The sequence below is a fragment of the Microvirga sp. M2 genome, from assembly GCF_047497095.1.
GTDB lineage: Bacteria > Pseudomonadota > Alphaproteobacteria > Rhizobiales > Beijerinckiaceae > Microvirga.
Genome location: NZ_CP134063.1, coordinates 734,587 through 849,150 on the forward strand (window position 1 = coordinate 734,587; position 114,564 = coordinate 849,150).

Consider the following 114,564-nt stretch of genomic DNA (forward strand, 5'->3'; position numbering starts at 1 on the left):
CCTGCGCGAGGCGGCCCGGCTCGCAGGGGTCTCGCACAACGCTCCCTATCGCCATTTCGAGAACCGGGAGGCGTTGCTCGCCGCGATGGCGGCGGCGGGCTTCGCCGATCTCAGGGATGCCCTCCTGGCGGCCGCCGAAGCGCCGCCCGAGCGGCGGCTCGAGGAACTCGGCAAGGCCTATCTGGGCTTTGCCCTGAACCACCGGTCCGATTTTCTGCTCATGTTCGGCTCGGTTCTACCCATAGGCCAACACTCCGAGCTGAGGGAGACGGCAGCATCCGCCTTCGATGCTCTCCGGCAGGCCGTTGCGGCGGATCCATCCTCGACAAACCCCGAACAGGAACAGCGGGCCATCCGGGCTTGGGCCCTGGCCCACGGGCTCGCGCATCTCGTGGCCGACGGACAGCTGACCCTGGACGCCGCCATCCAGGCTCTTGAAGGCTAGGGTTACGCCTCACGGCTAGGCCTACGCCGCACGAAGGCGGCGCGACTTGCTTGGTGGAGAATCGATCGCACAAATGGGTGCCGGTTTTGCGGTCGATTCTCCCGGACGCGCGGCAGGACGATCGAGGGTCAGCGCTCCGAGGACATCCGGGTCGCGGTTGCCGGGACGAAGGCCGGAGCTGTGCGGCGGGAGCGGCGCACCGCCATGACGGTGCCGGGGCGGTAGAGCTGCTTGGTGGCTTCCACGATGTGAAGCCCCGCGAAGGGCAGGGAGAAGCCCGCGCCGATGCGCTCCCACGCCTGCGCGGTGCCGAGCACCAGGCGATTGGTCAGCGGCGGCACGTAGAGGGTTTCGGCCCAGCCCTCGGGCGAGAACCAGGTCTGCCGCATGAGGCTCTTGAGCTGCGAGCGGCTGTAGGGCTGTCCGTATCCGAAGGGGGTGGTGTCCATCCTGGCCCACAGGCCGCGACGGTTGGGAGCCACCATGATGATGCGCCCGCCCGGGGTCAGAATCCGCCAGATCTCGTGGAGGAGCTCGCTCGGGCTCTCCACGGTTTCGAGGGCGTGCACCAGGAGCACCCGGTCGATGGAGGCCTCGGGCAGCGGCATCATCAGCGGGTCCACGAGAGCCGAGGCCGAAACGCCCGTGCCGGGCCAGTTCACCACGCCCTGGTTCGCGGGCATGAAGGCGATCGTCCGCTCGCTGTCGGCCCTGGCGGCCGAAAGATAGGGCGGCGCGTAGCCCAGGCCGAGCACCCGCAGGCCCGTCAGCGGCCCCCAGAAGCGGCCGATGGCCCGGCCGACATAGCGGCGCGTCACGCTTCCGAGAGGGCTCGCGTAGAAGCTGCGCAGGTCTGTGATGTCGATGCTCATGGCCTCGTCGAGACAGGTTTCGGTTCGTGCGGACAACGCATGACGGCGGACCCGGTTTTTCGCTGCCGCGGACCCTCCGCTCCCGCCGGACGATGGGCTGCGCCAGGAATCGAGCGCCGGATGAATCCCGAAGGTGGATTCCCCTTTCGGGTCCGAGGCTCTAGTTAAAGTCTTCCATGACAGCTTCCAGCACATCAAGACAAGGTTCGGCGATGTCGGCCCAGATTCACGCCTTTCTCTGCCTCCAGGACAATATCGGTGTTCTGATCAACGATCCCGCCACGGGCTCCTGCGCCGCCATCGACGCCCCGGAGGAGGGGCCGATCCTGGCGGCCCTGGCCGAGACGGGATGGACGCTCACGGATATTCTCGTCACCCATCGCCACAGCGACCACGTCCAGGCCGTCGGGGCCTTGAAGAGCCGCACCGGCTGCCGGGTGGTGGCCCCCGCCAAGGCCCGCGAGGCGGTGCCCTCCGCCGACCTGTGGGTGCGCGAGGGCGACGGGGTGCTGGTGGGAACTCTCCAGGCGCGGGTCCTCGAGACGCCGGGCCATTGCGCGGACCATGTCTCCTACTGGTTCGACGAGGACGGCGTGCTGTTTGCAGGCGATACGCTCTTCACCCTCGGCTGCGGGCGCATGTTCGAGGGCACCTATGCCGATTTCTGGCATACGCTGCAGCGCCTCGCGGGTCTGCCCGACGAGACGCGGGTCTATTGCGGTCACGATTATACGCTCGCGAACGCGCGCTTCGCCCTGGCGGCCGATCCGGACAACGCGGCCCTGAAGGCCCGTGCGGCCCAAGCGGAGCGGGCAAAGGCCGAGGGCCGCTTCCTGGTGCCGTCGACGATCGGCGATGAAAAGGCCACCAATCCGTTCCTGCGGGCGGGGGAGCCGGCGCTTGCGAAAACCGTTCATAAGGAAGGCGCCGCGCCCGTGGAGGTCTTCCAATCGTTAAGGGAATGGAAGAACAGGTTCTGATGCGCAGCGCATGCGAGGAGCGGCAGGTTTCATGAACGATCACAGCCTCATCATCGGATTGGAAAGCCGGCTCCTGAACGCGTGGCCGTCATTCGAGTATCAGGCTTATGACGGCTGGATCCTGCGTCTGGCCAACGGCTATTCGAAGCGCGCCAATTCCGCGACCCCGTTCCTGCCGAACGCATCGCTCGACGAGGAGCTGATCGACCACATGATCGCGCGCTTCGTCGAGGCCAACGTGCGCCCCACCTTCCGGCTCAACGGGCTGGAGGCCGCGGAGGCGAACGAGCGTCTGAGGATGCGCGGCTTCAGGGAGATCGAGCCCACCCATGTCCTCGTGGCGGCGATCCGGCAGGGGGATTGCGAGGCCGATCCGGAGGTCGAGCTCCAGCCGCAGGTCTCGAAGAGCTGGGTGCGCGAGACGGCGGAATCCTATGGCGGCGACAAGGCCGACGGCGCGACGCTGATGCAGATCGTCTCCCGGATCCGGCAGAAGACCGCCTTCGCCACGCTGAGCCTCGACGAGAAGCCGGTGGCCTGGGGGCTCGGCGTCGTGGAGCGGGGCTATGTCGGCCTCTACGACATCGTCGTCGCGCCGGACCTGCGGGGGATCGGCCTCGGCCGCCGGGTCGTCACGAGCCTCATGGCCTGGGGCTGCAAGGAAGGCGCGCACAGCGCCTATCTCCAGGTGCGCGAGGAGAACGAAGTCGCTCGCTCCCTCTACGGAACGCTTGGTTTCGCGACGGCCTATCGCTACACCCACCGGGTCATGCCGGGACGGTCCGTTTAGGCGCCATCGTGGCCACCAGCGCGCCCGCCACGATGAGGCCGCAGGAGAGCGCGAGCGTGAGCGTCGGCTCCGCATAGCCCGCGAAAACGAGCACGAGCGTCGAGAGGACGGGCGTCGCATAGGAGGCGACGCCGAGCAGCCGGATATCGCCGCGCTTCATCCCGATATCCCACACATAGAAAGCCGCGCCCACGGGGCCCAATCCCAGCGCCAGGACGGCGAGCCACTGGGTCGCCGTCTGCGGCCAGAAGGTCGTCTCGAACGCAAAGTGGCAGATCCAGCTCAACAGCGACGTCAGCAGGCAGAAGCCCGCCACCGCATCCGTGGGAACCTGGCCGAAGCGGCGCGAGAGCACGGAATAGCTGCCCCAGACGAAGGCCGCCACGAAGGAGCAGAGATAGCCGGGGAGGAACTCCGTCCGTGCGTCGAAGGCGCCGCGCCCGGCGATGAGCACGATCACCCCGGCAAAGCCGAGCAGCGCCCCCGCGACATGGGCGCGCCGCAGATGCTCGCCCGGCAGAAGCGACGAGAACAGGACGATGAGCAGCGGCCAGAGATAGTTGATGAGGCCCGCTTCCGCCGGCGGCGCCAGGCGCAGAGCCGCGAAATAGAGCGCATGATACCCGAACAGGCCGCCGATCCCGAGCGCCCAGACGACGGGCTTCTGGCGCAGCGCCTTGATACCCTGCGGACGGATGACCCAGCTCACCATGCCGACGATGCCGCCGATGAGGAACGTCATGGCGTTGAGCTGGAACGGCGGGACCGTGCCCGTGGCCGCCGTGAACAGGGCCAGCAGGGACCAGAGCAGGACGGCGATCAGGCCGATGGTGGTGGCGGTGCGTGTCGTCATGGTGCCCGCCTCGTAGAGCATCGGACGTGAAAAGTGGAATCCGCTTTTGGGATGGGATCAGGATCTCCCTTTCCGGATAGGCGCTTCGCCCGGGGATGACGCGAGAATGGCCGGCGTGGTCTGAAGGATCACGCGCGGCGCTCCGAGTGTTCTGTCCTCACCCCCCATCGATCTCCCGCACGGGGAGGGCGGCGCATCACGCCATGTACTGGCCGCCGTTGATGGTCAGGGTCGAGCCGGTCACGAAACCCGCATCGTCGCCCGCGAGGAAGAGCACGCCGCGGGCGACCTCCTCCGCCTCGCCGAGGCGACCCACGGGAATGAGCGGCAGGATCTTGGATTTCAGGACCTCCTCCGGCACGGCCTTCACCATCTCGGTGGCGATATAGCCGGGTGCGATCACGTTGACGGTGACGCCCTTGTTGGCGTTTTCCAGCGCCAGCGCCTTGGCGAAGCCGATCACGCCCGCTTTCGCGGCGGCGTAGTTCGCCTGTCCCATCTGGCCCTTCTGGCCGTTGATGGACGAGATGATGATGATGCGTCCGAAGTTGCGCTCGCGCATGCCCTCGATCACGGGGCGAGTGCAGGCGAACATGGAATCGAGATTGGTGCGGATCACGGCGGACCACTGGTCGAAGGTCATCTTGTGGAACATGCCGTCGCGGGTGATGCCCGCATTGTTGACCAGGATGTCAACGGGGCCGAGTTCGGACTCGACCTCATGGATGCCCGTTTCGCAGGCAGCCGGATCCGAAACGTCGAATTTGTGGACGGGGATGCCCGTCTCGGACTTGAACCGATGAGCCGCCTCGTCGTTGCCGCCGTAATTGGCGGCAACCCGATAGCCGGCCTGCTTCAAGGCCGTCGAGATCGCGGCGCCAATGCCGCGAGTGCCTCCGGTGACCAATGCAACGCGCGCCATGCTTTTTCCTTCCCTCAAGCCGTTCCGTTGCGGATTTCTGTGAACCCGTTGAAGAGATGAAGTTCTTTCCTCCGTGGACAGCTTAATACATGGAACACGGCCTGGCACCGTGTAGGTCCGTTCTTTCTCCTAGCCCTTTCGATATCGACGAAAACGGCTTGCGCTCCCTCGAAAGCACAAGCCGTCTTTGGATCATGACGCAGCGTCAGCGTGCCGCCGCGGCGGGAGGGTGCTCCAGCGCTCCGGGCACCTTTTGGCGTTCAAGGCAGCTTTCAGCTTTCAGCTTTCAGCGTTCAAGGCACATGGCGACGCCCATGCCGCCGCCGATGCACAGGGTGGCGAGGCCCTTCTTCGCGTTGCGGCGGCCCATCTCGTGCAGCAGGGTCACCAGCACGCGCGCGCCGGATGCGCCGATGGGATGGCCGATCGCGATGGCGCCGCCGTTCACGTTCACGATGGACGGATCCCAGCCCATGTCCTTGTTGACCGCGAGCGCCTGGGCCGCGAAGGCCTCGTTGGCCTCGACGAGTTCGAGGTCGGAGACTTTCCAGCCTGCCTTTTCGAGCGCCTTGCGGGACGCCGGGATCGGACCCGTGCCCATGATGGCCGGATCGACGCCGGCGGTGGCCCAGGAGGCGATGCGGGCGAGTGGCGTGAGACCGCGCTTCTGCGCTTCGGCCTCCGTCATCAGCACGACGGCGGCCGCGCCGTCATTGATGCCCGACGCGTTGCCTGCGGTGACCGTGCCGTCCTTCGAGAAGGCGGGCTTCAGCTTGGCGAGGCCTTCGAGCGTGGTGCCGGCGCGGATGTATTCGTCGTTCTCCACGACGATGTCGCCCTTGCGGGTCGCGATGGTGACGGGCGTGATCTCGTCCTTGAAGCGGCCTTCCTTCTGGGCCGCCTCGGCCTTGTTCTGGGAGGCGGTGGCGAACTGGTCCTGCTCCTCGCGGGTCAGCTGCCAGCGCTGCGCCACGTTCTCGGCGGTGTTGCCCATGTGGTAGCCGTTGAAGGCGTCCATGAGGCCGTCCTTGAGCATGGTGTCCATGAGCTTGAAGTCGCCCATCTTGGTGCCCGAGCGCATATGCGCGGCATGCGGGGCGAGGGACATGGATTCCTGGCCGCCGGCCACGATGATGTTGGCGTCGCCGTTGGCGATCTGCTGCAAGCCGATGGCCACCGTCCGCAGCCCCGAACCGCAGAGCTGGTTGAGGCCCCAGGCGGTCTTTTCCTGCGGAACGCCCGCCGCCATGGCGGCCTGGCGGGCCGGGTTCTGGCCCTGAGCCGCGGTGAGAATCTGGCCGAGGATCACCTCGTCCACCTCTTCGCCACTCACCTTCGCGCGCTCGAGGGCGGCCTTGATGGCGATGGCGCCCAGCTCGTGGGCCGGCGTATTGGCGAAGGCGCCGTTGAAGGAGCCGACCGGCGTGCGCGCGGCGCTGACGATGACGATGCTGTCCTGGGCCATTCCTCATCTCCTGTGCTGGATGTTTGAAAATAGATATGGCTGGCTCGATCAAAGCCCCAGCCCCTGCGATGTCAAGAACAGGATAAAGCAACTCAGGCATGCGGCCCTTAGACTTTTGGCGCTTTGATCGTGGGGCATAAGGCTTATAATCAGGAACGGCCGCTGATCTCTTGGCGGGAACCCCGGCCACCGGTCTGCAGGAGCGTATTGGGTCCAAATGGCGACGGAAAATCAGCCGACTGTCATCAAGAAGTATGCCAACCGCCGCCTCTATCACACCGGCACCTCGACCTATGTGACGCTGGAAGATCTGGCCGGCATGGTCCGCCAGGGCGAAGATTTCGTCGTCTACGATGCGAAGTCCGGCGAAGACATCACCCGCACGGTGCTGGCCCAGATCATCTTCGAGCAGGAGAACAAGGAAGGGCAGAACCTTCTGCCCGTCACCGTGCTGCGCCAGCTCATTCGCTTCTACGGCGACAGCATGCAGGCCCTGGTGCCCAGCTATCTCGAATTTTCCATGAACAACCTGTCCCAGGAACAGCAGAAGCTCCGGGATCAGATGGCCCAGGCTTTCGGCCCGGGAGCCTTCCAGGCCATGGAGGAGCAGGTGCGCAAGAACATGAGCTTCTTCACCGAGGCCATGCGCATGTTCGCGCCCTTCCCGCAGGGAGGGGCTCCGGGTGTCCCTCCGCAGAAGGCGGCTCCGCAGGCGGACGAGACGAACGACCTGGACGCCCTCAAGCGCCAGATGGCCGACATGCAGGCCAAGCTCGACAAGCTGGCGAACAAGTGATCCCGCCGCCCCTCCGCCCTGGCTTTTCCCATCACGGTCGTCCGCGTCTTTGGAGCTGCCGAATCGCCAGGACGTGGATGCCCGGCCTCGGACCGGGCATGGCGATCGAGGGTGTCGGGATCCGGGCGGCGCCTCAGCCCCGGGCCCTCTTCAGCATCGTGCGCAGGCTCTGCGGCTGCGGAAGGGCTTCGGGCTCCCCGAACAGGGCTCCCTCCAGGTAATCGACGCCCCAGGCCAAGAGCAGCCGCGCGGTCGCCTCGTCGTCGACCCATTCGGCCGCGACGGCAAGGCCCAAGTTCTGGGCCCGGTCCACGAGGGCGCGCACGAAAAGCCGGTCCTCGGTCGAGCGCTTGAGAGGCTGGATGAAGACGCCGTCCACTTTCAGCATGTCGAAGGGCATGTGGCGCAGGGACGACGGCGGGACGTGCCCCAGCCCGAAGCCCGAGAGCGACAGGCCGATTCCGATGGCCTTCATGGCGTGGAGGCGGCCGAGGAGAGCCCCGTCCGCGCCGAGCGCGATCTCCGGGACCTCGATCACCAGGCGCGACTCGATTCCCGGCCGCGCGCCGAGATGGGCGGCGAGCGTCGGCAGCCACTCCCCGTCCTTCAGGGTCGCCGGTGCGACGGGCAGGGCGAGACGCTGATGGGGATGGTCGGCGAGGTAATCCGCCGCCAGTTCCAGCATGCGTCCGTCCACGAGCAGGCTGAGATTGCCCTCCTCCAGGGCGGGGATGGAGCCGAGGGTGGTCGTCCGGCCGCCCGGGCCGGCGACGGCCGCCGCGGCCTGCATCAGAACGGGGGTCCTGCCATAGGCATCCACCATGGGGCGGCAGGCCAGGGTCAGGCGGCGGTCGTTGAGGGCCGCGACCACGTCGAAGGAGGCGTTCTTGCTTCGCGCCGCGCGCAAGGCCGTGCGGGAATCGTAGAGCACGCAGGGCTGAGAGCCCGGATGGGCCGATTCGAGGGCCTGTTCGGCAAAGCGCAGCAGCTTGGCGGCCTTGAAGGTATGGTCGGGCGCACAGGCGGCCGCGAGCGTCAGATCGCCGGAGCAGTCCTTCAGGAGGCCTGCCACCCGCCTCATGGCGCCCGGAGCCTCCGCTGCCGGGCATCCGGTCAGGGTCAGGGTGAAGCGGCTCGGGCTCAAGGCGCCGAAATGATCCTGCCGCCGCATCATGGGGCGGAGCTTGCGGGCGATGACGTCGAGGGCGTCCGCGCCGTCACCCTCCAGGCCCCCGACGATCAGGGTGCAGGTCTGCGAGATGCGAAGCGCCTCGTTGATGCCGTTCTGGATCTGCGCCAGCAGGCCGGAGCGGGCCTGGATCCGGACCGGAAGGCAGGTTTGGCCTGCATCGGCCCGCAGCAGACCGCGGACGAAGGCGGGGCGTCCCTGGTCGTCCGGCTGCCAGCGGCCCGTCTCCTCGACCATCAGCACCCGGTCGGGCGCGAGCCGGAGGGCATAGCGCGTCTCGAAGCTGCCGTCCGCGCCCGTTCCAGCCGCCATCGCGGCGCGGCGGTCGGGTCCGCTTTCCGGCTCGACGAGGTGGGAGAAGGCCTTGCCCGTGCGCGGCAGGTCCCGCGCCGGGAGACCCAGGAGGGCGGCGGCATTCGGGCACCAGACGAGGGCGTCGGACAGGATGTCCCAGGAATAGGCGGCGCCGGAATGGGAGGCGGGAGAGGCGATCTCGCCGTGACGTTGGCGCGGGGTCCGGGGTGCTCCTCGAAAGATCCCCGCCCGGCCCGGCCGCTTCGTCGCCATCGCCCAATCCTCACCGCACTCGAGACACGCCGGGGCAGGAAAGGCAGTGCCCGACCCCATTGAAACTGACCCCTCAAGGATCGGGCCTCAGGCTTAACGAACTGTAAAAACAGAGGAAAAATCAGGGCCTTTGGGGATTGCGGGCATAAAAAAACCGGCGCTTTTCGCGCCGGCTCTTTTCTTCTCGCATGCCGCGTGAATTACGCGTCAGCCTTCACCTTCAGCACCTGACGGCCGCGGTACATGCCGGTCTTCAGGTCGACGTGGTGAGGGCGGCGAAGCTCGCCGGAATCCTTGTCCTCGATGTAAGTCGGGGCCTTCAAGGCATCGGCGGAGCGGCGCATGCCACGCCGCGAGGGCGACGTTTTTCTCTTAGGAACGGCCATTTCTCGTCTCCGGTCAAAAAAAGCGGAGCGCCCGCTTAAGCCGGGGAACGCTCACATCTCAAACTTGATGAGGTTGCGCCTCATACAAGGTCCTGGAGCAAATATCCAGCCCTTTCCTGCATTGAAAGGCTTTTCATCGTCGCAGGTCATGGCTTCAGGCATGCGCTGTAGGGCGCCGCCGCCGTCATGCGGGCCTGGAGCTGGCCGGCCAGAGCGCTCAGGCGCTTGGTCGGGTGGGCCGGGTTGCGCCTGAGAGGGCTCGGAAGGGCCCGGGCGAGCAGGGCCGCCTCCCGGCGGGTCAGGTTCTTGGCCGATTTGCGAAAATACTTCTGCGCCGCCGCCTCGGCCCCGAAGACGCCTTCACCCCATTCAGCGACGTTGAGATACACTTCCATCATCTGCCGCTTGGACCAGATCAGGTCGAGATAGAGGGCGACGGGAATCTCCAGGCCCTTGCGGATATAGGAGCGGCTTTGCGACAGGAAGAGGTTCTTGGCCACCTGCATGGGAATGGTCGAGGCTCCCCGGGACGGCCCGTCCTCGTCGGCATCCTCCACCACCTCACGGAGCGCGATCCAGTCCACGCCGCCATGCTCGCAGAACCGGCTGTCCTCCGAGGTCATGACCGCGAGCGGCAGATGGGGCGAGATGTCGTCCAGGGGAACGTAGACCCGCTCCACGCTCCGAAGGGTCAGCCAGCGGCCGAGCATCAGCGTCGAGGCGGGTGGCACGACCCAGTACAAAAGGCCTAGCCAAACGACGGCTCCGACCCATAAGAGGATAAGGCCGAGGCCGATTTGGACGAGGCGGCGGAAGAACCGGGCGGCCGAGACCGGCCGGGCCGGCCGCAGCGTCCATCTCCGGCCCGATCGTCCACCACCATTTTCCTCGGACGGAGCGGCTGCTCCTTCCGAATTCGGGCTCATCATGACGCCATCCACCAGCACTTTCGGCCCGCGGCTCAATGAGGCCGCAAAGCTCATCGAAGCCAATCTCCAAGCCTTGCTAGCAGACAATGCCCGCGACGGCGAGATTGCGCGGCCCGCCCGGCTGATGGCGGCGATGCGGCATGCGGTGCTCGGCGGCGGAAAGCGCCTGCGGCCCTTCCTGGCTATCGAGGCGGCGCGCCTCTTCGGCTTCGAGGGCCCGGGGGCCCTGCGCACGGGCTCGGCGGTCGAGCTGCTTCATTGCTATTCCCTGGTGCACGACGATCTTCCCTCGATGGACGATGACGATCTGCGGCGCGGCCGCCCGACGGTGCACAAGGCCTTCGACGAGGCGACCGCGATTCTCGTCGGCGACGCCCTGCAGACACTCGCCTTCGAAGTCCTCGCCGATCCCGAGACCGCCGCCGACGCGGCGGTGCGGTCCGAGCTCGTGCTGGGCCTTGCCCGCGCCTCGGGCGTCGGGGGCATGGTGGGCGGGCAGATGCTCGACCTGTCGGCGGAGGGCCGCTACGGCGCCGTCGCCCTGGGAGAGGCCGAGGTGCGCCAGCTCCAGATGATGAAGACGGGCGCGATCCTCACCTTCTCGGTGGAGGCGGGCGCGATCCTGGCCAAGGCGGACGAACAGGCCCGCCGGAGCCTCGCCGAATACGGGCGCGCCCTGGGGGCGGCGTTCCAGGTGGCGGACGATATCCTCGACCGCGAGGCCTCCGAGGAGGCGCTCGGCAAGCGCACGGGCAAGGACCAGGAGAAGGGCAAGGCCACGCTGGTCGACCTGCTCGGGATGGACGGTGCGAAGCGCGAGTGCCGCCAGCTCGTCGACAGGGCTGATGCGGCGCTCGCCGGCTTCGGAGACGAGGCGCAGACCCTGCGCGATGCCGTGCGCTTCGTGGTCGAGCGCGAGGTTTAAGTTCGCGAGGCTTAAGCTGGTTTAAGCTCTTGCCGCCTTGCGGCGCCTGAGCCGGCGCGGCAGCTTCATCTCGCTCACGATGACGCCCGCGACGATCAGCGCCGCTCCGATGAGGGCGGCGGCTGGCAGGCGCTCGCCGTAGACGCGACCGACGATTCCCGCCCAGACCGGCTCGCCCGCGTAGATCACCGTCGCGCGGGTCGGGGAAACCGTTTTCTGAGCCCAGTTCATCGCGAGCTGGATGCCGGCGCTCGCAAGGCCGAGACCGGCCGCGCTGAGGACGAGAAGCCACGAGGGCTCGGGCAGCGGCTCTTCGAGCGGCGCCATGAAAACCAGCGCGAGGCACGCGGTGATGGCGAGCTGAACCACCGTGACCCGGCGCGCATCGACCTTCCCGGCAAAGCCGCCGATGAGAATGATCTCGGCCGAGATCGCGACAGCGCTGAGAAGCGTGACGAGTTCCCCGGTACCGAACCCGATGGCGGTTCCGTCAGGGCCCGCGAGCAGGGCGAGCCCGATGAACGCGAAGGTGATCCCCGTCCAGGCCATGATGCTCGGCGGCTTTTTCAGCACCAGCCATTGCAGGAGGGGCACGATCGGCACGTAGAGCGCCGTGATGAAGGCCGATTTGCTGCTGGGGATATATTGCAGCCCATAGGTTTGAAGCGTGTAGCCGAGGAAGATCGCGACGCCGATCATCGCGCCCGCCCTGACCTCCAGCCATGTCAGGCCGCGCAGCACGGGCGCCGCGACGAGCGCCATCGCGAGGGCCGCCGTGCCGAAGCGAAGCCCCACGAAGAACAGCGGGCCGCTGACGCTCAGCGCGTTCTGGACCACCAGGAAGGTCGCGCCCCAGATGATCGTGACGAACACCAGCACCGCTTCGCTGCGGCTCAACGAGAAGGACGAGACGGAACGGGAAGGGACGGCGCTCAAGACGGGCTCCTCGACGGACCCGCGTCGGTAGGAGCAATCGGGCGATCGGTCAAGGCAGGCCGCAGCCGCGGCGGCCGTCACCGTGGTGCCGTGGACACCCAGAAGGACAGCTTGCGATGGCCCGGCCGGGTCGGATGCGGAAAGCTGCCGTCCCAGACGCCGCCATTGGCGAGGATCACCTTGCGCGAGCCCTCGTTGTCGTCGTCGCAGGTGATCTGGACGCGGGCGAAGCCCTCGTCCCGGGCGACGGCGAGAATCCGGTGCAGGGCCTGCGTGGCGTAGCCGCGCCGCTGCTTCCAGGGGACGATGGAATAGCCGACATGGCCGTAAGCCGTCGGGGCCAGCTCGGCGACGCCTCGTTCGAAGCGGAAGTTGATGCGCCCGCAGAACTCGCCGTCGCTGATCCAGAACTCATGCGCGGGCAGCCGAGGCACTTCGCTGCCGTCGGGCCGGCGGACCATCGGGCTGCTGTAGAGCTCGTCCAGGAAGCGCGCGGGATCCGCTCTGAGCGCCGCCAGCTGCTCCCGGCCGTTATCGTGATCCGAATTCGGCGACCAGCCTCTCGCGAGGGCCTGCTCGTAAGCCGGCAGCCATGCGAGGCTCGGGCGAAGGAGAGCGATGCTCATCTCTTACAAGGCGATTCCTTACACCGTGACCTGGGTTCCCACCTCCACCACGCGTCCGGTGGGGATCTGGAAGAAGTCCGTCGCATCGCTCGCGGATTTTGCAAGGCTGATGAAGACCTTGTCCTGCCAGAGCGGCATGCCGGACTGGCTGGCCGGCCGGATCGAGCGCCGCGACAGGAAGAACGACGTCGCCATGATGTCGAACTTGAAGCCCTGCTTGCGCAGGATGGCGAGCCCGCGCGGAATGTTCGGGGTCTCCATGTAGCCGTAGCTCAGGCGGATCCGCCAGAACGAGTCGCCCACATGCTCCAGGAAGACGCGGTCCTCGTCCTCCACACGGGGAATGTCCTCGCTGCGGACGGTCAGGATCACGTTCTTCTCGTGCAGCACCTTGTTGTGCTTGAGGTTGTGCAGGAGGGCGGCCGGCGCGGTGTCCGGATCGCTCGTCAGAAAGACGGCCGTGCCCTTCACCCGGTGCGGCGGGCTCTTTTCCAGCATCTGCACGAGCTCGAGGAGCGGTACGTCGACCTTGCGGGTCTTTTCGAAGAGAATGTTCGTGCCCTTCACCCAGGTCCACATCAGGGTGATGAGGGCGGAGGCCAGGAGGACCGGCACGTAGCCGCCGGTGAACAGCTTCAGCAGATTGGCGCCGAAGAAGGCCAGATCGATGAACAGGAAGGGCAGCATCACGGCGAGCGTCAGGCCGAGCGACCAGCGCCAGCCCTTCCAGATCACGATGATGGCCAGGATCGCATCGACCGACATGGAGCCGAACACCGACACGCCGTAAGCGTGGGACAGATTGCTCGACGAGCCGAAGATCAGGACGAGCACGATCACGCCGAACAGGAGCAGCCAGTTGACCCGCGGCAGATAGATCTGGCCCTGATGGGTCGCGGACGTGAAGCGGATTTCGAGACGCGGCAGAAGGCCGAGCTGGATCGCCTGCCGGGTGAGCGAGAAGGCCCCCGTGATGACGGCCTGGCTGGCGATGATCGTCGCGAGAGTCGCCAGGATGATCATGGGGACGAGCGCCCAGTCCGGCACGAGATGGAAGAGAGGCGATTCCGCTTTCTCGGGATGGGAGAGCACGAGCGCGCCCTGCCCGAAATAGTTGATCACGAGCGCCGGGAAGATGATGTAGAGCCAGGCGCTGCGGATCGGCTTGGCGCCGAAATGACCGAGATCGGCATAGAGCGCCTCGGCGCCCGTGACGGCCAGGCAGACGGCGCCGAGAACCGCCAGGGACACGCCCGGGTGGTTGACGAAGAACATGAGGCCGTGGAGCGGGTTGATCGCCGTCAGGACCGTCGGGTCGTCGGCGATGTGCAAGGCTCCCGCGACGGCGAGCGCAATGAACCAGACCAGCATGATCGGGCCGAAGAAGGATGCCACCCGCCCTGTCCCGCGGCTCTGGACGACGAAGAGCGCGGCCAGGATGGTGAGCGTGATCGGCACCACGAAGGATTGGAGGTCGGGCGCGACGAGCTTCAGGCCTTCGACGGCAGAGAGAACCGAGATGGCGGGCGTCAGGACCGCGTCGCCGTAGAAGAGGCCCGCTCCCATGATCCCGAGAGCCAGCACGAGGCCGCCCCTCTGCCGGACGGCGCGCTGCGCCAGGGCCACGAGGGTCAGGGTTCCGCCTTCGCCCTTGTTGTCGGCCCGCAGGAGGATGACGACGTACTTGACCGTCACGACCAGCACCAGGGACCAGAGGATCAGCGACAGGACGCCCAGGATGATGTCACGGGTCACGGGCCCGCCCGCCGCGGCGGCGGCGACCGATTCCTTGAAGGCGTAAAGCGGACTCGTGCCGATATCGCCGAAAACCACGCCGATAGCGCCGAGCATGAGCGGCCAGAAACCGACATGGACGTGATTTTCGGGAAGGCTGGCCTCCGGGACTGCGGAGTCGGCACGTCCGGGAGCGACGGCTTGCTGTTCTGCCATGGGTGCTTTTCGTTGCGGATATGCCCGCGGACGGCCCTTTGTTGAAACACTCTGCCAAACGACGAAGGGCGGCCCCTTCTTCGAGCACCGGACCCGAAAGCGGGTTCGCCTTCGGGATCGACCCGATGCTCTCTTCCTCGGCAAGCGCATCGTTCGGGCGGAAAACCGGATCCGCTTCGTCCGCACGATGCGCTAGCGAGCGCAGCGGCCGTCATTGCCGGCGCGGCGGCTCTCTAGCATATCGCGCCTGAGCTTAAAACGGAATTTCGCTTGAGGTTCCCTCAAGGGCCCATGGCCGCGCTTGACGCCTTCACTCGGCGGCGTCGCGCCCCGCCTGACCGTAGGTCTTCTCGATATAGTCGAGCACGATCGCCTGGAAGTCCTGTGCCAGGGTCGGACCACGCAGCGTCATCGCCTTCTTGCCGTCGATGAAGACGGGAGCGGCCGGCTGCTCGCCCGTGCCGGGCAGGGAAATGCCGATATTCGCATGTTTCGACTCGCCGGGGCCGTTCACGATGCAGCCCATGACGGCCACGTTGAGGTTCTCGACCCCGGGATAGGTGCGCCGCCATTGAGGCATGGAGGTGGAGATCCAGGTCTGGATGTCCCGTGCCAGTTCCTGGAAGACGGACGAGGTGGTGCGTCCGCAGCCCGGGCAGGCGGCGACGAGCGGCACGAAGGTGCGAAAGCCCATCGTCTGGAGCAGTTCCTGCGCCGTCTTCACCTCGAGGGTGCGATCGCCGCCGGGTTCCGGCGTGAGGGAGTAACGGATCGTGTCGCCGATGCCCTGCTGGAGCAGGATGCCGATGGCCGCCGAGGAGGCGACGATGCCCTTGGTGCCCATGCCCGCTTCGGTCAGGCCCAGATGAATGGCGTAGTCGGAGCGGCGCGCGAGTTCCTGGTAGACCGCGATCAGGTCCTGCACGGCCGAAACCTTGGCCGACAGGATGATCCGGTCCTTGCCCAAGCCGATCTCCTCGGCGCGGACGGCGGACAGGAGGGCGGACTGGACCATGGCTTCGCGGGTCACCCAGCGCATGTCGCGCGGGGTCGCGGAGGCCGCGTTCTCGTTCATCAGGTGGGTCAGGAGCTCCTGGTCGAGGGAGCCCCAGTTGGCGCCGATGCGCACGGCCTTGTCGTATCGGATCGCCATTTCGACGATGGCCGCGAACTGACGGTCCTTCTTTTCCTTGAAGCCCACATTGCCCGGGTTGATGCGGTACTTGTCGAGCGCTTCCGCACAGGCCGGGTGATCGGCCAGGAGCTGGTGCCCGATATAGTGGAAATCGCCCACGAGCGGGACGTCGACGCCGAGCCGGTCGAGCCGCTCGCGGATCTTCGGCACCGCGGCCGCGGCCTCGTCCCGGTCGACCGTGATGCGCACCAGCTCGGACCCGGCCCGGGCGAGCGCGGCCACCTGGGCGACCGTGGCGTCCACATCCGCCGTGTCCGTGTTGGTCATCGACTGAACCACGATCGGCGCGCCGCCGCCGACCGTGACGGAGCCGACGCGGACGCCCACCGTCCGGTGGCGCGGGGCGGGGCCTGCGAGGGTCTCGGGGGAGGCGGCTTCGGGGGAGGGGGACATCATAGACATGCTGCGATCCACGGCGGCCGGTGGGTTCAAGGCCGTCGCCGTTTAGCTGATGCCAAAAGCCCGTCCCGTCAAGCGCGGCATGCTCGACCGGGCGGCCTCCTCGCGTCACGCCCGATGCGCTCTTCGAGAGGAGTGCATCGTTCTCGCGAAAAACCGGGTCCCCTTTTTCGCACGATGCGCTAGCAATGGGCGCAGCGGCCCGTGATCTCCAGAATGCCCATGGACGGCGTGAACATGAGGCCGTCCTGAAGCTTCGACAGGGCGTCCGAGAATTCCGGTGAAGCGGCTTCGTTCACGTCGCCGCAGCTCTCGCAGATGAGAAAGGCGGTGGGCCCGCAATCCTTGGAGGCGTGATCGCTGGCGATATACGCATTGAGGCTGGCCAGACGGTGGGCCAGCCCCTGCTCGATCAGGAAATCCAGGGCCCGGTAGATCGTGATCGGGGCAATGCGGCGGCCGTGGGGAGCGAGGCTGTCGGCCAGATCGTAGGCGCCGACGGGTCTCCTGGCGCGGTGAAGAGCTTCGAGAACCCTGCGGCGGATGGGAGTCAGCCGAACCCCATTGGCCCGGCACAGCTCTTCCGCGCGAGCGAGATCCTTCGCAATCCTGGCCGGCTGCTGAACGAGCCGGGGACGATGAAACGGCTGATAATGAATGGCGGGCTGAGGCATCATGATGGCTCTGATTTTTTAAAAACGAACGTGATCGAAATGCTGAGGCGCGTGGGAAGGCTCGACTATCGCCTTTCCAGACTGAATCGTTAGGTTATAAAGATGCCTTTTTGAGGGCACGAGGAAGCCGGATGAAAGAACCGCGCAAAAAGCGTGAGCGCTCCGTTACACCGGCTTGAATGCGAAGACGCTGGTCTTCTTGATCTCGGCGTCTTCGAGGGTGCGTGTCACCGGAACCTCGTAGACCTGGAGTCGGTCGAGCCGGTCGGCAGGCAGATAGCTGCGCCCGGGATCGCCGATGAGAACGGCAGCGCCTCTCCGGCTGAGGTCGAACAGCCAGTCCGTCACACGGGCCGCGAGATCGCGCTCGTAGCAGATGTCGCCGGCCAGGACCGTGTCCCATCCCCGGTCCTGGCCGATGAGGTCGGCCCGAACGGGCGTCACCGCGACGCCGTTCGCCGCCGCATTCAGCTCGATTGCCGCTATGGCGAAGCCGTCGATATCGCAGGCCGCGACCTCGGCCGCACCCGCTTTCATGGCCGCGATGGCCACGAGACCGGAGCCCGAGGCGAAATCGAGCACGCGCCGTCCGCGGACGGTGCCGGGATGATCGAGAATGTAACGGGCGAGCGCCTGGCCGCCGGCCCAGGCGAAGGCCCAGAAGGGGGGAGGCAGGCCGATCTCGCCCAGTTCCTCCTCCGTGCGCTGCCACAGCTCCGTCGCCTCGTCGGCCACGTGCAGCGAGATCTCCGGTGCATGGGGCACCGGCAGAAGCCGCGTCTCGGCGCGGATGAAGGCTTTGGGATCGATGATCATGAGCCCAGCATGGAGGCGTAAAGCCGCTTGACGTCGTCCATGACCTTCCTCTCCGTGAAGCCGTCGAGGACCCGGGCGCGTCCCGCCGCGCCCATGCGCGCCACCCGCTCCCGGTCGGCGGCAAGGATCGCCAGCGCATCCGCGAGAGCCCCGGCATCGCCGGGCGGCACGAGAAGGCCTTCCACGCCGTCGCGGACGAGGGTGCGGCAGCCCGGGACATCCGTGGTGACGATGGCCCGGCCGCAGGCCGCCGCTTCCAGGAGCGTTCGCGGCAGTCCCTCGCCGCCTCTGGAGGGAAGGCAGGCCACGTGATGGTCGCGCCAGACGGCGGCGACGTCCCGGGTGGTGCCGTGCCAAGAGATCCCCGGTTCCGCGCCCCAGGCCTTCAGGGTCTCTTCCGGAATGGCCTTCGGGTTCGAGGGATCGGGGGCGCCGTAGAGGGTGAGTTCGACAGGGGCTCCTTTCGCCCGGGCCGCACGCACGGCCTCGACGGCGAGGTCCACTCCCTTCGACCAGAGCATGCGGGCGACGAGCGCGACCTTCAGGGGCGGCTGCGGGGGAAGGGGCGAGGGGCCGAACATCCCGGGGTCGACGCCGGCTCCGCCGACGATGGTGATCTTCGGGTCCGTGGGATCGAGGCCGAGGAGACGGGGATCGTCGGCGTTCTCGAAGAGATAGCGGGTCTTCGCGGTTTCGAGGCCGCGAACCAGGAGCCGTATCGCACGCTGCGAAAGGCGCCCCAGCCGGTCCGTCCGCGCTCCCAGGAAGCCGAGGCCGGTCAACGCATAGATCCGGCGGCCGACGCCCGCGAGGGTGGCGGCGAAGCCGCCCACCAGGATGCTTCTGAGCGCGATGCAGTGAACGATGTCGGCCTTCTCGTCCTTCAGGATCGCGGCGAGCTGCCCGGCGGCATAGCCCGCCGTCATCGGATTGACGCTGCGCCGTTCGACCTGCAGCGGGATCACCCGCGCACCGGTGGCTTCGATGGCCTCGCGGTGCGCACGCACGCGGGTGACGACGGCCACGTCAAGCCCCATCTCGCGCGCGGCGCGGGCCATGGGGAGGAAATGAGACGCGAAGAACCAGTCCTCGGTGACGATGAAGACGAGCTTGCGGCCTGCGGGATCGGGACGATCGGACGACAAGGGAAACCTTGGAAGAGAAACCTCGAATGGAGCGGCAGGGCCGTTCTAACGGCCCTGTCCCCTGATGGGAACCACTCATTTCCCCCGTCCGTTCCATTCCGCCCGGAAAGGAGGCGTGAATGAATGAGTGGTTGCCGACGATTCTGGCGACGGTTGCGGGAATTCTGTCCACGGCGAGTTTCGTTCCGCAGGTGCTGAAGGCCTGGCGGGAGCGCGACACGGCCGCCATCTCGAAGCGCATGTATCTGGTGACGGTAATCGCCTTCACCCTGTGGTCGGTCTACGGAGTCCTGATCGGGGCCATGCCGCTCATCGTCTTCAACCTGCTGAGTCTAGGCTTAAGCGGCACCATCCTGTTCCTGAAGATCCGCAACGAGCGCCAGGAGATCGGGCAGAAGGAGATCGGGCAGAAGGAGATCGGGCGTCAGGAGGCGCGGACGGGCAAGTCTGCCGCAGTCGTCGAGAAGGAACCCGGCATGGCGCAGTCCGGTTGATCCCCTGCTTCAATTCAAGGCAAGACATGCTGCTCGACCCGCCATCTTCCGCCGATTCCATCGTCGATCCGCGCGACGCCGCCGAAACGGCGGGGCTCATCCATGTTTCCGACGAGGAGCCGGGGATCCGGCGCAAGAGATCCGGGAAGGGCTTCGCCTATCTGCGCCCCGACGGCAGGAAATTGGAGGATCAGGCCACCCTCGACCGCATCAAGTCTCTCGCAATTCCTCCGGCCTATACGGATGTGTGGATCTGCCCCCGGGCCAACGGCCACATCCAGGCAACGGGCCGCGACGCGAAGGGGCGCAAGCAGTATCGCTATCACGCCGCTTTCCGCGAGGTGCGGGAGAGCACGAAATACGAGCACATGCTCGAATTCGCACGTGGCCTTCCCGCCATCCGCAGGACCATCGACGAGCACATGAGCCGGCGCGGCCTGCCGCGCGAGAAGGTGCTGGCGACAGTGGTGCATCTGCTCGAGAGCACGCTGATCCGTGTCGGAAACGAGGACTACGCGAAGCAGAACAAGAGCTATGGCCTCACGACGTTGCGCGATCCCCATGTGAAGGTGGAGGGCAGCGAGCTGCGCTTCCAGTTCAAAGGCAAGAGCGGCAAGACCTGGAAGCTGCAGGTCAAGGATCGCCGCATCGCCAAGATCGTGAAGGCCTGCCAGGATCTGCCGGGGCAGGATCTCTTCCAGTATCTCGACGACGACGGCGAGCACCAGTCGGTCACGTCCTCGGACGTGAACGCCTATCTGAGGGAGATCACCGGGCGCGACATCACGGCCAAGGATTTCCGCACGTGGGCCGGAACGGTTCTTGCCGCACTCGCCCTGTCCGAGTTCGAGCAGTTCGACAGCGAGGCCAAGGCGAAGAAGAACATCCGCGCCGCCATCGAGCAGGTTTCGGCGCGCCTGGGCAACACGCCGACCATCTGCCGCAAGTGCTATGTGCATCCCGAGGTGTTCTCCTGTTATCTCGAGGGCGAATTGCTGCTCGAGATCAAGGCGAGAATCGAAGCCGAACTGCGCGAGGATCTGCCCTCCCTCCGGCCCGAAGAGGCCGCGGTGCTGAGCCTGCTGCAGGAGCGGCTTTCCGAGGAGATCGGGCGGCGGACGGAAAAGACCGCCGGAAAGACGGCCGGAAAGACCGCCGGAAAGACCCCAAGGAGCCGGCGCTCTTCGGCTGGCCGGAAACAGGCCGGAAGCCGAAGCCGGCCGGAGCTGCCGGCGTGACACCTTGACCCGAGCGCGGTCCCATGCTGGATCCCCTCGACGCAGGAGCCGAGGGATGAGATGGGCCGCTCGATCGTAACATTGACGTCACTCGCGATCATGCTGGCCGGATCGGCTGGCGCCGCGCGCCTGGCCGCGCAGGAGCCGAGCTGGGTCGAGGTGAAGTGCGCCCGCTACAAAAAAGCCTGGGGCGAGGCCCTCGACCGGATGAAGGTCAAGGGCCTCGGCAAGGGCCTCGGCAAGGGCCTCGGCAAGGGCCTCGGCAAGGGCCTAGGACGGGAGTTTCTCGAACGGCACGAAGCCTTTCTGGCGTCCGGCTGCACGGCCAAGGCGGACGTCTGCCCTCGCTCCGACGAGGAGATGGCGATCGCGAACATGATGGTCGTCGCCGCCATGAATGCAGGAACGGCGAGCACGTTTCCTCCCTTCGCCTGCAGCAAGGGCTAGCTGCGGCCCGCATCGCCTCGAACATTCTCCTCGGCTCTGGCGTTAGGCTTTCGCTTGATCCCGCCAGCGAGGCTGTCCCATGCGCATCCATCATCTCAATTGCGGCTGCATGTGTCCGGTCGGAGGACGGCTTTGGGATGGGGTGAGCCGGGGGATGACCGGGCAGCTGGTGTGCCATTGCCAGTTGGTCGAAACGGACGGCCACGGGCTGGTCCTCGTCGATACCGGCTTCGGATCCCGCGACGTGGACGACCCTTACGGGCGGATGAGCCCGTTGTTCGTCACCATGAACCGGATCCGGCTCGATCATCGCGACACGGCGCTCGAGCAGGTCAGGAACCTGGGCTTTTCACCGCGGGACGTTCGCCATATCGTTCTGACGCACCTCGATTTCGACCATGCGGGCGGGCTCGAGGATTTCCCCGAGGCGAAGGTTCACGTGCTGCGCGCGGAAGCGGAGGAGGCGGAGGTCCGCCAAGGCTTCATCCATCGGCGGCGCTACCGCCCGGAGCAATGGGACGAGGTGCGCGACTGGCGCTTCTACGATCCGTCGGGCGAGACCTGGTTCGGCTTCAATTCCGTGCGCGATCTCGACGGCCTGCCGCCCGAGATCCTGATGGTTCCGCTGCCGGGCCACACGATGGGGCATGCGGGGATCGCCATCGATTTGCCGGAAGGCTGGCTTCTCAACGCGGGCGACGCCTATTTCTACCGTCACGAAATGGATGAGGAGCCGTCCTGCACGCCGGGCCTTCTCGCCTATCAGACGCTGATGGAGGAGAACCGGGCCATGCGCCTGCGCAACCAGGAACGGCTGCGGGACCTGGCGAACGACCCTTCCACCAACGTGCGGATCTTCTGCAGCCACGACCCGGTCGAGCTGGAAGCCCTGCAGCGCCTCAGCACCGGGTGGCGGCCGCTTTACGCGGAATCTCTTCCGCGTTCCCGCTACTCCTAGGACCGGAGCCTCTGGTCCCGTGCGGTCCGCGCCCTAAAAGCCAGGGCTGGACGGCGGGGCATCGTCCGATGTCCCGCCCGGGAGAGACACGTCGGACGGATCCTGAAACGTGGCTTCCACTTTCGGGGCGATGCTTGAAAGGGAGGCGGTATGAAACTCGATGCCCTGATACTGTCGCGCATCCAATTTGCGTTCACGATCTCGTTCCACATCATCTTTCCGGCCTTCACCATCGGCCTTGCGAGCTGGCTCGCCGCGCTGGAATTCAACTGGCTGCGCACGAAGAACCCGCTCTACCGCAATCTCTTCCGGTTCTGGGTCAAGGTCTTCGCCGTATCCTTCGGCCTCGGCGTCGTGTCGGGCATCGTCATGAGCTACCAGTTCGGCACCAACTGGTCGCGCTTCTCCGAGTTCACGGGCAATGTGCTGGGTCCCGTCATCGCCTACGAGGTCATCACGGCCTTCTTCCTGGAAGCGGCCTTTCTCGGCATCATGCTCTTCGGTTGGGAAAGAGTGGGCGACCGGCTGCATTTCTTCGCCACCTGCATGGTGGCCCTGGGAACCTTGATTTCCGCCTTCTGGATTCTCTCCGCCAATTCCTGGATGCAGACGCCGGCAGGCTACGCCATCGAGAACGGCAAGGCGGTGCCGGTCGACTGGTTCGAGGTCGTCTTCAACCCGTCCTTTCCCTTGCGCTACGCGCATATGGTGATGGGCTGCTACATCACCACCGCCTTCGCGGTCGCCGGCATGTCGGCGTGGATGCTCCTTCGCCACCGGCACGACGCGCCGGAAGCCAAGCTCGCGGCTTCCCGACGCTCCATGTCGATGGCCTTGTGGTTCGCGGCCATCTTCGTGCCCGTCCAGATCGTGATCGGCGACCTTCACGGATTGGGGGTGCTGGAATATCAGCCGACGAAGCTCGCGGCGATCGAAGGCAATTGGGAGCGCATGTCCAACATGCCGCTGCGCCTGTTCGCCATTCCCGACGCGGAGGCTGAAACCAACCATTACGAGATCGGCATTCCGAAGATCGGCAGCTGGGTTCTGACCCATGCCTATGACGGCGTCGTGCCCGGACTCAAGGAGGTGCCGCGGGAGGACCGGCCGCCGGTCTGGCCCGTCTTCTTCTCGTTCCGCATCATGGTGGGCTTGGGCTTCGCCATGCTCGGGATCGGTTTGTGGAGCCTGTATCTGCGCTGGAAGGGAACGCTGTTCACCGACAGAATTTTCCTCGCCGCCACGATGCTCATGACGCCTTCGGGCTTCGGCGCGGTGCTGTTCGGCTGGTTCACGGCGGAAATCGGCCGCCAGCCTTACGTGGTCTACGGGCTGTTGCGCACCGCCGATGCGGTCTCGCCCGTCGCGGCGGGAGCGGTGACGGCCTCGCTCCTCACCTTCTTCGTCGTCTATGCCTTCATCTTCGGATTCGGTTCCTACTATCTCGCCAAGCTTCTGCGGCGCGGGCCCGATCCCGTCGAGGACATTCGCGGCGACGATCTCCGCAAGAAGCCGAAGCGTCCGTTCTCCGCATCGGACGAAGGGATCGAGGGCAGGTCCGGCCATCGGGCCCAGCCGGCGGAATAGGAGGCGCGCGCATGTTCGGCTATGGCAATGAATACGAGGGTCTCGCCTTCTGGCTGCCGCTGATCTGGGCCGGGCTGATCGCGGTGGCCGTGGCGATGTACGTGATCGTCGACGGGTTCGATCTCGGTGTCGGCATCCTTTTCAAGGCGGCCCGCAGCGAGAACTGGCGCGACCGGATGATGGTCTCCGTGGCTCCGATCTGGGACGGCAACGAAACCTGGCTCATTCTCGGCGGAGGCGGCCTCTTCGCCGTGTTCCACATCGCCTATGCGGTGCTCATGCCCGCGCTCTACGTGCCGATCATTCTCATGCTGATCGCCCTGATCTTTCGCGGCGTGGCCTTCGAGTTCCGCTTCAAGTCCGATCGCTCGAAATTCCTCTGGGACAACGCGTTCTTCTTCGGCTCTCTGCTGGCGACTTTCTTCCAGGGCATGGTGCTGGGTGCCTTCGTGCAGGGCTTTGCCAATGACGGGCGCCAGTTCACCGGCGGCACCTTCGACTTCCTCACGCCCTTCAGCGTCGTCACGGGCCTCGGCCTCATCTGCGGCTACGGACTTCTCGGCGCGACCTGGTGCGTGATGAAGACCACGGGCGAGCTCGAAATCTGGGCGCGGCGCATGGCGGTGCGTTTCCTGGGAGCGACGGTCCTCGCCATGGCGGTCGTGTCCGTCTGGGTCCCGTTCCTCGGGCGGCAGATCGAGATGCGCTGGTTCTCCTGGCCCCATGTCGCCTTCGTGGCGCCGGTTCCGCTGATTACCGCCTATGTGGCCTACCGCCTGCTCCGCGATCTGGACGAAGGGCGCCCCTATCGGCCGTTCTTCCTCGCCGTCGGCCTCTTCCTGCTGGGCTATCTCGGGCTCGGCATCAGCCTGTTCCCGTACATCGTGCCGCCGAACCTGACGATCTGGGATACGGCCAACACCGTTCATTCCCAGCTCTTCGCGCTCGTGGGCTTCGCCATCGTGATGCCGATCACCTTCGCGTACACGGCCTATGCCTATTACGTGTTTCGGGGGAAGGTGGCCGATGACATCCGGGGCGGCGGCTACGGGTATTACTGATGGCGGCCGAAACGCACCCGCCCCGGGGGCGCCTGAAGCGCCTCATGTGGTTCGTGCTGATCTATCTCGCGAGTCTCGCGGCTTTCACCGCCCTGGTCTATGGGTTGAAGCTCGTCATCCCGCGATGAGAACGACCGGGATCTGGCCGCACGCATCTCCATCGGGGTTATGCGGCTGCTCGTCATGAGAGACCTTCAGCCCTGCCATAATCTGGCCTTCGAGCCGGGTGAGAAGGTCCTCAAGACCGATGCTCCCTGCTTGGAAGGAGCGCATCGTTCCGGCGAAGAACCGGGTCCGCTTTTTCGCATGATGCTCTTGCGCCGGGGTTCTCAATGGCGCCCACGTCCTCTCCGCCGCCTTCGGACCCCTCGTGACAGGAAGCGGCGGCGCTACCGGTCGTGTTCATAATGCGACCTCATTTCTGGGTCACTGACCGCGCATTGTATTAATGAAGAGTTACTTTCGAACGAGAGGGGGCATTACGTTTCCCTCCGAATAGAGGGCAAGACGACGCCTTCTGAAAATTTGACGACACTTTTAGTTGACATTTGCGTATGAAATAGGGTTACAACTTAGATGGCGTAACGGAAGCGCCGACTTTGGGGGCATCTCGCTATCCTTAAGAGCATCACGACGGCAGGGAAATCGAACCCGGACCTGCTAGGATGCTCCGATGGTCCAAAGCCCGACATCGAAGTTGTCGCACGACAGCGGATCGTATGATAGGATATAACCTGTCGACAGATCCGCTGAACTGAACGGTGTGCCGCGCAGCCGGACCATCGATGGAAAGAGATAATGAAGCAAACATCGAGAAATCGGGAAGAGAGCACGGAAGTCCAAGACGCTCTGAAATCGTGCCTGCCTTCCTTTACGAACGTCGCCATTTTCTCGGCTGTCGTGAACATTCTGGCGCTGACCGGTTCGATCTACATGCTCCAGGTCTACGACCGGGTCCTGTCGAGCCGGAGCATTCCGACCCTTATCGGGCTTTCGCTGATCACCCTGGCGGCCTTTGCCCTGTCCGGCGGTCTCGACATGCTGCGCGGCAGGATGCTCGCCCGCATCGGCGCCCGCTTCGACGAGATCCTCGCGCCTCGCGTCTTCGACCTCGTCGCCACCATGCCTCTGAAGGGCGCCAAGGCGGCCGAGAGCATGCAGCCGATCAGGGACGTGGATACGATCCGCGGCTTCCTGTCGAGCCTGGGCCCCACGGCTCTCTTCGACATGCCGTTCATGCCGATCTTCCTGATCGGCTGCTTCATGATCCACCCGTGGATCGGCGTCTTCTCCGTGATCGGCGGCGTGTGCATCATCATTCTGACGATCTACACGGATGCCAAGAGCAAGGAGCCGTCCTACGAGTTGACGAAGAGCGGCGCCGAACGGCACGCCCTGGCGGAAAGCAGCCGCCGCAACGCGGAGGCGATCCGCGCCCTCGGCATGCTCGGCCATCTCGGCAGGCGCTATGACGAGGTGCATGTCCGCCACGTCAATGACGGCCTCGTCGCCAGCGAATCCTCGGCGGGCATCAGCGCCTTCGCCAAGGTGTTCCGCATGGCCCTGCAGTCCGGCATCCTCGGCCTCGGCGCCCTCTTGGTGATCGAGGGGCAGATGTCCGGCGGCCTGATGATCGCGGGATCGATCCTCATGTCCCGCGCCCTTGCGCCCATCGAAATCGCCGTGGCGAACTGGAAGGGCTTCACCGCCTCCCGCCAGGCCTATCGTCGCCTCCAGCACATCATGACCCTGGTTCCGGCGCAGGGCCAGCGCATGCCGCTGCCCGCCCCGAAGCAGGCCGTCTCCGTGGAGGAGGTCTACGTTTCGGCTCCGGGCGCCCAGCTCCCGATCGTGCAGGCGGCCTCCTTGAGGCTGCAGGCCGGCCAGGGCCTGGGCCTGATCGGGCCCAGCGCTTCCGGCAAGTCGAGCTTGGCCCGCGCCCTCGTCGGCGTCTGGCCCACCCTGCGCGGCGAGATCCGGCTCGACGGCGCCGCCCTCGACCAATGGGAGCCCGACAATCTCGGGCGCCACATCGGCTACCTGCCGCAGGACGTGGAGCTGTTCGAGGGCACGGTGGCGGAGAACATCTCGCGCTTCCACCCGAATGCGAAGCCCGAGGACGTGATCGCCGCCGCGAAGGTGTCCGGCGCGCATGAGCTGATTCTCAACCTGCCGGACGGCTACGATACGCGCATCGGCGAAGGCGGAGCTTCCCTGTCGGGCGGCCAGCGCCAGCGTGTCGCCCTGGCCCGGGCGCTCTACGGCGATCCTTTCCTCGTCGTGCTCGACGAGCCGAATGCGAGCCTCGACGGCGCAGGCGACGAAGCCCTGAACCAGGCGATCCTTGCCGTTCGGCAGCGCGGCGGCATCGTCATCGTCATCACCCATCGCCCGGCCGCTCTCGGGCAGGTCGACCAGGTCGCCATCATGGAAGAGGGCCGCATCAAGGCCATAGGCCCGCGGGACGAAGTTCTGCAGGGCGTGATGAAACGCAATATGGCTCCGGCGCCAGCGCCCGCAGTGCGGGTGCAGCCGGCGCAGGCGCAGGCGGGCAACCTGCGGGAGGTTGGTTAAATGATCGTCATCCAGAAACCCCAGAAGCCTTCGTTGCACGAGAAGGTTCTGCGCCGGTCGAGCGTCGCGGGCCTGTCGATGATCGCCCTGTTCGCCGGAACGATCGGGCTTTGGGCGGCAACCTCGACCCTGTCGGGCGCCGTCGTGGCGGGCGGCCAGTTCGTGGTCGACAGCAGCGTCAAGAAGATCCAGCATTCCACCGGCGGAATCGTCGGGGAGCTGAAGGTGAAGGACGGCGACCGCGTCAAGGCGGGCGACCTCCTTCTGCGCCTGGACGAGACCCTGACCCGCGCCAATCTTCTGGTGGTGTCCAAGCAGCTCGACGAGTTCATCGGGCGCCAGGCGCGCCTGGAAGCCGAGCGCGACGGCACGAACGACGTCAAGACGCCGCAGGAATTCGCGGATCGCCTCGGCGAAGCCGCCATCCAGAAGATCCTGGCCTCCGAGCGCACGCTCTTCGAGGCGCGCCGCGCCACGCGCGACGCCCAGAAGGATCAGCTCAGGAAGCGCATCTCCCAGTCCCAGGACGAGATCACGGGCCTGAAGGCGCAGCAGGAGGCGAAGTCCCGCGAGGCCTCTCTGATCAAGGAAGAGCTCGTCGGTGTGCGCGATCTCTATCAGAAGAACCTCGTCCAGCTCCCGCGCCTGAACGCGCTCGAGCGCGATGCCGCCAGCATCGAGGGGCAGCGCGGCCAGCTCGTCGCCTCCGTGGCTCAGGCCGAAAGCCGGATCGCCGAAACCTCGTTCCAGATCATCCAGATCGACGAGCAGATGCGGGCGGAAGCGATGCAGGAGCTGCGCGATATCCAGAGCAAGATCGCCGAATACAGCGAGCGGCGGGTGGCGGCTGAAGATCAGCTGAAACGCACCGATATCCGCGCGCCGAGCGACGGCTACGTCCACCAGCTCAACGTGCACACCATCGGGGGCGTCATCTCTCCGGCCGAGCCCGTCATGCTCATCGTTCCCACGAACGACAAGCTCGAGCTCGAGGCAAAGGTGCTTCCCAACGACATCGACCAAGTGAAGATGGGCCAGAAGGCGACCGTCAAGGTGCATGCCTCGAATGCGCGCATGATGCCCGACCTGCACGGTAAGGTCAGCCGCATCTCGGCGGACGTGTCCCGCGACCAGCAATCGGGCGCGACGTTCTATACGATCCGCGTGGAGCTGCCCCAGGAGGAGATCTCTCGCCTCGAGGGCTTGCATCTCATCGCCGGCATGCAGGCCGAGGTCTTCGTCGAGGTCAACGAGCGCACGCCCCTGGAATACTTCTTCAAGCCCATGAAGGATCAGATCGCCCGCGCCTTCCGCGAGCACTAGAGCATCGAACGCAAAAGTGGGAACCGGTTTTGCGTGAAAAGATGCTCAAGATTAAAATGTTAAGGCATCGGACGTGAGGTCGATTTCACGTCCGATGCTGTAGCATCGGTCTGGTTCGAAAGGGAAATTTCCCTCTGAACCCCGAGTGCCGGGGCCCTTCGCAGGACTCCTCGAAGGGGTATCGTTCAGACCGCGCCAGGCCCACGAGGCCTGGCGCGGTTTTTTAATGCCCGGGTCACCGGACCCGGCCTCAAACCTGGAAAGTTCGATACGGGAACCCATAACAGAGACGGGCGGGCCTCCAAGGCAACGCCCGAACGCGGACGAAACGTCGCAAGGATTTCGATATTTCGCCCGCGCTCACTCGACATGTCTTGGGTATCCTGAGGAAGCAGAGGTTTGAGGATTATTTTTCGCTTCGGCGGTATTGCGTTGCTTGTTGCGGCCATCGTCATCCTGGCCGTTCTCCCGTTCGCCACCTCCTTCGTCGAGCAATGGGCGCGGCGGGATGTGGAATTGCGGTCCCAGCTCGTCTTCAATTCCGCCCGGGATCAGGTCGCCGGTTTCCTGGCGCGCAACGATGAGGGAAGGCTTACGAATCTCTTCGAGCGGATCGCCTCCGACGAGCGGGTTCTCGCCATCGGCTATTGCGACGGGTCGGAACTGCGTTCGCCGACCCGGAACATGCCGCCGTCCTTTTCCTGCGAGCAGGCGGCCAGGGGCGAAACCGTGAGCTTTTCCACCATCCGCAGCGACGGCCGCAACATCCTGGTCAGTTCGTTTCCGCTCACCGCCGCAGGGCGCGAGGGACACCTGGTGGTGCTGCATGATCTGAGCTACGCGGAACTTCGCGGCGGGGAGGCCCGGAATTACCTGTTCCTGGCTCTCGTCGGCGTGGCCTTCGGGGCGGCCGCCCTCGCGGCCTTGATCGCGGCGTTCATCATGCGCCGATGGCTCGCCTCCATCCGGCAGGCCCTGGACAATGCCCGCGCGGGCGCGGCCAGCCCGCCCGAGCGGGAGGACATCATTCCTCTCGGCCAGGAAATCCGGGACGTCCTGCAGGAGCTGGAGGCCTCGCGCCGGACCATCGATGCGGCCCATACGGACTGGAGCCCCGAGACCCTTCGCGCCGCCCTGTCGAACGAGCTGTCGGGGTCCGAGGTGATCGTGGTCTCGAACCGCGAGCCCTACATTCACAACCGGACGGAAAACGGAGGGATCTCGCTGCAGATCCCGGCGAGCGGGCTCGTCTCCGCCCTGGAGCCGGTGGTGCGCGCCTGCGGCGGCACCTGGGTGGCCCATGGCAGCGGAACGGCGGACCGCGACACGGTGGACGCGAACGACCGGGTGCCGGTGCCGCCCTCCCACCCTACCTACACGCTGCGCCGGGTCTGGCTGACCGACGAGGAGCAGGACGGCTATTACTACGGCGCCGCCAATGAAGGGCTCTGGCCGCTCTGCCACATCGCCTTCGTGCGGCCGGTCTTCCGCGAACAGGACTGGCAGTATTACCGCGCCGTCAACGAGAAGTTCGCCGATGCCATCGTGGCGGAGGCCAAGCGTGAAGACCCGATCATTCTGGTGCAGGATTATCATTTCGCCCTTTTGCCGCGCATGATCCGCAACCGGCTGCCGCAGGCGACCATCGTGACCTTCTGGCACATTCCCTGGCCGAACGCGGAAACCTTCGGCATCTGTCCGTGGCGCGAGGAAATCATCGACGGCCTCCTCGGCTCGTCGATCCTCGGCTTCCACACGCAGGCCCATTGCAACAACTTCATGGATGCGGTGGATTCTTACGTGGAAAGCCGGATCAACCGGGAAAACGACTCGATCACCTTCGGCGGCGAGGAAACCCTGATCCGTCCCTATCCCATTTCCATCGAGTGGCCCCCGACCGCCCTGGAGGGCCAGAAGCCCGTCGAGGAATGCCGTCGGGCCGTGCGCGAGCGGCTGGGGCTTCCCTTGGACATGCGCATCGGCGTCGGCATCGAACGGTTCGATTACACCAAGGGCATTCTCGACCGGATGCAGGCGATCGATGCGCTGCTGACCGAGCACCCCGAATGGCGAGGCCGCTTCTCCTTCGTCCAGGTGGCGGCTCCCACCCGCAGCAAGCTCGCGAACTACCGGCAGCTGCAGGAGGAGGCCGAGGCGCTCGCACGGGACATCAACGAGCGGCATGGCGGCAACGGCTACGAGCCGATCAAGCTGCTCGTCCGGCACCACGAGCCCAACGAGGTGTTCGAGCTGTTCAGGGCGGCCGACCTCTGCATCGTATCGAGCCTCCACGACGGCATGAACCTCGTGGCCAAGGAGTTCGTGGCGGCACGCGACGACGAGGAGGGCGTCCTGATCCTGTCCGCCTTCGCCGGCGCTTCGCGTGAGCTGTCGGAAGCGCTGATCGTGAACCCCTACAACGCCCATGCCATGGGTGAGGCCATCAACCGCGCGCTCACGATGCCCCAGACGGAGCAGCGCGAGCGGATGCGCCTGATGCGCGATCAGGTGAAGGAACGCAACGTCTATCGCTGGGCCGGGCAGATGCTGCTCGCCGCGTCCCGCCTGCGCAAGCGGCAGAGAATCCGGCGATTGATCGCAGCAGGCAGAAACCGGGCCGTCGCCCATGTATGACATCCCCGTTCAGACTTCCCGCGAGGAGGAGGCCTATGCTCTCTTTCTCGATTTCGACGGAACGCTCGTGGACATCGTGGACCGTCCGGAGGCGGTCGTGGTGGACCCGGCGCTGCCCGGCATTCTTCTGCGCCTTCAGGAGAGGCTCGGCGGCGCGCTCGCCATCGTCAGCGGCCGGCCCATCGCCTTTCTCGATCGGCACTTCCAGCCTCGTCGCTTCGACATGGCGGGATTGCATGGCCTCGAACAGCGCATCGCGGGCGAGCTTCATCTGTGCGAGCCGGACGAGCATCCCCAGCTGCGCCGGATGATCGGTCGCCTGACGGATGTGGTCGCCGGCAAGGCCGGCGTCCTGATCGAGGACAAGGGCTGCTCCGTCGCCATCCACTGGCGTCTCGCGCCGCAGGAAAAGGAGTTCGCGCTCGCCACGGCCCATGCCGCCGTCGAGGCTCTCGGAAACGAATACCGTCTTCAGCACGGCAAGGCGGTGGCGGAGATTCTTCCATCGGCGGCCGGCAAGGGGAAAGTCATCGAGCACTTCCTCCACGAGGCGCCCTATCGGGGACGCCGGCCCATCTTCGTCGGTGATGACCTGACCGACGAGAACGGCTTCAAGACGGTGAACGCCCACGGTGGCCTGTCCATTCGGATCGGTTCCGGCGATACCCTTGCCAAGGTTCGCCTGGGAACGCCGGCCGATCTGCGACATTGCCTGTCCATATGGGCTGCGGATGGCTGTCTCCCCTTCAACCTGGATGATTGATCAGATGAGTTCGTTGGACCTCGCCGTCATCGGCAATTGCATGATCTCGGCCCTGGTGGACCGCCGGGCTCAGATCGTCTGGAGCTGCTTTCCCCGCTTCGATGGCGATCCGGTCTTCTCGGCCCTGCTCGACTGCCCGGAGGGGCGGACGGATGCGGAACAGCAGGGCGTGTTCGCCATCGACATGGTCGGCATGGTCAGCTGCGAGCAATGCTATCTGCAGAACACCGCCGTCCTCGTCTCCCGCATGACGGATTCCTTCGGCAACATCCTCGAGATCACGGATTTCGCCCCACGCTTCAAGCATTTCGACCGCACCTTCCGGCCGCCGCTGCTGATCCGCCGCGTGACGCCCGTCAAGGGACGACCCCGCATCCGCGTGAGGCTGCGGCCGCACTACGAATGGGGCGGCTGCGCGCCGGGCACGACCCGGGGCAGCAATCACCTGCGTTTCGTGGGACCGCACTATTCCTTGAGGCTGACGACCGATGCCTCCGTCTCCTACGTGCACGAGGAGCGGCCTTTCGTGGTGGAGCGGCCGATCTCTTTCTTCTTCGGAGAGGACGAGCCGCTGCGCTCCGAAACCGATACGACGGCCCGCGAGTTTCTCGACAGCACGATCGATTTCTGGCGCGACTGGGTGCGCTCGCTCTCCATTCCGTTCGACTGGCAGGAGGCGGTGATCCGCGCGGCGATCACGCTGAAACTCTGCAATTTCGAGGAAACGGGCGCCATCGTGGCGGCGCTCACCACCTCCGTGCCGGAAGCGCCGAACACCCAGCGCAACTGGGATTACCGCTATTGCTGGCTGCGTGATGCCTATTTCGTCATCCAGGCGCTGAACCGGTTGGGCACGACGAAGACGATGGAGGAATACCTCACCTACATCACCAATATCGTCGACGACATGAAAGCCATTCCCGACCAGAGGGATATGCCGCCGCTCTTCAGCATCACGCGCTCTCCCGATCTCGAGGAGCGCGAGGCGACCGCGTTGGCGGGCTATCGCGGCATGGGGCCCGTGCGTGTGGGCAATGCGGCCTATACGCAGATCCAGAACGACGCCTATGGCAGCATCGTTCTCGCCTCCGTGCACGCGTTCCTCGACAAGCGCCTGATCCGGGCGGTGGGCAACCGGGCCCTGTTTTCGCATCTCGAGGAGCTGGGGCAGCGTGCCATCGAGGTGTTCGATCAGCCCGATGCCGGACCTTGGGAGCTGCGCACCAAGGCGGCCGTGCACACCTTTCCGAGCGTGATGTGCTGGGCCGCCTGCGACCGCCTCGCCAAGATCGCCATCGCCATGGGGCGCGAGGACAGGGCCGCCTTCTGGCGCGAGAATGCGGATCGGATGCATCGCACGATCGATCAGCAGGCCTTCAATCCCGCGAAGGGAACCTTCGTCTCGTCCTTCGGGGGGGAGCATCTCGACGCGACGCTGCTTCTGCTCTCCGAGCTCAATTTCGTGAAGCCGGACGATCCGCGCTTCATCGCCACCGTGGATGCGGTGGGCAAGACCCTGCGGCGCGGGGATCTTCTCCTGCGTTATGATGTGGAAGACGATTTCGGCCGCATGCACACGGCTTTCATGATCTGCGGCTTCTGGTACGTGGATGCCCTGAACGCCATCGGGCGCAGGGCCGAGGCGAGGGAGTTGTTCGAGCGCATCCTGAGCTTGCGCAATTCTTTCGGTCTCTTTTCCGAGGATGCCGACTTCACGACCGGCGAGTTGTGGGGCAATTTTCCCCAGACCTACTCCATGGTGGGTCTCATCAACTCCGCCGTGCGCCTGAGCCGGAGCTGGGAAGACGCGCTCTGAGGGTGGCTGCTCCGTTCGGGGTTACAGGAGGATAGGCTCTCTCGATGTTCGCATTTCCCGTTCTGCTTGGAGATATCGGCGGCACGAATGCACGATTCGCCGTGCTGCCCGCGCCCGGCGCGCCCGTTCACCTGCTGCCCCGCACCCTGACCGCCCAGACGCCCGATCCGGTCGGCGCCATCAGGATCGCCCTGCAGGGATATCAGGGAGAGGCGCCCCGCTCGGCCATGATCGCGGTGGCGACCCGGGTGGATGCGCCCGCCATTCGCCTCACCAACGCGCATTGGGTGATCGACGCCGAGGTGATCGGCAGGGCCCTGGGGCTCGAGCGCGTGACTCTCGTCAACGACTACACGCCCGTCGCGGCCTCCGTGGCGGTGTTGAGCGAGGAGAAGGGGGATCTCGCCCCCATCGGCAGCGGCCGTCCGGGGCCGGGCGCCCGGGTGGTGCTCGGGCCGGGCACCGGTCTCGGGGCGGGCGCGCTGGTTCCCGTCGAGGACCGCCTGGCGATCCTGGCCACCGAGGCGGGACACATCGAGTTCGGACCGGCGACGGACGAGGAGGCGGCGCTCTGGCCGCATCTGGAGCGGGTCGGGGGTCGGGTCTCGGCCGAGGTGGTGCTGTCCGGTCCCGGGCTCTTCCGTATCGCGAAGGCGATCGCGGCCCATCGCGGCGTGGCTTGCCCCTACGACAAACCGAACGATGTCCTGTCCGCCGCCCGGGACGGAGACGCGCTGGCGCAGGCCTCGCTCGACCTCTTCTCCCGCTGGCTCGGGCGCTATGCGGGCGACATGGCGCTGACCTTCGAATCCTCCGGCGGCGTGTTCATCGCCGGCGGCATTGCGCCACGCATGGTGGATATTCTCCAGAGCGGCGGCTTCCGGGAGGCCTTCGACCACAAGGCGCCTCACGAGGCCTGGGCGAGCAGGGTGCCGGCTTTCGTGATCGTCAATGCGGAGCCGGCCTTGCAGGGGCTTGCCGCAATCGTTACCAATCCGGGACGCTTCGTGTTCAAGTCGCAAGGGTGGGCCGCCTGAGAGGGAGCCCGGCCTCTTGGGCACGGTTCACTGCAACCTCGCTCAGGCTGACGCAACCCTTCGTCCATCATGAAAACAGAACAGATCGCCCTTTCGCCGCTTGCTCCCGGTGCCGGCCTGTCGCTGACCGTTCACCGCTTCGGCGAGGCCGGCGCGCGCCCGCGCGTCTATGTGCAGGCCTCCCTCCACGCGGATGAGATCCCCGGCATGATCGCGGCCCATCACCTGCGCGAGCGCCTCGTGGCGCTCGAGGCGGAGGGCAGGATCAAGGGCGAGATCATCCTGGTTCCGTCCGCCAACCCGATCGGCCTCGCCCAGCGCGTCCTCGGCGCTCACATCGGGCGCTTCAATCTCGCCGACGGGCTCAATTTCAACCGCGGCTATCCCTATCTGGTCCCTAAGGCGGCCGAGCGAATCGACGGAAAGCTCTCGGCCGATCCGGACGCCAATGTCCGCCTGATCCGCGAGGCCCTGCGCGCCGAGCTCGACGCCTGGGAGACGAGCAATCCCGCCGAGGTGATGAAGAAGGCGCTCCTCACCCTCGCCATCGAGGCCGATATCGTCCTCGACCTGCATTGCGACGCGGAGGCCGTCGAGCATCTCTATACCCACACGCGCTCGGCGGACGAGTTCGCGCCGCTCTCCGCGCTCATCGGCGCCCAGGCCTACCTGCTTGCGGACGAATCGGGCGACGATCCCTTCGACGAGGCCTGCAGCCGCCCCTGGGGCGAGCTGGCCGACCGCTTCCCGGATCATCCGATCCCCTTCGGCTGCCATTCCACCACTCTCGAATTCCGGGGCGAGCGGGATGTGAGCCATGAGCTGGGCCGGCGCGATGCGGCCTCGCTCATCGCCTACATGACCCTGCGCGGTGTCGTCGCAGGGGATGCTCCCCAGATCCCGGCCCCGCATTGCCGCCCGACGCCGCTCGCTGCGTCCGAGCCGGTTTCGGCGCCCGCCATAGGCATCGTGGTGTTCCTCGCCCAGATCGGAGACCGGGTGAAAGCGGGAGACGTGATCGCGGATATCGTGGACCCGCAGACGGGGACCGTCACCCAGGCGAAATCCCCCTGCGAGGGGGTGGTTTTCGCCCGGATCGCGCAGCGCTTCGTCACGAAAGGGGCGCGGCTCGCCAAGGTGGCCGGCACCACGGCCCAGCGCACCGGCAAGCTGCTCAGCGCCTGACCGTCAAGGCAAAAAGAAAGGCCGCCTCGTGAAAGGCGGCCTTTCCATTGTCGGTTCCGCGGCCCCAAGAGGAGCCGGACTTCACGTGCGTTACGCACCGATCTCGGCAGAGGCCAAGATCCAGGTCACGGCAACCGGGGACCGTAAGGTATGACAATGAGACACTGGATCACCTCCTTTCGCTGTTGACGGGAAACCCCCATATGGGGTGAGAAGAATGATACGAAAGGGCGGAGCGCTGCGGCGTTCTGTCCTCCAACCGGGTTTCCCTGAAGTACCTGAGCGCCATGACCGACCTTCCGGCCCCTGTGGGCCGCCGCCGAACCTTTGCCATCATCTCGCACCCCGACGCGGGTAAGACCACGCTCACCGAAAAGCTCCTGCTGTTCGGGGGCGCGATCCAGCTCGCGGGCGAGGTGAAGGCCAAGAAGAACCGCGTTTCCACCCGGTCCGACTGGATGGGCATCGAGAAGGAGCGCGGCATCTCGGTCGTGACCTCGGTGATGACCTTCGAGTACGGCGGATGCGTCTTCAACCTGCTCGACACGCCGGGCCACGAGGACTTCTCGGAGGACACCTATCGCACCCTCACGGCGGTGGACTCGGCCATCATGGTGATCGACGCCGCGAAGGGCATCGAGGCGCGCACGCGCAAGCTCTTCGAAGTGTGCCGCATGCGCGACATTCCGATCGTGACCTTCATCAACAAGATGGACCGCGAGGCGCGCAGCCCCTTCGATCTGCTCGACGAGATCGAGAAGACGCTCGCCCTCGACACGACGCCCGTCACCTGGCCCATCAGTCAGGGCAGGAGCTTCGCCGGCACCTTCGATCTGCGGCGCAACGTGGTGCGCCGCATCGACACGGACGAGGAGCCGATGCCCGTTTCCGGTCCGGACGACCCGAAGGTGCTGGGCCTGCTGCCGCCGGAAGAGGCGGAGGTCTGGCAGGAAGAGGTGATGTTGGCGCAGGAAGCCTGCAAGCCGTTCGACCTCGAGGCCTTCCGCGAGGGCCATCTCACGCCTGTGTTCTTCGGCAGCGCCCTGCGCAATTTCGGCGTGCGCGATCTCATCGATGCCCTGGCCGAATACGCTCCGCCCCCGCGCGGACAGGAGGCGGACAAGCGCCTCGTGGAAGCGGGCGAGAGCCGCATGACCGGCTTCGTGTTCAAGATCCAGGCCAACATGGATCCGAACCATCGCGACCGCATCGCCTTCATGCGCATCTGCTCCGGAAAGCTCCAGCGCGGCATGAAGGCGAAGCTCGTGCGCACCGGCAAGCCCATGAGCCTCAACACGCCGCAATTCTTCTTCGCGCAGGACCGCGCGATCGCGGACGAGGCATGGGCGGGCGATGTGGTGGGCATTCCCAATCACGGCACCTTGCGCATCGGCGATACGCTGACGGAGGGTGAGGACATCGTGTTCCGCGGCGTTCCGAGCTTCGCTCCGGAAATTCTGCGCCGCATCAAGCTGCAGGATGCCATGAAGGCCAAGAAGCTGCGCGAGGCGCTGCAGCAGATGGCGGAGGAGGGCGTCGTTCAGCTCTTCGTTCCGCAGGATGGCTCCGGCGCCATCGTGGGCGTCGTCGGGGCGCTGCAGCTCGACGTGCTCAAGGAGCGCCTGGGCGCCGAATACGGCCTGCCAATCGACTACGAGCCGACGCGCTTCTCGATCTGCCGCTGGATCACGGCGGATGACCAAAGAGAGCTCGACAAGTTCATCGAGAGCCACCTGTCGTCCATGGCGCGCGATCTCGACGAGGCGCCCGTATTCATGGCGGCGAACGCCTTCAACCTTCAATACGAGATGGATCGCTACAAGGCGATCCGGTTCTCGGACGTGAAGGACTATCAGAAGAAGGCGGCTTAACAGCCGCCTTTCTTTTTGGCTCTTGAGCGTCCTTTACTGTCCGCGTCATGGCTGGGCTCGTCCCGACCATGACGATGAGGACCTGACGCCGGGCCCTCAGGCTGCCAGCTTCCGCTCGCTGAACCGCGCCTGCGTCTCCGCGATATCGTTCAGGTTCGGCAGGCTCGCCTCGTTGCCGAGATGCTGAATGGCGTGGGCGGATGCCGCGCGGGCGAAGATGAAGTGCTCGCGCCATGGCAGTTCGGAGCGCGCCATGGCGGAATAGACGTAAGCGCCGTGGAAGATGTCGCCCGCCCCGTTGGTGTCCACCACCGCCGATGCGGGAATGTTGAGGGCGGGCAGAACGCTTTCCGTACCGGTCTCGTCGTACCAGAGCATGCCGCGCTCGCCCATGGTCACGCCGCCGATCCTGCAGCCGCGACCCTTCAGATAGGCCAGCATCCCGCTGGGGCTGAGGTCCATCTGCTCGCAGAGGCGCTCGGCCACGATGGCCACATCGATGAACTCGAGAAGCTCATGGGTGTTGGAGCGCAGACCGCCGCCATCGAGCGAGGTGAGAATTCCGGCCTCCCGGCAGGCCTTGGCATAGTGCATCGCCGCATCGGCCTGGTGGCCGTCGAGATGGAGCGCACGGCAACCCTGCAGGTTGAGCGGCGGCACCGGATGAAGATAGTGATCGTCGCGGCAGCGCACGATGGCGCGCTTGCCGCCACGCGGCATGATGAAGGAGAGCGAGGATTCCTTCACTTTCCGGTGATGGACCGAAATGCCGTATTTCGCCGCCATGTCGATGAACATGCGGCCCAGCCAATCGTCGGCGATCGAAGTCAGAAGATCAGGCGCAATGCCGAGCTTCGCGCAGGCAAAGGCGGCCGTGACCGCGTTGCCCCCGAAGGAAATGGCATAGTCCCGGGCAACGGTCTTTTCGTCTCCCGTGGGGAGTTCGTCCGCCAGGAACGTCACGTCGATATAGGTCTGGCCTACGAAGAGGGCTTGCATGGCTTCAACAACAATCTCGGTCCGAATGAAGACGGAAGTCTTGGACGAGGAGAGGACATTAGGCAAGCCTCGCCATGGTCACGCCCTGTTCAGCGTGGCCGCGAGCCTCGCCGCGGTCAGGCCCGCATCCAGATCGGTCGTGATGAACTCGACCGGGGCGACCAGGTCCCGCCGGAACGCTTCCGCCACGATGGGGTGGAGGCGGGAGCTGCCGCCCGCCAGGGCGACCGGCCGGGGGCCGATGCGCTTCGTCAGGCTGTTGGCGAGACGGGCCAGCTCCTCGCCGGCCTCCTGCAGGATCCGCAGGGCTGTCTGGTCATCGGCTCTCGCGGCCTCCGAGACGGCCCTGGCGAGGGAGCCGATCTTGCCCCTGTCCCCGCCATAGACGAAGGAGCGCACCACGTTCCAGTCCGTGCCGCCGAGGGCCTTCTCGAGATGGCGGCCCAGGGTCGTGGCCCAACCTTCGCCGGGGCTCTCCTCTTCCTTGCGCAGAATCGTCTTCAGAGCTTCGCGCGCGATCCAGAAGCCGGAGCCGCCGTCGTCGATCAGGTTGCCGCGTCCGCCGACCCGGATCACCTCCTTCGCGTCCGACAGGTAATAGCCGATGGAACCCGTGCCGCTATAGACGAGGATGCCTTCCCCCAGGGCGAAATAGGACAGGTACGCGATCCACATATCTTCCGCGACGAAGACCTTGTCGGGCGCAAGCTCGAAGATCTCCGCGAAGAGGGCGCGCATCTTCGCTTCGGACGGCGTGTCCCGGGTCAGGCCCGTGATGCCCGCGACGATGCCGAGGGGCTTGCCTTCGCGCAGAACGGCTTGAGCCATGTCGAGGATGATCTGGCGGGCCCGCTCCTCGGCGGCCGCGGAAAACAGGTGGCCGGTCAGCGGTTCCGCATTGCCCCGAGCGACGCATCGTCCTTCATCGTCCACCAATCGCCAGCGCGTCGCCGTTCCGCCCGCGTCGATGCCAAGCCCCAATGCCATGACGCTTCTTCAGCCCTTCCTGCCGTCGGCCCTCTGCGGCGCCTTATGTCTTCGGTTTCGAGAACTCTGCCAGGGCCCCGCGCAAATTGCCAGCACTGCGCGCAAGCGCGTCCCGGGCTTCCTGCGCGTCCGCCCCCATGGCGATGAGGACGGCAGTCTTCAGATCGCCGCCTGCCTGGAGAATGGCATCGGCGGCTTTGGCCTCGCCGCAATCGGTGATCTGGCAGACCATGATCTCGCTGCGGCGGCGCAGCTTCGCGTTCGTCGCGCGCATGTCCACCATGAGGCCGCGATAGACGCGTCCCATGCGCACCATGATGAGGGACGAGAGCAGGTTGAGGATGACCTTCTGGGCCGTGCCGGCCTTCATGCGGGTCGACCCGGCGATCACCTCTTCGCCCGTATCGGCGAGAATCGGATGGGAGCAGGACTGGAGAATCGGTGCGTCCGCGTTGTTGGAGATGCCGATGGTCTGCGCGCCGCGCGCGGCCGCTTCCTTCAGGGCCGCGATGGTGAACGGGGTCCGGCCGCTTGCGGCGACGCCGATCACCACGTCGTTCGGGCCGATCTCGTTGTTGCGAATGCCGGCCGCGCCTTCCTCGATCGAATCCTCCGCGTTCTCCACCGCCTTCATGATGGCGCGATCGCCGCCGGCGATCAGATAGACGATTTTGTCGTCGGGCCAGTTGAAGGTGGGAGGCAGTTCCGTGCCGTCCTGGACGCCGATGCGGCCGGAGGTGCCGGCGCCCGCATAGACCAGGCGTCCGCCCCGGTGCAGGCGCTGCGCGGCTTCCTCCGCCGCCGCCGCGATGGCCGGGAGCGCCGGCCTGACGGCGGCGACGGCCGAGAGCTGCCCCTCGTAGAAGGCGGACAGGACATCCAGGCTCGGCCACGTATCGAGATCCTGAAATCGGGCGCTGAAATGTTCTGTTGCCATGGCCTGCCTTTCTAGAGCATCGGATCTGTCCCAAAAGTGGATTTGCACTTTTGGGACAGATCCGATGCTCCCTCCTTGGAAAGAGCGCATCGTTCTTGCGAAAAACCGGGTCCACTTTTTCGCACGATGCGTTAGAGCCTTTTCCATGAACTTCGGTTCATGGAAAAGGCTCTTGTTGTTTGAGAAAGACGCCTTTTCTTCGCAAAACCGGCATCCACTTTTGCGGAAAAGGCTCTAGCAGACCAATATAGGTCCAGTTGAGGGCGCCAGCAATCGGGACCGGCTCCCGGAGCGCCGGCCTCACCAGATATTTGCGGACATCCTTAAAGCCGGGTCCGGCCGTCGAACAACGCGATCACCTGCTCGCCCGTTGCGCGGCGCAGATCCAGGATTCCGCTGTCCTTGTGCCGCGAGGGGTGGACCCGGTTGGTCAGGAGAGCCCAGGCGAGACCCCGCTCGAAATCGACCCAGAGTCCGGTCCCGGTGAAGCCCGTATGCCCGATGGTCATGGGCGAGCAGGCATCGCCCCCATGCCAGCCGGAAGAGGATCCCTCCCAGCCCACGGTCCGTTTCTCCGATTCACGCGTCCTGACGGCCGCGAGCGAAGGCGCCGAGAGAACCGAGCCGTCGAGAAGGCCGCCGGCGAAGTCCAGCACGCCGTCGATGGTGCCGAACAGGCCCGCGTGGCCGGAGGCGCCGCCGAGCGCGAAGGCGTTCTCGTCATGAACCTCGCCACGGATCACGCGCCCGCGCCACGTGCAGTTCTCGGTCGCCGCGCACAGGTGCGGGTCCGGACGGAAGGACAGGTTTCGAGGAAGCGGATGCTCGATCAGAGGCCGTCCCGTGATGCGCTCGATGGCGATGCCGAGCAGCATGAAATTGATGTCCGAATAGACCGGCGGGCCGCTTCGCCAGACGCGCTGGAGAATGAAGGCCCGCAGCGTGTTCGGATCCTGCCCGTAGGTATAGAGCGGCTCGACGGCCGGCAGATGCGTCCGATGCGCAAGGCATTGGCGGAAGGTGAGCCGCCGCTCGGCGGCGTTCATGTCGTACTGACGCAAGTCCGGAATGACCGCGATCAGCGGATCGTCGAGCGCGATGCGGCCCTCCTCCACGAGCGTCAGGATGGCCGTGGTCGTGAAGATCACCTTGGTGAGCGAAGCGAGGTCGAACCATGTCTCGCGCGAGAGGCTCTCTTCATGAGGCACAATCTGCGCAAGGCCGTTCCAGCGGACGGCGCGCCGTCCGTCGGCGGTGACGATGCCGAGCACCGCGCCGGGGATGTCGCGACGCGCGATGGCGGCAGCGGCAGGCAGGAACGCCTGGTCGACGATCTGTTCGAGGCACATGGTTTCGAGGGACATGGGCGCTCACGCGGCGCGGTGCAGTTCGCCGCCCGGCATGGGATGCGGCACGCCCGTCGTGGTGGGAAGGCTGAGAGGAAGGCCGAGCGTCGAGCGGACGGCCAGGTAGCCGAAGGCCTGGGCCTCGAGGAAGTCGCCGTTCCAGCCCACGGCTTCCACGGGATCGACGGGAACGCCGAGGCGCTCGTGCAGCCGGCGCATGAAATGCGCGTTGAGGCGTCCGCCGCCGGTCACGAGCCAGCGCTGCGGCGCGCGCGGAACATGGCGCAGCGCAGCGACGACGGATTCGATGGTGAAGGCCGCGAGGGTCGCCGCGCCGTCCTCGTCCGAGAGCGCCTCGACGCCTCCGGCGCGTGCGTGAAAGTCCTGCCGGTCGAGGGATTTGGGGGCAGGGCGGTCGAAGAAGGGATTGCTCATGAAGGCGGCGACGAGATTTTCGTCCACCCGGCCGGATGCGGCGAGCCTGCCGTTCTCGTCGAAGCTCAGCCCCCTGCGGCGCAGGACGAAATCGTCGAGAAGCGCGCTGGCGGGGCCGGTGTCGAACGCGATCACCGTGTCGTGGCCGATATAGGTGACGTTCCCGACACCGCCGAGATTGAGGATCATGATCGGCTGCGCCAGCGTGCTCGCAAGCGCGCGGTGATAGAGGGGAACGAAGGGGGCGCCTTCGCCGCCCGAGGCGACATCCGCATGGCGGAAGCGGGACACGGTGGCGATGCCGAGTTCCCGCGCGACCAGCGCGCCGATGCCGAGCTGGCGGGTGAAGCGGATCTCCGGACGGTGATAAACCGTCTGGCCGTGAAAGCCGATCAGGCTTACCTGCCCTGCTTCTACGCCTGCCTCATCCATAAACGCTCGTATCGCGGCGATATGTGCGCTCGTGACCGCGCGCTCAATCTCCTCGAGCGGCTCGCTTTGCGCACGGGCGGGCTTGGCGATCAGCTCCTGGAGTTCCCGTCTCAGGTCGGCCGGATACGAGAACGTGCGGCCGGGTCCCGGCGCCACGAAGGCATCCCCGTCCGTTTCGACCATGGAGACGTCGATTCCGTCCATGGAGGTTCCGCTGATCACGCCAATGGCTTTGACGGGCGGGCGTTGCGACATCGGTTCCTCCGGGGCATCGGGCTGTTTCGCGAACCATAGCACAGGCCGGCAAGTGGTCCAGAGAGGTATGATATTGGACCATGACAGACCCCGGAACCTCCTCTATAAATTTCCCGCGGCTTCCAAGGGAGAAAAGACGCATGTTCAGGTCAACGCTGCGCGGCATGATGAGCGCGGGCTTCATGGTGGCGGCAATGGCGACCGCCTCGGCTCAGGTTCTGGAGATCGGAGCGGATAACGGCCCCACGGGCCTCGATCCTCACCTCATTACGGCCTTTCCGAGCTTCATGGTGGTGAACGGCAACATCTACGAGGGCCTCACCGCCGTCGACAAGGACCTGAAGATCGTCCCGAGCCTCGCCGAATCCTGGACCGTGTCCGGGGATGGGAAAACCTATACCTTCAAGCTGCGCCAGGGCGTGACGTTCCACGACGGTTCGCCCATGGAGGCGGCGGACGTGGTCGCTTCCGTGAAGCGTCTCCTGAACAAGGAGATGGCCTCGCCCCTCGCCAGCCGCCTCTCGGCCGTGGAGAGCGCCGACGCGGTCGATGCGCAGACCGTAGAGCTGAAGCTCAAGGAGCCGTCCGCGGCGCTTCTCAGCTCGCTCTCCCTGATCGCCATCGTGCCGCGCGCCATGGAGGCCAACAAGGACGCCCTGCAGAAGGCGCCCGTCGGCACGGGCCCCTTCAAGTTCCAGGAATGGCAGCCGAACGGCTATATCCTCCTGACCAAGAACGACGCCTATTGGGAGAAGGGGCTGCCGAAGCTCTCGGGTCTCAAGTTCAACATCGTGCCCGAATCCGCGACCCGTCAGGTGGGGCTGGCCAACGGCCAGTACGCCCTTCTGCCGAACATCGACGCGGCGACGGCCCTTCAGCTCAAGGGCAGGCCGAACGTGAAGCTCGCGGAGACCATGGATCTCGCCTACACGCTGATCGGCATGAACGTGTCGAAGCCGCCCTTCGACAACCCCAAAGTGCGCGAGGCCGTCAACTACGCCATCAACCGGCAGGAGATCGTGGACGCGGCGCTCTTCGGCGCGGGCGTGCCCGGCGGGCCGCTGTCGCCGGCGCTCAAGTCCTGGGCGCTCGATGTGAAGGAGTTCGGCTGCTACGCGCCCGATCCGGCGAAGGCCCAGGCGCTTCTGAAGGAGGCGGGCGTTTCCATGCCGGTCGCCGTGTCCATGAAGGTCCTGCCGCGCCAGGACATCAAGGACATCGCCCAGGTGGTGCAGGAGCAGATGAACAAGGCGGGCTTCAAGGTCGAGCTCGTCAACCAGGAGCAGGGCCAGTTCATTCAGGACTGGCGCAACAGCAACTTCGACATGTTCGCGTCCATCAATGCGGGCCAGCCGGATCCGGACGAGTATTTCTACCGCACCTTCCGTACGGGCGGCTCGACCAATGTGTTCAAGTATTCGGACCAGGAGATCGACGGCCTGCTCGACAAGGCCCGCACCCTGCCGGACCAGGCCGAGCGCAAGAAGGCCTACGACCAGGTGCAGAGGAAGCTCGCCTGCACGGGGCCGGTGGCGCATCTGACCTACGGCACCCTGTTCTCGGCCATGAACGACAAGCTCAAGGGCTATGACGTGATGCCGAACCGCTCGCTCATGATGCTGCGCGGCGCATCCTACTGACCGTTCTTCGCACCGGCGCGGCCTTTTCGAGGCTGCGCCGGTGCTTTTCTTTTTTCAGGAGAGCCTGTTCCCGATGAGCCGCGTTCTGCTCGCCCGTCTGATCGATCTCGTCATCGTTCTCTTCGGCGTGTCGATCATCGTCTTTCTGATGATCCGCCTGATTCCCGGCGACGCGGTGGCGATCATGCTGGGGGCGAACACCGAGATCACGCCGGAGCGCATGGCGGAGCTCAACCGGCGCGTCGGCCTCGACCGCCCCGTGATCGAGCAGTATCTGCTCTGGGCGGGATCCGCCCTGCGCGGCGATTTCGGCACGTCGCTCTGGACGGGGCGGCCGGTCTCGGCCGAAATCCTCCTGCATCTGTGGCCCACCCTCGAACTGACGGCCCTTTCGCTCGTGCTCGGGGCCGCTCTGGCCGTTCCCGTCGGCTGCCTGATGGCGCAGACGCGCGGCGGCGCGGCGGATGTCGCCATGCGGGTCGGGGCGATCGCAGGGCTCACGATCCCATCCTTCTGGCTCGGGATCGTCATGATCCTCCTGCTCTCCGCCTGGGCGCCCGGCTTCGCATCGCTGGGCTATGTGCCGTTCTCGGAGGACCCCGTCGGCAATCTCCAGCGGATGCTGCTGCCCTCCATCGCCCTGGCCCTGCCGATCCTGGCCAATCTCTCGCGCCTCGTGCGCTCGGCCATGCTCGACGCCCTGGGGCAGGATTATGTCCGCACGGCGCGCGCCAAGGGCCTGCCGGAACGGCGCGTGGTCTACAAGCATGCCCTGCGCAATGCGCTCATCCCGTTCCTGACCTCGGTCGGCATCATGACGGGCTATCTGCTCGGCGGCGCCATCGTGGTCGAGCAGGTCTTCGCCATTCCGGGCCTCGGGCGTCTGATCCTCGGGGCCATCGCCGAACGCAATTATCCCTTGATTCAGGCCACGATCCTCGTGGTGACGGCGGGATTCGTCATGGTGAACTTTCTGGTCGACTTCCTCTACATGCTCGTCGATCCGCGCGTGAGGGCCTGAGCCGTGGTGAAGTCTCTCGCCAGGACGATCACGAAGAACAAGCTTCTGACCTTCGCGGCGCTGCTCGTGGCGATCCAGCTCGTTCTCGCTCTCGGAGCCCCCCTGATCGCGCCTTACGATCCCATGGCGCAGAGCGTCGCCCGCCGCCTGAAGGGGCCGAGCGAACTCCACTGGCTCGGCACCGATCAGCTCGGCCGCGACGTGCTCACGCGCATTCTCTACGGCTATCGCACGTCGCTCATCGCCTGCGTGCTCGCCGTCGGCATCGCGCTCTTTGCGGGTGGAGCGCTCGGGCTCGTCGCGGCCTTCTATCGGGGCTGGCTCGACCGGATCATCATGCGCGTCATGGATGTGCTGTTCGCCTTTCCGGTCATGCTGCTGGCGATCGGCATCATCGCGGTCCTCGGGCCGCACACCTTCAGCGCCGCCGCCGCCATCGCGGTAGTCTACACGCCGATCTTCGCGAGGCTCCTGCGGGGGCCCGCCCTCGTGCTGTGCGAGAGCGAATTCGTGGCGGGCGCGCGCGCCATCGGGGCTTCCGACGCGCGCATCATCTTCCTGCATATCCTGCCGAACCTGGCCTCGGTCATTCTCGTCCAGACGAGCCTCCTGTTGTCGGCCGCCATCCTGGTGGAGGCCTCGCTCTCCTTCCTCGGACTCGGCACGCAGCCGCCGACCCCGTCCCTGGGACTCATGCTCTCGGAAGGCCGCAACTTCCTCATGCTCTCCCCCTGGAGCGCGATCTTCGCCGGGTTCGCGATCCTCTTTCTGTCCTTCGGCTTCAACCTGCTGGGCGACGCCCTGCGCGATACGCTCGACCCGCGGTTGAGGGGGCAGTCTTGATCGTGAGACAGGCGAGGATCGGAGATATTCCGATCCTGTCCCAGGTCGCGGCACGCTCCTATCGCGCCGCCTTCTCGGCGATCCTGGAGCCGGAGGCGCTTGCGAACCGTGACGCGGCCCTGTTCGCCGAGCGGTTCGCATCGTCCTGGCGGCGCATGCTTGTCGCCGTGCAGCGGGACGAGCCGATCGGCTTCCTGCTGATGACCGATGGCCATATCGACATGCTGTTCATGGATCCCGACGCGAGCGGACGGGGCGGGGGCGCGCGCCTCCTCGCGGAGGCGGAAACCCGGGGCGCGAAAAGCCTCGAATGCTTCCGGGACAATCACGGCGCGCGACGTTTCTACGAGCGTCACGGCTGGCGCGTCACGCGCGAATACGAGCGGGACTTCGCAGGCCGCAATCGCAGCTTCGTGTTCTACGAGAAGGGCGAGGTTGTCTAGGACAACGCTTCGCCTGCGATCCATGTGTCCTGCACATGCAGGTCTTCGTCGAGCAGGACGAGGTCGGCCCGATAGCCCGATGCGATGCGTCCGAGTTCGTGGTCGAGCCTCAGGAAGGCGGCCGGAACGAGGGAGGCCATCCGCAGAACATCCGGGAGGCCGAGGCCCAGCCGCTCCACGCTGTTGCGGATCGCGGACGCCATGTCGAGATCGGAGCCGGCGAGCGTTCCGTCCTCCGTGGCGAGCCTGCCGTCCTTGCGGTAGATCGTCCGGCCGTGGAGATCGAAGGTCTTCATGTCCGTGCCCGTCACCGCCATGGCGTCGGTCACCAGCATCATGCGCTCCGTGCCCTTGGCCGCAATGGCAAGCCGCAGGGCGGCATCGCTCACGTGGTGGCCGTCCACGATCAGCCCGCACCAGGCGTCGCGATTGTCGAGGGCGGCTCCCACGGGGCCGGGGTCGCGTCCCGCGAGCGGCGGCATGGCGTTGTAGAGGTGCGTGAAGCCCCTGAGGCCGTGGCGGAAGGCTTCCATGAGCGTGCCGTAGTCGCTCATCGTGTGGCCCGCGCAGACGAGCACGCCCTCCGTCGCCAGCCGGGCGATGGTCTCCATGCTGTTGCGCTCGGGCGCGAGCGTCACCAGGGTGCGCCCTTCCTTCAGGGACGTCAGGACACGAAGGTCTTCGTCCTCGAGGGGCCGGATGAAGTCCGGGTTGTGGACGCCCTTCTTGGCCGGATTGATGAAGGGGCCTTCGAGATGGATGCCGAGAATGCCGGGAAGGCCGGCCGCCAGGGCGGCCCGCGCCGCCTCGACGGCCTCCGCCATCTTGTCCCGGGTGTCGGTGATGAGGGTCGGCAGCAGGCCGGTCGTGCCGTATTTGCGGTGCGCGGCCGCGATCGTCTTGAGGCACTCCGGGCTGCGCTGATCGTTGAACATCAGGCCGCCGCCGCCGTTCACCTGAACGTCGATGAAGCCGGGAGCGAGCAGGCCCGTCACCGGGCGGCGCTTGACGCCCGCGCCGAGGTCGCGTTCCGGCGGGACCGCGACGATGCGGCCATTCTCGATGACGGCCGCGCGCCCTTCGAGCATGTGCGTTCCGTCGAAGATGCGGGCGCCGGTGAGGGCAAGGGGCATCAGACCGTCTCCGTGACCTTGCGCAGACGCGGGGGATTGTCCGGGTTGCGCCCGCGCGCCAGCGCGATCGCGTTCACGAGCGGATAGAAGCTCTGAATCATGGCGATCGGGGCGAGATAGGGATGCACGTTCTCGACCGAGGGCAGCATCACGGCAGCCGGGCCTTCGGCCGCGCCGGCCACCACGACGGGAACGCCCTGATCGTTGAGCTTCGTGACGAGATCGTTCACGCCGCTCAGCGTCTCGTCGCGCTGGCTCAGGACCAGGATGGGGAAATGATCGCCCGCCAGGGTCCAGGGTCCGTGCATCAGTTCGGCGGCGCTCATGGCTTCCGCGTGGACGCCGGAGGTTTCCTTCAGCTTCAGGGCCGCTTCCTGCGCGACGGCAAAGCCGACGCCGCGCCCGACGACGAAGAGGTTGTCGGCCGCGGACAGCCGGGGAAGCGCGGCCGACCAGTCGATGGCGGCGGCCTTCGCGAGCACGTCCGGCAGGGTGTCGAGCGCCGACAGCAATTCCTTGTCCTCAGACCAATGCGCGACGAGCTGAAGCCCTGCGGCAAGCGCCGCGATGAAGGACTTCGTCGCGGCCACGCTCTTCTCGGGGCCCGCATGGAGCGGGAGCACGACCTCGCATGTGGAGGCCAGCGGCGAGGTGGTGTCGTTGACGAGCGCGACCGTCAGCGCCCCGTCGTCGCGCCCGGCCTGGGCGAGGTTGAGAATGTCGGGGCTGCGGCCCGATTGGGACACGGCGAGAAAGAGCGCGTCGCGCATGCGCGGGCGGGCTTCGTACACCGAGGTCACGGAAGGACCGACGGAGGCCGTGACGAGGCCCGAATGAATCTCGAGCATGTATTTGACGAAGGTCGCGGCATTGTCCGAGCTGCCGCGCGCGCAGGTCACGGCGAAGGGCGGCGGCGATGCGCGCAGGCGCGCACCGAGGTCCCGGCACAGGGGCGCGTTCTCGACGAGCAGGCGTGCGACGACCTGGGGCGCCTCGCGGGCCTCGGTCAGCATGGCGGTCATGGCGGAGGAATTCTGGTCAGGCATCATGTTGGATCCGTTCGGGCTGGCTGATGGTCAGCTCGGCCACGAAATCATAGGCATCGCCCCGGTAATAGGACGAGGTGAACTCGACGACCTCGCCCGTCGCCGCAAACGATCGCCGCTCGATGTAGAGGGCAGGGCTCTGGGGTGGAACGTGGAGGAGTGAGGCCTGTTCCTCGTTCAGGAGCACCGCGTGCAGCCTTTGCAGCGCGCGAACGGGCATGAAGCCCTGCTCGTGCAGCGCCGCATAGAGCGACTGCTTCACGAGGCCCGGATCAGGCAGAAATCGGGACGGGAGCACCGCGTGCTCGATCGCCATGGGAATGTCGTTGGCCATGCGCAGGCGGTTGACGCGGCTCACCGTTTCGCCGGGCGAGAGGCCCAGCGCCATCAGCTCGTCGGGCGAGGCGGCTCCGGTGGACCGGCTCAGGAGCACGGCGGAGGATTGCAGACCGCGCGCCGACATGTCGTCCGTGAAGCTCGACAGCCGCGAGAGCGGCTGCTCCAGGCGCATCTGCGGCGCGATGAAGGTGCCCGAGCCCCAGCGCTGGACCAGCACGCCCTTCCGGACCAGGCCGGTGATGGCCTTGCGCACGGTCACGCGCGAAATGCCGAGCTGCCTCGCGAGATCCCGCTCGCCGGGAAGGGCGTCGTCCGCTTTGAGGGAACCCTTGCGGACGGCATCCTCGATGGATTGCTGAAGCTGCAGGTAGAGCGGCGTGGGATTGCTCTCGTCCAGGGGAAGGGCGAGGGCCGCCGTCGCGTGGCCGCTCATGCCGGCCTCCGGGAGGCGGCGCTGCGTCCGAGAAGGATGGCGCCGTCCAGGGCGTCCGCCTGCGGCGGCACGATCGTCCGCTGAACCGGCGGCGGCATCCACGGGCGCAGGGGCTCGGCCAGGCCGCCGAACAGGCACAGGGCCGGCGCGCCGAGTTCCAGGAGCCGTGTCGCAATGCGCGTGGCCCCGGCGGCCGCGTCCTGGATCAGCGCGATGCCGAGCGGATCGCGCCGGTCGGCATGGGCGAACACGAGGGGCGCATAACGGGCATAATCGCCCGGGCGGGCCGTGCCGACCCAGTCGACGAGCACCTCGAGATCGTTGCTGAACTCGGCGAGCAGCGCATCGGAGAGCGGCGTGGAGGCAATCCGCCCGTCATGGGCCCAGACGCAGCGGCGCAGAAGCTCGCGTCCCAGGGCGGCTCCGCTACCCTCGTCGGAAATCTCGAAGCCCCAGCCGCCCACATAACGGCATTGTCCGCCGACGCCGCCGTAGCCGCAGGAGCCCGTGCCCAGGATGAGAATGGCGCCGTCGCCGCCGTTGAAGGCGCCGAGCCAGGCGGTATGGGCGTCCGTATCGATGGAAAAGGACGCGAAGGGGTGCGGACGGGACAGGAGCCGTTCGACGGCGCTCGCCTGTCCCGCGCCTGCGGCCCCCATCCCCACATGCGTCGAAGCGAAGACCTCGTCCCGAAGCCCCGCCTGGGCCAGGGCCCCGCGGCAGGCGGTCAGAATGGAGTTCCAGACCAGATCGGGATCGAGGCGGACATTGGAGGGCCCTCCGGAGCCTTCCCCCAGCAACGTCCCGTCCGCATCCCGCAGCCGCGCCCGGCATTTCGTGCCGCCGCCGTCGATGCCGAGAAACAGGGGAATGCTCATGGGGAAGGAGGACTTTCAGGAAAGCGGAAGACCAGACCGGTATGATGCCACTTAATATCCAGTTGGGAAAGGGGCGCGGGGCCGCCATACCCAGGCCTTTCCGGGCAGGGGCTCCGTGGAGGCTTCATGTCTCCGAGACCGCCGCCGCGATCCGGGACGCGAGGGAGCCGCCGAGAATGACGGAGGGCTTGTCCGACGCGACGACCCTGCCGCCCGCCACGAACGCCATCTGGTCGGCCAGGTCGGCGACGTCCTCGGGCGTATGGATCGTCATGAGGATCGTGACGGGTCGCCGGCGGCGCAGATCGTCGACGAGGCGGACCATGTCGCGGCGAAGGCCCGGATCGAGGCTGCTGAAAGGCTCGTCGAGGAGGATCATCGGCCTCCCCGAGACGAGGGCGCGCGCCAGGGCCACGCGCTGGCGCTGCCCGCCCGACATCTCGCCGGGCCTGCGCGCGCTGAAGCCCTGCAGGCCGACGGATTCCAGCGTCCCGTCGATGAGACGCGCCTCGTCGTCGGACATGCGCAGGGACGGCCGGATCCCCAGGGCGACGTTCTGCCCCGCCGTCAGATGCGGGAAGAGATTATGGTCCTGAAAGACGATCGCGACGGGGCGCTTGGCCGGTTCGAGGGGCAGAAGATCGATCCCGTCGAAGGCGAGCCTTCCGCTCTCCGGCGTCTCGAAGCCCGCGATCATGTGGAGCAGGGTGGTCTTCCCGCCGCCCGAGGGGCCGACGACGGCGCACAGGGCGCCCTTCTGCACCGTCAGGGAGTAATCGGCCGTAAAATCCGGCCATGTGAGGCGGCAGTTTTCAATCACCAGCATGAGACAGGCGGCCCGAAACATGAGCGAGGACAAACGCGACGAGGACGATGAAGAGGCCGACGGCCGAGGCTTCGTCGAGCCGGTACGATCCCAGGCGCTCGAAGAGGAGATAGGGCAGAGTGACGAGATCCTGCCCGCCGAACAGGGCGATGATTCCGAAATCGCCGAACGAGAGAGCCATGGCGAGCGCGAAGGCGGAGCCGAAGGGACGCCTGAGCAGGGGCCAGTCCATGATGGCGAGCTTGGTCACGCCGGCAAGTCCCAGGGACGCGGCGATGCGGCCATACCGTTCCTCCGCCGTCAGGAGGCGCGGCGCGAGCGAGCGATAGGCGAAGGGAATGGCCGCGAGGCCGTTGATCAGGGGCAGGAGAATGAGGCCCGCCGATGCGGGATCGGCAAAGCGCCGCACGATCAGGAACAGGCCGGCCGTCAGCGCGAAGGGAGGAACGGCCAGCAGGGTGTTGGGCAGGATGTCGTAGAAGGCCGCGATCCGTGGCGAGCGGTGAACGACGCGCCAGCGCCGCGCGGCGGATGCGAGGGCGAGCGTGGACAGGCAGGCGATCGTCGCGGCAAGGGCGGCGATCGCCATGCTCGTGACGAAGGCGCGCGCGAGGTCCCGGTCGATGACGGAGACGATATGGCTCAATCCGCCCAGAGGGCTGAGCGCGAGGGGGGCGATGAAGAGCGTTCCGGCCCCGAGGATGGCGGCGTCGAGAATCTTCAGGCGCCGGTCGCGCGCGTCGGGGCGCTCGACGAGTCCCCGGATGGTGTGGGCCGCCGGGGGGCGCGTCAAAGCCCAGTTGAGGACGCCCGTCAGGGTCAGGCAGATGGCGAGCTGGATCAGCGAGAGCCAGGCCGCGCGTCCGAAATCGAGGTCGATCTTCAGCGCTTCGTAGATGGCGACTTCGAGGGTGGACCGGGACGGCCCTCCGCCGAGCGCCAGCACGATGGCGAAGCTCTTGAAGCAGAGCAGGAAGACGAGCCCCGCGAGCCCCGGCAGTTCGGCGCGCAGCACCGGCCAGTCGAGATGGCGGAAGATCTGGCCCGGCGTGAAGCCGAAGGCCGATGCGAGGCGCCAATGCTCGGCGGGAACGAGGCTCAAGGAATCGAGAAGGATGCGCGCCACGAAGGGTCCGTTGAGAAACACGTGGGCGATCAGGATGCCGGGATAGCCGAAGATGCTGAAGCCGTTCGTCCATCCGACATGCGAGAGGATTTCCGCGGCCCATCCGCTTCGTCCGTAGACGGCGAAGACCGCGAAGACGGTCACGATGGTGGGAATCACCATCGTGGTGCCCAGAAGCGCCAGAACCGTGCTGCGCCCCGGAAAGCGGCGGCGCGCCAATGCGAGCGCCAGGGCCACGCCGAGCAGGAGGGAGAGAAGGGTGGAGAGAGAGGCCTGAACGATCGAGAAGGCCAGGACGCGCCAGAGATAGGGGCCGATGGAGAGAAGCGTCGGCTTCTCTCCTCCGACGACCGCAAGGGCGATGAAGCCGCCCGCAACCAGGGCCAGCAGGGCAAAGGCCACGAGGCTTCCGGGATGGGGCAGCGTTCTCGTCATTGAGATGCGGTCAGCGCGCCGTGGCGTTGAGCCATGTATCGGTGAAGGCGCGGCGGTTCTGCTGCACCTCCTCCGGCGTGAACAGCAGGGCTTTCCGCGGCTGCGCCAGATCCTTGAAGGCGGCCGGCAGGCCCGCGGCGGGCGTCCTGGCCGGCAGCATCCAGTTGCCCTCGGGCATGGCCGACTGGAAAGGCTCGCCGAGCACGAAGGCCATGAACTTCTTCGCGAGTTCGGGCTGCCGGGTCGTGCGCGTCATGCCGGCGATCTCCACCTGCATGTAATGTCCTTCCGAGAAGATGGCGGCCTTGTAGTTGGCCTTCTTCTCGACGGCGATGTGGTAGGCCGGAGACGTGGTGTAGGACATCACCATGTCGGCTTCGCCCTTCAGGAACAGGCCATAGGCCTCCGACCATCCCTTGGTGAAGGTGACGATGCGCGGCTTCAGCCGGGTCCATGCCTCGCCGGCCTTGTCGCCGTAGACCTTCTGCATCCAGAGCAGCAGGCCCAGGCCGGGCGCGCTGGTGCGCGGATCCTGCAGCACCACCTTCGGGCCGTTCGGATTCTCGACGAGCTCCTTGAGGCTCTTCGGGGGATTGGGGAGCTTGTCGGAATCGTACACGAACGCGTAGTAGCCCCAGTCGAAGGGAATGAAGGTGTCGTCGCTCCAGGCGATCGGCAGCGCCAGATCCTTCACCTCCATGCCGTGCGGCGCGAAGACGTCGAGCGCCCTGGCTTCCGCCGCGAGGTTCACGTCGAGGCCCAGGACCACATCGGCCTTCGTGCCGGCGCCTTCGAGGCGCAGGCGCCCGACGAGGCTTCCGGCGTCCTCGGCGGTGACCCAGGCAAGCTCGCACCCACAGGTCGCCTCGAAACGCTCCTTGACGGTCTTGCCCGGGCCATATTTTCCAGCGAACGAGCCATAGGTATAGACCGTGAGAACGGGTTTGCTCTGGGCAAAGGCGGCATTCGCCGCGAGAACGAGCGAGGCGAGGGTGAGAAGAGTTCGGCGTAACATCAAGAGTGCTCCCATGCATGATGCAAGCCGGGTCGGCGGCACAACTCGCACGGGGCGCAGCTTCGTCTGCGATGTCGCATGCTCATTCCCTCCGCCGGCATGACCCGGATCAGGTTCGACGGGTCGGCGGCCATTCCGCCTCTCAGCCCCTTCGTGAGGCTCCCCGTGAGACACAAGCGGTTCTAAGGGAGATCGTCCCTTATGACAAGCTGAGCTCCAAGAATCCGTTCCTGGAAGGATCCGTTCCTGGAAGGATCCGTTCCTGGAAGGATCCGTTCCCGGGCTCATGCGCCGGTCTTGCGGCCAAGAGACGATTCTGGTTGGTATGGAAAAAACAAGGACTTTTCTCGAATGAGCCTTTCCCAAACATGTGATGTCGCCCAAACATGTGATGTCGTCGTCGTCGGCCTCGGCGCCATGGGTTCGGCCGCGCTCTACCAGCTGGCGAAGCGAGGCGTGAAGGTGGTCGGCATCGACCGGTTCTCTCCGCCTCACGATCAGGGCTCGACCCATGGCGAGACGCGCATCACCCGCCAGGCGATCGGAGAAGGCGAGGTCTATGTGCCGCTCGTCCTGCGCTCCAACGAGATCTGGAAGGAGCTGGAAGCGGAGACCGGAGAGCGGCTTCTCGTGCAGAACGGATGCCTCATCATGGGGTCGAGCACGCCCGCCTCGGGCGGCGTGATCCGCTCCGCCTTTCTGGAGCGCACGCAGACATCCGCCATCGCCTACGATATTCCCCATGAGATGCTCGATGCGGCCGAGATCCGCCGTCGCCATCCGCAATTCATGCCCCGCGAGGACGAAATCGGCTATTTCGAGCCCGGCGGCGGCTATCTCAACCCGGAGCGGTGCGTCGCGGCCCAGCTCGATTTGGCCCGCGCCCTGGGGGCGGTCGCGCAACTCGGCACGCGCGTGATCTCCGTCTCGCCGGAGGGCAGCGGGGTGAAGATCGTCACGGATCGGGGAGAGCTTCTGGCCGGACAGGCGATCATCTCCGCCGGATCCTGGGCTTCCTCGCTTCTGGGCGCGCCGGTCGCGCGGCTGCTGTCGCCCGCCCGCCAGGTGATGCACTGGTTCGAGGTCGATCCGGAATACGCCGGGCACTGGTCGCAAAGCCCGGTCTTCGCCTGGGGGCATGGACCGAGCCCCAACGACTTCTTCTACGGCTTCCCGTCCTTGAGCGGCAGCAATGCGATCAAGACGGCGGGCGAGCAATATGACGCCTTCGTGCATCCGGACGAGGTCGAGCGGACCGTGACGCCTGCCGAGTCCGTCGCCATGTACGAGGCGCATCTCGCCGGCCGGGTCCGGGGCCTTCGCCCCCATGCCCAGCGTGCGGTGACGTGTCTCTACACGGTGACGCCGGATTCCCATTTCCTGATCGACCGGCATCCGGAGAGCGAGCGCATCCTCGTCGTGTCGCCGTGCTCAGGCCACGGCTTCAAGCATTCGGCGGCCATCGGCGAAGCGGCCGCGCAATGCATGGTCGACGGGACCAGCACGGTCGACATCTCGGCATTCGGGCTTTCCCGCTTCTCCCCCTGACGGTTCCGGCCGTTGCAAGCCTTATGAAAAAGCCCGCGCAGGTCCAAGGCCCGCGCGGGCTTTGAAACGGCCATCCCTGTCCGGGAGGGCGATCAGCGGCGGGAGTTCTTGTCCTTGCCGGAACCCGGCCCCATTCCGGCGCGGCGCAGGGCATCGGCCAGGGCTCCGCCGGAGGCGGCCGGGGCCGCGGCCTTCTTGTCGTTCTGCGAACGGTGCTTCTGGAACGCGCCGCGATTGTCGTCCTGGCGGCCGGAGGAGCGCTTCTCGACGGGGTCGCTCATGCGCATGCTGAGGGAAATGCGCTTGCGCGGAATGTCGACCTCGAGCACCTTCACCTTCACGATGTCGCCGGGCTTCACCACGTCGCGCGGGTCCTTCACGAAGGTGTCGGACAGCGCGGAGATATGAACGAGCCCATCCTGGTGCACGCCGATATCGACGAAGGCCCCGAAGGCGGCCACGTTCGTCACGACGCCTTCCAGCATCATGCCGGGCGTGAGATCGCTGATCTTCTCGACGCCTTCCATGAAGGTCGCGGTCTTGAACTCGGGACGCGGATCGCGGCCCGGCTTTTCCAGCTCGCTTAAGATGTCCTTTACGGTCGGCACGCCGAATTTCTCGTCCGTGAAGCTTTGGGGCGCGAGCTTCTTCAGCACGCCGCCGTTTCCGATCAGAACCTTGATGTCGCTCTTGGTCGCTTCGAGAATGCGGCGAACGACCGGATAGGCCTCCGGGTGCACGCCGGAAGAGTCCAGCGGATCGTCTCCGTTGGGGATGCGCAGGAAGCCCGCGGCCTGCTCGAAGGTCTTCGGGCCGAGACCCGACACGTCGGTGAGGGCTTTGCGCGTCTTGAAGGGGCCCTTGGTGTTGCGATGCGCGACGATGTTCTTGGCGACCCATTCGCCGAGGCCCGAAACCCGCGCCAGAAGCGGCGCGGAGGCGGTGTTGAGATCGACGCCCACCGCGTTCACGCAATCCTCCACCACCGCATCGAGCGAGCGGGAGAGCTTGTATTCGGCGAGATCGTGCTGGTACTGGCCGACGCCGATGGATTTGGGATCGATCTTCACCAGCTCCGCCAGCGGGTCCTGCAGCCGCCGGGCGATGGACACGGCGCCGCGCAGCGAGACGTCGAGATCGGGAAGCTCCTGGCTTGCATAGGCCGAGGCCGAGTAGACGGAGGCGCCGGCCTCCGAGACCATGATCTTGGTGAGTCTGAGGTCCGGGTGTTTGGCAACGAGTTCGCCTGCGAGCTTGTCGGTCTCGCGCGAGGCGGTGCCGTTGCCGATGGCGACGAGTTCCACCTTGTGCACGCGGCACAGGCGCGCGAGGGACGCGAGGGATTCGTCCCATTGGCGCTTCGGCTCGTGCGGATAGATCGTGTCCGTCGCCACCACCTTGCCGGTGGCGTCCACCACGGCCACCTTCACGCCCGTTCGGTAGCCCGGATCGAGGCCGAGCGTCGGGCGCGTGCCGGCGGGCGCCGCGAGCAGAAGATCGCGCAGGTTTCCGGCGAAGACCTTCACGGCCTCGTCCTCGGCGAGCTGCCAGAGCTTCATCTTCATGTCGAGCTCGATGGAGAACCGCAGCTTCGTGCGCCAGGCCCAGCGCACGGTCTCCAGAAGCCACTTGTCGCCGGGGCGGCCCCGATCGGCGATGCCGAAGGACAGAGCCGTGCGGCCCTCGTAGCGGCTGACGTAACCGGGCTCCCCCGCATCCTTGTCCTCTTCCATGCGAAGGTCGAGGATCTCCTCCTTCTCGCCGCGGAAGAGCGCGAGAATGCGGTGGGAGGGGAGTTTGGGCAAAGGTTCGGCGAAGTCGAAGTAATCGGAAAACTTCGCGCCGTCGGTCTGCTTGCCGTCGCGCACCTTCGAGGTGAGGGTGCCGCGCTCCCAGTAGATTTCGCGCAGCGCGCCCAGGAGTTCCGCATTCTCGGCGAAGCGTTCCACAAGGATGGAGCGCGCGCCCTCGAGCGCCGCTTCCGGCGTCGCGACGTCCTTGTCCGGGTTCACGAAGGCGGCGGCGGCCTCCTTCGGCTCGCGCTGCGGCTCGGCGAGAATGAGGTCGGCGAGAGGCTCGAGCCCCGCTTCCTTGGCGATCTGGGCCTTGGTGCGGCGCTTGGGCTTGTAGGGAAGGTAAAGGTCCTCGAGGCGCGCCTTGGTGTCGGCATCGTTGATCTGGAGCGCCAGCGCGTCGGTGAGCTTGCCCTGCTCGCGGATGCTGTCGAGGATCGTCTTGCGGCGGTCCTCCAGTTCGCGCAGATAGCGCAGGCGCTCGTCCAGGGTTCGCAACTGTGCGTCGTCGAGGGTGCCGGTGACTTCCTTACGGTAGCGCGCGATGAAGGGCACGGTCGCGCCGCCGTCGAGCAGATCGACCGCCGCCTTGACCTGCCATTCCTGGACATTCAGTTCGCTCGCGATGCGCTGACCGATGGATAGCATGGACCTCTCCGATATGACGATAAGGTGCGGCTTCTACGGGGTGCCGGCCCCCGGGGTCAACGGCCTATCCCCAGCCCCGGGGTCGCAGTGCCTCAAGGGAAGGATCGGGGAAGGATCGGGCGAAAGGTTCGCCAAATTCCTCTTGGCTCCCGGGGACGGGCCGTATAGACCATCCGGCCCTCCACCGAATTGAACCGGGTCCGCCATGTCCTCCTTGCAAGATCTTTCCATCGGCATCGACTTCGGAACCAGCAATACGGTCGTGGCGGTCGCCGATGCGCGCGGGAACGTGGAGGCGCTGACCTTCGAACACGGCGGTGAAAACCTGAAGGTCTACGTCACTGCTCTCTGTTTCTGGGACGAACGCCATGGCAACGGCCTCAAGACGCAGGTGGAGGGCGGACCCTGGGCCATCGAGCAGTTTCTCGAGGGCCTCGATCCGCACCGTTTCATCCAGTCGTTCAAGACCTTCGCGGCCAGCGCGACCTTCCAGGAGACCCGGATCTTCCGCGACCGTTACCGCTTCGAGGATCTTCTGAGCACGTTCCTGCGCACGCTCGTGCGCCATGGCGGCTCGCGGCTCGACTGGGGCGCCCGCAACGTGGTGATCGGACGGCCGGTGCAGTTCGCCGGCTACAATCCGGACGACGATCTCGCCATGCAGCGCTACCGCGCGGCCTTCGGCAAGCTCGGAGCCGATCACGCGCGCTATGTCTATGAACCCGTCGGCGCCGCCTTCTTCTACGCGCGCGCGCTCAATCGCGATTCCACCGTGCTGGTGGCGGATTTCGGCGGCGGTACCAGCGATTTCTCCGTGATGCGCTTCTCCCGCGCGAGCGGCGTCCTCCGGGCGGAGCCGCTCGGCCATTCCGGCATCGGCATCGCGGGCGACGCGTTCGACTACCGCATCGTCGACCATGTGGTCTCGCCGCGGCTCGGCAAGGGCGGGCTCTACCGGTCCATGGGCAAGACGCTGTCGATCCCCAATCACTATTACGCCAATTTCGCGCGCTGGAACCAGCTCGCCATGATGAAGGGCAGCGGCGACCTGAAGGAGCTGCGTGAACTGGCGAAAGTGGCGCTCGAACCCGAGCCGCTGGAGAAATTCATCGACATCATCGAATACGACCTGGGATTCGCGCTCTATCGCGCCGTTTCCGCCACAAAAGTGGCGTTGTCGAACGAGGAGGAGACGAAGTTCCGCTTCAAGGCCGAGGGCGTGGACATCGGGGCGACGATCTCCCGCGCGGATTTCGAGGGGTGGATCGCCGAGGACGTGAGGCGGATCGCCGAGACGGTCGACGAGGCGATCGCCCGATCGGGCATTTCGGCGGCCGATGTCGACAGGGTGTTTCTGACCGGAGGCACCTCCTTCGTGCCGGCGATCCGCCGTCTCTTCGCGGAGCGCTTCGGCGAGGAGCGGCTGGCTTCGGCCGATCAGTTCGAATCGATCGCCTATGGTCTGGCTTTGATCGGCCAGACCGACGATCCCGGCCGTTGGGCGGTCCGGGACAGCTTGGCGGCCGCGACATAAGATTACGCTTGCGGATGAAGGCGGGGAGGAGTTTTATTTCGCGGTGCAGCATGAACGCCTGAGCCGGGAGCCGCGCCTTGTCCCTCATCAATGCCGACGTCACGCCCGAGAAGGACTTCCCGCTCCGCGACGACATCCGGCTTCTCGGCCGGCTCCTCGGCGATACGATCCGGGAGCAGGAGGGCGAGGCGGTTTTCGAGGTCGTCGAGCGGATCCGCCAGACCTCGATCCGCTTCCACCGGGATGAGGACGAGGCCGCGCGTCGGGAGCTCGAGACGACCCTGAACAGCCTCTCCCGGGGGCGCACGAACCAGATCATCCGCGCCTACAGCTATTTCTCGCATCTGGCGAACCTCGCGGAGGACCAGCACCATGTGCGCCGCTCCCGCGCCCACGCCATGGCGGGGGCGCATGCCGCGGCCGCGCCGGAGCCGCGCGAGGGCACGCTCGCGCGCGCCCTGAAGCTCGCCCGGGAGGCCGGCGTCACTCAGGAGGCCCTGCAGGCCTTCTTCGCCTCCGCTCTCGTGGTTCCGGTTCTGACCGCGCATCCGACGGAAGTGCGCCGCAAGAGCACCATCGACCGGGAGATGGAAATCTCCCGGGTGCTCGCGCAGCGCGACCGCTACGCCCAGACGCCGGAAGAGGAGGCCGCGTCCGAGGAGGCGATCCGCCGCGCCGTCCTGACCCTGTGGCAGACGAGCATTCTGCGGCGCAACCGCCTGAAGGTGATCGACGAGGTCGTGAACGGCCTGTCCTATTACGATTATACCTTCTTCAAGGAGCTGCCCCGGGTTTACGCCTCGCTGGAAGATCAGCTCGCGGCAGCGGATCCCCGCTGGCAGAGCGTGGAGATCCCGTCCTTCCTGCGCATGGGGAGCTGGATCGGCGGCGACCGCGACGGCAACCCGTTCGTGACGGCCGACGCGCTCGAACAGGCGTTGCGCCTGCAGAGCAGGCATGCCCTCGGGTTCCATCTGGAGGAGCTGCATCGTCTCGGTGCGGAGCTGTCGCTCGACGAGCGCTACGTGAATGCGTCCGAGCAGGTTCATGAGCTGGCCAAGGCCTCGCCCGATCACTCTCCGCACCGGCAGAGCGAGCCCTACCGGAGGGCCATCACGGGCCTGTATGCGCGTCTGGCCGCGACCGCCGCCGGCTTCGGCCATGCCGATATCGCGCGGCACGCGGTCGGCGAGGCGCCGGCCTACGAGAATGCCGAGGAATTTTCAGGCGACCTGTCGATCCTGCACCATTCGCTGGCATCGAACGGCGCGGGCAGCCTCGCACAGGGACGCCTGCGCCGCCTGCGCCGCGCCGTCGGCGTGTTCGGCTTCCATCTGGCAAGCCTCGACCTGCGCCAGAACTCCGACGTGCATGAGCGGGCGGTCGCCGAACTCTTCGAGAAGGCCGTCCCGGGCACGGGATATGAGGCGCTCACCGAGCAGCAGCGGGTCGACCTGCTGCTGGAGGAGCTCGGGACACCGCGCCTTCTGGCCTCTCCCTATCTCGACTATTCGCAGGAAACGGCGTCCGAACTCGCCATCGTCCGCGAGGCCGCGAAGGCGCATCTGCGCTACGGACAGGCGGCGGTTCCCAATTATGTGATCTCGAAGGCGAGCGATCCGTCCGACGTGCTGGAGGTCGCTCTCCTGCTGAAGGAGGCGGGCCTCCTTCGCCCGAACGAAGGCGAGATGGCGGTCAACATCATTCCGCTCTTCGAGACCATCGCGGACCTGCGCAACTGCAGCCGCGTCATGGACGATCTCTTCGCGCTGCCCGGCTACATGCGCCTCCTGCGCAGCCGCGGTCAGGCGCAGGAGGTCATGCTCGGCTATTCCGACAGCAACAAGGACGGCGGCTATCTCACCTCGGGCTGGGAGCTCTACAAGGCCGAGACGGAGCTCGTCGCCGTGTTCAAGCGCCATGGCGTCGGCCTGCGCCTGTTCCACGGGCGCGGCGGCTCCGTCGGCCGCGGCGGAGGTCCGAGCTATCAGGCCATTCTCGCGCAGCCGGGCGGCGCCGTGCAGGGCGCGATCCGCATCACCGAGCAGGGCGAGGTCATCGCCGGCAAGTACTCGAACCCGGATCTCGGACGGCGCAACCTCGAAATCCTCGCGGCGGCCACTCTGGAGGCATCCCTGCTGCATGCGGGCCCATCCGCGCCGCGGGGCGACTATCTCGCCGCCATGGAGGAACTCTCGGAAAGCGCCTATGAGGCCTATCGCGCCCTCGTCTACGGGACCGAAGGCTTCGAGCGCTATTTCTGGGAATCCACCGTGATCGGGGAGATCGCCCATCTCAACATCGGCAGCCGGCCGGCCTCGCGCACGAATTCCCGGCGCATCGAGGACCTGCGCGCCATTCCCTGGGTGTTCGGCTGGGCGCAGTGCCGCCTCATGCTGCCGGGCTGGTACGGTTTCGGCTCGGCCGTCAACGCCTTCGTCGAGAAGCATCCCGAGACCGGTCTTGCGCTGCTGCAGGAGATGAACCGGGAGTGGCCGTTCTTCCAGGCGCTCCTGTCGAACATGGACATGGTGCTCGCCAAGAGCAACATCGCCATCGCGTCGCGCTATTCGAAGCTGGTGGAGGACGAGGCCCTGCGCCAGGCCATCTTCCCTCGGGTCCGGCGCGAGTGGGAGGATTCCATCAGGATGCTGCTTGCGATCATGGGGCAGCAATCGCTCCTCGACGGAAATCCGCTGCTCGCCCGTTCCATCCGCAACCGCTTTCCCTATCTCGATCCTTTGAACCATCTGCAGATCGAGCTTTTGAAGCGCCACCGTTCCGGCGATGCGGACGAGGAGGTGGTGCAGGGTATTCACCTCTCCATCAACGGCATCGCCGCGGGCCTGCGCAACAGCGGCTGACCGGCACACCCCGGAACCCTCCCGCAGCGCTGGAGTTGAAACACCGAAGCGTTACCGGTCGTCGAACGGCCGGTCATCTCCGAGTGGCTTCAGGCAAAGGAGAGCATCATGTCTCGTGGCGACAAGTCCGCTTATACCGACAAGCAGAAACGCAAGGCCGAGCATATCGAGGATTCCTACGAGAACCGTGGCGTCTCGGAGAAGGAAGCCGAGCGGCGCGCCTGGGCGACCGTCAACAAGCAGGATGGCGGCGGCAAGAAGGACGGTTCCGGCCGCCACTGACCGGGCGACCGCCTCGATCGGTTCCTTCAGGCTTCGACGGGGCTTGGATCCGCGATGGGGCCGTTCTCCCCGGTTTCAAAGACATAGCGTTGGGGGCGGTTCAGAGCCGCGATCATCACATAGGAGATGATCATCAGCAGCAACCAGGCCCCCAACTTGCTGAACGGCACCATCGACCACCCCTTCATCTGATGCGGATAGAGCCACGCGCCCGTGACGGTGCCGATGTTCTCCGCGAACCAGATGAAGAGCGAAACGAGCACGAAGCCGAGCAGCAGCGGCATCCGGCGGTGCACGCGCCAGACCTTGAAATGAACCGTCGTGCGTCCGAACAGCAGGGCCGTAACGGCAAACAGCACGAGCCGCAGGTCCGCGACGAAGTGGTGCGTGAAAAAGTTGAGATAGATCCCACCCGACAGGACGATCGTTGCCCAGACGGGCGGGTGGTGGGTGAAGCGGAAATCGAACAATCGCCAGACCCGAGCGAGATAGCTGCCGACTGCCGCGTACATGAAGCCCGCGAAGAGGGGCGCTCCGCCGATCCTCAGAAGGCTTGCCTCGGGATAGGCCCAGGAGCCGACGGAGGTCTTGAAGATCTCCATGACCGTGCCGACCGCATGGAACAGCAGGATGACCCTGGCCTCTTCCAAGGTTTCAAGGCGCATCGCGATCAAAGCCGCCTGGATCAGGATCGCCATGACGAACAGGGCGTCATAGCGAGGGACCGGCAGCGCTGCCGGATACCAGAGCTTCGTGGCGACCAGGAGGGCGACCATGAGGCCGCCTAACAGGCAGGCCCAGCCCTGCTTGATGCCGAAGCGGAGGAATTCGTAGAGCCCGGCTGTCCATGGGCCCTTGCTTTCGGCCGATCGTGCAAGCCGCTCCTCCGCCGCGACGAATCGGGCCGTGAAGGACCAGAGCCTGGCGGAACTCCCGGACGGAGGTTTTTTTTACGATATAGCATTTCGCTTATGTGGCATGAACTCTGCCGCCTGCCAAGTCGCAAGCGGGCTTGCCCCTGGAGATGCTCCGCGGGGACGTGTATGGAGGGGTTCGTTGTCCTTCCAGGGAGGAAGCCTTGCTCACGAGTTCCGCCGCCGGCGTTTATGTCATCTGTCCCACCCCCTTCGAGAGCGACGGACGGCTCGATACGGCCTCCACCGATCGCATGGTCGAGGCCTATCTCGAAGCCGGTGCGACGGGTCTCACGATCCTCGGCATCATGGGGGAAGCGCCGAAGCTTGCCGCCGACGAGTCGCAGGCCTTCGTTCGCCAGGTCATGAAAGCCGTCGCAGGGCGCGTTCCGGTGATCGTCGGCGTCTCGGCCGCAGGCTTTGCCGCCATGTCGGCCCTGTCCGCCAAGGCCATGGATGCGGGCGCCGCCGGCGTCATGATCGCGCCGCCTTCGACGCTCAGGACCGATGACCAGATCGTTTCCTATTATGCCGACGCGGCTGAGGCCATCGGGGCGGATGTGCCTTTCGTGCTTCAGGATTACCCGCTCACCACCAACGTGGTGATGACGCCCAAGGTGATCATGCGCATTATCGAGCAGAACGCGTCCTGCGTCATGCTCAAGCACGAGGATTGGCCGGGTCTCGACAAGATCACGACGCTGCGTCGCGCGAGCGATGCGGGTGAGGTGCGCCGCGTCTCGATTCTGTGCGGAAACGGCGGCCTGTTCCTTCCCTTCGAGATGGAGCGCGGGGCCGACGGCGCCATGACGGGCTATGCGTACCCGGAAATGCTGGTCGGCGTCGTCAACCTGATCAAGCAGGGCAGGCGCAAGGAAGCGCACGACCTGTTCGACCGCCACCTGCCGCTGGTGCGCTATGAGACCCAACCGGGCGTGGGTCTCGCCGTCCGCAAATATGTGCTTCAGAAACGCGGTATCATCGCTCACGACACGCTGCGCAAGCCCGGCCCGAAGCTGAGTCCGGAGACCGTTTCCGAAATCGACTGGCTGATGCAGCGCATCGAGCGCTCGGAATAACAAGGGAGTCAAAGATGAAGACAGGATTGGAAGGAAAGCGCGCGCTGGTGCTCGGCGCCAGCAAGGGTCTGGGCTTCGGCATCGCTCAAGGCTTGGCGGAGGAGGGCGCCCGTGTCGCCATCGCGAGCCGCACCATGGATGGCTCGAAGGCGGCGGCCGACAGGATCGGCCACGCCGTCACGCCCTTCGTCTGCGATACGGGCAAGGTCGACCAGATCGATGCTCTCGCGAAGGACGTGACGGACGCCTTCGGCGGCATCGACATTCTGGTGCTCAACAGCGGCGGTCCGCCCCCCGGCAGGGCGCAGGCCGTCTCGTCGGACCAGTGGCGGCAATCGTTCGACGCCATGTTCGTCAACCTCGTGCGCATCACGGATCATCTTTTGCCCGGCATGATCGAGCGCAAGTTCGGCCGCATCATCTCGGTGATCTCGTCCGGCGTCATCCAGCCGATCCCGAACCTTGCGATCTCGAACGCCATTCGTCCCGCGCTCGTCGGCTGGGGCAAGACGCTGTCGAGCGAAGTGGCCTCCTCCGGCGTGACGGTCAATGCGATTGCGCCCGGGCGGATCGCGACGGATCGCCTGAAGCAACTCGACACCGCCAATGCCGAGCGCACGGGACGTTCCGTCGAGGATGTCGCCACAGCCGCACGCGCCGGCATCCCGGCGGGCCGTTATGGCACGATCGAGGAATTCGCGGCGGCGGCGGTCTTCCTTGCCAGCGAGCAGGCCTCCTTCATGACGGGTTCGATCCTGCGGGTGGATGGCGGACAGATCTCGTCCGTGACGTGATGTCATCGAGCGGGGGAGACATGTCCATGTCTCTCCCGCGTGCCTAGAGCATCGGATTGGATCCCGAAAGTGGGCCCACTTTTGGGATCCAATCCGATGCTCCACTCCTTAAAGGGCGCATCGTTCGAAGCGAAAAACCGGAGCCACTTTTTCGCACGATGCGCTTGCACGGCTGCGATCAGGCAAGCGCTCCGGCAATGTAGAGAGCGATGCCCGCCGCCGATGTCGCCGCCAGGGCCGTCAGCATGCCGATCTTGAAACGGAACATCGCAAGGACAGCCGCGAGCGAGAGCGCAAGAGCCCAGACGCTGACGCTCGACGGCAGCGGAGCATCGAACCGGACAGGTCCCCAAGCGACCGGATGAACCCGGGCAAAAATGGTGTGAATCGCAAACCAGATCGCCAGGTTGAGGATCACGCCGACAACGGCCGCGGTGATCGCCGACAATGCGCCGTTCAGCGACTTGTTGTCCCGCATGACTTCGATGAAGGGCGCTCCGAGAAAGATCCATAGGAAACAGGGCGTAAATGTCACCCAGGTGGTCAAAAGCCCTCCCAGCGTTCCGGCCGCGAGAGGATGGAGCATTCCCGGATCGCGGAACGCGGCCATGAAGCCCACGAACTGCAGCACCATGATGAGCGGTCCGGGCGTCGTCTCGGCCATGCCGAGCCCGTCCAGCATCTCGCCGGGCCTCAGCCAGCCATAGGTCTCGACGGCCTGCTGCGCGACGTAGGCCAGAACCGCATAGGCGCCGCCGAAGGTGACCATCGCCATCTTCGAGAAGAACACCCCTATCTGGCTGAAAACGTCGCCGGGACCGAAGGAGGCGAGCAGCGCGATGACAGGGACGAGCCACAGGGTCAGCCAGATCGCCGTGTTGCGCAGAGTCGTCCTTACGGTTGGACGGGCATGCGCCGGCACGTCCTCGCCGAGCAGGCTCTCCGCGTCGCTCAGCCCCGATTTTGCCGCTCCATGCCTTCCGCCGGCCTGGAACTGAGCCATGCCGGCCCGTCCGCCGACGTAGCCGATCAGGCCCGCCGTCAGAATGATGAGCGGGAACGGAATTCCCACGAAGAAGATCGCAACGAACGCCGCCGCCGCGAGCCCGCGCATGATGTTGTTCTTGAGCGCGCGCTTGCCGATCCTCACCACCGCCTCGAGGACGATGGCGATCACGGCCGCCTTCAATCCGAAGAACAGAGCCGAGACGAACCCGACCTTGCCGAACAGGGCATAGATCCAGCTCAAGCCCATGATGGTGACGATGCCGGGCAGGATGAACAATCCTCCCGCGAGGAGGCCGCCGCGCGTGCGATGCATGAGCCAACCGATATAGGTCGCGAGCTGCTGGGCCTCGGGACCGGGCAGAAGCATGCAATAGTTCAGGGCGTGGAGAAAACGGTTCTCGGAAACCCAGCGCTTTTCCTCGACGATGATGCGGTGCATGACCGCGATCTGGCCGGCCGGGCCGCCGAAGCTCAGGAGGGCGACCCGCGCCCAAACCCGGAGAGCTTCGCGCAATGTCACGCCGTGCGTCGGAGCGTCCGGATGCGCGGTTGCACGGGGGGAAGTCGTGTCCATGTCAGACTCCCGACGTCTTCGCCGGCCAGTTATGGGTTTCATCGACGGCATCCCGGCACCAGCGATAGAAGGCATCGTAGAGATCCATTCCCGCTTCGAGCTGCTCGAGGTCGTCGGAATACATCCGGGAGAGGCCCAGAGAGGCCGCGAGCAGGCCCGGCGCCTCCGGCGCAAGATCGAGCCTCGCCGTGTCCGCGCCACGCACGATGGTGGCCAAGCGCAGGAGCGGCTCTGTGGTGAGGCCGAATTCCTCCACCATGGTGTCGAAGGTGCATTTGTCGCCCCGGTGACTCCAGAACACGCCTTCTCCCTCCAGGTCGAAGGCTGTCCCGCCAAAGCGCTCCGCCGCGGCGAGAACCTGCGATGGGTGAACGAAGAGAAAGACGGCGGAAGGATCGACAAAACGTCGGATAAGCCACGAGCAGGCAACTCGGTCGATCTTGGGCCGGGCGCGTGTGACCCATATGGTCCGCCCACGCGGATCGCGATCGGGGATCTTGGCCTCCGGTACCATCGGGAGCCCTGCCTCGGACCAGGCTACGACACCGCCTTCGAGAGAATCCGCCGGAATGCCTTCGTGCCTGAGCCACGCCGCTACGCCCTGCCCCAGCTTGAGACCTTTCTTGCAAATGACGATGACGGAACGGCCCTTGAACTCTTGCGCCCAATCGGAGACCGACGCGAAGGGGCGGCGAACGGCGCCGGGGATCAGGCGCGGGTCACAAGCGAAATCGTCCTCCGTGCAGACGTCGATGAGGACGGGGCACCTGGGAGTGCCGATGAGACGAGCGAGCTTTTCGACCGAGATGGTGGTGAATGACGACATGGTGCATCCGTAAAAGTGAGAGCGGATGCGATGCTTGGGCATGTCGCCTCGTGGGGAGATCGCAATCCCCATGAACTTTATTGCATACGACCTGCGCCGATTTTGTCAACTCCGTTTGGGCGACTGCCGCTCGATTTGTTGTCCAGGACGCTGTTGCCGAGAGCGTCGAACGCGAAAAGCGGGAACCGGTTTTGCGTGGAAAGATGCTGTAAGTCCACGGACTTACAGCATCGGATTTGGGTTCGATGTCACGTCCGATGCTGTCGTGCGCTCTTCGGGAGTAGGAACGACGAGACCCTTGTCGACCAGCGTCGTCCAGATGTCCTCGGCGTTTTCGGCGAAGTTCACGAGCTTGCGGTCGTCCGCGCTGACCATCCCGTGTTCGAGCAGGGCATCGAACTTGACGATCGACTGCCAGTAAGCCTTGTCGAACAGAACGATCGGCAGGGGAGGCGCCTTGCCGGTCTGCCGGAGGGTGAGGATCTCGAAGAGCTCGTCCAGAGTGCCGAAGCCGCCCGGGAACACCACGAGCGCATGGGCGCGCATCGCCAGATGCATCTTGCGCATGGCGAAGTAGTGAAACCGGAAGGTGAGATCGGGCGTCGAATAGGGATTGGGCTCCTGCTCGTGCGGCAGGGTGATGTTGAAGCCGATGGAGGGCGCCCCCACGTCGGATGCGCCGCGATTGGCCGCCTCCATGATGCCTGGGCCTCCGCCGGTCGCGATGACGTTGTCGCGGATGCCGCCGTTCACGGTCAACGCCCCGCCGCGCCGGGAGGCGATCGCCCCGAAGGCGCGGGCCTCCCCATACCACAACGGATGCCGTCCCGGCCCGTCCTCGCGAACGCGGGCGCTTCCGAACACCACGATGGTGGAGCGCACCCCCCAGGTGCGCAGGTTCTCTTCAGCCTTGGCGTATTCCAGCTGGAAGCGGACGCCCCGCATCGAATCTCCCAGCAGGAAATCCTGATCGAGGGCTGCCAGACGGAAGGACGGGGAGGCGAGATGGGCCGCGTTGGAGGGCCTTCTGATGTCCATCGGCAGGGGCTCCTGTGATTGCGGACCTCAGAAAGCACATCTCCGGGCCGCCGTTAAGAGCCCAATGGCCCCGTTGGGATTTCCGGGGGACTGGATGGCGGAACGCCGACGGGTTCGCCCGGGCTGGGGGCTTCGCTGGGCGTGTCGGGCGGAACTCCCAGAGGTTCTCCGGGACTCGGGATTCCAGGAGGCCCGGGGTCCGGGTAAACGGGCTGGGGTGCCGGACTCGGCACGTCCGGCTGCGGCGGCGTCGGGTTGGGCGTGTCTGACATGGCCGGGTTTCCTCTGATGACAAGGTTCCGGTTCGGAACGGAAGACAAACGGCCTTTGTTCCGAACCGCCTTCCGCCCGGACATTCGCCTATTTGTCCGTAGGCTCCGCCGCCCGGCCCGCTATACTCGCCGTCAAGAAGGGCGAAGCGGCCCTTTGCCGATCAGAGGGAGCGCCTGCCTGTGAAACGCTTGTCTTCTATGAACGCCGCGGACATCCTGCCGGTTGACGGCTATCGGGGGGCGCTGGCGGGCCGTGTCTGGCGGCCGGGTCTCGGCCCCTGTGTCGTGGCGATCCGGGAGGAGGGGGTGATCGACATCTCCGCCACCTGCGCCACGATGAGCGAGCTCGCCGCCGGGGCGGATCCGGCGCGCACGCTCAGCGGCGCCGCGGGCGAGCGGATCGGGTCGCTGGCCGAGCTCGTGGCCAATACGCCCCCCGACGGCCGCGACGGATCAAAGCCCTGGCTGCTGGCGCCGATCGACCTGCAGGTGATCAAGGCGGCCGGCGTCACGTTCGCGGTGTCGATGCTCGAGCGCGTCATCGAGGAGCGGGCCCGCGGCGATGCCGGGGCGGCGGCCGCGATCCGGGCCGAGGTCCTGCGCCTGGTCGGGGACGATCTCAGCCGGCTCCGGCCCGGCTCGCCCGAGGCCTTGGCCCTCAAGCAGGTGCTCGTCGCGCAAGGCGCCTGGAGCCAGTATCTCGAGGTCGGCATCGGGCCCGACGCCGAGGTCTTCACCAAGGCCCCGACCTTGTCGGCGGTCGGGCCGTTCATGGATGCTGGCCTGCACCCGAAATCGACCTGGAACAATCCCGAGCCGGAGGTGGTGATCGTGGTCACGGCCGACGGCCGGATCGTCGGGGCGACGCTCGGCAACGACGTGAACCTGCGCGACTTCGAGGGCCGCTCGGCGCTGCTGCTGTCGAAGGCCAAGGACAACAACGCCTCCTGTGCGCTGGGCCCGTTCCTGCGGTTCTTCGACGAAACCTTCTCGCTCGATGACGTGCGCCGGACCACCGTGACGCTGAGCGTCGAGGGCGAGGACGGGTTCCGGCTCGAAGGGTCATCATCGCTGACGAAGATCAGCCGCGATCCGGCGGATCTGGTCGCGCAGACGCTGGGCCCGCACCATCAGTACCCGGACGGGTTCGTGCTGTTTCTCGGCACCATGTTCGCGCCGACGCAGGATCGCGACGAGCCCGGCATGGGCTTCACGCACAAGCGCGGCGACATCGTCACCATCGCGGCGCCCGAACTCGGCGCGCTCGTCAACCGGATCCGGCCGAGTTCGGATTGCGAGCCCTGGGCCTTCGGCTTGGGCGCCCTCATGCGCAACCTCGCAGCGCGCGGTCTGTTGAAGGCGTCATGAATCCCTTCGAAGATGTGCGCGTCCTTGGGCGCGCGCATCCTCTTCGCGAACACCGGCCGAGTATTATGAAGTAGCGTTGCGCTGGAAATTAACTTCGTTTGCAGTTCCAAAGGCCGCTTCTTCTCCAATTCCATTGAAGTTTGCCTTCTGAACGCCATCATAAGCGATCACGAGAGTTGCCGGTCCAGGGCCCGCTTCATCGCATGCGGAATGTTGTTGCGTGTCAAGACATGCTTGCTGAGCATGCTTGATATGAATTGAAACTTCATTCTGTTGAATGTCGTTGGAGCGCGTTTTAATGCCCGACAATGTATCGTGCTTTGTATCAGAGAGCTAAAAATGGTTGCTTATAGACGTTATCTTATTGCCTCGTCTCTTGCGCGACTGATCAGGAAAGAGAGAGGCGGCAACCGCATCACCGAAGGCCACTTTCCCAATCAGGCCGACCGGAGTTCTTTCGTGATCGTGGACGGCGACAAGGGAAGCCTCGTCCTCGTTCAGACAGGATCGAATGGTCCGGTCGAGGAGCGCACGGATGTGCCGCGCGCCCACGCCGAGGCGCTGCTCGATGTGACGCCGGGAAAGATCGACTACCTTCTCACGCATCTGTCCGTCGGTACGCGGGACGTTCAGATCGCCCGCTTCGTCACGCCGGGTCCGCTCGACATGATCTCCGTCTCGTTCGAAAGCGAGGAGGAGGCCCGGGATTTCCGCCCGTTGTCCTGGTTCGGCCCGGACGTCACGTCTGATGCGGCCTACCAGAACCGCTCGATCGCGCTGAACGGCGCGCCGCAGGTGCCGGAGGTTTCCCTGACCAATGCGGCCCTCAACAGCCTGCTCGACACGCTCGAGAACCGCTACAGCGGCTCGCGCTCCTATGCTCCGCAGTCGCAGACGAGGAATTCCGCCGAGGTCGAGCTCGTTCAGAACGCCCCGGCGTCCGAGAGGGGAGCCACTGCCGCGCAAGGCAGGCCTCAGGCGCAGCAGGCCGCGCCCGCTGCGACCGACGTCGAGATCGCCGATGAAGAGAACAACGATCTCAACCTCAGCATCGAGGACAATGTCATCCGCGAGCTGGCGCGCTCCCTGCGGCCCCAGCGGCGGTCGTAATCCGAGAAGGCCCGGATCGAAAGATCCGGGCCTTTTCTTGACGGCATCGGACCTGGCATCGAATCCGCATCCGATGCTTTAAGCGATCCGATGCCCTAGCTCGGCAGGTGCCCTAGCTCGGCAGGACGATGCAGCTTCCGCCGAGAGCATGGATCTTCTGACAGAGCTCCTCTGCGGCCTTGCGGGTCTCGGCCGGTGCGCGAACGCGATAGAACGTTCGTGTCCCCCGATAACGCAGCCGCGTTCCGATGATCATCGGTCGCATATCCTTCAGCACGGACGCATAGGCGATGCTGGCCCGCCGGTACGTCGAGAGGGCCTGATCCTTCGAAAAATTGCCTGCCAGCTGAACGCCCCAGGGGGCGAAGGGCGCCTCGATCACATTGGCATAGCCGCGTCCCGGCAGGCGAAGGGTCGCGACGATCGTCCGGCAGCTCTCCGGCTCGGGGTCGCTCTTGTGCGGCTCCTGCGGGTCGAGGCTCTTTTTCAGGTCCTCCATCCAGGCTTCCGCGGTCCGCCCCGTGATCGAGGCGACATAGTTCCTTGTCTCGGCCGGCAGGTCCCCGCGTCCTTCGAGCCACGACGAGACCCGGGCGGGCCCGCCGTTATAGGCGGCCGCCGCCAGGCCCAGATTGCCGAAGCGCCCGGAAAGCTCGGCAATCAGCTCGGCCGCCTTGGGGATCGCCTGCTCGGGATCGAACGGATCCGACAGGCCACGATCCTTCGCGGTTCCCGGCATGAACTGCGCCACGCCCTGGGCGCCGGCGGAGCTTACCACGCCCGTGCGGAACGAGCTCTCCTGCCAGATGAGCCTGGTCAGGAAGTCGCGCGGCAGATCCTGCTGGCGTGCCGCTCCCTCGATGAGACGGCACAATGCCTCTTCGACGGTTTCTCCGGAGCTGGATGGAGCCGCCAAAGCCGTCTCGCATAAAGCGAGAATCCCGCAGAGTGGCAACAGCCAGGCGCGCATGGCACATCCCGTGAGAAGACTTTTGTCCTGAAAAGGGTCTTTCAGCCGCAGACAAGCTGAAGCCTAAAGATAGGCGGTCATCCGCATCGCCAAGAGGACGCTGAGCCAAGAGGATGCTGAGCCAAGAGCATGCTGATCGCATGAAGCGGCGATACGAGGGCATCCCTGGATGCCCTATCGGTTCTGCGATCAGGGACATGCGGTTGCAGGCGACAGGCTTGCCCCCTAAAACCTCTCCAGAGCTATCCTGGCTCGAACGAATCAGAACTCAGCACCGGTAACGCCATGGCCTCGTTTTTAAAAGATCTCTGGACCCGCCTTTCCGGGGCAGGCGACAGTTCCGACAAGCCCGAGGTCGCGGCCGAGGCCGTGGAGTACAAGGGGTTCCGCATCCGGCCCGCACCGTATCCTTCGAAGGGACAGTATCAGACCGCGGGGATCATCGAGAAGGATTTCGAAGCCGGCGTGAAGGAGCATCGTTTCGTCCGTGCCGAGACCCATCCGAGCAAGGACGACGCCGTGGCTTTCGCCATCGTCAAAGGCAGGCAGATCATCGATGAGCAGGGGGAGCGCATCTTCGACTGATCGAGAGAGGCTGCTTCAATTCTCCCCCGTCTATTCCCTTTCGTGCTCCCTGCATCAAGTAATCCCTTTCTCTGCATCTGAACCAGGCCGCGAACGCGCGGCGCCAAGCGTTGGAATGGCGCCGACCGTCGGCGGCATCAGGAAGGGAGCACCAAATGGCCAACAGCCCCAAAGACCCCAAATCCGGCAAGTCCTCAGCCTCGAAGGGCTCGGATCAGGTTCTGACGAACCGGCAGGGGCATCCCATCACGAACAACCAGTCGCAGCGCACGGTCGGCAGCCGCGGTCCGGCAACGTTGGAAAATTACCAGTTTCTTGAAAAGATCACGCATTTCGATCGCGAGCGCATTCCCGAGCGTGTGGTCCACGCGCGCGGCTTCGTCTGCTACGGAGAATTCGAGGCGACCGGCAAGATCGGTGACGAGCCCGCATCCCAGTACACCAGGGCCAAGCTGTTTCAGCAGGCCGGCAAGAAAACGCCCCTCGCCATCCGCTTCTCGACCGTGATCGGCGGCCGCGACTCCTCGGAGGTGGCGCGCGATCCACGCGGCTTCGCGGTGAAATTCTACACGGAAGACGGTAACTGGGATCTCGTCGGAAACAACCTGGCCGTCTTCTTCATCCGCGACGCCATCAAGTTCCCGGACGTCATCCATTCCCTCAAGCCGGACCCTGTGACGTTCCGACAGGAACCGAACCGCATCTTCGACTTCATGAGCCAGACGCCGGAATCCATGCACATGCTGACGCATCTGTTCAGCCCGCGCGGCATTCCGGCGAGCTACCGGCACATGGAGGGTTTCGGCGTCAACACCTACAAGATGGTCAACGCGAAAGGCGGAACGGTGCTGGTGAAGTACCATTTCCATCCGCGTTGCGGCGTGGCGAGCCTGACCGCCGCGGAGGCCGCCAAGGTGCAGGGGCAGGATCTCGGCTCCGCTTCGAAGGATCTTTATGAGGCCATCGAACGCGGCGAGTATCCGCAATGGGACGTCTATGTGCAGATCATGGAAGACCATGATCATCCGGAGCTTGACTGGGATCCGCTGGACGACACCAAGATCTGGCCGGAGAAGGATTTTCCGCTCCGCCATGTCGGCGTGATGACGCTCAACCGCAACGTTCAGGACCATTTCAACGAGAACGAGCAGATCTCCATGGGCACGGGCGTGCTCGTGGACGGCCTCGACTTCTCGGACGACAAGATGCTTGTCGGGCGCACCTTCTCCTATTCGGATACGCAGCGCTACCGCGTCGGCACCAACTATCTTCAGCTTCCGGTGAACCAGGCCAAGAATGCCAAGGTCTCCACGAACCTGAGCGGCGGCCAGATGTCCTACGGCAGGGATCTCGCGCCGGGACAGAATCCGCATGTGAATTTCGAGCCGTCCATTCACAACGGCCTGAACGAGTCGCCGCGAGAGGAGCCGAACAATCCTCCCGAGATCCGCGGACGCCTGACCCGCAGTATGATCGAACGGAGAAACGACTATCTCCATGCGCGCGGGCGCTACTGCACCATGATGGACTGGGAGCGCGACGATCTGGTGTCCAACATGGGCACGCTCCTCGGCCAGTGCGAGCGGGACGTGCAGGAGCGCATGGTATGGCACCTGTTCATGATCCACGACGATTACGGCAGCCGGGTCGGGGACATGCTGGGCATCAAGGCCGACGATGTCAGGCAGCTGCCGCCGCTGCCGAAACAGGTCCTTACGGACGATGAAAAGCGCAGGTTGCAGAACCTGGGCAAGAATGGCGACAAGATCGACCCGACCGTCTGGGGGCAGTGGACGAGTTCCGTGAAGAACTACAAAGCCTCCGCCGAGGAGGTCCTGGGCGGCATGCGCAACGTTCCGACCAAGCCCGCGACCCGTCAGGCGGCGGAATGACCGAGCGGCATAGGGAAGCGAGCCGGTGAACCGGCTCGCTTTTTCATGTCCCGTTCCCCTTGCCGGCGCTCTGGCTCCCGCTCTGGCTCCCGCTCTGACTCCCATGCCTTTCGGCGTAGGCTTTCGTGAACTCCGCGCCGAAGAGCAGGATGAGGGACGAGTAATAGATCCAGAGCAGGATCGTGATCAGGGAGGCCGCAGCGCCGTAGCTCGAGGCGATATTGCTCTTGCCGAGATAGTACCCGATCAGAAATTTGCCGACCGTGAAGAGGAGGGCCGTCACCAGAGACCCTGTCCAGACGTCGTTCCAGGTGATGTCCACATTCGGCAGAAGCTTGAAGATCATGGCGAAGAGCAGGACGGCGATGACAAAGGCGACGAGGCTGTTGAGAAACCGAAGGATCACGGTCGCGCCTGAGAAACTCGGTTCGATATAGCCGCTGACGGCGGACAGCCCGGCGTCGATGACCAGGGAGACGAGGAGCAGAAAGCCGACGCCCAGGATGAGGGCGAAGCTGATGAGGCGCATGCGCAGGAAGTTGAAAAGGCCGGACGTACTCGGCGGCTTCGCCTTCCAGATGATGTTCAAGTCGTCCTGCAGTTCGATGACGGCCCCTGACACGAGCAGGAGGAAAGTGACGATGCCGATGGCCGTGCCGAGGATGCCCGATCCCATATTGCTGGCGCTGGCGATCATGGCTTCCAGGGTCGAGGCCTCGTTGGCGCCGATCATTCCGCCGAGCTCGGAGACGATGGCGCCCTGTGCGGCTTCGCGCCCGAAGGCCAAGCCGGCGACGGCAATGGCTGCGAGCAGCATGGGGGCGAGAGAGAAAACGGTGAAGAACGCGATCGAGGCCCCGAGGCTCATGGCGCGATCGTTCCACCATCCCACGAACGCGGCCCTGATCAGCCGCCCTGTTTCGGAAATCATGCCTGCCCGTCTTTTGCCGCCAAGGCCCGCAGATGCGAGTCCGTCGCCTTGGCTTTTTAACCGGCAGGAACCTTGTCTTGTTCCTCGCGCAAGCCGAGCCGGCCAGGATGCCAGCGCATCGTGCGAAAAAGTGGACCCGGTTTTTCGCACAAACGATGCGCTCTTTCAAACGATTGCCCTAGAGCCTTTTCCATGACCTTCGGTTCATGGAAAAGGCTCCTGTTGTTTGAGAAAGACGCCTTTTCTTCGCAAAACCGGCATCCACTTTTGCGGAAAAGGCTCTAGAGATAGGCCTGCAGCAGGGCGGCATAACGAGCGGCCGCCCGGCGCAGGCGATCTTCTTCGTCGCTGTCTTTCAGCGCATCCGCCGCCATGGCGTGAGCCCCGAGCTGGAAGGCGAGATAGCAGGGAAGCATGAACGAGAGCAGCGCGGGCGACACGGGAAGATTGCTCTCTCTCTGCACGATGTCGCAAAGATGCCGCGTGTCGGGCTCCGACAGGCGGAACTCGACGGCAACCGCGGCAATGTCCCAGGTGATGTCCTGACAGCCGACGAGATCGTGCGTGGTGCAATGATCGAGCGCATCGGCCTTGATCGCGCGATCTCCGCACACGAGCCATTCCCAGGGCATCATCCGGTTATCGGTGAAGACCCGGTTCATGGCGTCCGACAGAGGCTCGATGTCGGGCAGAGCGCGGTCAAGAGTCCGTGCGCTCGGTTCTCCCAGGGCCTGCGCCGCATTGTGGAGCGCCATGGCGCGAAGCGCGGCGAGAGAGGCGCCTTCGTGCGTCCGGGCGGGACAATGCCGGGCTCGAAAGCCGAGATAGGTCCCGATCCGGTTCACAAGATCGGCCGGTTCCATGGCGTGCCGGTCGAGCGATGGTGCATCGCCGTGCCAGCGCTCGATGAGAAAGCCATGGCAAGAGCCGGCGATCTCCGGCGTGAAGCCTGCCTGGTGAAGCTGCAGGGCCCTTGCATGTTTCTTCACGCCGCTTTCGCCGAGGCCGGCAAATTTGACCAGCCAGGTTGCGCCTTCGGTGCGAGCCAGGAATTTTCTTCGCTCCTGCTGAATATTCGCCGCCGGCCAGGATGCGCGATCCGCATATCGCAGCGTCCGCCATGCTCCGCCTGAAACGTCCTCCAGCTCTCCCTTCAGGGGACCCACGACGGTTTCGACCCAGCTCCTCAGCCGGTCCGCCGAACCGCATAGAAGCTCGTCCATGCCGACGACATGCCGCGATGCTCCATTCCAGCGTTCGCGATGGCGGAGGCTCGCCTTCGGACCCAGTGCTCCGGAATGGCTCGGAAAGAAATGGATGCGATCGCGAGATATGCCGATCGATTCCAGCCAGTCCGCAACCGCCCCGAAGGAGCTGCCCGACAGGCCGGGCCCTTCGTCGACGACGGCGACGGCTGTGTCCCTCTCCTCCATCAGCGTGTCGGCGAACGATGGATCGACAGTGATGTCCCGCTGAAACGGATGCCCGATGGGACGCACGGTGAAAGGAGGGCGCGCCCCGAGCGCTTCCGCAACGAGAGCCGCCAAGCCGGCGCCGATGCTGCGAATGCCGATGACCCGCGTTTCGGGTCCGAGGCCGGAGCGGGTCGCGGCCTCCACATAGCTTTCCGGATACAAGGCATAGAATGCGTAGCCTTCCGCCTGCTTGGTCCTGATCGTCAGGGTGGGATCGAAGCTCAGCAGCTTGCTTCGAAACGCGTCCGGCCGCGCCGCCTGCGAGAATCCGCTCCGCCAGGATCGCACGACGGTTCGCGCCAGGAGCGACAGGCCTTCCATGCCGTCGACATGGGCGGGGGAAAGAGTGTCGAACCCGTGCTCCTGGAAGTCGGCATCGATGATGGCCCGAATCAGCTCGCTCGCGCCGATGAAGGCGGCGACCAGGGCTGCGTGCCGCTCGCTCCCGGGCGGCGATGCGTTCACTCGGTCGAGAAGGATCCCGATCGCCTGTTGCCTGTCGCGAACCGTCCCGATGGATTCCACATCGCCATACACCAACATGGGATTCCGCCCGAGCGCCTTGTGGATTACGCCGCGGCCTCCCGCTTCAACGAGGCCATGTCGATGACGAAGCGATACTTGACGTCGCTCCTGAGCATGCGCTCGTAGGCTTCGTTGATGGCCTGGACCGGGATCATCTCGATTTCCGAGACGATCCCGTGCTCGGCGCAGAAATCGAGCATCTCCTGCGTTTCCGCGATGCCGCCGATCAGAGAGCCGGCAAGCTGGCGCCGCTTCATGATAAGGTTGAACACCGTGGTGGCCGGGTGCGGCTCGGCGGGGGCGCCGACCAGCACCATGGCGCCGTCGCGGGCCAGGAGCACGAGATAGGTGTCGAGGTCGTGCGGCGCCGCGACCGTATCCAGGATGAAGTCGAAACTGTTGCGCTGAGCCGCCATGGCCTCCTTGTCTCTGGACACCACGACCTCATGTGCGCCGAGCGCGAGGGCATCCGCCCGCTTGTTGGGAGAGGTGGTGAAGAGCACCACATGCGCCCCCATGGCGCGCGCGAGCTTGACCGCCATATGGCCAAGGCCGCCCAAGCCGACGATCCCGACCTTCTGTCCGGCCCGAACGCGCCAGCGGCGCAAGGGGGAATAGGTGGTGATCCCGGCGCACAGCAGAGGAGCGGTGGCTGCTGGGTCGAGCCCCTCGGGAATGCGCAGGACGAAGCTCTCGTCGACCACGATGACGTCGGAGTAGCCGCCATACGTGTTCGCGCCCGTATCCTGCTCCGGCCCGTTGTACGTGCCTGTGAAGCCGACCTCGCAGTATTGCTCCAGCCCCTCGCGGCAGCTGCTGCAGGTACGGCAGGAATCGACCATGCAGCCGACGCCGACGAGATCGCCCCCCTTGAACTTCTGAACGCCGCTCCCGACCCTTGTGACCCGCCCGACGATCTCGTGGCCCGGCAGGCTCGGATAGAGCGTGCCGCCCCATTCGTCACGAACCGTGTGGAGATCGGAGTGGCAGACGCCGCAATAGAGAATGTCGATCTGGACGTCATGCTCCCGCGGCTCTCGCCGTTCGAATCCGAAGGGGGCAAGCGGCGTCGATGCGTTTCGGGCGGCATAACCGAAGGCTCTGATCACGGGAAGCTCCGTTGCTGGGATGAGCCGGAGAAGGGCGGCAGCGCGATCGACCGCAACCTTCTGCTGCAGCAGACGATAGGTTAGGTGCGAGTGGCGTCAATGAGGCCGCTTGAATTCTCATCCGCTCCTGCGTCGTCACGGCGCTGGACTTGGCGTCGTGTTTCACTATAACATCGAAAATTGCGCGGGTGCTTCTAGTATTTGCAGCCTTGCGATCTACCTCCATATGGAGAGGGATTCTTATGCCGAGCGGACACCGTTGGTTTGAATTGGGCGGCAAAGCGGCACATCGAGATTCGGTGTTTGAGAAAAACTTTAACTTGCCGTGTCAGCATCAATCCGCGAGGCTGGTTGGGAAAGACGGCTTGCTATCGTCACGAACGCTCCCTTGCAGATCCGAGCAACGTGATCATAACGCGCAAGCTTTTAGCGAAGAGGGGAAGCTGCCATAGGCACGTTGTGACGCATCCCCGCACCGTCCGGTCTGGGCAACCTTAGCGGTGCAGAATCGTTATCTCTGAGAGGGATCTGAATTCGGTGGCGCCATGCATCATTCCGACGACCTGTTCTCGAGTTTCCTGAAATCTTACGAAAACCGCCGCGAGGCGGAGATGTCCCTCACGGAATACCTGGAAGGGTGCCGCGACAATCCCATGATGTATGCCAGCGCTCCGGAGCGCATCCTGGCGGCGATCGGCGAGCCTGAGCTCGTGGACACGTCGAGGGATGCGCGCCTCGGCCGCATTTTCATGAACCGAACGATCCGCGTTTATCCCGCCTTCTCCGAATTCTACGGGATGGAAGAAACGATCGAGATGATCGTGAGCTTCTTCCGGCACGCCGCTCAAGGATTGGAGGAGCGCAAGCAGATTCTTTATCTCCTCGGCCCCGTCGGCGGAGGGAAGTCTTCTCTTGCCGAGCGCCTCAAGGCGCTCATGGAGGTGCATCCGATCTACGTGCTCAAGGCCGGCGACGAGATCAGCCCGGTTTTCGAAAGTCCGCTCGCGCTGTTCGATCCGGAGCAGATGGGTTCGGTTCTCGAAGAGCGCTACGGAATTCCGAGTCGGCGCCTGACCAACCTGTTGAGTCCCTGGGCCATCAAGCGGCTCGACGAATTTCGAGGGGACATCTCGAAGTTCCGCGTGGTGAAGGTCAATCCGTCGCGGCTCCGCCAGATCGCGATCGCGAAAACCGAGCCGGGCGACGAGAACAATCAGGACATTTCCTCCCTCGTCGGGAAGGTCGATATCCGCAAGCTCGAGACCCTCTCTCAGGCCGATCCCGACGCCTACAGCTATTCCGGCGGCCTCAACCGCGCCAACCAGGGCATCCTCGAGTTCGTCGAGATGTTCAAGGCGCCGATCAAGATGCTTCATCCTCTCCTGACGGCGACGCAGGAAGGAAACTATGTCGGCACTGAGAATATCGGCTCCATTCCGTTTACCGGCATGATCCTGGCGCATTCCAACGAGGCGGAGTGGCAGACCTTCAAGGCGAACAAGAACAACGAGGCGTTCATCGATCGCATTTATGTGATCAAGGTGCCCTACTGCCTGCGCGTCGCCGAGGAGCAGAAGATCTACGAGAAGCTGATCCGTGGCTCCGAACTCGCGGATGCGCCATGCGCTCCGGCCACGCTCGAAATGCTGGCAAGATTCTCGGTGCTTTCGCGGCTGCGGCCTCACGAGAACTCGAACTTCTACTCCAAGATGCGGGTCTATGACGGCGAGAGCCTGCGCGAGGTCGATCCGAGAGCGCGCAGCTTGCAGGAATACAAGGACGCCGCCGGCGTCGACGAGGGGATGGACGGGATTTCCACCCGCTTCGCCTTCAAGGTCCTGGCGGCGACTTTCAATCACGACACCATCGAGGTCGCGGCCGATCCGGTTCACCTCATGTATGTCCTCGAACAGTCGCTTCGTCGCGAGCAACTCCCTCAGGATGTGGAGCGGCGCTATCTCGAGTTCATCAAGGGCGAGCTGGCGCCCCGCTATGCCGACTTCATCGGCCACGAGATCCAGAAGGCCTATCTGGAATCCTATCACGACTACGGCCAGAATCTCTTCGACCGCTACGTCGCCTACGCGGATGCCTGGATCGAGGATCAGGATTTCAAGGATCCCGATACGGGCCAGCTCCTCAATCGTGAGCTCCTCAACCAGGAGCTCACCAAGATCGAGAAGCCGGCCGGGATCGCAAACCCGAAGGATTTCCGTAACGAAGTGGTGAAGTTCTCCCTGCGGGCGCGGGCCAGCAACAACGGGCGCAATCCCTCCTGGACGAGCTACGAGAAGATCCGCGACGTGATCGAACGGCGCATGTTCTCGCAAGTCGAGGAGCTCCTGCCGGTCATCAGCTTCGGCTCGAAGAAAGACAGCGAGACCGAGAAGAAGCACGGCGAGTTCGTGGAGCGCATGATGGACCGTGGCTATACCGAACGGCAGGTGCGGCGCTTGGTGGAGTGGTACATGCGTGTGAAGCAGGCGGGCTGACAGAAATCGGAGGCGGAGCAGGCGTTCCTATGTACATCATCGACAGACGCCTCAATCCAGGCGGTAAGAGCCTTGCCAATCGCCAACGCTTTCTTCGCCGCGCCAAAGCGCAGATCCAGCGGGCCGTGCGCCAGACGGCCGGCGAGCGTGACATTACCGATCTCGAAAGGGGCGGGGAGGTCTCGATTCCGGCCGATGGCGTGCGTGAGCCCAGCTTCCGCCGCTCGGGCGAGGGCGGCGTGCACGACCACATCCTGCCCGGCAACAAGCGTTTCGTGGAGGGCGATACCATCGACCGGCCTCCAGGCGGAGGCGGCGGAGGATCATCGGCTGGCAACAGCGGCGAAGGAGAGGACGATTTCCGCTTCGCCCTGAGCCGCGAGGAGTTTCTTGATCTCTTCCTCGAGGATCTGGAATTGCCGGATCTTGCCAAACGGCGCCTCGCGACGGTCGAGGTGCAGGGAATGCGGCGGGCCGGCTATTCCGTCACCGGATCCCCGGTCAACCTTGCCTTGCTGCGCTCCATGCGCAACGCGCTCTCCCGCCGGATCGCCATGCGGCGGCCGAAGCCCAGCGAGCTTGCAAAGCTCGAGGAGGAGATCGCGCGTCTCGAAAAGCAAGGCGAGACCGAGGAGCTCCTCGAACTGCGCCTGAAGCTGGAAAAGCTCCAGCTGAGATCGCGGCGGTTCCCCTATATCGACCCGTTCGACCTGCGTTACCGCCGCTTCGAGCCGGTCTCCCGGCCCGTGGCTCAGGCCGTCATGTTCTGTCTCATGGACGTGTCCGGCTCCATGACCGAGCACATGAAGGATCTGGCCAAGCGGTTCTACATGCTGCTCTATATCTTTCTGACCCGGCGCTACAAACACGTGGAGATCGTTTTCATCCGTCACACCCACGAAGCGAAGGAGGTGGACGAGGATACGTTCTTCCACAGCCCGGAGACGGGCGGCACGGTGGTCTCCTCGGCTCTGCGCGAGATGCAGCGGGTCGTGGCCGAACGCTATCCGCCGGAGAACTGGAACATCTATGCGGCTCAAGCGTCGGATGGGGACAATTCTCCCAACGACGGCGCGACCAGCGCGGCCCTGCTGAGAGATGTCATCCTGCCCGCGTGCCAGTACTACGCGTATCTCGAAGTCGGCAGCGACCACGACCGGATGCAGGCGGGCTTCATCAATCACAAGACGGCCTTGTGGCAGACCTATGAGACTCTGCAGGACGAGGGCGCCAACCTCGCCATGCGCAAGGTCAATCACCGCCGCGAGATCTATCCCGTTTTCCGCGAACTTTTCCGGCGGCGCGATGTCGAGGCAAGGGCCCCATGAGCCTGATCGAAGAAGACACCTTGCTGTTTCATGGCTCCGACTGGGATTTCGGCTCGATCCAGCGCGTCTATGACGCCATCGAGCGGATCGCGGTCGGCGAACTGGGGATCGACGTCTATCCCAATCAGATCGAGGTGATCACGGCCGAGCAGATGCTCGACGCCTATGCCTCGATCGGCATGCCGCTGTTCTACAAGCATTGGTCCTTCGGCAAGCGCTTCGCCACGCATGAAGCCGGCTACCGGCAAGGACTCATGGGCCTGGCCTACGAGATCGTCATCAACTCGAACCCCTGCATCTCCTACATCATGGAGGAGAACACGGCGACGATGCAGACGCTGGTGATCGCGCATGCGGCCTTCGGGCATAATCACTTCTTCAAGAACAATTATCTCTTCAAGGAGTGGACGGACGCGGACGGCATCCTCGATTATCTGGAATTCGCCAAGAGCTACATCGCCCGCTGCGAGGAGCGTTATGGACAAGCCGCGGTGGAAAGGATCCTCGATGCCGCCCATGCGCTGATGTCGCACGGCGTTCATCGTTATCCGCGCAAGAAGCGCCCCGACCTCCGCTCCGAGGAGCGCCGCGAGCGCGAGCGGCAGATCCATCAGGAGAAAACTTTCAACGATCTCTGGCGCACGGTTCCGACGAAGGGTGGCGCGCCGAAGCCCGCCTTAAGCGACGACCGCCGCCGCGCGCTTCTCGAACTGCCGCAGGAAAACATCCTGTATTTTCTCGAGAAGTCCGCGCCTCGCCTTCAACCGTGGCAGCGCGAGATCCTGCGGATCGTCCGTCAGATCGCCCAGTACTTCTACCCGCAGCGCCAAACCAAGGTCATGAACGAGGGGTGCGCCACCTATTGCCACTACCGCATCATGACCCGGCTCCACGAGACACGGCAGATCAGCGACGGCGCTTTCCTCGAATTCCTGCAATCGCATACGAACGTCACCCGCCAGCCGGAATATGACGATCCGTATTATGGCGGGATCAATCCTTACGCCCTCGGCTTCGGAATGATGCAGGACATCGAGCGCATCTGCACGCGCCCGACCGCCGAGGACCGGGAGTGGTTTCCCGACATCGCGGGTTGCGACGACACCATGGGAGTCCTGCGCGATGTGTGGGCGAATTACCGGGACGAGAGTTTCATCTCTCAGTTCCTGAGCCCGCATCTCATGCGCCAGTGGCGCCTGTTCCATCTGCTGGATGATCCGGACCGTCCGGAGCTCATCATCGAGGCCATTCACGACGAGCGCGGCTACCGGCGTCTGCGCCGCTCGCTCTCGCGTCAGTACGATGTCGGGTGGAGCGATCCGGACATTCAGGTCGTGGATGTCGATCTTGCGGGGGACCGGCGCCTCATCCTTCATCATCACGTTCTCCACCGTACCCTTTTGGATAAGGACGACGCGCAGCGCGTTCTCCAGATGATCGCCAATCTCTGGGGCTACGATGTGGTGCTCAAGGAGGTCGAGGCCGCAACCGGGGCCATCTTCCAGGAGCATGTCGCTCATCCTCACGAGACGCTCTTTTGACCGTCGTTGACGTAAAAAAGCCTATGACTCGTTTCAAGCTCGTACGTCCAGGGCTCGGCCTTGGCCTCAGGGCCGGCTCCCATTGCGGAGAATACCGATGGAACACAAGCCTGTAGAGACACTGCGTGGCGTTGCTGAGGTACATGAGTTCAAGCAAGGTTTCCTTTCCCGGCGCGAGCGCCTTGAGCGTTGGGCGGAATTACTGGAGCGTCAGCCCAAGCGGCGGCTTCGCTCATTGGGAGAGATCGAGTTCACGCCCGAGGAGAAAAGGCCCGAACTGAGATCGGACGAATCTCCCATTACGGTCGCCTTCGAGGATCCCATTCTCCGTGCGGACGGGCTGAAGGGCGACAGGCTCGGCGATGCCATGGAGTATTTCGACCTCTCCGAGCGGTCGGCTCACCGCCTCCTCTGCTCCTGCATGAACGGCTGGAGCATGGAAGCGAGCGTCACGGCCCGCAAGGTGCGTCGCTTGGTCAATCCCGATCACCGTCTGGTGCTGTTTACATCGGCCAGCCTCCTGGCAGCGGTCCCGGCGGCGTTCTACTTTCTGAGCTGACGATGCGATGAAGTATCGGACCCTTGCCCTGCACGGAGCGCGAGGGTTCGATGCTGTTCTTTGAGAGGGAATGACGCGAGTGGTGGAGACGAAGCGAAAGATTGCACTGCCGTGGTACAATCGCGAGGATTACGCCGACATCCGCGGCATGGTGGCCGATGCCCATAACCTTGCTCCAACGTACGAGCAATGGCTTGCCGCGGCAGAGAACAATGAGAGCGTGGGGCGGCAATCGGGGCTAGAAATCGAGCGGATCCTGATCGAGCCCTCCTCCTTCGCCCGCTGGTGCGCCGCTGAAGGAGTGGCACCGGACAGCGCGGCGCGGATGCGCTATGTCGCCGAACGGCAGGCCCAAACAGCCAAGCCTTGAAGTCTCGTGTCCTGTCTCTAATTGCTCGGAAAGAGTCATGGAGACGGTCGACTTGTTGAACGGTAAGGTCTCGGGAAACGACACATTCGACGCTTCCGGGGAACCAGGGCCGGGGGCCGCAAACGGCTCGGCCAGCCAAGCGGCAAGGACCATGCGGGCGGCCGTTCTGACGGGCCCTGGGCAGATCAAGATCGAGGAGATTGTGCTGCCCGAGCCTGGCGCGGGGCAGGTGCGGCTGCGTCTCGAAGGATGCGGTGTGTGCGCGTCCAATCTGACGCCCTGGGCAGGCCCGGACTGGATGCAGTTTCCCACCGAATCCGGTTCGCTCGGACACGAGGCCTGGGGCATCGTCGATTCCATCGGCGAGAATGTCGAAGGGCTGGCCATTGGCGACCGGGTCGCGGCCCTGACCTATAGATCCTATGCGGAATACGATATCGCCGATGTGGATAAGGTGGTGCGTCTGCCCGAGACCCTCGCCGGACAACCCTTTCCCGGCGAGCCTCTCGGCTGCGCCATGAACATCTTCCACCGCAGCGAGATCGCGCCCGGGCAGACGATCGCCATCATCGGAATCGGCTTTCTGGGGGCGATCCTCACCAGGCTCGCGACCAATGCCGGCGCGAGGGTGATCGCGATTTCACGCCGCCCCTTCGCGCGCGATCTGGCCCGCCGCATGGGAGCGGCCGAAGTGATCCCGATGGACGATCACCATGCGATCATCGAGCGGGTGAAGGAACTGACGGGCGGTACGTTCTGCGACCGCGTGATCGAGGCGGTCGGAAAGCAGTGGCCTCTCGATCTGGCGGGCGAACTCACTCGTGAGCGCGGCAGGCTGATCGTGGCCGGCTACCACCAGGATGGGCCACGGCAGGTCAACATGTGGCTCTGGAATTGGCGCGGGATCGACGTGATCAATGCCCACGAGCGCGATTCGACCATCTACATGCAGGGCATCCGCGAGGCGATCGATGCCATTGCCGCGGGGCAGATCGATCCGGGCCCTCTCTACACCCATACCTACCCGCTCGAACGGCTCGACGAGGCGCTCGACGCCACCCGTGATCGTCCGGACGGTTTTCTCAAGGCTCTGGTGACCTTCCAATGACACAGCATGCTCCGATCAAGACGTCCCAGGCGACCGCCCTGGCTCGACCGCGCCTCGGATTCCTGGGTGTCGGCTGGATCGGACGGCATCGCTTGCAGGCGATGATGGGCACGGATGCGGTCGAGGTCGCAGCCATCGCCGACCCGTCGCCCGACATGGCGGCGGAGGCGGGGAAGCTCGTGCCGGAAGCAACGCGTGTTTCATCGCTGGACGACATTCTCGATCTCGGCGTCGATGGGGTGGTGATCGCGACGCCCAGCGCCATGCATGCGGAGCAGTCGATCCGGGCTCTCGAGCGCGGCGCCGCCGTGTTCTGCCAGAAGCCTCTGGGCCGCAATGCCAAGGAGGTTGAGGCGGTCGTGGACGCGGCCCATCGGGCCGACCGGCTGCTTTGCGTCGATCTGTCCTATCGGTTCACGGACGGCATGCGCCGCATCCGGGAGATCGTCGCGTCCGGCGAACTGGGCCACGTCTATGCGGTCGATCTCGTGTTCCACAATGCCTATGGGCCGGACAAGCCGTGGTTCTACGATCCCGCTCTGTCGGGCGGCGGCTGTGTCATGGATCTCGGCGTCCATCTGGTCGATCTCGCCTTGTGGGTTCTCGACAATCCCGGCATCGGACCGGTCTCCGGAAAGCTCTTCGCGGCCGGACGGCCGCTCAAGGATACCGCCTCACAGGTGGAAGACTACGCGGTCGCGACCGTAGAGACAGATACGGGCGCGGTGGTCCAGCTCGCCTGTTCCTGGAAGCTTCAGGCGGGTTGCGACGCCGTCATCGCGGCGACCTTCTACGGAACGCAAGGCGGCGTATCGCTGCGCAATGTCAACGGGTCGTTCTATGATTTCACGGCCGAGCGATATTGGGGCACGTCGCGAGAAATGCTCGCCACGCCGCCCGATGAATGGGGAGGGCGCGCCGCAGCCGATTGGGCGTCCCGCCTCGCGGCAGGAGAACGTTTCGACCCGGCGGCCCGCGAGCTCGTCACCGTCGCCCGCGTTCTGGATCGTATCTACGGCAGATAATGCGAGATGAGGGAAACGACCTTGAGGAAAAGGCGGCTGATGTTTCAGCCGTCTATTTCCTTACAGCATCGGACGTGAAATCGGACCCACATCCGATGCTGCCAGTTGATGCTTTTGAGCATCTTTCCACGCAAAACCGGGTCCCACTTTTCACGTCCGATGCTCTCCTTGCTTGAGCATCTTTCCACGCAAAACCGGGTCCCACTTTTGCGTCCGATGCTCTGGCGCATCGTGCGATAGAGCGGGCCCGGTTTTCGCAATGAGCGATGCACTCACCCAAGAAGGGAGCGGTGGGGAGCAAGGTTTTCTTACGGTACTTCGAGCAGCTTTCCTTCGGCTGGGCTCGCGCCAGCGAGGGGCGCATAGCGCCGGATCATGCTGGCGCAGAACTCCGCGAACTCCTCCTTCACCTGCGGGGGGCTGGTATGATGCGGTGCGATCCCGCGATGCTCCGGCGTGAAGCAGAAGGTGACCGTCACATCGAAATCGGCGAGCGCCTCCATCTGGCGATCGAACCAATCCAGCGCATCGGGACGGAAGCTGTCGGCCCAGGAGAGGCCCGTGCGCAGGTCTTTCACGCCGAGCCGCTTCATCCAGGCGACCGCGTCGTCGAGCCGATGGTCCTCGAAATGGAACCATTGGCAAAGCCCCATTTGCCCGGCGTATTTTTCATACTCCTCGAGGGCGGGCTTCGGCGTCCCGTCCTCCCGCAGGAGACCCATGTAGAAGTGCCGGAAATAGGACGAGCCTTCCGCCTCCCGATGGCGCGTGGTGGCCTCCCATGCGCGAGGCAGGTCGTAGAGGCTGTACCAATGAATCTTCGGCACCTTGCCGATGAGCAGCTCCGCCGTGCGGTTCAAGCCCCAGGCCTGGACCTCCTCGGCTCCGAAGGTGGAGACGCCAACTTCCGTGACCCAGATCGGCTTGTCGGTGACGGCGCGGATCTCGTCGACCTTCGCGGGCCATTCATGGACCTGCCACAGGTTCCAGTCGAGCGGGAAGCCGTGGACAGCGACCACGTCCACGTGATCGAGAACGCCGCGCGTCTTCAGATTGCCGATGAAGCCGGGATCGATCGGCGACATGCCCCCGAGAACGCGCGGCAGGTTGGGATTGGCTTCCCTGATCGCCTGCCCGGCAGCGATCGCCATCTCGGAGAAGAGCCGCCAATCCGGATCGATCTCCGGGTCCCAATGGGACTTGTTGTTGGGCTCGTTCCAGATCATTGCAGCTTCAATCATGCGGTTCTCCCCTGAGCCGGATAGATCGCACCCGCCCCCGGCGGGGCGTCGACGCGGCGGCAGATGTAAACTTCTTCTTCCGGGTGCTGAGCGATCTCGAATCCGGCGCTGCGGAGCATGGCTTCGACGCAGGCCGCATTCGGCGCCCACCAATTGGTCGGGTCGTCCGCATAGCGATGTTCGATGAAATGCATCTTCGGGTAGCGCGGATCGTCGAAATGCCCGGTCTGCCAGAAGGTGTAATTCTCCTCCACCGGCATCGTTTCGCTCGAGCCGCGCTGCATGGATTGAAACACCAGCATGTCCTTGGCCACATGCTCGTGGATCAGGTCCAGCGCGAGGAGCGGATGACGCAGATGGTAGAGGACCCCCATGAAGATGACGACGTCGAACGTCTCGCCGAGTTGGCCGAGGTCGTAAACCGAGAGCCTGCGGAACTCGATGTCATGCCCCGTCACCTCGGCCGCGAAGCGCGCCTGAGCGAGATAGGCATCGTCGAAGTCGATGCCGAGGACACGCTCGGCGCCCCGCTTCTTCATCTCGATGGAGTAGAAGCCTGCGTTGCAGCCGATGTCGAGGACGCTCTTGCCCGTCAGATCCTGCGGAATCGCGCCGGAAAAATTCTTCCATTTGATGGCAGGGTAGTTTCCGAGGAAGTGGTCGGGCGCCGTCCAGATCCCCTCCCTGATTTCCATGTTGTGGAACCAGGGACCGAGCGCTTCGGCCCTTCTCTTGACCTCCTCGGGAGACATGGGGTCCATGGCATTCATCGAAAGCTACTCCCTGCTCAAATCGTGGAGACCCCGAGGCAGGCGCCCTGCGGGCCAGCCGAGAGCAACCCGCGCTCCGGTCATCGTATCCTGCTGGGCGGCCTCGCTCAGGAGGCCGATGGCGGACCGGTAGCCGTGAAGGGTTCCCACATCGACATAGGATTCTCCCGCCCTGACGCCGAGCGCCTGTCCCCCCTGCGCGAGATAGGCATTGACGAGAGTGCCGAAATACTCGTCCTGACGATCCCGCGAGAGCCAGAGCCGGCGCAGAGATTGAAGAGTTGAGCCAGGCATCTTGAAGGCGCCCCAGATCCATTTCGACGAGGCATCCTCCCGCTTGACCTGGATTTCCTGGACCTGCATGGCCTCGTCGAGAACGACGGCGTCGAAGACCTGCGGGTTCTCGACGGGAAAGAGGAGGAAGGACAGCCGGCCCTCAGGAAGCTCCACGAGCGCCTTTTCGGGAAACCATACGGTGTCCGGCAGCCCCACGATGACGCTTTCCTCCGCAGGAATGAGAGGAGCCGCCTGAAAGATCGCATCGCATAGCCCTGCGGCCTGCGGCTGCACGACATAGGCGATGGAGGCGCTGCCGTAGCTTGCGCCGTAATATTCCATGATGTCGGATTTGCCTGGAGAGATGACGAAGCAGATCTTGTCCGCTCCGCCATGGATCATGCGTTCGACGAGATATTCGCTCACGGCGCAGGGGCGTTCCACGCCGTTGTCGAGACGGCTTCCGACCGGGAGCAGCTCCTTCGAGAACGCCAGAGGCTGAATGCGACTGCCGAGCCCGGCCGCGGGTATGACGCCCCACATGGTTCATGCCTCCATCATGGCTGTCGATTGTCCCGATGCGGACGATGCGGACCTGGCGCCCGCAAGGAGAGCTTCAAGCTCTCGGGCGCGATGTTCCGACGTGTGCTCGGCCATCGTGCGCTCCCGGCTGGCGCGGGCGATCCGGCCCAGCTCCGCATCCGAGAGATCGAGGGCCGCGACGGCATCGCCGGTCGTCTTCGCAATGAGGATCTCGCGGCCCGGATCGAAAAACCTGTCGAGGCCCTCCCAATCATCGGAAAGAAGAGGAACCCCGCACGCCGATGCCTCGAAAAGGCGCCCGGACGGGCACCATCCCATCTCGGCCATCGCCTGGCGCGTCACGTTGAGGGTCAGGCGCGAGGATGAGAAGAAGGCCGGGTGCTCCGCGGGCGGCAGATGCCGTACGAAGTGGATGTTCGGCTGCCATGGGAAATCGTCGGGATACTGCGCGCCTCCGATCAGAAACCGCTGCTTCGGGCGCCGGGCGGCGGAGTCGATGAAAAGCCTCTGGAGCGCGGCCTGCCGGTCGGCGGCATAGGTCCCGAGATAGGAGAGATCGGACCCGTAATGAGCCATCGGCGCAACAGGGCGATGAACGTCCGGATCCACATGGCCGTACAGCGGGGCCACCCGCTGCGCGCCCAGTTCCGACCGCAGCCTGTCGAGAGCGCCGCCGCCCGTATAGCTGAGGACGAGGTCGAATTCGCTCAAGGCCCGGGAGCCGACATAGTTCATCGGTTCCCTGGCCTGGAGCTTCGACAGGGTGACGGGGGTGTCGAGATCGTAGAACGTGCGGACGGCCCTCGGCGCGTCGAGCACCAGATCCGTGGCCTCGATGCCGTTCGGGCAATAGGACGTGACCATGGCCGCATCGGCGTCGGCAAGCTCGGCCTTCGCGCGGTGTCGGACCGAATCCCAGGCGTCGTAGAGAACGAGTTCGCCGTTCGGGATCGCGCCCATGTCCCTGTTGGTTGCGTAATAGGAAACGTCCTTCTCGAAGAACACGACCTGATGCCCATGACGGGCAAGCGCCCTGCACAGGCCTCGCCAGAGAGTGGCGTGGCCGTTGCCCCAGGACGACGAGATGGTGAGCCCGAAAACGACAAGCTTCATGGGGCGATCACCTCGTTCATGTGAAGAACCTTGGAGCCCCAGTCGCCGATGACGATCGTCGTGATGGAAGCAGGCGAGACCTCGAAGCGGCCGTATGAATCGAGGGGCATGCCCAGGTAGTAGAGAAGGGCGGCCTTGATCACGTCGCTATGGCTGACGAGAACGACGGCGCGCCCTTCATGGAACCCTCGGAGCTCTTCCATGGCATGGACGATCCGCGCCTGCGCCTCCAGCATCGTTTCGCCTTCCGGCGGCCGGATCGTGCTGCGGCTGCTGTTCCAGGCGGACCATAGCGGGTCGTCGGCCAAGCTGTCGAAACTCTTGCCCGACCATGCGCCGAAATCGATCTCGGTGATGTCGGCGAGACGCGCGACGGGCCTGCCGAGGCGCGCCGCGATGGGCTCGGCGGTCTCGACTGCCCGCTCGAGCGGACTCGTGCAAATGCGCGCGACGTTCTCGCGGGCAAGGCGGTCGGCCAGTGCCTGGGCCTGAGTCCTTCCCGGGTGGCCAAGGTGCACCCCCGGGATGCGCCCGCACAGAACGGTTCCCACACGATCGTGGGCGGCGTGACGCACAAGGAAGAAGGTGGTGGTCACGCCCGATGCCTCCTCACGCCTCTTCGTCCTCGCCTGCGACGAAGCGCAGCGTCCTTTCTCGCGCCTCGTTGTCGGTGAATTGCTGCGGAGGAGACTTCATGAAATAGCTCGAAGGTCCCGTGAGCGCTCCGCCGATCTTGCGGTCCATGGCGATTTTGGCGCAGCGCACCGCATCGATGACGATACCTGCGGAATTGGGTGAATCCCAGACTTCGAGCTTCAGCTCCACGTTCAGCGGAACGCCCCCGAAGGCGGTTCCTTCCATACGGATATAGGCCCATTTCCGGTCGGTGAGCCACGGGACATGGTCGCTCGGACCCACATGGACATCCCCCGGCGGGAGGGGGATATCGAGCTGGCTCGTCACGGCCTGCGTCTTGGAAATCTTCTTCGATTCCAGACGCTCGCGCTCGAGCATGTTCTGGAAGTCCGTGTTGCCGCCGAAATTGAGCTGATAGGTTCGGTCGAGGCGCACGCCGCGCTCGCGGAAGAGATTGGCCAGCACCCGGTGGACGATGGTGGCGCCGACCTGGCTCTTGATATCGTCGCCGACGATGGGAAGGCCGCGTTCCTCGAAGCGCTTTCGCCATTCGGGGTTGGACGCGATGAAGACGGGTATGCAGTTCACGAAGGCGCAGCCGGCTTCCAGGGCCCGCTCGGCATACCACTCGGTGGCCTTCTGGGATCCGACCGGGAGATAGGAGACGAGCACATCGGTCTCGGATCGACGCAGGATCTCCGAGACATCGGCTTCGTCCTCGGGCGACTCCGCGATCTCGTTACGAAGATACTTGCCCAATCCGTCGAGAGTCTTGCCGCGATGTACGATGACGCCGCTCTCGGGCACCGTGGAAAAGCGCTGGGTGTTGTTGGGCGCGGCGAAGATGGCCTCCGAGACGTCACGGCCGACCTTCGAGGCGTTCACGTCGAAGGCTGCGGAGATCTCCACATCGCTGATATGATAGCCGCCAAGCTCGACATTCATCAGACCCGGAACCGGCTCGTTGACCCGAGCGTTGCGGTAATAGGAAAGGCCTTGCACGAAGGACGAGGCGCAGTTGCCGACGCCGACGATTCCGACGCGGACCTTTCGTGAGCTCATGTTGATCTCCCTGATGGGGCTTCCCCGGCAATCGGCTGAGGTTTCGACGCGGCATGCAGCCATCAGGCCCGGTCGCATGTCCCGAAGCTTGGCCGTCAACGCGAGGAAAGTGTTCGTTGTTCCCAGCGGTTTCCGGACTTGAGACTCTTGTCTTCACGAGGAAGAGCACAAGCTAGAAGTAGGGTCGGACGGTCGGGTTCAAGTCCAAGGAACAATGATGGTGATGGAGCGTTTTGCTCCATGAAACGCCAAGCTTTGCGAGGGATGAAGAGGGCGGGCGGTTTGTGTGCGCCAGAGCATCGGACCCGAAAGTAGGCCCACTTTTGGGATCCTATCCGATGCTCCAGTCCTTAAATGGCGCATCGTTCGGAGCGGACCCGAAGGGCCACGTTCGTGAAAACCGGGTCCACTTTTCGCTCGCGCGACCCGCTGGGTCCGCACGATGCGCTAAGCCTCGCGGCCCCGTGTTCGCCTGGGCCAAGCGTATGTCACGCGTCGCTTCTCCAGCCGAGGAGGCGGGTTTCTCCCGTCTCAATATTGGCATGACGACCATCTATTCACCCGGAGACCTCTCGTGGCGGATATGATCCTCATTACCGGCGGCGCTGGCTTCATCGGCCGCTACGTTGCGCGCGCCTGCCTTGAGCGTGGGCACCGCGTTCGTGTGCTCGACAGCCTCATCGAGCAGGTTCACGGCGATGGGACGCAGGTCGATGGTCTCGATTCCGAAGTGGAGGTCGTCGTCGGCGACGTGCGTGACGAGACGGCGGTCCTGAAGGCTCTGAAGGGGGCCACGAAGGTCGTCCATCTCGCGGCAGAGGTCGGCGTCGGTCAGAGCATGTATGCGGTCGACCGCTATGTGTCCGTGAACGACTACGGCACGGCCGTGCTGTTCCAGCAGCTCATCGACAATCCCGTGAAGCGGGTCGTCGTCGCCTCTTCCATGAGCATCTATGGCGAGGGACTCTACCGGGATGCCGACGGGCGCCTCATGGAGGATGTGGTGCGCGTGCCCCGCACCAGCGAGGCCGATCCCTGGGATCCGCTCGATGCGCAGCGCAGGCCGCTCGTTCCGGTGCCGACCCCGGAATGGAAGAAGCCCGCGCTCGCATCCGTCTATGCGCTGTCGAAATATGTGCAGGAGCGCCTGACGCTGACCCTCTGCCCCGCCTACGGCATGGAGGGCGTCGCGCTCAGGCTCTGGAACGCCTACGGCCCAGGTCAGGCCTTGTCCAATCCCTATACCGGCGTTCTCGCCATCTTCGCATCGCGACTTCACAACGGGCAGCCGCCCATGATCTTCGAGGACGGCCGGCAGCGCCGCGACTTCGTTCACGTGGAGGATGTTGCCCAGGCCTTCGTCCTGGCGCTGGAGCATGAGAAGGCGCCGGGCGGCGTGTTCAATGTCGGCAGCGGCGTCGACCGGACGGTCTCGGACGTGTCGGAGCTTCTGGCCAAGGCCATGAACCGCCCGATCGGGCCCGAGATCGCGGGCAAGGCCCGCATCGGCGACATCCGCCACTGCATCGCGGACATCTCGAAGATCCAGCAGGAGCTGGGCTACGGGCCGACAAAGGACTTCTCGGAAGGGCTGGCGGAACTTGCCGAGTGGGTGGCCAACCAGGAAGCCAAGGACCTCGTTCAGGAGGCCCGCAAGGAACTCGAATCACGAGGCCTTGTCGCATGAAGGAAGCGGATTCAAAAACCGGCGCACCGGCCATTCTTCGCCGCCGCCCCGTCCTGGTGACAGGAGGAGCGGGTTTCATCGGTTCCAACCTGGCGGATCGGTTCGCCAGCGAAGGGCATGACGTTCTGATCTACGATGCTCTGGCTCGCCCCGGCGTCGACCGGAATCTCGAATGGTTGACGAAACGCCACCCCTCGAAGATCTCCGCGGCCATCGCAGATATTCGCGACGAGACGGCGGTCTCCGATGCGGCCTCCGACGCTCAGGCCGTCTTTCACATGGCCGCGCAGGTTGCGGTGACGACGAGCCTCGCCGATCCCCGTGAGGATTTCGAGATCAATATCCGCGGCACCTTGAACCTGCTCGACGCCTTGCGCAAACGCGGCGAGCCCGTGCCTCTCGTCTTCGCTTCCACGAACAAGGTCTATGGCGACCTCGCAGACGTGGAACTCGACATGACGAACGATGCCTATGTGCCGCGCGATCCGGCCATTCGCGACAACGGGGTCGGCGAGAGCCGCCCTCTCGATTTTCACACGCCCTATGGCTGCTCCAAAGGAGCGGCCGATCAGTATGTCCTGGACTTCGCGCGCTCCTTCCGCATTCCCACCTGCGTGCTGCGGATGAGCTGCATCTACGGCCAGCGTCAGATGGGAACGGAGGACCAGGGATGGGTCGCCCATTTCCTGATCCGGGCCCTCGAAGGCAAGCCGATCGCCATCTACGGCGACGGCTGCCAGGTGCGCGACGTCCTCAGCATTTCCGACGCGGTCGACGCCTATGCCGAGGCCTGGAAGCGCATCGGCGCCGTTCAGGGGCGCGCCTTCAACCTGGGCGGCGGACCTGCGAATGCGATCAGCCTGAGGCAGCTCCTCGTCCACATCGAGGATCTTCTCGGACGCCCGGTCGAAACCGCCTATGCCGATTGGCGGGCGGGCGACCAGCGCTACTACGTCTCCGATACCCGTCGGATCGCACGCGAACTCGCCTTGAAGACTCCGACGCCGTGGCGCAAGGGGGTGGCTGCCCTGGCGCGATGGCTGCAGGAAGAGAGAGGATTGTCGGGAACGATACGGCACAGCTCACCGCTTCAGGAAGCTGCGATTGTGCCATGAGAGGCGCATCGGTCTCCGCCGTGCAACGAATTGACCCAACCGACTCGGCGTGAAGAGGATAGAAGAGGCATGTCTGCACGGCAACAGACCGGTCCCGCTCTTCGTGTTCTCATGACGGCCGATGCCGTGGGCGGTGTCTGGCAATATGCGCTGGACGCGGCCGAAGGCATGCGTTCGCACGGTGTCGAAACCATTCTCGCCGTACTCGGCCCTTCGCCCTCCAAAGATCAGCTGGACAGGGCGAGGACGAACGGCATCGAGGTCATCGATACAGGGCTCCCCCTCGACTGGACGGCCGGGCAGGCCGGCGAAGTGGCGGCGGCCGGGCAGGCGATCGCGCAGCTCGCAGCCGAAATCCGGCCCGACATCGTGCATCTCAACTCTCCCGCGCTGCTGGCCGACGGATCGTTCCCCTGTCCCGTGGTGGCCATGTGCCATTCATGTGTCGCCACCTGGTGGGAATCCGTGCGCGGCGGCCCGCTTCCCGAGGCGTTCGCGTGGCGGACGGAGCTCATCCGCAAGGGCTATCGTGCCGCCGACATGCTCCTGGCTCCGACCGCCGCGTTCGCCCATGCCACGGCCCGCTTCTACGACCTCGCGGATGTCCCGACGGTCGTCCGGAACGGGCGCCGGCCCGTGCGAGGCGAGGCGCCGAGGACGCGTGAGCTCTTTGCCTTCACGGCCGGACGTCTGTGGGACGACGGCAAGAACTTCGCGGCGTTCGATCGGGCCGCATCGCGTCTTTCCATCCCGGCTCTGGCGGCCGGCCCGCTCGGCGGGCCCAATGGAGCACAGATCGCGGCTCATCACGCCACCGCCCTGGGACGGCTGAGCGACCAGGAAGTCGCCGGGTACTTGAGCGCGCAACCCATTTTCGTGTCGGCCGCGAAATATGAGCCGTTCGGCCTCGCCGTGCTGGAAGCCGCCCAGGCGGGCTGCGCGCTGGTCCTGTCCGACATCCCGACATTGCGCGAGTTGTGGGACGGCGCGGCCCTGTACGTGACACCGGACGACGATGGCGCCCTTGCGCGATCGATCGGGCGTCTGAGTGCGGACGAAACGATGCGCCGCGCGATGGGAGAGACAGCGAGAGAGCGGGCGGGAGCCTACAGCGTGGGAGCCATGAGCGCGGGCATCCTGTCCGCCTACAGGTCTCTGCTTCCCTCGAAGGTCGGCTTCATTTCCCTTAAAGGGGCCGCCGCATGAAGTTCGCCTATTTCACTCACTCCCTCGCATCCTGCTGGAATCACGGCAATGCGCATTTCTTGAGAGGCGTGCTGCGCGATCTCGTCCATCGCGGCCACGAGGTCGTGGCTTACGAGCCTGAAGGAGCCTGGAGCCTGGACAATCTCCTGCGCGACCATGGCGAGGCCGGGCTCGAGGCTTACCGCACTCTTTACCCGGAGTTGTCCTCGACCGCGTTCGAGGCCGATGCCGATCTGTCAGAGATGGTGTCGGATGCGGACGTGGTGATCGTCCATGAATGGAACGATCCGTGGCTCGTCGCGGCCATCGGTGCGCTGCGGCGCCAGGGAGCGCGGTTCACGCTTCTCTTTCACGACACGCATCATCGGGCCGTCAGCGATCCGAACGCGATCCGTCAATTCGATCTGAGCGGATACGACGGCATTCTCGCCTTCGGCGAGACGCTGGCCGAGGTCTATCGTCGCTGGGGCTGGGGCGAGCGTGTCCATGCCTGGCACGAGGCGGCCGATACGCGGCTCTTTCATCCACCCGCGGAAGAGACCGAACGCAAGGGCCTCGTCTGGATCGGCAATTGGGGCGACGACGAGCGCAGCGCGGAACTGGAGACCTATCTCTTCCGCCCGGCTCGGACAATCGGGCTGCCTCTCGACATCTACGGCGTGCGCTATCCCGGGCACGCTCTGGAGACCCTGGAGCGCTACGGCGTCGCGTATCGGGGCTGGCTGCCGAATCCGCGGGCCCCGGAGGTGTTCGCGCGCCATCTGGCTACGGTGCATGTGCCGCGCCGCTTCTATGTGGATATGCTCCCCGGCATTCCCACGATCCGGGTCTTCGAGGCGCTGGCTTGCGGAATTCCTCTCATATCCGCGCCCTGGCGCGATTCTGAGGGCCTTTTCAATCCGGGCGAGGATTATCTGGTCGCACGCGACGAGGCCGAGATGGAGCGCCATCTCACGGCCATCAGCCGCGATCCCGATTTGCGGCATTTCCTCGTGACGAACGGATTGGCCGCCATTCGCAACCGTCATTCCTGTGTGCACCGCGTCGATCAGTTGCTCACGATCCTGAAAACCTACGGTGCGAAAGCGCCGATGGAGATGTCCGCATGAAGATAGCCTTTTACGGCTCCAGCCTTCTCTCCTCCTACTGGAACGGGGCGGCGACCTACTACAGAGGCATGCTGAGCGAACTCGCCCGCCGCGGCTACGGAATCACATTCTACGAGCCCGATGCGTTCGACCGTCAGAAGCATCGCGACATCGATCCGCCGGAATGGGCCGAGGTCAGGGTCTATCCGGCCACCGAAGAGGCCATGGGCGGCGTCGTGGCCGAGGCCGCGAAGGCCGATGTGGTGGTCAAGGCGTCCGGGGTCGGCGTGTTCGACAACGAGCTCCTGGAGGGTGTCGTAGCAGCGTCGCGGCCCGACGCCATCCGCATCTTCTGGGACGTGGATGCCCCGGCCACGCTTGCGGAGCTGCGGGAGAACCCGGATCATCCGTTGCGGCGCACGCTTCCCGCCCTCGATTTCGTCCTCACCTATGGCGGGGGCCCGCCGGTGATCGAGGCCTATGAGGGATTGGGCGCGCGACGCTGCATCCCGATCTACAACGCGCTCGATCCCTCGACCCACCATCCGGTGCCGGCCGACGATCGCTTCAGGGCCGATCTCTCGTTTCTCGGAAATCGCCTGCCGGACCGCGAGGCGCGCGTGGAGCAGTTCTTCCTGGAGCCCGCCGCGCGACTGTCGAACCGGAGCTTTCTGATCGGAGGCAATGGTTGGGAGACGAAAGGCATGCCGCCGAACGTGCGCCATATCGGGCATGTCTATACACGCGATCACAATGCCTTCAACACGAGTCCGCTCGCGGTCCTGAATATCGCGCGCGATTCCATGGCGACGACAGGCTACTCGCCGGCGACGCGCGTGTTCGAAGCGGCGGGCGCGGGCGCATGCCTCATCACCGATGCGTGGGTCGGCCTCGAGCTCTTCCTGAAGGAGGGAGAGGAGGTTCTGGTCGCCCGCGACGGCAAGGACGTGGCCGATCATGTGGAGAGGCTCGATCCCGAGCGGGCGAGGGCTATCGGGGACGCTGCCCGCCGACGGATCATGGCCGAGCACACCTATGCCGGACGGGGAGCCGAGGTGGACGCGCTTCTGCGTGACATGGCTTCGCAGAAGCGTGAGAGGAGCGTCGCGTGAGCGGTTTGCGCATCGTCGTCCTCGGCCTGAGCCTTTCGTCCTCATGGGGCAACGGCCACGCCACAACCTTCCGCGCCCTGCTCAAGGCCTTTGGCGCCCGGGGGCACGATGTGCTGTTCCTGGAGCGCGACGTGCCATGGTATGCCGCCCACCGGGACATGAGAGATCCCGGGTTCTGCCGCCTCGAGTTCTATACAAGCCTGGAGGACCTGGAGCGTTACAGGAAAGTCATTGCTGCGGCCGATGCGGTGATCGTGGGCTCCTACGTGCCCGAGGGCGTCGCCGTCGGGCGATGGGTCCAGGAGGTCGCGGGGGGAACCGTCGCCTTCTACGACATCGATACGCCCGTGACGCTGGCGAAGCTGGAGAGAGGCGATTACGAGTATCTCTCGCCGGACCTGATCCCGCATTACGACGTCTATTTCTCCTTCACAGGCGGCCCGACGCTCGACCTGCTCATGGAGCGGTACGGATCTCCGGCGGCGCGAGCGCTCTATTGCTCGGTCGACCCGGAACTCTATCCCGCGCTCGACCGGGCGAAGCGCTGGGACCTGAGCTATCTCGGCACATACAGCCCGGACCGGCAGCCCACGCTCGGGAGGCTTCTGATCGAGCCCGCCCGGCGCGCGCCGCACCTGCGCTTCGTTGTGGCCGGGCCGCAATATCCCGCCGATATCGCATGGCCCGGGAACGTGGAGCGCATCGATCACGTGCCGCCCAGCGAGCATCCGGCATTCTACGCTCAAAGCCGCTACACGCTCAATGTCACCCGCGCGGACATGATCCGCGCCGGGTACAGCCCCAGCGTTCGCCTGTTCGAGGCAGCCGCCTGCGGAACGCCGATCATCTCCGACATATGGGACGGGATCGAGACGCTCCTGACGCCCGGACGGGAGATCGCTCTCGCCCGTCAGGCCGATGACGTCCTCCGCGTGCTGGAAGGACCGGACGGCGTCGGGCGCGATACGATGGGGCAGGAAGCGAGGCAGCGCATCCTGGCCGAACACACGTCCTCCCATCGCGCCGCTTCCATGGAGCGCGACCTGATCGCAGCGATGAATCGCCGGAAGAAGGAACATCGTCTGATGTGGGAAGTCAGAGCTTGAGAGGCGTGAATCGATTCTGAATCAGGCATTGAACCGATGCCGAGCGTTGACGTTGGACCGATGCGGGTTTGTACCTCGGGGCCGTTATCGGCGGTCCGATACGGAGATGGTCTTCATGATGAATGGCAAGAGCAAACTCGTCCTTGTCGCAGGTGGGGCCGGCTTCCTCGGATCGCATCTGTGTGACGCCCTGCTGAGCGAAGGCGCGCATGTGGTGGCTGTCGACAACCTCCAGACCGGTCGGCGGCAGAACCTTAGGCATTTGGAGCGCGAGCCGCGGTTCGAACTTGTCGACAAAGACATCATCAAGCCGCTTCCGGCGCGCCTGCGTTCGAAGAAGATGAAGTTCGACGAGGTGTTCAATCTCGCATGCGCCGCATCTCCGCCTCACTATCAGGCCGATCCGGAGCACACCATGCTCACCAGCGTGGTCGGCACCCACAACCTCCTGACATTCGCCGAGACGATCGGGGCACGCTTCTTCCTGGCCTCCACCAGCGAGATCTATGGCGACCCTGAGGTGCACCCGCAGACGGAGAGCTATTGGGGAAACGTGAATCCCACCGGGCCCCGCGCCTGCTACGACGAGGGCAAACGCGCAGCCGAGACGCTGACCTTCGATTTCGAACGCTCGAGCCGGGCGGATGTGCGTGTCGCACGCATCTTCAACACCTACGGACCCCGCATGCGCGCCGATGACGGGCGTGTGGTCTCCAACGTCATCTGCCAGGCGCTGTCCGGCGACGATATCACCGTTTACGGAGACGGGAGCCAGACGCGTTCCTTCTGCTACGTGTCCGATCTCGTCGACGGCTTCATGCGCCTGATGGCCTATGAGGGTCCTTTCCCCGGCGCCGTCAACCTCGGCAACCCGAACGAGCTCACCGTCGGCAATCTGGCCGAGAGGGTTCTGGCGATGACCGGGTCCTCTTCGCGGGTCGTTTCGCGCCCGCTCCCGGTGGACGATCCGCGCCGCCGCCGTCCCGACATCGCGCTTGCGAAGCAGCTTCTCGGATGGTCGCCGAAGACGTCGCTCGATGCGGGCCTGAGAGAGACCATCGCGTGGTTCGCCGACGAGCGCTCAGGTGCCGGCAAGGCCGCCCGCGCGCCGACCATGCTCCAGGGAGCCGTCGCGGCAAGGCAGGCCTGAGGCCATTCGGAGTTCTTCGGAAAGGAAAGGCGCCGGACTATTCCGGCGCCTTTCCATTGTCGGCAGATCCTTCAGGCCTTCGCGACGCCGACCGTATCGGCCATCGTGGCGCCGCGCATGCCCATGGGCTGCCGGACGCCTTCCGTGGTGTCCTGGACCGTCTGATGCTCCATCTCCGCATTGATCTCCGCGCCCAGGAGAACGATGATGCTGGAGAGCCAGATCCAGGTCATGAAGCCGATGACGGCGCCCAGCGATCCGTAGGTTTCGTTGTAGCTGCCGAAGTTCGAGACGTACCACGAGAAGAGCATCGACACGCCGATCCACAGGATGGAGGCGATCACGCCACCCGGCGTGATCCATCGCCATGCGGCCTTGTCCCTGCTCGGGCCGAAGCGATAGATCAGCGACAGGGCGAAGGTGATGCCGACGAGAAGGATGGGCCAGCGGAGAAGCGACAGCAGCCATTCCGTGCCCTGTCCGAGACCGATGAACTGAAGGACGATCGGCAGAACGACGATGCCGCCGAGAGCCACCAGAATGAACAGGATGGCGCATAGGGTGAAAGTCAATGAGGTGAGGTTCAGCCAGATGAAGCTGCGCTTTTCCTCCTCGTCATTCACGATGTTGAGGGCGTCGAACACCGCCTTCATGCCTGCATTGGCGCTCCAGAGCGAGATGGCGAGGCCGAAGATGAAGCCGAAGCCGAGCGCGCCGCCTCCCTTGGAGGCAATCCGCTTCACCTGATCGCCGATCACTTCCAACGCGCCGCTCGGAAGGACACCCGACATCGCGGTGAGGTGATCCTGGATCGTGCCGGGATCCGCAAAGAGGCCGTAAATGGACACCAGGGCCGCGATGGCTGGAAAGACGGCGAGCAGGGCATAATAGGTGACGCCCGCGGCCACGGAGGTGACCCGGTCCTTGCCGAATTCCTCGTAAGTTCGCCAGAGAATGTCCTTCCAGCCTTTTGCCGGGATCTCGGTGGGCTTATCGGCCTTGCGCCCGCGACCGGCCTCGGCGGCCGCTTCATGAGGATCGGCATGCTGCTTCTCGGAGAAGCCGGTATCCTTTTGCGACGGAGCGTGGCCCTGCCTCCGTGCGACCGGGCGCGCCGAGCCGGGCGCGGGATGGCGCTCACCTCCGGCGACGAGCCGCACGAGCGCCCAGCCGACCACCACGGCGGCCATTGTCGCGATTGCCGAGGGTGGCTGGGCCGAGCCCACGTGCCGGACTGCCGGATTGTTTGCCATTGACCGATCGAACCTCCTTGCCATGACCTAAGCCGAAAGACCCGGCTCATGCTTAAACCTCGTTGCGAAGTCGGCGGTTCCACGAAGCTCGCCGGAGACGCGCGCACGCACGTGGCGCAAGAGTCCCGCAACAGAGTCCCGCGACGCCGGCCCGATGGCGGCAAAGCTCCTCCGTCACAAAACTGTATCAGACATTAGTCTAAACCCACTTGAGTACTTCGACACAAATCGAGCATAGTTTTGCACGGCTGTGCAAAAATGCCCGAAGAGGCCTCAGCCGGGGAGAGGAAACAATGAACGCCTTCCTTGAAGTCGTCGATGCCCGTGTTCTCTATGGGCAGAACGAGGTGCTGAAGGGCGTGAGCCTGGCGGTCGGGAAAGGGGAGTTCGTCGCTCTTCTCGGCTCCTCGGGGTGCGGAAAGACGACTCTTCTGCGCAGCATTGCAGGATTCAACGCTCCCGCCTCGGGTGCGATCCGCGTCGATGAGCGGGATGTGACCCGGCTGCCTCCCGACAAGCGCGGCATGGCCCTGGTGTTTCAATCCTATGCCCTCTGGCCGCATATGACGGTCGACCAGAATATCGGCTATGGGCTGAAGCTCAGGAGAATGCCGAAGGCGACGATCGAAGCGCGCGTTGCCGAAATCAAGAAGCTGCTGGGCCTCGATGGTCTCGGCGCCCGCAAGCCGGCCGCCCTTTCCGGCGGGCAGCGCCAGCGCGTTGCGCTCGGACGGGCTCTGGCGATCCAGCCCGACATCCTCCTTCTCGACGAGCCTTTGTCCAACCTCGATGCGCGGATACGCCTGACGGTCCGTCACGAGATCACCGCACTCCAGCGGCGCCTCGGCATCACGGCCGTGCACGTCACGCATGACCGCGAGGAAGCCATGGTGATGGCGGATCGGATCGTGATCCTCAACAACGGCGAGATCGCGCAGGTCGGGACGCCGGAGGATGTGTACAACCGTCCCGCTTCCGACTTCGTCGCGGCTTTCATGGGGGCGGAAAACCTCATCGAGCTTTCGGCCGAGACGGCCGGCGACCGGATGACGATTGCTGCCGGGCCGTTCAACGCGCCGGCCGTCATACCCGCCCGGGGGCGGACATTGGCCGGCCGCCTGAACGCGCGCTTTCGAGGAGAGTCGGTGGAACTCACCGAGGCCGGCGACACGATCCCGTCCGGTGCGGACGGGACGTCCTTGAAGCTGGCCGGCATCGTCGAGCAGACGAGCTATCCGGGTGGCCTCTGGCGTCATGTGATCGCCGTCGGCTCCGCCCATGTCATCGTCGATGCTCCGCGCAGTTTCGAAATCGGCAAGCGCGTCTCGATCCGCATTCCGGAAGAAGCGCTCTTCCTGTTCCCAAAACAATAGACCGGCGGATTTCAACCGCCGGCAAAGGCACAGGGCACCCGTGGGTGTCACAGGAGAAGGACCATGAAAGCTAAATTGATTGCCTCCACGCTCGTGGCAGGCATGTTCTGCACGCCGCTCTCCGCGGCCGAACTGACCGTCCTCACTGCCGGCGACCAGAATATGGTCGATTACGTGAACGAGTATCTGGGACCCTTGTTCGAGAAGGAGAACCCAGGCACGAAGGTTCGCGTCGTCGGGACCGGTCCGGGCGATGCGGGCTCCCAGAAGATCCTCGAGCGCTTCGAGGCGCAGAGCAAGGCGGGCGTTCAGAAATGGGACGCCGATGTCGCCGTCGTTCACGAGAAGTTCGTCGGCCCCATGGTCGAGCAGAAGTTCCTCGAAGCGTATCGCGGCAAGATCCCGACCGGCTCCCTGGTGACGCGCGAAAATGCCAAGATGGCTCTCGGCGCGAACGTGGACGGCTACGTGATGCCCATGTTCAACAGCCAGACGGCCCTGGCCTACAATCCGGCCCTGGTTCCCAATCCGCCGAAGAGCTACGACGAGATCGTCGAGTTCGCGAAGAAGAACCCGAAGCAGTTCGGCTATAACGGCATCAAGGGCGGAGCGTCCGGCGTCAGCTTCGTCATGGGCTGGGTCTACGCCTATGGCGGCGGCGATGCGCAAAAGCTCATGAACGGCCCGTTCGATCCGAACGAGGCCAAGCACTGGGACAAGGCCTTCGCGTCCCTGAAGGACTTCACCCGCAACGCCACGCTCACGCCGGGCAATGCCGGCACGCTCGACATGCTCAGCCGCGGCGAGATCGCCATCGGGCCGGTCTGGGTCGACATGTTCTATTCCTGGAAGGCGAACGGCCAATTGCCCCCGGACATGAAGCTTATCCTGCCGTCCCCCGGCATGCCCGGCCAGCCGATGCACTACGTCGTTCCGGAAAAGAGCGCCAACAAGGACCTCGCCGAGAAGTTCGTCACGCTTGCGACCAGCCCGAAGGTGCAGGCGGAGGGGATCGTGAAGCGCTTCAACTGGTATCCCGGCATCGACGCGCAGCACGTTCAGGCGAACCTGGACAAGGCGACCTGGGAGAAGCTCTTCACGGACATCTCGCCCGAGGACCTCGCCAAGAACGGCAAGCCGTTCCCGATTGCTCCGTACAACAGCGCGATCCTGGAAGCCTATGAACGCCAAGTTGGAAACTGACGTCAGCGACGGCTGGGGAAGCGAAAGGCTTCCCCAGCCCGACGCCGATCACGCATCCCGCAACATGCAGCCCGGTCATTCGAGCGCGGAGCCCAGACGGCTTGCCATGCCCCCCCGCATGCTCGGGTTTCTGCTGGTCGCTCCGGCGCTGGCGATCGTCGTGTTCCTCTTCATCGTGCCTCTCGCCAGCTCGATCACGGGGGCGTTCGACGTCGGAGGCGCATTCAGTTTCGGCAATTTCACGAAGGCGTTCGCGCTCTACAGCGGCGACATGCTCTTCACGCTCGCCATCGTGACGCTGTCGTCGGCCCTGATCGGCCTCTTCTCCATCATGATCGGCGGCTATCTCACGCTCGGCTCGAACCCGCGGGCCGTCGCCGTCCTGAGATGGGTCTACCGTTGGCCGCTGTTCATTCCGTTCATCGTCGTCGGCCAGATCCTGCGCACGTTCCTGGCCAAGAACGGCCTGATGAACAACATCTTCATCGAGCTGGGCCTGATGACGCCCCTGTCGGCCATGTCATTTCTCGACTGGCGAGGCATCGTCATCGCGTTCGTCTGGAAACAGACTCCTTTCGTCGCCCTGCTCCTCTCCGGAGCGATGGCCTCCATCGATCACAGCACCATCGAGGCGGCCCGCAACCTGGGGGCGAGGCGCCTGCGGATCCTGATCGAGATCGTCCTGCCCCAGGTTCGCACGACCCTTCTGGTCGGCCTCATCCTGAGCTTCGTGACGATGATGTCCGTGCTGTCGGTTCCGCTCATGATCAATGCGCAATCGCCCACGATGATCACGGCCAACATGGCGTTCCGCATCAACGCGTACAGGGATTACGGCGTCGCCAACGCTCTCGGGCTGATCTCGCTGCTGATGACGAGCGTCGTCGCCTGGATCTACCTGCGTCAGACCATGAGGGAGCATAGCCGATGAGCGCGCGCCTCGACTGGAAATGGATCCCCCGTGGGATCGGGCTCGGAATCCTGGCCTTCATCATCTTCGGTCCCCTGGTGAACCTGCTGCTCTGGACCGTGGCGGAGCGCTGGTATTTCCCGCATGTCCTGCCGTTGAAATACGGATTCACGTTCTGGGCGAATGTCTTCTCGCCGCGCGGGAACGCCATGTCCTCCTTGGGCACGAGCATCGTCATCGCCGCCCTGACGGTGATCGTGTCCCTGGGGCTTGCCATTCCGGCAGGCTACGCGCTCGCCCGGCTCCGTCTGCCGTTCCGCGGCCTCATCCTGCTGGCGCTGCTCATTCCTCAGGCTTTCCCGAACCTGCCGGTCTATGTGAACATCGCGCGCATCTTCTATCAATACGGCCTCAACGGAACGGTCCTCGGCGTGGTTCTCGTCCATGTGACGCACGGCCTCGTCTATGCGGTCTGGATTGCGACCGCGGCTTTCTCCGCCATCGACCGCGAACTGGAGGAGGCCGCGCGTTCCATGGGGGCAAGCGCGCTGCGCGGGTTCTGGGACGTTACGATGCCGATCGCGGCGCCGGGGCTTCTGGCGAGCGCCATCTTCGTGTTCCTGGAATCCCTCGACGAGTTCACGGGCACCTATTTCGTCGGCGCTCCCGATGTCTCGACCCTGCCTCTTCTGCTCTACACGGCGGGCTCGGGGGGCAATTATCAGATCGCCTCCATCACGGCGCTGATCCTGCTGATCCCTTCGATCGCCTTCATGTTCGTCGTCGAGCGCTTTCTCCGGTCCGACGTGCTCTCCAAGGTCGGGCATTGATCGAATGACGGGAGACATGGAGACGGAGATCGACGAAACCGGGCCGCACTTCGTCAGCGCCCATATGGTGGCCGAACGCGCCGGCGTCTCGCGCTCGGCCGTCTCGCGCGCCTTCACGCCGGGAGCGAGCATCGCCCCCGCGACGCGCAAGAAGGTGATGAAGGCCGCGGCGGAGCTGGGCTACCAGGTCAACGATCTGGCGCGCGGGCTTCTCGCCAATCGCAGCCGCCTCGTGGGGCTGGTCGCCTCGGATCTTGCAAGCCCCTTCCGGACGCTGCAGGTCGCGGCCTTGTCGCGGCGCCTCGTCGCACGGGGAAGCGTTCCCGTCCTCATTCCCACCGAGCCCGGAGAGGATCAGGTCGGCGCCGCCCATGCGACGCTTCTGCGGTACAGGGCCGAGGCGACGATCGTCCTGTCCGGCATGCCGTCCTCGTCCATCGTCGAACTGGCGCAGCGCAACGGGCAGCCGCTCATCGTCGTCGGGCGGACGGAGCACGGTCCGGACCACGTCCGGATCAACAATGCCCGGGCGGCGCAGATCGCCGTCGAGGTCTTCCTGGCGCGAGGGCTGACGAATCTCGGCCTCGTCACATCGATCGTCGGCAGCCCGAACCTGATCGAACGGGAGGAGGCCTTCGTCGCGGCGGCCAGGGAGCGGGGCCTCGAGGTCAAGGTTCAGCGGGCGGGCTACACCGATTACGAGGGCGGTCAGGCCGCCGCGTCCCTGCTCCTGGGAACGGGAGATCCGGTCGAGGCGGTTTTCTGCGTCAACGATCTCATGGCGCTCGGATTGATGGATTACGCCCGGGACGTGCTGAACCTCTCGATCCCCGAGAACCTCTCGGTCATCGGGTTCGACGGCATTCCGCAAACCCGCTGGAGCGCCTATCGTCTGACGACCTTTCATCAGGACGAGGAGGCGCTCGCCGCGGAAACCATCCGGGTTCTGGATCGGCGGCAGGCCGACCCGAAGGCGCCGCCCATCGTGTCGGTGCTCGATGTGCCTCTGATCTATCGTGGAAGCGTCCGGCCGTTGAAGGACGGCACGTGAGAGGCGGCCCTCCGGCCGCCCCGTTCGAGGGAACGACATGAAGGCCGAGTACCATTCCATCTGGCTGATGCCCTGCGCCGCGCAGGAGAAGTTGTTTTCGGACATCGTCCGGGATCTCGCCGGACGCTTCGCAAGCCCGGTCTTCCAGCCGCATCTGACCCTCGTGGAGGATATGCCGAGAACCTGTGAGGAACTGCAGCCGCTTCTCGCGCAGGTCGCCGAGGATGCGAGCGCGTTCGACGCGCCCGTCGAGACGGTCGAGGAAAGCGGCCTGTACTATCGCTCGTTCTATGCGCGCTTTCCGGTCGTGCAGCCTCTGCGCGCCATGAAGACAAAGGCCGTCGAGGTCTTCCGTGTTGGAAGCGTCGAGAGCTTCATGCCGCATATCTCACTGGCCTATGGGATCCAGGAAGGCCCTGAAAAGTCCCGAGCCATGGAAGCCCTGCGGGCGCGGATGGCGGGCATGAGCGTGCGCTTCGACCGCATCTGCATCGTTTCCTCGTCTCAGCAGACTCCGATCGAGGAATGGGCGATCAGATCGAGCGTCCCGCTGCCCGAATGACGATGATGCGGTCGTGAAGGTCCGCTCCTGCCTTACTCCGTCACGGGCAGGCGTCGGTCCGAAGAGGCGCCTGCAGGGGCGAGGATCTTCCACACGCCGTCGGCCGTGGCGACCACCCGTGATCCGACGACGAGCGTGCCCCGCATGAAGACCAGCGAGTGCGTGCGCCGGACCACCTGGCCCCGCGCTTCGACGAACTCTCCGATTTTGACCGTCTCCACGAAGTGAACGTCGAGCTGCACGGTTGCCTGCGGCTTGCCGCCGGTTTCGTGCCAGGCGCCCGTCCCGAGCGCCCGGTCCGCGAGCGTCATCAGGACGCCGCCCTGCACGACGCCGCGGCGGTTGTGATGCTTCGGCTCGGTCAGGAGCCCCAGGGCCGAAAGGTCGCCGTCCCGCCGCTGCCAGAACGGGCCGATCAAGCCGACGAAGCCCTCGTCCGAGCGGCGTTCCCATCCCTCGCTGGCCGGGTCGAAACCGGTCGGCGCCGCCCATACGAGGTCAGGGGATATCTCCGTCATCGCGTCGAACTCCGGTTCGCTTCGAAGTTCACGTCAGTGTCGCGGTCAGGGACAGCGCGCCGTCCTGGTCCCGCGCCCAGAGGGAATGGGAGCCGTCGTCCTTCTCGGTGCCTTCGAGAAAGAAAGGCCGTCCCGAGAAGAGCGGCTTCACGGCCCGGAAGCTGAAGCCGCGGATCGGGCGGTTGGGGAAGCGCGCGCGGAACTGGTCGAGCAGCAGGGTCGCGGTCAACTGTCCCTGGACGACGATGCCGGGATAGCCTTCCTGGCCCGTGGCGTAGGGCGCGTCGTAATGGATGCGGTGGCCGTTGAAGGTGACGGCCGAATAGCGGAACAGCAGGACGGGATCGGGATCGATCCGATGCGTCCAGGCCGGGTCGGCCGGGGCCGCCTTGTCCGGTGGAGCAGCCTCGCCGGCCTTGGGATGATCGCGATAGACCAGGGTCTGGATCTCCGACAGCACCTCCCTGTCGTCCACATGGTAGCGGTTGTCGACATTGACGAAGACGAGCGAGCCCGTTTTGCCGTCCTTCTCGGAGATGTCGGCGATGCGGGTCGTCTTCGTCACGACGTCACCGATCCGGATGTCTCCCGAAAAGACGATGTCGCTTGCCGCCCACATCCGCCTCGGCTGGACGATGGGAGGCAGGAGGCCCTTCCGTTCCGGATGCCCGTCGGGCCCGATCCGTGCCTGGGCGACGGTGGGGCCGAAATAGGTCCAGTGGGCCGCAGGCGGGATCGGGTCGCCGGGGCCGGGAGCCTCGGCTTTGCCCAGAAGGGCGCACAATCCCAGGATCGGCCAGCGTTCCGCTACCTGCGCGGCCGTCTCGGTCCGGCCGATCCACTCCCTGAAAATTCCCGTCTCGCTCATGATCCAATTCCGTAGTAGCTCTTGCAACTACTATTGGACGCGTTTAAGCTCCCGGTCAATCGGCAATGAGTCAGCGGAGGACGCACAGGATGAGCCATATCGACATCAAGACGGAGATCACCGGCAATATCTGGAAGATCGTGGCGCAGGTCGGGGACCGGCTGAGCGAGAGCGATCCCATCATCATCATGGAATCCATGAAGATGGAGATCCCGATCATGGCCTCCGAGGACGGACGCCTCTCCGAGATCCTCGTGGCCGAGGGGGACATCGTCGCCGAAGGGTCCGTGGTCGCGCGGATCGAGGTGTGAGGCGCGCCATGCACAAGGTTCTTGTCGCCAATCGTGGCGAGATCGCCCTGCGGGTCTTTCGCGCATGCCGGTCGCTCGGGCTTTCGACGGTCGCAGTCCATTCCGAGGCGGATGCCCGCTCGATGCACGTGGAGGCCGCGGACGAGGCCTGGCTTCTGGGTCCGGCCCCCGCGCGCGACAGCTATCTCAAGGTCGATGCCGTCCTCGACGCCGCCGCGCGGACAGGCGCAGACGCCGTCCATCCCGGCTACGGCTTTCTGTCGGAAAACGCGGATTTCGCCGAGCGGGTCGTCGCGGCGGGACTGACCTGGATCGGCCCCGCGCCCGACGTCATCCGCAGCATGGGCGACAAGCAGCGCGCGCGGGAGATCGCGGACGCCGCCGGAGTTCCGATCGTGCCGGGATCGCGACGGTTCCGGCCGAACGAGCTCGACGGGCTGGAGGAGGCGGCGGAAGGCGTCGGCTATCCGCTTCTGGTCAAGGCGGCGGCCGGCGGCGGCGGCATCGGCATGCGGCGCGTCGACGGCGCGGGAGCTCTTGCCGAAACCGTGAAGGCCACCCAGTCGATGGCGGCGAATGCCTTCGGCGACGGATCGGTGTTCCTGGAACGCTTCGTTCCGAAAGCGCGCCATGTGGAGATTCAGGTGTTCGGCTTCGGCGACGGCACGGCGGTCCATCTCTTCGAGCGCGATTGTTCGCTGCAGCGGCGGTTCCAGAAGGTGATCGAGGAGAGCCCGGCGCCGGGTCTGCCCGACGCGGTGCGCCGCGAGATGGCCGAGGCCGCCCTGCGCCTCGTCCGGGCCGTCCGCTACGGCGGGGCCGGAACCGTGGAGTTCATCGTCGACGCGGACACGTTCGCGTTCTACTTCCTGGAAATGAACACGCGCATCCAGGTCGAGCATCCCGTCACCGAGATGGTCACCGGCCGCGACCTCGTCGCCATGCAGCTCGACTTCGCGCGCGGGGCCCTCAGGGGACTCGACCAGGGCGAGATCGCCTGCCGCGGGCATGTGATCGAAGGCCGCCTCTATGCGGAGAACCCGGCGAAGATGTTCATGCCGTCCCCCGGCACTCTGGCGGAATTCGCAGGGCCCTCCGGGATGGCGCATGTCCGCGTCGATTCCGGCTACCGGAGCGGCGATACGGTCACGCCCTATTACGATCCCATGCTGGCCAAGGTCATCGCCTGGGGGGCGGACCGCGACGAGGCCCGCCGGCGCCTGATCGACGCTCTCCAGGCCTTCCGGATCGAGGGCGTGCGGACCAACCGCGACTTCCTGCTGGCCTGCCTCGGCGACGCCGAATTCGCCAGGGGCGACGTCCATACCGGCTTCATCGACGCGCGGCGTCCGCAACTGATCGCCGCCTGACTTCCGAAGGAGATAAAACCATGTCGTCCGCTTCTCTTCTGATCGACGCCGCCTGGGCTCCCGGCGCAAGCCGCCGGGCCCGCGCCGTGTGTCTCGCCGTGGCCGGAAGCCTGCTGATCGCGATCAGCGCCCAGATCAAGGTGCCCATGTGGCCCGTGCCGATGACGATGCAGACCTTCGCCGTGCTCCTCGTCGGCTTCCTGTACGGATCGAGGCTCGGGGCCGCCGCCGTGGCGCTCTACCTGGCCGAGGGCGCGTTGGGGCTGCCGGTCTTCACCGCAGGAGGAGGCGCGGCGCAGTTCGCAGGCCCCACCGGAGGTTATCTCGCGGGCTTCCTGGTCGCGGCCGCCCTGGCGGGACGGTTCGCCGAGGCCGGATGGAGCCGCTCGGTGCCGCTGACCTCGATCGGGATGCTCCTGGGCTCCGCCGTCATCACCGCCTTCGGCTTCGCCTGGCTGTCGGTGCTGTTCGGGCCGCAGAAGGCCTTCATGGCGGGCGTCGCGCCCTTCCTTGCAGGCGACGCCGTCAAGGCCGCCCTCGCGGCCTGCCTCCTTCCCATGGCCTGGAAGGGGCTTTCGAAGCTCTGACGATCACGGCGGAGGAGGGCCCGGACGGGTCCGCCTCCGCTCTTTGCCATGCGGGCGGCAGTCGGGTAAGGGTTTCCCGCAACGGAGGTTTCTCGAGTGGCAGGCAAACTTGCAGTGACCCATGGGGCGAGCGAGCTCGCGGGCGATCTGAAGCGTCTCGGCTTCACCGAATACGAGGCGCGGGTCTATATCCAGCTCCTGCGCCAGTCCCCCGCGACCGCCTATGAGATTTCGAAGAGCGCGGGCGTCCCGCGGCCCAATACCTATCAGGCGCTCGAAGCCCTGGCGCAGCGCTCGGCCGTGCTGCCGGTGAGCGAGACGCCGGTCCGCTACGTGGCCGCGAAGCCCAGCGAATTGTTCGACACCATCGCGCGCCAGACGCAGACCCTGTGCAACGACCTCGCCGACCGCCTCTCGGCCATCGCCCCGACCGTGGACGATCAATATGTCTGGACCCTGCGGGGCGAGCTTTCCGTTCACGACAAGATCGACAGCCTGATTTCGGAAAGCCGCGAGGTCATCTGGGTCAAGGCGGCCGACGACGTGCTGCGGCGGCACAAGACCGCCCTGAAGGCGGCCGCCGAGCGCGGGGTCGAGACGCTGATCGTCCTGTTTGGGTTCGATGCCGACGAGTTCCGCTTCACCGACAAGAGCCGCGTCTATATCCACGAGGGCAGCGGCGTGCGTATGGGCTCGGCCGACAACCTCTTCACGCTCGCCGTCGATCATGCCGAGATGCTGACCGCCGCCATGGACGGAGAGGTCATCGCCGCCTATTCGCGCAACCGGCCCATCGTGAATCTCGCCCAGTCGCTGATCCGCCACGACTATTACATGGCCGAGATCTTCGCCCGGTTCGGCCCCCAGATCGACGCGGAGTTCGGACCGCATCTGAAGGCCCTGCGCATGGCCTGCTTCTCGCCCGCGGAAATCGCATCGTTCAGGAAGAAGACCGGGCTCTGATCGCTGAGAAGCCCGGCCTTTCCCCGATACGGCCATGACGGAGGTGATGAGGCCGGGCTATTCCCCGGCTTTCGCCGCCAGGCGGCGCTCAAGATGGCCGACATTGGCGAGAGCAAGCGCCATCGGGGCGATCTCGTCGAAGACCGGCACGCCGATCTCCCGGGCCTTCTCCCGGTAATGGCGGCGGCGCTCGTCGAGTTCGGCGGAGCCGTCGGTCCGCAGGGCCAGGGCGAAATGGGCGATTCCCGGCCATGCCGTCTGGGCCTGCGCGACGACGAGGAAGAGGTTGTCGATCGGATCGACCGTGCCGCGCCCGACGAAGGCGGCGAGGTTGAGATGCATGGCGATCGCGTCGGGCCTGGCGTGTTCGTAGACGATGTCGAGAATTTCGCCCGCCACGAATCCGTCCCGCTCCTGGAGGGTCCTGACCGGCGTGTCGATGGGGTTGGCGACGCTTGTGCCGGGGGGCAGGCGCAGGTTCTCAAGCAGGCTTCGGGCGGTGCCGGAATAGGGCGAGACGTCGAGGCCGACGCTCGCGAAGGTGTCCGTGCCCAGAACGCTCGAGCCGCCGCCGTTTCCGAACAGGGTCACGGCCCTGGTGGGCTTCGACGGCCTGAGCTGCAGGTGCTGCAGCGCGAGCAGCGTGTCGATGAAGGCGTCGACGGTCGAAACCAGCACCAC

General features: G+C 65.2%; 104 protein-coding genes and 1 riboswitch (2 of these 105 cut by a window edge). Of the genes, 58 read left to right on the forward strand and 46 right to left on the reverse strand.

The annotated features are described in order from the left end of the window. A protein-coding gene (locus RE429_RS03505) for a TetR/AcrR family transcriptional regulator (RefSeq protein WP_414472994.1) crosses the window boundary here: on the forward strand, positions 1-445 show its 3' portion. The gene continues 164 nt to the left of window position 1, outside the view; only the last 445 of its 609 coding nucleotides appear in the window; its start codon lies off the left edge, out of view; it ends in the stop codon at positions 443-445. A gap of 128 nt (positions 446-573) precedes the next feature. On the opposite strand, the gene RE429_RS03510 is transcribed toward RE429_RS03505, so the two are convergent. Then, the gene (locus RE429_RS03510; RefSeq protein ID WP_414472995.1) at positions 574-1,317 is read right to left on the reverse strand and encodes a class I SAM-dependent methyltransferase; all 744 of its coding nucleotides are present in this window, start codon (positions 1,315-1,317) and stop codon (positions 574-576) included. A gap of 212 nt (positions 1,318-1,529) precedes the next feature. On the opposite strand from RE429_RS03510, the gene gloB reads away from it, so the two are divergent. Both gloB and RE429_RS03520 read left to right on the forward strand, forming a co-directional pair. Then, complete coding sequence (gene gloB, locus RE429_RS03515; protein WP_414472996.1) at positions 1,530-2,297, forward strand: hydroxyacylglutathione hydrolase; 768 nt, start codon at positions 1,530-1,532, stop codon at positions 2,295-2,297. Positions 2,298-2,328: 31 nt separating this feature from the next. After that, entirely contained in the window at positions 2,329-3,087 is a 759-nt protein-coding gene (locus tag RE429_RS03520) for a GNAT family N-acetyltransferase (RefSeq protein ID WP_414472997.1), read from the forward strand. Here RE429_RS03520 and RE429_RS03525 read toward each other — a convergent pair. The 3 genes from RE429_RS03525 to RE429_RS03535 form a co-directional block, all read right to left on the reverse strand. Next, the gene (locus RE429_RS03525) at positions 3,065-3,940 is read right to left on the reverse strand and encodes a DMT family transporter (RefSeq protein ID WP_414472998.1); all 876 of its coding nucleotides are present in this window, start codon (positions 3,938-3,940) and stop codon (positions 3,065-3,067) included. The genes RE429_RS03520 and RE429_RS03525 overlap by 23 nt on opposite strands. Positions 3,941-4,136: 196 nt before the next feature. Further along, positions 4,137-4,862, reverse strand: coding sequence for an acetoacetyl-CoA reductase (phbB, locus tag RE429_RS03530; RefSeq protein ID WP_414472999.1), 726 nt, complete (start codon positions 4,860-4,862; stop codon positions 4,137-4,139). Positions 4,863-5,148: 286 nt separating this feature from the next. Continuing rightward, positions 5,149-6,327, reverse strand: coding sequence for an acetyl-CoA C-acetyltransferase (locus RE429_RS03535; protein WP_414473000.1), 1,179 nt, complete (start codon positions 6,325-6,327; stop codon positions 5,149-5,151). Positions 6,328-6,544: 217 nt separating this feature from the next. Between RE429_RS03535 and phaR the strand changes: the two genes are divergently transcribed. Beyond that, positions 6,545-7,123, forward strand: a complete 579-nt coding sequence (gene phaR / locus RE429_RS03540; RefSeq protein WP_414473001.1) for a polyhydroxyalkanoate synthesis repressor PhaR — start codon at positions 6,545-6,547, stop codon at positions 7,121-7,123. Positions 7,124-7,256: 133 nt separating this feature from the next. On the opposite strand, the gene RE429_RS03545 is transcribed toward phaR, so the two are convergent. The 3 genes from RE429_RS03545 to mtgA form a co-directional block, all read right to left on the reverse strand. Then, positions 7,257-8,879: an EAL domain-containing protein gene (locus tag RE429_RS03545; RefSeq protein ID WP_414473002.1), complete on the reverse strand. Its 1,623-nt coding sequence runs from the start codon at positions 8,877-8,879 to the stop codon at positions 7,257-7,259. 200 nt (positions 8,880-9,079) lie between these two features. Next, positions 9,080-9,265 (reverse strand): 50S ribosomal protein L32, encoded by a 186-nt coding sequence (gene rpmF / locus RE429_RS03550; RefSeq protein ID WP_036358586.1) that lies wholly within the window; start codon positions 9,263-9,265, stop codon positions 9,080-9,082. A 146-nt stretch (positions 9,266-9,411) separates the two neighbouring features. Then, positions 9,412-10,194: a monofunctional biosynthetic peptidoglycan transglycosylase gene (gene mtgA / locus RE429_RS03555; protein WP_414473003.1), complete on the reverse strand. Its 783-nt coding sequence runs from the start codon at positions 10,192-10,194 to the stop codon at positions 9,412-9,414. Here mtgA and RE429_RS03560 point away from each other — a divergent pair. Next, complete coding sequence (locus RE429_RS03560) at positions 10,193-11,119, forward strand: polyprenyl synthetase family protein (protein ID WP_414473004.1); 927 nt, start codon at positions 10,193-10,195, stop codon at positions 11,117-11,119. The two genes, mtgA and RE429_RS03560, sit on opposite strands and share 2 nt — an antisense overlap. Before the next feature lie 21 nt (positions 11,120-11,140). Here the strand turns inward: RE429_RS03560 and RE429_RS03565 are convergent, their stop codons facing one another. The 7 genes from RE429_RS03565 to RE429_RS03595 form a co-directional block, all read right to left on the reverse strand. Continuing rightward, positions 11,141-12,055 carry a DMT family transporter gene (locus tag RE429_RS03565; RefSeq protein WP_414473005.1) on the reverse strand — a complete coding sequence of 305 codons (915 nt, stop codon included), beginning with the start codon at positions 12,053-12,055 and terminating at the stop codon, positions 11,141-11,143. Positions 12,056-12,132: 77 nt separating this feature from the next. Then, positions 12,133-12,681, reverse strand: a complete 549-nt coding sequence (locus tag RE429_RS03570) for a GNAT family N-acetyltransferase (protein WP_414473006.1) — start codon at positions 12,679-12,681, stop codon at positions 12,133-12,135. Positions 12,682-12,699: 18 nt separating this feature from the next. Continuing rightward, the gene (locus tag RE429_RS03575; protein WP_414473007.1) at positions 12,700-14,631 is read right to left on the reverse strand and encodes a potassium transporter Kup; all 1,932 of its coding nucleotides are present in this window, start codon (positions 14,629-14,631) and stop codon (positions 12,700-12,702) included. Between the two features lie 310 nt (positions 14,632-14,941). Beyond that, a complete protein-coding gene (gene ispG / locus RE429_RS03580; protein ID WP_414473008.1) occupies positions 14,942-16,228 on the reverse strand; it encodes a flavodoxin-dependent (E)-4-hydroxy-3-methylbut-2-enyl-diphosphate synthase in 1,287 nt (428 codons plus the stop codon). Positions 16,229-16,407: 179 nt separating this feature from the next. Next, entirely contained in the window at positions 16,408-16,902 is a 495-nt protein-coding gene (locus RE429_RS03585; protein WP_414473009.1) for a Fur family transcriptional regulator, read from the reverse strand. A gap of 162 nt (positions 16,903-17,064) precedes the next feature. Then, positions 17,065-17,715 carry a class I SAM-dependent methyltransferase gene (locus RE429_RS03590; protein WP_414473010.1) on the reverse strand — a complete coding sequence of 217 codons (651 nt, stop codon included), beginning with the start codon at positions 17,713-17,715 and terminating at the stop codon, positions 17,065-17,067. Next, positions 17,712-18,860, reverse strand: a complete 1,149-nt coding sequence (locus RE429_RS03595) for a glycosyltransferase family 4 protein (RefSeq protein WP_414473011.1) — start codon at positions 18,858-18,860, stop codon at positions 17,712-17,714. The genes RE429_RS03590 and RE429_RS03595 overlap by 4 nt, the downstream gene beginning before the upstream one ends. 119 nt (positions 18,861-18,979) lie before the next feature. Here RE429_RS03595 and RE429_RS03600 point away from each other — a divergent pair, with 119 nt between their 5' ends. From RE429_RS03600 to RE429_RS03670, 15 genes are all read left to right on the forward strand, one after another. Next, positions 18,980-19,354 carry a SemiSWEET family sugar transporter gene (locus RE429_RS03600; protein WP_414473012.1) on the forward strand — a complete coding sequence of 125 codons (375 nt, stop codon included), beginning with the start codon at positions 18,980-18,982 and terminating at the stop codon, positions 19,352-19,354. Positions 19,355-19,380: 26 nt separating this feature from the next. Next, the gene (locus RE429_RS03605) at positions 19,381-20,592 is read left to right on the forward strand and encodes a DNA topoisomerase IB (RefSeq protein ID WP_414473013.1); all 1,212 of its coding nucleotides are present in this window, start codon (positions 19,381-19,383) and stop codon (positions 20,590-20,592) included. Positions 20,593-20,652: 60 nt separating this feature from the next. Beyond that, on the forward strand, positions 20,653-21,039 hold the full coding sequence (locus tag RE429_RS03610; protein WP_414473014.1) for a hypothetical protein: 387 nt from the start codon (positions 20,653-20,655) through the stop codon (positions 21,037-21,039). Positions 21,040-21,193: 154 nt separating this feature from the next. Continuing rightward, the gene (locus RE429_RS03615; protein ID WP_414473015.1) at positions 21,194-21,997 is read left to right on the forward strand and encodes an MBL fold metallo-hydrolase; all 804 of its coding nucleotides are present in this window, start codon (positions 21,194-21,196) and stop codon (positions 21,995-21,997) included. A gap of 150 nt (positions 21,998-22,147) precedes the next feature. Next, complete coding sequence (locus RE429_RS03620; protein ID WP_414473016.1) at positions 22,148-23,584, forward strand: cytochrome ubiquinol oxidase subunit I; 1,437 nt, start codon at positions 22,148-22,150, stop codon at positions 23,582-23,584. A gap of 11 nt (positions 23,585-23,595) precedes the next feature. After that, positions 23,596-24,645 (forward strand): cytochrome d ubiquinol oxidase subunit II, encoded by a 1,050-nt coding sequence (gene cydB / locus RE429_RS03625; RefSeq protein ID WP_414473017.1) that lies wholly within the window; start codon positions 23,596-23,598, stop codon positions 24,643-24,645. Further along, positions 24,645-24,773, forward strand: a complete 129-nt coding sequence (locus tag RE429_RS03630) for a hypothetical protein (protein WP_414473018.1) — start codon at positions 24,645-24,647, stop codon at positions 24,771-24,773. The genes cydB and RE429_RS03630 overlap by 1 nt, the downstream gene beginning before the upstream one ends. A 670-nt stretch (positions 24,774-25,443) precedes the next feature. Continuing rightward, the gene (locus tag RE429_RS03635; RefSeq protein WP_414473019.1) at positions 25,444-27,219 is read left to right on the forward strand and encodes a type I secretion system permease/ATPase; all 1,776 of its coding nucleotides are present in this window, start codon (positions 25,444-25,446) and stop codon (positions 27,217-27,219) included. Next, positions 27,220-28,542 carry an HlyD family type I secretion periplasmic adaptor subunit gene (locus RE429_RS03640; protein ID WP_414473020.1) on the forward strand — a complete coding sequence of 441 codons (1,323 nt, stop codon included), beginning with the start codon at positions 27,220-27,222 and terminating at the stop codon, positions 28,540-28,542. It begins immediately after the preceding gene. A gap of 399 nt (positions 28,543-28,941) precedes the next feature. Next, positions 28,942-31,176, forward strand: a complete 2,235-nt coding sequence (locus tag RE429_RS03645; protein ID WP_414473021.1) for an alpha,alpha-trehalose-phosphate synthase (UDP-forming) — start codon at positions 28,942-28,944, stop codon at positions 31,174-31,176. Beyond that, the gene (otsB, locus tag RE429_RS03650) at positions 31,169-31,939 is read left to right on the forward strand and encodes a trehalose-phosphatase (RefSeq protein WP_414473022.1); all 771 of its coding nucleotides are present in this window, start codon (positions 31,169-31,171) and stop codon (positions 31,937-31,939) included. The genes RE429_RS03645 and otsB overlap by 8 nt, the downstream gene beginning before the upstream one ends. A gap of 4 nt (positions 31,940-31,943) precedes the next feature. Then, positions 31,944-33,755 carry a glycoside hydrolase family 15 protein gene (locus tag RE429_RS03655; RefSeq protein WP_414473023.1) on the forward strand — a complete coding sequence of 604 codons (1,812 nt, stop codon included), beginning with the start codon at positions 31,944-31,946 and terminating at the stop codon, positions 33,753-33,755. Positions 33,756-33,856: 101 nt separating this feature from the next. Beyond that, complete coding sequence (locus RE429_RS03660; protein WP_414473024.1) at positions 33,857-34,792, forward strand: glucokinase; 936 nt, start codon at positions 33,857-33,859, stop codon at positions 34,790-34,792. A 69-nt stretch (positions 34,793-34,861) separates the two neighbouring features. Next, positions 34,862-35,977 carry a succinylglutamate desuccinylase/aspartoacylase family protein gene (locus RE429_RS03665; RefSeq protein ID WP_414473025.1) on the forward strand — a complete coding sequence of 372 codons (1,116 nt, stop codon included), beginning with the start codon at positions 34,862-34,864 and terminating at the stop codon, positions 35,975-35,977. A gap of 287 nt (positions 35,978-36,264) precedes the next feature. Further along, positions 36,265-37,848 (forward strand): peptide chain release factor 3, encoded by a 1,584-nt coding sequence (locus RE429_RS03670; protein WP_414473026.1) that lies wholly within the window; start codon positions 36,265-36,267, stop codon positions 37,846-37,848. Between the two features lie 96 nt (positions 37,849-37,944). Here the strand turns inward: RE429_RS03670 and RE429_RS03675 are convergent, their stop codons facing one another. From RE429_RS03675 to RE429_RS03695, 5 genes are all read right to left on the reverse strand, one after another. After that, positions 37,945-38,847, reverse strand: coding sequence for a sugar kinase (locus tag RE429_RS03675; protein ID WP_414473027.1), 903 nt, complete (start codon positions 38,845-38,847; stop codon positions 37,945-37,947). Between the two features lie 78 nt (positions 38,848-38,925). After that, positions 38,926-39,834: an N-acetylglucosamine kinase gene (locus RE429_RS03680; protein ID WP_414473028.1), complete on the reverse strand. Its 909-nt coding sequence runs from the start codon at positions 39,832-39,834 to the stop codon at positions 38,926-38,928. Between the two features lie 43 nt (positions 39,835-39,877). Beyond that, the gene (locus tag RE429_RS03685; RefSeq protein WP_414473029.1) at positions 39,878-40,771 is read right to left on the reverse strand and encodes an N-acetylmuramic acid 6-phosphate etherase; all 894 of its coding nucleotides are present in this window, start codon (positions 40,769-40,771) and stop codon (positions 39,878-39,880) included. Positions 40,772-41,094: 323 nt separating this feature from the next. Further along, a complete protein-coding gene (locus RE429_RS03690) occupies positions 41,095-42,135 on the reverse strand; it encodes a serine hydrolase domain-containing protein (RefSeq protein WP_414473030.1) in 1,041 nt (346 codons plus the stop codon). Positions 42,136-42,141: 6 nt separating this feature from the next. Then, positions 42,142-43,239 carry an anhydro-N-acetylmuramic acid kinase gene (locus RE429_RS03695; protein ID WP_414473031.1) on the reverse strand — a complete coding sequence of 366 codons (1,098 nt, stop codon included), beginning with the start codon at positions 43,237-43,239 and terminating at the stop codon, positions 42,142-42,144. A gap of 140 nt (positions 43,240-43,379) precedes the next feature. Between RE429_RS03695 and RE429_RS03700 the strand changes: the two genes are divergently transcribed. The 4 genes from RE429_RS03700 to RE429_RS03715 all read left to right on the forward strand — a co-directional run bounded on the left by RE429_RS03700 (position 43,380) and on the right by RE429_RS03715 (position 47,186). Next, positions 43,380-44,879, forward strand: coding sequence for an ABC transporter substrate-binding protein (locus RE429_RS03700; RefSeq protein ID WP_414473032.1), 1,500 nt, complete (start codon positions 43,380-43,382; stop codon positions 44,877-44,879). 73 nt (positions 44,880-44,952) lie between these two features. Continuing rightward, the gene (locus RE429_RS03705) at positions 44,953-45,900 is read left to right on the forward strand and encodes an ABC transporter permease (protein WP_414473033.1); all 948 of its coding nucleotides are present in this window, start codon (positions 44,953-44,955) and stop codon (positions 45,898-45,900) included. A 3-nt stretch (positions 45,901-45,903) separates the two neighbouring features. After that, complete coding sequence (locus RE429_RS03710) at positions 45,904-46,743, forward strand: ABC transporter permease (RefSeq protein WP_414473034.1); 840 nt, start codon at positions 45,904-45,906, stop codon at positions 46,741-46,743. Between the two features lie 2 nt (positions 46,744-46,745). Then, the gene (locus RE429_RS03715; RefSeq protein WP_414474292.1) at positions 46,746-47,186 is read left to right on the forward strand and encodes a GNAT family N-acetyltransferase; all 441 of its coding nucleotides are present in this window, start codon (positions 46,746-46,748) and stop codon (positions 47,184-47,186) included. Here RE429_RS03715 and nagA read toward each other — a convergent pair. The 7 genes from nagA to thiB form a co-directional block, all read right to left on the reverse strand. After that, positions 47,183-48,319 (reverse strand): N-acetylglucosamine-6-phosphate deacetylase, encoded by a 1,137-nt coding sequence (gene nagA, locus RE429_RS03720; protein ID WP_414473035.1) that lies wholly within the window; start codon positions 48,317-48,319, stop codon positions 47,183-47,185. The genes RE429_RS03715 and nagA overlap by 4 nt on opposite strands. After that, entirely contained in the window at positions 48,319-49,368 is a 1,050-nt protein-coding gene (locus RE429_RS03725) for an SIS domain-containing protein (RefSeq protein WP_414473036.1), read from the reverse strand. Before RE429_RS03725 ends, nagA begins: the two co-directional genes overlap by 1 nt. Continuing rightward, the gene (locus tag RE429_RS03730; RefSeq protein ID WP_414473037.1) at positions 49,358-50,137 is read right to left on the reverse strand and encodes a GntR family transcriptional regulator; all 780 of its coding nucleotides are present in this window, start codon (positions 50,135-50,137) and stop codon (positions 49,358-49,360) included. Before RE429_RS03730 ends, RE429_RS03725 begins: the two co-directional genes overlap by 11 nt. Next, positions 50,134-51,015 (reverse strand): BadF/BadG/BcrA/BcrD ATPase family protein, encoded by an 882-nt coding sequence (locus tag RE429_RS03735; protein WP_414473038.1) that lies wholly within the window; start codon positions 51,013-51,015, stop codon positions 50,134-50,136. The genes RE429_RS03730 and RE429_RS03735 overlap by 4 nt, the downstream gene beginning before the upstream one ends. A gap of 124 nt (positions 51,016-51,139) precedes the next feature. Next, positions 51,140-51,841, reverse strand: a complete 702-nt coding sequence (locus RE429_RS03740) for an ATP-binding cassette domain-containing protein (protein ID WP_414473039.1) — start codon at positions 51,839-51,841, stop codon at positions 51,140-51,142. Further along, positions 51,828-53,402, reverse strand: coding sequence for an ABC transporter permease subunit (locus RE429_RS03745; protein ID WP_414473040.1), 1,575 nt, complete (start codon positions 53,400-53,402; stop codon positions 51,828-51,830). Before RE429_RS03745 ends, RE429_RS03740 begins: the two co-directional genes overlap by 14 nt. Before the next feature lie 10 nt (positions 53,403-53,412). Next, a complete protein-coding gene (thiB, locus tag RE429_RS03750) occupies positions 53,413-54,417 on the reverse strand; it encodes a thiamine ABC transporter substrate binding subunit (RefSeq protein WP_414473041.1) in 1,005 nt (334 codons plus the stop codon). 68 nt (positions 54,418-54,485) lie between these two features. Continuing rightward, positions 54,486-54,593: riboswitch (TPP riboswitch) on the reverse strand. A 175-nt stretch (positions 54,594-54,768) separates the two neighbouring features. Between thiB and solA the strand changes: the two genes are divergently transcribed. Then, positions 54,769-55,965, forward strand: a complete 1,197-nt coding sequence (solA, locus tag RE429_RS03755) for an N-methyl-L-tryptophan oxidase (RefSeq protein WP_414473042.1) — start codon at positions 54,769-54,771, stop codon at positions 55,963-55,965. 92 nt (positions 55,966-56,057) lie between these two features. Here the strand turns inward: solA and RE429_RS03760 are convergent, their stop codons facing one another. Next, positions 56,058-58,406 (reverse strand): Tex family protein, encoded by a 2,349-nt coding sequence (locus RE429_RS03760; RefSeq protein WP_414473043.1) that lies wholly within the window; start codon positions 58,404-58,406, stop codon positions 56,058-56,060. A 205-nt stretch (positions 58,407-58,611) separates the two neighbouring features. Between RE429_RS03760 and RE429_RS03765 the strand changes: the two genes are divergently transcribed. The 3 genes from RE429_RS03765 to RE429_RS03775 all read left to right on the forward strand — a co-directional run bounded on the left by RE429_RS03765 (position 58,612) and on the right by RE429_RS03775 (position 63,086). Then, positions 58,612-59,940 carry an Hsp70 family protein gene (locus tag RE429_RS03765; protein WP_414473044.1) on the forward strand — a complete coding sequence of 443 codons (1,329 nt, stop codon included), beginning with the start codon at positions 58,612-58,614 and terminating at the stop codon, positions 59,938-59,940. Positions 59,941-60,017: 77 nt separating this feature from the next. Next, positions 60,018-62,804 carry a phosphoenolpyruvate carboxylase gene (ppc, locus tag RE429_RS03770; RefSeq protein WP_414473045.1) on the forward strand — a complete coding sequence of 929 codons (2,787 nt, stop codon included), beginning with the start codon at positions 60,018-60,020 and terminating at the stop codon, positions 62,802-62,804. 108 nt (positions 62,805-62,912) lie between these two features. Further along, a complete protein-coding gene (locus RE429_RS03775) occupies positions 62,913-63,086 on the forward strand; it encodes a hypothetical protein (protein ID WP_414474294.1) in 174 nt (57 codons plus the stop codon). Positions 63,087-63,112: 26 nt separating this feature from the next. On the opposite strand, the gene RE429_RS03780 is transcribed toward RE429_RS03775, so the two are convergent. After that, positions 63,113-63,862 (reverse strand): DUF817 domain-containing protein, encoded by a 750-nt coding sequence (locus RE429_RS03780; protein WP_414473046.1) that lies wholly within the window; start codon positions 63,860-63,862, stop codon positions 63,113-63,115. 248 nt (positions 63,863-64,110) lie between these two features. Here RE429_RS03780 and RE429_RS03785 point away from each other — a divergent pair, with 248 nt between their 5' ends. Together RE429_RS03785 and RE429_RS03790 are read left to right on the forward strand one after the other, a co-directional pair. Next, on the forward strand, positions 64,111-65,079 hold the full coding sequence (locus tag RE429_RS03785; RefSeq protein ID WP_414474108.1) for a dihydrodipicolinate synthase family protein: 969 nt from the start codon (positions 64,111-64,113) through the stop codon (positions 65,077-65,079). A gap of 14 nt (positions 65,080-65,093) precedes the next feature. Beyond that, complete coding sequence (locus tag RE429_RS03790) at positions 65,094-65,873, forward strand: SDR family oxidoreductase (RefSeq protein ID WP_414473047.1); 780 nt, start codon at positions 65,094-65,096, stop codon at positions 65,871-65,873. Between the two features lie 178 nt (positions 65,874-66,051). Here RE429_RS03790 and chrA read toward each other — a convergent pair whose 3' ends face one another. From chrA to RE429_RS03805, 3 genes are all read right to left on the reverse strand, one after another. Continuing rightward, positions 66,052-67,455, reverse strand: a complete 1,404-nt coding sequence (chrA, locus tag RE429_RS03795; protein ID WP_414473048.1) for a chromate efflux transporter — start codon at positions 67,453-67,455, stop codon at positions 66,052-66,054. 1 nt (position 67,456) lies between these two features. Then, complete coding sequence (locus tag RE429_RS03800) at positions 67,457-68,281, reverse strand: chromate resistance protein ChrB domain-containing protein (RefSeq protein ID WP_414473049.1); 825 nt, start codon at positions 68,279-68,281, stop codon at positions 67,457-67,459. Positions 68,282-68,503: 222 nt separating this feature from the next. Then, the gene (locus RE429_RS03805) at positions 68,504-69,319 is read right to left on the reverse strand and encodes a TIGR00730 family Rossman fold protein (protein WP_414473050.1); all 816 of its coding nucleotides are present in this window, start codon (positions 69,317-69,319) and stop codon (positions 68,504-68,506) included. Positions 69,320-69,780: 461 nt separating this feature from the next. Here RE429_RS03805 and RE429_RS03810 point away from each other — a divergent pair, with 461 nt between their 5' ends. Beyond that, entirely contained in the window at positions 69,781-70,959 is a 1,179-nt protein-coding gene (locus tag RE429_RS03810) for a fumarylacetoacetate hydrolase family protein (RefSeq protein ID WP_414474109.1), read from the forward strand. 63 nt (positions 70,960-71,022) lie between these two features. On the opposite strand, the gene RE429_RS03815 is transcribed toward RE429_RS03810, so the two are convergent. Next, the gene (locus RE429_RS03815; protein ID WP_414473051.1) at positions 71,023-71,268 is read right to left on the reverse strand and encodes a hypothetical protein; all 246 of its coding nucleotides are present in this window, start codon (positions 71,266-71,268) and stop codon (positions 71,023-71,025) included. Positions 71,269-71,298: 30 nt separating this feature from the next. On the opposite strand from RE429_RS03815, the gene RE429_RS03820 reads away from it, so the two are divergent. Continuing rightward, entirely contained in the window at positions 71,299-72,069 is a 771-nt protein-coding gene (locus tag RE429_RS03820; protein WP_414473052.1) for a hypothetical protein, read from the forward strand. Positions 72,070-72,181: 112 nt separating this feature from the next. Here RE429_RS03820 and RE429_RS03825 read toward each other — a convergent pair whose 3' ends face one another. Further along, on the reverse strand, positions 72,182-73,039 hold the full coding sequence (locus RE429_RS03825; RefSeq protein ID WP_414473053.1) for a transglycosylase SLT domain-containing protein: 858 nt from the start codon (positions 73,037-73,039) through the stop codon (positions 72,182-72,184). 285 nt (positions 73,040-73,324) lie between these two features. On the opposite strand from RE429_RS03825, the gene RE429_RS03830 reads away from it, so the two are divergent. Further along, positions 73,325-73,624, forward strand: coding sequence for an HlyU family transcriptional regulator (locus tag RE429_RS03830; RefSeq protein ID WP_414473054.1), 300 nt, complete (start codon positions 73,325-73,327; stop codon positions 73,622-73,624). 155 nt (positions 73,625-73,779) lie between these two features. Next, positions 73,780-75,516: a catalase gene (locus RE429_RS03835; RefSeq protein WP_414473055.1), complete on the forward strand. Its 1,737-nt coding sequence runs from the start codon at positions 73,780-73,782 to the stop codon at positions 75,514-75,516. A gap of 43 nt (positions 75,517-75,559) precedes the next feature. On the opposite strand, the gene RE429_RS03840 is transcribed toward RE429_RS03835, so the two are convergent. The 3 genes from RE429_RS03840 to RE429_RS03850 all read right to left on the reverse strand — a co-directional run bounded on the left by RE429_RS03840 (position 75,560) and on the right by RE429_RS03850 (position 79,556). Next, on the reverse strand, positions 75,560-76,447 hold the full coding sequence (locus tag RE429_RS03840; RefSeq protein ID WP_414473056.1) for a YihY/virulence factor BrkB family protein: 888 nt from the start codon (positions 76,445-76,447) through the stop codon (positions 75,560-75,562). Between the two features lie 281 nt (positions 76,448-76,728). Further along, positions 76,729-78,465 (reverse strand): hypothetical protein, encoded by a 1,737-nt coding sequence (locus RE429_RS03845; protein ID WP_414473057.1) that lies wholly within the window; start codon positions 78,463-78,465, stop codon positions 76,729-76,731. Positions 78,466-78,491: 26 nt separating this feature from the next. Beyond that, the gene (locus RE429_RS03850) at positions 78,492-79,556 is read right to left on the reverse strand and encodes an NAD(P)-dependent alcohol dehydrogenase (RefSeq protein WP_414473058.1); all 1,065 of its coding nucleotides are present in this window, start codon (positions 79,554-79,556) and stop codon (positions 78,492-78,494) included. A 545-nt stretch (positions 79,557-80,101) separates the two neighbouring features. Here RE429_RS03850 and RE429_RS03855 point away from each other — a divergent pair. The 7 genes from RE429_RS03855 (at position 80,102) to RE429_RS03885 (ending at position 87,979) form a co-directional block, all read left to right on the forward strand. Further along, complete coding sequence (locus tag RE429_RS03855; protein WP_414473059.1) at positions 80,102-82,048, forward strand: PrkA family serine protein kinase; 1,947 nt, start codon at positions 80,102-80,104, stop codon at positions 82,046-82,048. A 29-nt stretch (positions 82,049-82,077) separates the two neighbouring features. Then, positions 82,078-83,376, forward strand: a complete 1,299-nt coding sequence (locus tag RE429_RS03860) for a YeaH/YhbH family protein (RefSeq protein ID WP_414473060.1) — start codon at positions 82,078-82,080, stop codon at positions 83,374-83,376. Continuing rightward, the gene (locus RE429_RS03865) at positions 83,373-84,917 is read left to right on the forward strand and encodes a SpoVR family protein (protein WP_414473061.1); all 1,545 of its coding nucleotides are present in this window, start codon (positions 83,373-83,375) and stop codon (positions 84,915-84,917) included. Before RE429_RS03860 ends, RE429_RS03865 begins: the two co-directional genes overlap by 4 nt. 97 nt (positions 84,918-85,014) lie before the next feature. Continuing rightward, positions 85,015-85,476 carry a hypothetical protein gene (locus RE429_RS03870; protein ID WP_414473062.1) on the forward strand — a complete coding sequence of 154 codons (462 nt, stop codon included), beginning with the start codon at positions 85,015-85,017 and terminating at the stop codon, positions 85,474-85,476. A 79-nt stretch (positions 85,477-85,555) separates the two neighbouring features. Continuing rightward, positions 85,556-85,846: a hypothetical protein gene (locus tag RE429_RS03875; protein ID WP_414473063.1), complete on the forward strand. Its 291-nt coding sequence runs from the start codon at positions 85,556-85,558 to the stop codon at positions 85,844-85,846. 151 nt (positions 85,847-85,997) lie between these two features. Next, on the forward strand, positions 85,998-86,954 hold the full coding sequence (locus RE429_RS03880) for an MDR/zinc-dependent alcohol dehydrogenase-like family protein (protein WP_414474110.1): 957 nt from the start codon (positions 85,998-86,000) through the stop codon (positions 86,952-86,954). Next, the gene (locus RE429_RS03885; RefSeq protein WP_414473064.1) at positions 86,951-87,979 is read left to right on the forward strand and encodes a Gfo/Idh/MocA family protein; all 1,029 of its coding nucleotides are present in this window, start codon (positions 86,951-86,953) and stop codon (positions 87,977-87,979) included. The genes RE429_RS03880 and RE429_RS03885 overlap by 4 nt, the downstream gene beginning before the upstream one ends. Before the next feature lie 308 nt (positions 87,980-88,287). On the opposite strand, the gene RE429_RS03890 is transcribed toward RE429_RS03885, so the two are convergent. Genes RE429_RS03890 through RE429_RS03915 form a run of 6 tightly spaced genes read right to left on the reverse strand, consistent with a single transcriptional unit; the run spans position 88,288 to position 93,620 of the window. Next, on the reverse strand, positions 88,288-89,220 hold the full coding sequence (locus tag RE429_RS03890) for a beta-xylosidase (protein WP_414473065.1): 933 nt from the start codon (positions 89,218-89,220) through the stop codon (positions 88,288-88,290). Continuing rightward, on the reverse strand, positions 89,217-89,990 hold the full coding sequence (locus RE429_RS03895; protein WP_414473066.1) for a TIGR04290 family methyltransferase: 774 nt from the start codon (positions 89,988-89,990) through the stop codon (positions 89,217-89,219). The genes RE429_RS03890 and RE429_RS03895 overlap by 4 nt, the downstream gene beginning before the upstream one ends. A gap of 6 nt (positions 89,991-89,996) precedes the next feature. After that, positions 89,997-90,809: a nucleotidyltransferase family protein gene (locus RE429_RS03900; RefSeq protein ID WP_414473067.1), complete on the reverse strand. Its 813-nt coding sequence runs from the start codon at positions 90,807-90,809 to the stop codon at positions 89,997-89,999. Between the two features lie 3 nt (positions 90,810-90,812). Next, positions 90,813-91,922 carry a glycosyltransferase gene (locus tag RE429_RS03905; protein ID WP_414473068.1) on the reverse strand — a complete coding sequence of 370 codons (1,110 nt, stop codon included), beginning with the start codon at positions 91,920-91,922 and terminating at the stop codon, positions 90,813-90,815. Beyond that, positions 91,919-92,518 (reverse strand): histidine phosphatase family protein, encoded by a 600-nt coding sequence (locus RE429_RS03910; protein WP_414473069.1) that lies wholly within the window; start codon positions 92,516-92,518, stop codon positions 91,919-91,921. Before RE429_RS03910 ends, RE429_RS03905 begins: the two co-directional genes overlap by 4 nt. A gap of 13 nt (positions 92,519-92,531) precedes the next feature. Then, positions 92,532-93,620 (reverse strand): inositol-3-phosphate synthase, encoded by a 1,089-nt coding sequence (locus RE429_RS03915; RefSeq protein ID WP_414473070.1) that lies wholly within the window; start codon positions 93,618-93,620, stop codon positions 92,532-92,534. Positions 93,621-94,203: 583 nt separating this feature from the next. On the opposite strand from RE429_RS03915, the gene RE429_RS03920 reads away from it, so the two are divergent. The 7 genes from RE429_RS03920 to RE429_RS03950 all read left to right on the forward strand — a co-directional run bounded on the left by RE429_RS03920 (position 94,204) and on the right by RE429_RS03950 (position 102,084). Next, positions 94,204-95,307: an NAD-dependent epimerase/dehydratase family protein gene (locus tag RE429_RS03920; RefSeq protein ID WP_414474111.1), complete on the forward strand. Its 1,104-nt coding sequence runs from the start codon at positions 94,204-94,206 to the stop codon at positions 95,305-95,307. Next, positions 95,304-96,422, forward strand: coding sequence for an NAD-dependent epimerase/dehydratase family protein (locus tag RE429_RS03925; RefSeq protein ID WP_414473071.1), 1,119 nt, complete (start codon positions 95,304-95,306; stop codon positions 96,420-96,422). Before RE429_RS03920 ends, RE429_RS03925 begins: the two co-directional genes overlap by 4 nt. 69 nt (positions 96,423-96,491) lie before the next feature. Further along, entirely contained in the window at positions 96,492-97,628 is a 1,137-nt protein-coding gene (locus RE429_RS03930; protein WP_414473072.1) for a glycosyltransferase family 4 protein, read from the forward strand. Then, positions 97,625-98,737 carry a glycosyltransferase gene (locus RE429_RS03935; RefSeq protein ID WP_414473073.1) on the forward strand — a complete coding sequence of 371 codons (1,113 nt, stop codon included), beginning with the start codon at positions 97,625-97,627 and terminating at the stop codon, positions 98,735-98,737. The genes RE429_RS03930 and RE429_RS03935 overlap by 4 nt, the downstream gene beginning before the upstream one ends. Beyond that, positions 98,734-99,828 (forward strand): glycosyltransferase, encoded by a 1,095-nt coding sequence (locus tag RE429_RS03940; protein ID WP_414473074.1) that lies wholly within the window; start codon positions 98,734-98,736, stop codon positions 99,826-99,828. Before RE429_RS03935 ends, RE429_RS03940 begins: the two co-directional genes overlap by 4 nt. Then, the gene (locus RE429_RS03945; RefSeq protein ID WP_414473075.1) at positions 99,825-100,934 is read left to right on the forward strand and encodes a glycosyltransferase; all 1,110 of its coding nucleotides are present in this window, start codon (positions 99,825-99,827) and stop codon (positions 100,932-100,934) included. The genes RE429_RS03940 and RE429_RS03945 overlap by 4 nt, the downstream gene beginning before the upstream one ends. 115 nt (positions 100,935-101,049) lie before the next feature. Then, entirely contained in the window at positions 101,050-102,084 is a 1,035-nt protein-coding gene (locus tag RE429_RS03950; protein WP_414473076.1) for a UDP-glucuronic acid decarboxylase family protein, read from the forward strand. A 71-nt stretch (positions 102,085-102,155) separates the two neighbouring features. Here the strand turns inward: RE429_RS03950 and RE429_RS03955 are convergent, their stop codons facing one another. Further along, on the reverse strand, positions 102,156-103,337 hold the full coding sequence (locus RE429_RS03955) for a YihY/virulence factor BrkB family protein (protein ID WP_414473077.1): 1,182 nt from the start codon (positions 103,335-103,337) through the stop codon (positions 102,156-102,158). A 293-nt stretch (positions 103,338-103,630) separates the two neighbouring features. Here RE429_RS03955 and RE429_RS03960 point away from each other — a divergent pair, with 293 nt between their 5' ends. From RE429_RS03960 to RE429_RS03985, 6 genes are all read left to right on the forward strand, one after another. Continuing rightward, on the forward strand, positions 103,631-104,710 hold the full coding sequence (locus RE429_RS03960) for an ABC transporter ATP-binding protein (protein WP_414473078.1): 1,080 nt from the start codon (positions 103,631-103,633) through the stop codon (positions 104,708-104,710). Positions 104,711-104,773: 63 nt separating this feature from the next. Continuing rightward, positions 104,774-105,913, forward strand: coding sequence for an extracellular solute-binding protein (locus tag RE429_RS03965; RefSeq protein WP_414473079.1), 1,140 nt, complete (start codon positions 104,774-104,776; stop codon positions 105,911-105,913). Positions 105,914-106,019: 106 nt separating this feature from the next. Continuing rightward, complete coding sequence (locus RE429_RS03970; RefSeq protein ID WP_414474112.1) at positions 106,020-106,844, forward strand: ABC transporter permease; 825 nt, start codon at positions 106,020-106,022, stop codon at positions 106,842-106,844. Next, the gene (locus RE429_RS03975) at positions 106,841-107,653 is read left to right on the forward strand and encodes an ABC transporter permease (protein ID WP_414473080.1); all 813 of its coding nucleotides are present in this window, start codon (positions 106,841-106,843) and stop codon (positions 107,651-107,653) included. Before RE429_RS03970 ends, RE429_RS03975 begins: the two co-directional genes overlap by 4 nt. Before the next feature lie 16 nt (positions 107,654-107,669). After that, entirely contained in the window at positions 107,670-108,704 is a 1,035-nt protein-coding gene (locus RE429_RS03980) for a LacI family DNA-binding transcriptional regulator (protein ID WP_414473081.1), read from the forward strand. Positions 108,705-108,741: 37 nt separating this feature from the next. Further along, positions 108,742-109,266, forward strand: coding sequence for a 2'-5' RNA ligase family protein (locus RE429_RS03985; protein WP_414473082.1), 525 nt, complete (start codon positions 108,742-108,744; stop codon positions 109,264-109,266). 32 nt (positions 109,267-109,298) lie between these two features. Here the strand turns inward: RE429_RS03985 and RE429_RS03990 are convergent, their stop codons facing one another. Both RE429_RS03990 and RE429_RS03995 read right to left on the reverse strand, forming a co-directional pair. Then, on the reverse strand, positions 109,299-109,784 hold the full coding sequence (locus tag RE429_RS03990) for a PaaI family thioesterase (RefSeq protein WP_414473083.1): 486 nt from the start codon (positions 109,782-109,784) through the stop codon (positions 109,299-109,301). 28 nt (positions 109,785-109,812) lie between these two features. After that, positions 109,813-110,652 (reverse strand): MaoC family dehydratase N-terminal domain-containing protein, encoded by an 840-nt coding sequence (locus RE429_RS03995; protein WP_414473084.1) that lies wholly within the window; start codon positions 110,650-110,652, stop codon positions 109,813-109,815. Between the two features lie 89 nt (positions 110,653-110,741). Between RE429_RS03995 and RE429_RS04000 the strand changes: the two genes are divergently transcribed. The 4 genes from RE429_RS04000 to RE429_RS04015 all read left to right on the forward strand — a co-directional run bounded on the left by RE429_RS04000 (position 110,742) and on the right by RE429_RS04015 (position 113,883). Then, positions 110,742-110,963 (forward strand): biotin/lipoyl-binding carrier protein, encoded by a 222-nt coding sequence (locus RE429_RS04000; protein ID WP_414473085.1) that lies wholly within the window; start codon positions 110,742-110,744, stop codon positions 110,961-110,963. Between the two features lie 8 nt (positions 110,964-110,971). Beyond that, positions 110,972-112,333, forward strand: a complete 1,362-nt coding sequence (locus RE429_RS04005) for an acetyl/propionyl/methylcrotonyl-CoA carboxylase subunit alpha (protein WP_414473086.1) — start codon at positions 110,972-110,974, stop codon at positions 112,331-112,333. Positions 112,334-112,353: 20 nt separating this feature from the next. Then, positions 112,354-112,920, forward strand: coding sequence for a biotin transporter BioY (locus RE429_RS04010; protein WP_414473087.1), 567 nt, complete (start codon positions 112,354-112,356; stop codon positions 112,918-112,920). A 96-nt stretch (positions 112,921-113,016) separates the two neighbouring features. Then, complete coding sequence (locus RE429_RS04015; RefSeq protein WP_414473088.1) at positions 113,017-113,883, forward strand: TrmB family transcriptional regulator; 867 nt, start codon at positions 113,017-113,019, stop codon at positions 113,881-113,883. Positions 113,884-113,940: 57 nt separating this feature from the next. On the opposite strand, the gene RE429_RS04020 is transcribed toward RE429_RS04015, so the two are convergent. Continuing rightward, on the reverse strand, positions 113,941-114,564 hold the end of the coding sequence (locus RE429_RS04020; protein WP_414473089.1) for an acetate--CoA ligase family protein. It continues 1,578 nt past the right edge of the window; 624 of the gene's 2,202 nt are visible here — the last part of the coding sequence; the start codon falls outside the window, past its right edge; the stop codon is at positions 113,941-113,943.

Coding starts and splice junctions, on each gene's coding strand:
- RE429_RS03510 (WP_414472995.1), bottom strand. CDS start 1,317: ATGAGCATCGACATCACAGACCTGCGCAGCTTCTACGCGAGCCCTCTC.
- gloB (WP_414472996.1), top strand. CDS start 1,530: ATGTCGGCCCAGATTCACGCCTTTCTCTGCCTCCAGGACAATATCGGT.
- RE429_RS03520 (WP_414472997.1), top strand. CDS start 2,329: ATGAACGATCACAGCCTCATCATCGGATTGGAAAGCCGGCTCCTGAAC.
- RE429_RS03525 (WP_414472998.1), bottom strand. CDS start 3,940: ATGACGACACGCACCGCCACCACCATCGGCCTGATCGCCGTCCTGCTC.
- phbB (WP_414472999.1), bottom strand. CDS start 4,862: ATGGCGCGCGTTGCATTGGTCACCGGAGGCACTCGCGGCATTGGCGCC.
- RE429_RS03535 (WP_414473000.1), bottom strand. CDS start 6,327: ATGGCCCAGGACAGCATCGTCATCGTCAGCGCCGCGCGCACGCCGGTC.
- phaR (WP_414473001.1), top strand. CDS start 6,545: ATGGCGACGGAAAATCAGCCGACTGTCATCAAGAAGTATGCCAACCGC.
- RE429_RS03545 (WP_414473002.1), bottom strand. CDS start 8,879: ATGGCGACGAAGCGGCCGGGCCGGGCGGGGATCTTTCGAGGAGCACCC.
- rpmF (WP_036358586.1), bottom strand. CDS start 9,265: ATGGCCGTTCCTAAGAGAAAAACGTCGCCCTCGCGGCGTGGCATGCGC.
- RE429_RS03560 (WP_414473004.1), top strand. CDS start 10,193: ATGACGCCATCCACCAGCACTTTCGGCCCGCGGCTCAATGAGGCCGCA.
- mtgA (WP_414473003.1), bottom strand. CDS start 10,194: ATGATGAGCCCGAATTCGGAAGGAGCAGCCGCTCCGTCCGAGGAAAAT.
- RE429_RS03570 (WP_414473006.1), bottom strand. CDS start 12,681: ATGAGCATCGCTCTCCTTCGCCCGAGCCTCGCATGGCTGCCGGCTTAC.
- RE429_RS03575 (WP_414473007.1), bottom strand. CDS start 14,631: ATGGCAGAACAGCAAGCCGTCGCTCCCGGACGTGCCGACTCCGCAGTC.
- ispG (WP_414473008.1), bottom strand. CDS start 16,228: ATGTCTATGATGTCCCCCTCCCCCGAAGCCGCCTCCCCCGAGACCCTC.
- RE429_RS03585 (WP_414473009.1), bottom strand. CDS start 16,902: ATGATGCCTCAGCCCGCCATTCATTATCAGCCGTTTCATCGTCCCCGG.
- RE429_RS03590 (WP_414473010.1), bottom strand. CDS start 17,715: ATGATCATCGATCCCAAAGCCTTCATCCGCGCCGAGACGCGGCTTCTG.
- RE429_RS03600 (WP_414473012.1), top strand. CDS start 18,980: ATGAATGAGTGGTTGCCGACGATTCTGGCGACGGTTGCGGGAATTCTG.
- RE429_RS03605 (WP_414473013.1), top strand. CDS start 19,381: ATGCTGCTCGACCCGCCATCTTCCGCCGATTCCATCGTCGATCCGCGC.
- RE429_RS03610 (WP_414473014.1), top strand. CDS start 20,653: ATGGGCCGCTCGATCGTAACATTGACGTCACTCGCGATCATGCTGGCC.
- RE429_RS03615 (WP_414473015.1), top strand. CDS start 21,194: ATGACCGGGCAGCTGGTGTGCCATTGCCAGTTGGTCGAAACGGACGGC.
- RE429_RS03620 (WP_414473016.1), top strand. CDS start 22,148: ATGAAACTCGATGCCCTGATACTGTCGCGCATCCAATTTGCGTTCACG.
- cydB (WP_414473017.1), top strand. CDS start 23,596: ATGTTCGGCTATGGCAATGAATACGAGGGTCTCGCCTTCTGGCTGCCG.
- RE429_RS03630 (WP_414473018.1), top strand. CDS start 24,645: ATGGCGGCCGAAACGCACCCGCCCCGGGGGCGCCTGAAGCGCCTCATG.
- RE429_RS03635 (WP_414473019.1), top strand. CDS start 25,444: ATGAAGCAAACATCGAGAAATCGGGAAGAGAGCACGGAAGTCCAAGAC.
- RE429_RS03640 (WP_414473020.1), top strand. CDS start 27,220: ATGATCGTCATCCAGAAACCCCAGAAGCCTTCGTTGCACGAGAAGGTT.
- otsB (WP_414473022.1), top strand. CDS start 31,169: ATGTATGACATCCCCGTTCAGACTTCCCGCGAGGAGGAGGCCTATGCT.
- RE429_RS03655 (WP_414473023.1), top strand. CDS start 31,944: ATGAGTTCGTTGGACCTCGCCGTCATCGGCAATTGCATGATCTCGGCC.
- RE429_RS03665 (WP_414473025.1), top strand. CDS start 34,862: ATGAAAACAGAACAGATCGCCCTTTCGCCGCTTGCTCCCGGTGCCGGC.
- RE429_RS03670 (WP_414473026.1), top strand. CDS start 36,265: ATGACCGACCTTCCGGCCCCTGTGGGCCGCCGCCGAACCTTTGCCATC.
- RE429_RS03675 (WP_414473027.1), bottom strand. CDS start 38,847: ATGCAAGCCCTCTTCGTAGGCCAGACCTATATCGACGTGACGTTCCTG.
- RE429_RS03680 (WP_414473028.1), bottom strand. CDS start 39,834: ATGGCATTGGGGCTTGGCATCGACGCGGGCGGAACGGCGACGCGCTGG.
- RE429_RS03685 (WP_414473029.1), bottom strand. CDS start 40,771: ATGGCAACAGAACATTTCAGCGCCCGATTTCAGGATCTCGATACGTGG.
- RE429_RS03690 (WP_414473030.1), bottom strand. CDS start 42,135: ATGTCCCTCGAAACCATGTGCCTCGAACAGATCGTCGACCAGGCGTTC.
- RE429_RS03695 (WP_414473031.1), bottom strand. CDS start 43,239: ATGTCGCAACGCCCGCCCGTCAAAGCCATTGGCGTGATCAGCGGAACC.
- RE429_RS03700 (WP_414473032.1), top strand. CDS start 43,380: ATGTTCAGGTCAACGCTGCGCGGCATGATGAGCGCGGGCTTCATGGTG.
- RE429_RS03705 (WP_414473033.1), top strand. CDS start 44,953: ATGAGCCGCGTTCTGCTCGCCCGTCTGATCGATCTCGTCATCGTTCTC.
- nagA (WP_414473035.1), bottom strand. CDS start 48,319: ATGCCCCTTGCCCTCACCGGCGCCCGCATCTTCGACGGAACGCACATG.
- RE429_RS03725 (WP_414473036.1), bottom strand. CDS start 49,368: ATGATGCCTGACCAGAATTCCTCCGCCATGACCGCCATGCTGACCGAG.
- RE429_RS03730 (WP_414473037.1), bottom strand. CDS start 50,137: ATGAGCGGCCACGCGACGGCGGCCCTCGCCCTTCCCCTGGACGAGAGC.
- RE429_RS03735 (WP_414473038.1), bottom strand. CDS start 51,015: ATGAGCATTCCCCTGTTTCTCGGCATCGACGGCGGCGGCACGAAATGC.
- RE429_RS03740 (WP_414473039.1), bottom strand. CDS start 51,841: ATGCTGGTGATTGAAAACTGCCGCCTCACATGGCCGGATTTTACGGCC.
- RE429_RS03745 (WP_414473040.1), bottom strand. CDS start 53,402: ATGACGAGAACGCTGCCCCATCCCGGAAGCCTCGTGGCCTTTGCCCTG.
- thiB (WP_414473041.1), bottom strand. CDS start 54,417: ATGTTACGCCGAACTCTTCTCACCCTCGCCTCGCTCGTTCTCGCGGCG.
- solA (WP_414473042.1), top strand. CDS start 54,769: ATGAGCCTTTCCCAAACATGTGATGTCGCCCAAACATGTGATGTCGTC.
- RE429_RS03760 (WP_414473043.1), bottom strand. CDS start 58,406: ATGCTATCCATCGGTCAGCGCATCGCGAGCGAACTGAATGTCCAGGAA.
- RE429_RS03765 (WP_414473044.1), top strand. CDS start 58,612: ATGTCCTCCTTGCAAGATCTTTCCATCGGCATCGACTTCGGAACCAGC.
- RE429_RS03775 (WP_414474294.1), top strand. CDS start 62,913: ATGTCTCGTGGCGACAAGTCCGCTTATACCGACAAGCAGAAACGCAAG.
- RE429_RS03780 (WP_414473046.1), bottom strand. CDS start 63,862: ATGGTCGCCCTCCTGGTCGCCACGAAGCTCTGGTATCCGGCAGCGCTG.
- RE429_RS03785 (WP_414474108.1), top strand. CDS start 64,111: ATGCTCCGCGGGGACGTGTATGGAGGGGTTCGTTGTCCTTCCAGGGAG.
- RE429_RS03790 (WP_414473047.1), top strand. CDS start 65,094: ATGAAGACAGGATTGGAAGGAAAGCGCGCGCTGGTGCTCGGCGCCAGC.
- chrA (WP_414473048.1), bottom strand. CDS start 67,455: ATGGACACGACTTCCCCCCGTGCAACCGCGCATCCGGACGCTCCGACG.
- RE429_RS03800 (WP_414473049.1), bottom strand. CDS start 68,281: ATGTCGTCATTCACCACCATCTCGGTCGAAAAGCTCGCTCGTCTCATC.
- RE429_RS03805 (WP_414473050.1), bottom strand. CDS start 69,319: ATGGACATCAGAAGGCCCTCCAACGCGGCCCATCTCGCCTCCCCGTCC.
- RE429_RS03820 (WP_414473052.1), top strand. CDS start 71,299: ATGGTTGCTTATAGACGTTATCTTATTGCCTCGTCTCTTGCGCGACTG.
- RE429_RS03825 (WP_414473053.1), bottom strand. CDS start 73,039: ATGCGCGCCTGGCTGTTGCCACTCTGCGGGATTCTCGCTTTATGCGAG.
- RE429_RS03830 (WP_414473054.1), top strand. CDS start 73,325: ATGGCCTCGTTTTTAAAAGATCTCTGGACCCGCCTTTCCGGGGCAGGC.
- RE429_RS03835 (WP_414473055.1), top strand. CDS start 73,780: ATGGCCAACAGCCCCAAAGACCCCAAATCCGGCAAGTCCTCAGCCTCG.
- RE429_RS03840 (WP_414473056.1), bottom strand. CDS start 76,447: ATGATTTCCGAAACAGGGCGGCTGATCAGGGCCGCGTTCGTGGGATGG.
- RE429_RS03845 (WP_414473057.1), bottom strand. CDS start 78,465: ATGTTGGTGTATGGCGATGTGGAATCCATCGGGACGGTTCGCGACAGG.
- RE429_RS03855 (WP_414473059.1), top strand. CDS start 80,102: ATGCATCATTCCGACGACCTGTTCTCGAGTTTCCTGAAATCTTACGAA.
- RE429_RS03860 (WP_414473060.1), top strand. CDS start 82,078: ATGTACATCATCGACAGACGCCTCAATCCAGGCGGTAAGAGCCTTGCC.
- RE429_RS03865 (WP_414473061.1), top strand. CDS start 83,373: ATGAGCCTGATCGAAGAAGACACCTTGCTGTTTCATGGCTCCGACTGG.
- RE429_RS03870 (WP_414473062.1), top strand. CDS start 85,015: ATGGAACACAAGCCTGTAGAGACACTGCGTGGCGTTGCTGAGGTACAT.
- RE429_RS03880 (WP_414474110.1), top strand. CDS start 85,998: ATGCGGGCGGCCGTTCTGACGGGCCCTGGGCAGATCAAGATCGAGGAG.
- RE429_RS03885 (WP_414473064.1), top strand. CDS start 86,951: ATGACACAGCATGCTCCGATCAAGACGTCCCAGGCGACCGCCCTGGCT.
- RE429_RS03890 (WP_414473065.1), bottom strand. CDS start 89,220: ATGATTGAAGCTGCAATGATCTGGAACGAGCCCAACAACAAGTCCCAT.
- RE429_RS03895 (WP_414473066.1), bottom strand. CDS start 89,990: ATGAATGCCATGGACCCCATGTCTCCCGAGGAGGTCAAGAGAAGGGCC.
- RE429_RS03900 (WP_414473067.1), bottom strand. CDS start 90,809: ATGTGGGGCGTCATACCCGCGGCCGGGCTCGGCAGTCGCATTCAGCCT.
- RE429_RS03905 (WP_414473068.1), bottom strand. CDS start 91,922: ATGAAGCTTGTCGTTTTCGGGCTCACCATCTCGTCGTCCTGGGGCAAC.
- RE429_RS03915 (WP_414473070.1), bottom strand. CDS start 93,620: ATGAGCTCACGAAAGGTCCGCGTCGGAATCGTCGGCGTCGGCAACTGC.
- RE429_RS03920 (WP_414474111.1), top strand. CDS start 94,204: ATGATCCTCATTACCGGCGGCGCTGGCTTCATCGGCCGCTACGTTGCG.
- RE429_RS03925 (WP_414473071.1), top strand. CDS start 95,304: ATGAAGGAAGCGGATTCAAAAACCGGCGCACCGGCCATTCTTCGCCGC.
- RE429_RS03930 (WP_414473072.1), top strand. CDS start 96,492: ATGTCTGCACGGCAACAGACCGGTCCCGCTCTTCGTGTTCTCATGACG.
- RE429_RS03935 (WP_414473073.1), top strand. CDS start 97,625: ATGAAGTTCGCCTATTTCACTCACTCCCTCGCATCCTGCTGGAATCAC.
- RE429_RS03940 (WP_414473074.1), top strand. CDS start 98,734: ATGAAGATAGCCTTTTACGGCTCCAGCCTTCTCTCCTCCTACTGGAAC.
- RE429_RS03950 (WP_414473076.1), top strand. CDS start 101,050: ATGATGAATGGCAAGAGCAAACTCGTCCTTGTCGCAGGTGGGGCCGGC.
- RE429_RS03955 (WP_414473077.1), bottom strand. CDS start 103,337: ATGGCAAACAATCCGGCAGTCCGGCACGTGGGCTCGGCCCAGCCACCC.
- RE429_RS03960 (WP_414473078.1), top strand. CDS start 103,631: ATGAACGCCTTCCTTGAAGTCGTCGATGCCCGTGTTCTCTATGGGCAG.
- RE429_RS03965 (WP_414473079.1), top strand. CDS start 104,774: ATGAAAGCTAAATTGATTGCCTCCACGCTCGTGGCAGGCATGTTCTGC.
- RE429_RS03970 (WP_414474112.1), top strand. CDS start 106,020: ATGCCCCCCCGCATGCTCGGGTTTCTGCTGGTCGCTCCGGCGCTGGCG.
- RE429_RS03975 (WP_414473080.1), top strand. CDS start 106,841: ATGAGCGCGCGCCTCGACTGGAAATGGATCCCCCGTGGGATCGGGCTC.
- RE429_RS03980 (WP_414473081.1), top strand. CDS start 107,670: ATGGAGACGGAGATCGACGAAACCGGGCCGCACTTCGTCAGCGCCCAT.
- RE429_RS03985 (WP_414473082.1), top strand. CDS start 108,742: ATGAAGGCCGAGTACCATTCCATCTGGCTGATGCCCTGCGCCGCGCAG.
- RE429_RS03990 (WP_414473083.1), bottom strand. CDS start 109,784: ATGACGGAGATATCCCCTGACCTCGTATGGGCGGCGCCGACCGGTTTC.
- RE429_RS03995 (WP_414473084.1), bottom strand. CDS start 110,652: ATGAGCGAGACGGGAATTTTCAGGGAGTGGATCGGCCGGACCGAGACG.
- RE429_RS04000 (WP_414473085.1), top strand. CDS start 110,742: ATGAGCCATATCGACATCAAGACGGAGATCACCGGCAATATCTGGAAG.
- RE429_RS04005 (WP_414473086.1), top strand. CDS start 110,972: ATGCACAAGGTTCTTGTCGCCAATCGTGGCGAGATCGCCCTGCGGGTC.
- RE429_RS04010 (WP_414473087.1), top strand. CDS start 112,354: ATGTCGTCCGCTTCTCTTCTGATCGACGCCGCCTGGGCTCCCGGCGCA.